This window comes from Pseudomonas sp. BR20, assembly GCF_050780135.1.
Lineage (GTDB): Bacteria > Pseudomonadota > Gammaproteobacteria > Pseudomonadales > Pseudomonadaceae > Aquipseudomonas.
Genome location: NZ_CP172012.1, coordinates 3,056,127 through 3,170,492, shown reverse-complemented (window position 1 = coordinate 3,170,492; position 114,366 = coordinate 3,056,127). Strand labels below are relative to the sequence as shown.

The 114,366-nt window shown below is 62.3% G+C and carries 101 protein-coding genes and 1 pseudogene (2 of these 102 running past the window's edge); 61 read left to right on the top strand and 41 right to left on the bottom strand.

What is annotated here, in order from left to right; all coding sequences use genetic code 11:
* From treZ to ACHPFG_RS14585, 11 genes are all read left to right on the top strand, one after another.
* A protein-coding gene (gene treZ, locus ACHPFG_RS14635; RefSeq protein WP_339450837.1) for a malto-oligosyltrehalose trehalohydrolase crosses the window boundary here: on the top strand, positions 1–234 show its 3' end. 1,512 nt of this gene lie to the left of the window's left edge; only the last 234 of its 1,746 coding nucleotides appear in the window; its start codon lies off the left edge, out of view; the stop codon is at positions 232–234.
* The gene (gene malQ / locus ACHPFG_RS14630; protein ID WP_145337752.1) at positions 231–2,315 is read left to right on the top strand and encodes a 4-alpha-glucanotransferase; all 2,085 of its coding nucleotides are present in this window, start codon (positions 231–233) and stop codon (positions 2,313–2,315) included. Before treZ ends, malQ begins: the two co-directional genes overlap by 4 nt.
* Positions 2,312–5,062 carry a malto-oligosyltrehalose synthase gene (locus ACHPFG_RS14625; RefSeq protein WP_431703319.1) on the top strand — a complete coding sequence of 917 codons (2,751 nt, stop codon included), beginning with the start codon at positions 2,312–2,314 and terminating at the stop codon, positions 5,060–5,062. The genes malQ and ACHPFG_RS14625 overlap by 4 nt, the downstream gene beginning before the upstream one ends.
* A 24-nt stretch (positions 5,063–5,086) precedes the next feature.
* Positions 5,087–5,356 (top strand): DUF2934 domain-containing protein, encoded by a 270-nt coding sequence (locus ACHPFG_RS14620; RefSeq protein ID WP_131696149.1) that lies wholly within the window; start codon positions 5,087–5,089, stop codon positions 5,354–5,356.
* Between the two features lie 130 nt (positions 5,357–5,486).
* Entirely contained in the window at positions 5,487–7,646 is a 2,160-nt protein-coding gene (glgX, locus tag ACHPFG_RS14615) for a glycogen debranching protein GlgX (RefSeq protein ID WP_431703317.1), read from the top strand.
* A gap of 1 nt (position 7,647) precedes the next feature.
* Positions 7,648–8,646, top strand: coding sequence for an acyl-CoA dehydrogenase (locus tag ACHPFG_RS14610; protein ID WP_431703315.1), 999 nt, complete (start codon positions 7,648–7,650; stop codon positions 8,644–8,646).
* Positions 8,643–9,401 (top strand): PIG-L deacetylase family protein, encoded by a 759-nt coding sequence (locus ACHPFG_RS14605; protein WP_431703313.1) that lies wholly within the window; start codon positions 8,643–8,645, stop codon positions 9,399–9,401. Before ACHPFG_RS14610 ends, ACHPFG_RS14605 begins: the two co-directional genes overlap by 4 nt.
* Positions 9,398–9,997, top strand: a complete 600-nt coding sequence (locus tag ACHPFG_RS14600) for an SAM-dependent methyltransferase (RefSeq protein ID WP_431703311.1) — start codon at positions 9,398–9,400, stop codon at positions 9,995–9,997. The genes ACHPFG_RS14605 and ACHPFG_RS14600 overlap by 4 nt, the downstream gene beginning before the upstream one ends.
* Positions 9,994–10,653, top strand: coding sequence for a glycosyltransferase (locus ACHPFG_RS14595; protein WP_431703309.1), 660 nt, complete (start codon positions 9,994–9,996; stop codon positions 10,651–10,653). Before ACHPFG_RS14600 ends, ACHPFG_RS14595 begins: the two co-directional genes overlap by 4 nt.
* A gap of 177 nt (positions 10,654–10,830) precedes the next feature.
* Positions 10,831–11,592 (top strand): PIG-L deacetylase family protein, encoded by a 762-nt coding sequence (locus ACHPFG_RS14590; protein WP_431703307.1) that lies wholly within the window; start codon positions 10,831–10,833, stop codon positions 11,590–11,592.
* Between the two features lie 247 nt (positions 11,593–11,839).
* Positions 11,840–14,383, top strand: coding sequence for an autotransporter outer membrane beta-barrel domain-containing protein (locus ACHPFG_RS14585; RefSeq protein WP_431703305.1), 2,544 nt, complete (start codon positions 11,840–11,842; stop codon positions 14,381–14,383).
* Here ACHPFG_RS14585 and ACHPFG_RS14580 read toward each other — a convergent pair whose 3' ends face one another.
* On the bottom strand, positions 14,384–15,790 hold the full coding sequence (locus ACHPFG_RS14580; RefSeq protein WP_431703303.1) for an amino acid permease: 1,407 nt from the start codon (positions 15,788–15,790) through the stop codon (positions 14,384–14,386). It lies immediately after the preceding gene.
* A gap of 68 nt (positions 15,791–15,858) precedes the next feature.
* The gene (locus ACHPFG_RS14575) at positions 15,859–16,893 is read right to left on the bottom strand and encodes a histone deacetylase family protein (RefSeq protein WP_431703300.1); all 1,035 of its coding nucleotides are present in this window, start codon (positions 16,891–16,893) and stop codon (positions 15,859–15,861) included.
* Positions 16,894–17,014: 121 nt separating this feature from the next.
* On the opposite strand from ACHPFG_RS14575, the gene ACHPFG_RS14570 reads away from it, so the two are divergent.
* From ACHPFG_RS14570 to ACHPFG_RS14560, 3 genes are all read left to right on the top strand, one after another.
* Positions 17,015–17,506 carry an Lrp/AsnC family transcriptional regulator gene (locus ACHPFG_RS14570; RefSeq protein ID WP_131696139.1) on the top strand — a complete coding sequence of 164 codons (492 nt, stop codon included), beginning with the start codon at positions 17,015–17,017 and terminating at the stop codon, positions 17,504–17,506.
* 185 nt (positions 17,507–17,691) lie between these two features.
* Positions 17,692–19,851 (top strand): TonB-dependent siderophore receptor, encoded by a 2,160-nt coding sequence (locus ACHPFG_RS14565; protein WP_431703298.1) that lies wholly within the window; start codon positions 17,692–17,694, stop codon positions 19,849–19,851.
* A gap of 168 nt (positions 19,852–20,019) precedes the next feature.
* Complete coding sequence (locus ACHPFG_RS14560) at positions 20,020–21,513, top strand: methyl-accepting chemotaxis protein (protein WP_431703296.1); 1,494 nt, start codon at positions 20,020–20,022, stop codon at positions 21,511–21,513.
* Positions 21,514–21,530: 17 nt separating this feature from the next.
* Here the strand turns inward: ACHPFG_RS14560 and ACHPFG_RS14555 are convergent, their stop codons facing one another.
* Positions 21,531–22,274: a class I SAM-dependent DNA methyltransferase gene (locus ACHPFG_RS14555; protein ID WP_431703294.1), complete on the bottom strand. Its 744-nt coding sequence runs from the start codon at positions 22,272–22,274 to the stop codon at positions 21,531–21,533.
* 103 nt (positions 22,275–22,377) lie between these two features.
* Here ACHPFG_RS14555 and ACHPFG_RS14550 point away from each other — a divergent pair, with 103 nt between their 5' ends.
* Complete coding sequence (locus ACHPFG_RS14550) at positions 22,378–22,734, top strand: VOC family protein (RefSeq protein ID WP_431703292.1); 357 nt, start codon at positions 22,378–22,380, stop codon at positions 22,732–22,734.
* A gap of 63 nt (positions 22,735–22,797) precedes the next feature.
* Here ACHPFG_RS14550 and ACHPFG_RS14545 read toward each other — a convergent pair whose 3' ends face one another.
* Both ACHPFG_RS14545 and ACHPFG_RS14540 read right to left on the bottom strand, forming a co-directional pair.
* Positions 22,798–23,667 carry an AraC family transcriptional regulator gene (locus ACHPFG_RS14545; RefSeq protein ID WP_431703290.1) on the bottom strand — a complete coding sequence of 290 codons (870 nt, stop codon included), beginning with the start codon at positions 23,665–23,667 and terminating at the stop codon, positions 22,798–22,800.
* A 110-nt stretch (positions 23,668–23,777) separates the two neighbouring features.
* Positions 23,778–24,188 (bottom strand): RidA family protein, encoded by a 411-nt coding sequence (locus tag ACHPFG_RS14540; RefSeq protein WP_431703288.1) that lies wholly within the window; start codon positions 24,186–24,188, stop codon positions 23,778–23,780.
* 137 nt (positions 24,189–24,325) lie between these two features.
* Here ACHPFG_RS14540 and ACHPFG_RS14535 point away from each other — a divergent pair, with 137 nt between their 5' ends.
* Positions 24,326–25,243, top strand: coding sequence for a LysR substrate-binding domain-containing protein (locus ACHPFG_RS14535; protein ID WP_431703286.1), 918 nt, complete (start codon positions 24,326–24,328; stop codon positions 25,241–25,243).
* A gap of 33 nt (positions 25,244–25,276) precedes the next feature.
* Here ACHPFG_RS14535 and ACHPFG_RS14530 read toward each other — a convergent pair whose 3' ends face one another.
* A complete protein-coding gene (locus ACHPFG_RS14530; RefSeq protein WP_431703284.1) occupies positions 25,277–25,759 on the bottom strand; it encodes a DUF2867 domain-containing protein in 483 nt (160 codons plus the stop codon).
* Positions 25,760–25,973: 214 nt separating this feature from the next.
* Between ACHPFG_RS14530 and ACHPFG_RS14525 the strand changes: the two genes are divergently transcribed.
* From ACHPFG_RS14525 to ACHPFG_RS14510, 4 genes are all read left to right on the top strand, one after another.
* Positions 25,974–26,612 carry a hypothetical protein gene (locus ACHPFG_RS14525; protein ID WP_431703282.1) on the top strand — a complete coding sequence of 213 codons (639 nt, stop codon included), beginning with the start codon at positions 25,974–25,976 and terminating at the stop codon, positions 26,610–26,612.
* 74 nt (positions 26,613–26,686) lie between these two features.
* A complete protein-coding gene (locus ACHPFG_RS14520; protein ID WP_431703280.1) occupies positions 26,687–27,271 on the top strand; it encodes a DUF6630 family protein in 585 nt (194 codons plus the stop codon).
* A gap of 311 nt (positions 27,272–27,582) precedes the next feature.
* Positions 27,583–28,020: a DUF3592 domain-containing protein gene (locus tag ACHPFG_RS14515; RefSeq protein ID WP_431703278.1), complete on the top strand. Its 438-nt coding sequence runs from the start codon at positions 27,583–27,585 to the stop codon at positions 28,018–28,020.
* A 10-nt stretch (positions 28,021–28,030) separates the two neighbouring features.
* Complete coding sequence (locus ACHPFG_RS14510; RefSeq protein ID WP_431703276.1) at positions 28,031–28,609, top strand: hypothetical protein; 579 nt, start codon at positions 28,031–28,033, stop codon at positions 28,607–28,609.
* 208 nt (positions 28,610–28,817) lie between these two features.
* Here ACHPFG_RS14510 and ACHPFG_RS14505 read toward each other — a convergent pair whose 3' ends face one another.
* Entirely contained in the window at positions 28,818–29,699 is an 882-nt protein-coding gene (locus ACHPFG_RS14505; protein WP_131696129.1) for a LysR substrate-binding domain-containing protein, read from the bottom strand.
* Between the two features lie 110 nt (positions 29,700–29,809).
* Here ACHPFG_RS14505 and ACHPFG_RS14500 point away from each other — a divergent pair, with 110 nt between their 5' ends.
* From ACHPFG_RS14500 to dapA, 7 genes are all read left to right on the top strand, one after another.
* A complete protein-coding gene (locus tag ACHPFG_RS14500; protein WP_340054106.1) occupies positions 29,810–30,301 on the top strand; it encodes a GlcG/HbpS family heme-binding protein in 492 nt (163 codons plus the stop codon).
* 100 nt (positions 30,302–30,401) lie between these two features.
* The gene (locus ACHPFG_RS14495; protein ID WP_431703274.1) at positions 30,402–31,085 is read left to right on the top strand and encodes an HAD hydrolase-like protein; all 684 of its coding nucleotides are present in this window, start codon (positions 30,402–30,404) and stop codon (positions 31,083–31,085) included.
* A 303-nt stretch (positions 31,086–31,388) separates the two neighbouring features.
* Entirely contained in the window at positions 31,389–32,009 is a 621-nt protein-coding gene (locus ACHPFG_RS14490; RefSeq protein WP_431703272.1) for a LysE family translocator, read from the top strand.
* A 9-nt stretch (positions 32,010–32,018) separates the two neighbouring features.
* Positions 32,019–32,411, top strand: coding sequence for an ester cyclase (locus ACHPFG_RS14485; RefSeq protein ID WP_431703270.1), 393 nt, complete (start codon positions 32,019–32,021; stop codon positions 32,409–32,411).
* Between the two features lie 34 nt (positions 32,412–32,445).
* Complete coding sequence (locus ACHPFG_RS14480) at positions 32,446–32,925, top strand: VOC family protein (RefSeq protein WP_431703268.1); 480 nt, start codon at positions 32,446–32,448, stop codon at positions 32,923–32,925.
* Between the two features lie 95 nt (positions 32,926–33,020).
* Entirely contained in the window at positions 33,021–33,998 is a 978-nt protein-coding gene (locus tag ACHPFG_RS14475) for an alpha/beta hydrolase (RefSeq protein WP_431703266.1), read from the top strand.
* A 280-nt stretch (positions 33,999–34,278) separates the two neighbouring features.
* Positions 34,279–35,142: a 4-hydroxy-tetrahydrodipicolinate synthase gene (gene dapA, locus ACHPFG_RS14470; protein WP_431703264.1), complete on the top strand. Its 864-nt coding sequence runs from the start codon at positions 34,279–34,281 to the stop codon at positions 35,140–35,142.
* 53 nt (positions 35,143–35,195) lie between these two features.
* Here the strand turns inward: dapA and ACHPFG_RS14465 are convergent, their stop codons facing one another.
* A complete protein-coding gene (locus ACHPFG_RS14465; RefSeq protein WP_431703262.1) occupies positions 35,196–35,897 on the bottom strand; it encodes a GntR family transcriptional regulator in 702 nt (233 codons plus the stop codon).
* A gap of 2 nt (positions 35,898–35,899) precedes the next feature.
* On the bottom strand, positions 35,900–37,696 hold the full coding sequence (gene atzF, locus ACHPFG_RS14460; RefSeq protein WP_431703260.1) for an allophanate hydrolase: 1,797 nt from the start codon (positions 37,694–37,696) through the stop codon (positions 35,900–35,902).
* Positions 37,697–37,943: 247 nt separating this feature from the next.
* Between atzF and ACHPFG_RS14455 the strand changes: the two genes are divergently transcribed.
* Together ACHPFG_RS14455 and ACHPFG_RS14450 are read left to right on the top strand one after the other, a co-directional pair.
* On the top strand, positions 37,944–39,320 hold the full coding sequence (locus ACHPFG_RS14455; protein WP_431703257.1) for a pyridoxal-phosphate dependent enzyme: 1,377 nt from the start codon (positions 37,944–37,946) through the stop codon (positions 39,318–39,320).
* Complete coding sequence (locus tag ACHPFG_RS14450; protein WP_431703255.1) at positions 39,317–40,483, top strand: cystathionine gamma-synthase; 1,167 nt, start codon at positions 39,317–39,319, stop codon at positions 40,481–40,483. Before ACHPFG_RS14455 ends, ACHPFG_RS14450 begins: the two co-directional genes overlap by 4 nt.
* A 124-nt stretch (positions 40,484–40,607) precedes the next feature.
* On the opposite strand, the gene ACHPFG_RS14445 is transcribed toward ACHPFG_RS14450, so the two are convergent.
* On the bottom strand, positions 40,608–42,806 hold the full coding sequence (locus ACHPFG_RS14445; RefSeq protein ID WP_431703253.1) for an OsmC domain/YcaO domain-containing protein: 2,199 nt from the start codon (positions 42,804–42,806) through the stop codon (positions 40,608–40,610).
* A 267-nt stretch (positions 42,807–43,073) separates the two neighbouring features.
* Between ACHPFG_RS14445 and ACHPFG_RS14440 the strand changes: the two genes are divergently transcribed.
* The 6 genes from ACHPFG_RS14440 (at position 43,074) to ACHPFG_RS14415 (ending at position 49,544) form a co-directional block, all read left to right on the top strand.
* A complete protein-coding gene (locus ACHPFG_RS14440; protein WP_431703251.1) occupies positions 43,074–44,228 on the top strand; it encodes a GGDEF domain-containing protein in 1,155 nt (384 codons plus the stop codon).
* Positions 44,229–44,335: 107 nt separating this feature from the next.
* On the top strand, positions 44,336–45,901 hold the full coding sequence (locus tag ACHPFG_RS14435; RefSeq protein WP_431703249.1) for a methyl-accepting chemotaxis protein: 1,566 nt from the start codon (positions 44,336–44,338) through the stop codon (positions 45,899–45,901).
* 179 nt (positions 45,902–46,080) lie between these two features.
* Positions 46,081–47,016 (top strand): EamA family transporter, encoded by a 936-nt coding sequence (locus tag ACHPFG_RS14430; protein WP_431703247.1) that lies wholly within the window; start codon positions 46,081–46,083, stop codon positions 47,014–47,016.
* Between the two features lie 150 nt (positions 47,017–47,166).
* Positions 47,167–48,504 (top strand): MFS transporter, encoded by a 1,338-nt coding sequence (locus ACHPFG_RS14425; RefSeq protein WP_431703245.1) that lies wholly within the window; start codon positions 47,167–47,169, stop codon positions 48,502–48,504.
* 174 nt (positions 48,505–48,678) lie between these two features.
* The gene (locus ACHPFG_RS14420; protein ID WP_431703243.1) at positions 48,679–49,131 is read left to right on the top strand and encodes a thiol-disulfide oxidoreductase DCC family protein; all 453 of its coding nucleotides are present in this window, start codon (positions 48,679–48,681) and stop codon (positions 49,129–49,131) included.
* Positions 49,128–49,544, top strand: a complete 417-nt coding sequence (locus ACHPFG_RS14415) for a DoxX-like family protein (protein WP_431703241.1) — start codon at positions 49,128–49,130, stop codon at positions 49,542–49,544. Before ACHPFG_RS14420 ends, ACHPFG_RS14415 begins: the two co-directional genes overlap by 4 nt.
* Before the next feature lie 26 nt (positions 49,545–49,570).
* Here ACHPFG_RS14415 and ACHPFG_RS14410 read toward each other — a convergent pair whose 3' ends face one another.
* From ACHPFG_RS14410 to ACHPFG_RS14400, 3 genes are all read right to left on the bottom strand, one after another.
* A complete protein-coding gene (locus ACHPFG_RS14410) occupies positions 49,571–50,071 on the bottom strand; it encodes a DUF2269 family protein (protein ID WP_145337722.1) in 501 nt (166 codons plus the stop codon).
* A gap of 3 nt (positions 50,072–50,074) precedes the next feature.
* The gene (locus tag ACHPFG_RS14405) at positions 50,075–51,202 is read right to left on the bottom strand and encodes a saccharopine dehydrogenase family protein (protein WP_431703239.1); all 1,128 of its coding nucleotides are present in this window, start codon (positions 51,200–51,202) and stop codon (positions 50,075–50,077) included.
* Between the two features lie 130 nt (positions 51,203–51,332).
* Complete coding sequence (locus ACHPFG_RS14400; protein WP_431703237.1) at positions 51,333–52,739, bottom strand: XAC2610-related protein; 1,407 nt, start codon at positions 52,737–52,739, stop codon at positions 51,333–51,335.
* A 128-nt stretch (positions 52,740–52,867) separates the two neighbouring features.
* On the opposite strand from ACHPFG_RS14400, the gene ACHPFG_RS14395 reads away from it, so the two are divergent.
* On the top strand, positions 52,868–53,431 hold the full coding sequence (locus ACHPFG_RS14395) for a cysteine hydrolase family protein (RefSeq protein ID WP_431703235.1): 564 nt from the start codon (positions 52,868–52,870) through the stop codon (positions 53,429–53,431).
* Here ACHPFG_RS14395 and ACHPFG_RS14390 read toward each other — a convergent pair.
* A complete protein-coding gene (locus ACHPFG_RS14390) occupies positions 53,415–53,876 on the bottom strand; it encodes an NUDIX hydrolase (RefSeq protein ID WP_431703233.1) in 462 nt (153 codons plus the stop codon). The two genes, ACHPFG_RS14395 and ACHPFG_RS14390, sit on opposite strands and share 17 nt — an antisense overlap.
* Before the next feature lie 120 nt (positions 53,877–53,996).
* Between ACHPFG_RS14390 and ACHPFG_RS14385 the strand changes: the two genes are divergently transcribed.
* The 6 genes from ACHPFG_RS14385 (at position 53,997) to ACHPFG_RS14360 (ending at position 59,971) form a co-directional block, all read left to right on the top strand.
* A complete protein-coding gene (locus ACHPFG_RS14385; protein WP_431703231.1) occupies positions 53,997–54,638 on the top strand; it encodes an aspartate/glutamate racemase family protein in 642 nt (213 codons plus the stop codon).
* A gap of 156 nt (positions 54,639–54,794) precedes the next feature.
* Positions 54,795–55,850, top strand: a complete 1,056-nt coding sequence (locus ACHPFG_RS14380; protein ID WP_431703229.1) for an AMP-binding protein — start codon at positions 54,795–54,797, stop codon at positions 55,848–55,850.
* Between the two features lie 10 nt (positions 55,851–55,860).
* Positions 55,861–56,637, top strand: a complete 777-nt coding sequence (locus ACHPFG_RS14375) for an ABC transporter ATP-binding protein (protein ID WP_431703227.1) — start codon at positions 55,861–55,863, stop codon at positions 56,635–56,637.
* A gap of 2 nt (positions 56,638–56,639) precedes the next feature.
* Positions 56,640–57,521, top strand: a complete 882-nt coding sequence (locus ACHPFG_RS14370; protein WP_431703225.1) for a branched-chain amino acid ABC transporter permease — start codon at positions 56,640–56,642, stop codon at positions 57,519–57,521.
* 22 nt (positions 57,522–57,543) lie between these two features.
* Positions 57,544–58,611 carry a branched-chain amino acid ABC transporter permease gene (locus ACHPFG_RS14365; protein ID WP_431703223.1) on the top strand — a complete coding sequence of 356 codons (1,068 nt, stop codon included), beginning with the start codon at positions 57,544–57,546 and terminating at the stop codon, positions 58,609–58,611.
* A 28-nt stretch (positions 58,612–58,639) separates the two neighbouring features.
* Positions 58,640–59,971: an ABC transporter substrate-binding protein gene (locus ACHPFG_RS14360; RefSeq protein ID WP_431703221.1), complete on the top strand. Its 1,332-nt coding sequence runs from the start codon at positions 58,640–58,642 to the stop codon at positions 59,969–59,971.
* 1,419 nt (positions 59,972–61,390) lie between these two features.
* Here ACHPFG_RS14360 and nirD read toward each other — a convergent pair.
* Both nirD and nirB read right to left on the bottom strand, forming a co-directional pair.
* Complete coding sequence (gene nirD, locus ACHPFG_RS14355) at positions 61,391–61,753, bottom strand: nitrite reductase small subunit NirD (RefSeq protein ID WP_131696106.1); 363 nt, start codon at positions 61,751–61,753, stop codon at positions 61,391–61,393.
* A complete protein-coding gene (gene nirB, locus ACHPFG_RS14350) occupies positions 61,753–64,296 on the bottom strand; it encodes a nitrite reductase large subunit NirB (protein WP_431703219.1) in 2,544 nt (847 codons plus the stop codon). The genes nirD and nirB overlap by 1 nt, the downstream gene beginning before the upstream one ends.
* A gap of 638 nt (positions 64,297–64,934) precedes the next feature.
* Here nirB and ACHPFG_RS14345 point away from each other — a divergent pair.
* The 3 genes and pseudogenes from ACHPFG_RS14345 to ACHPFG_RS14335 all read left to right on the top strand — a co-directional run bounded on the left by ACHPFG_RS14345 (position 64,935) and on the right by ACHPFG_RS14335 (position 71,032).
* Positions 64,935–68,942 carry a molybdopterin-dependent oxidoreductase gene (locus tag ACHPFG_RS14345; RefSeq protein ID WP_431703217.1) on the top strand — a complete coding sequence of 1,336 codons (4,008 nt, stop codon included), beginning with the start codon at positions 64,935–64,937 and terminating at the stop codon, positions 68,940–68,942.
* Between the two features lie 137 nt (positions 68,943–69,079).
* Positions 69,080–70,177: pseudogene (locus ACHPFG_RS14340) on the top strand (cache domain-containing protein); the annotation flags it as partial.
* Positions 70,178–70,264: 87 nt separating this feature from the next.
* Positions 70,265–71,032: a methyl-accepting chemotaxis protein gene (locus ACHPFG_RS14335; RefSeq protein ID WP_370737674.1), complete on the top strand. Its 768-nt coding sequence runs from the start codon at positions 70,265–70,267 to the stop codon at positions 71,030–71,032.
* A gap of 83 nt (positions 71,033–71,115) precedes the next feature.
* On the opposite strand, the gene ACHPFG_RS14330 is transcribed toward ACHPFG_RS14335, so the two are convergent.
* Both ACHPFG_RS14330 and ACHPFG_RS14325 read right to left on the bottom strand, forming a co-directional pair.
* Entirely contained in the window at positions 71,116–71,895 is a 780-nt protein-coding gene (locus ACHPFG_RS14330) for a nucleotidyltransferase domain-containing protein (protein WP_431703215.1), read from the bottom strand.
* On the bottom strand, positions 71,892–72,371 hold the full coding sequence (locus tag ACHPFG_RS14325) for an AAA family ATPase (RefSeq protein ID WP_431703213.1): 480 nt from the start codon (positions 72,369–72,371) through the stop codon (positions 71,892–71,894). Before ACHPFG_RS14325 ends, ACHPFG_RS14330 begins: the two co-directional genes overlap by 4 nt.
* Positions 72,372–72,529: 158 nt before the next feature.
* Between ACHPFG_RS14325 and ACHPFG_RS14320 the strand changes: the two genes are divergently transcribed.
* Entirely contained in the window at positions 72,530–72,943 is a 414-nt protein-coding gene (locus ACHPFG_RS14320) for a DUF2231 domain-containing protein (RefSeq protein ID WP_431703211.1), read from the top strand.
* Positions 72,940–74,232 carry a PQQ-dependent sugar dehydrogenase gene (locus tag ACHPFG_RS14315; RefSeq protein ID WP_145337594.1) on the top strand — a complete coding sequence of 431 codons (1,293 nt, stop codon included), beginning with the start codon at positions 72,940–72,942 and terminating at the stop codon, positions 74,230–74,232. Before ACHPFG_RS14320 ends, ACHPFG_RS14315 begins: the two co-directional genes overlap by 4 nt.
* Before the next feature lie 30 nt (positions 74,233–74,262).
* Here ACHPFG_RS14315 and ACHPFG_RS14310 read toward each other — a convergent pair whose 3' ends face one another.
* Entirely contained in the window at positions 74,263–75,171 is a 909-nt protein-coding gene (locus tag ACHPFG_RS14310; RefSeq protein WP_431703208.1) for a LysR substrate-binding domain-containing protein, read from the bottom strand.
* Positions 75,172–75,264: 93 nt separating this feature from the next.
* On the opposite strand from ACHPFG_RS14310, the gene ACHPFG_RS14305 reads away from it, so the two are divergent.
* Entirely contained in the window at positions 75,265–76,242 is a 978-nt protein-coding gene (locus ACHPFG_RS14305; protein ID WP_431703206.1) for a DMT family transporter, read from the top strand.
* 282 nt (positions 76,243–76,524) lie between these two features.
* Here ACHPFG_RS14305 and ACHPFG_RS14300 read toward each other — a convergent pair whose 3' ends face one another.
* Positions 76,525–77,928, bottom strand: coding sequence for an MFS transporter (locus ACHPFG_RS14300; protein WP_431703204.1), 1,404 nt, complete (start codon positions 77,926–77,928; stop codon positions 76,525–76,527).
* Between the two features lie 154 nt (positions 77,929–78,082).
* The gene (locus ACHPFG_RS14295; protein ID WP_431703202.1) at positions 78,083–78,604 is read right to left on the bottom strand and encodes a GNAT family N-acetyltransferase; all 522 of its coding nucleotides are present in this window, start codon (positions 78,602–78,604) and stop codon (positions 78,083–78,085) included.
* Positions 78,605–78,813: 209 nt separating this feature from the next.
* Between ACHPFG_RS14295 and proP the strand changes: the two genes are divergently transcribed.
* Together proP and ACHPFG_RS14285 are read left to right on the top strand one after the other, a co-directional pair.
* Positions 78,814–80,316, top strand: coding sequence for a glycine betaine/L-proline transporter ProP (gene proP / locus ACHPFG_RS14290; protein ID WP_431703200.1), 1,503 nt, complete (start codon positions 78,814–78,816; stop codon positions 80,314–80,316).
* Positions 80,317–80,368: 52 nt separating this feature from the next.
* Complete coding sequence (locus ACHPFG_RS14285; RefSeq protein ID WP_431703198.1) at positions 80,369–80,875, top strand: GAF domain-containing protein; 507 nt, start codon at positions 80,369–80,371, stop codon at positions 80,873–80,875.
* On the opposite strand, the gene ACHPFG_RS14280 is transcribed toward ACHPFG_RS14285, so the two are convergent.
* Complete coding sequence (locus ACHPFG_RS14280) at positions 80,850–81,773, bottom strand: AraC family transcriptional regulator (RefSeq protein ID WP_431703196.1); 924 nt, start codon at positions 81,771–81,773, stop codon at positions 80,850–80,852. The genes ACHPFG_RS14285 and ACHPFG_RS14280 overlap by 26 nt on opposite strands.
* A gap of 165 nt (positions 81,774–81,938) precedes the next feature.
* Between ACHPFG_RS14280 and ACHPFG_RS14275 the strand changes: the two genes are divergently transcribed.
* Together ACHPFG_RS14275 and ACHPFG_RS14270 are read left to right on the top strand one after the other, a co-directional pair.
* On the top strand, positions 81,939–82,961 hold the full coding sequence (locus tag ACHPFG_RS14275; RefSeq protein ID WP_145337586.1) for an alpha/beta hydrolase: 1,023 nt from the start codon (positions 81,939–81,941) through the stop codon (positions 82,959–82,961).
* A gap of 476 nt (positions 82,962–83,437) precedes the next feature.
* Entirely contained in the window at positions 83,438–86,047 is a 2,610-nt protein-coding gene (locus tag ACHPFG_RS14270) for a bifunctional diguanylate cyclase/phosphodiesterase (protein WP_431703194.1), read from the top strand.
* Here the strand turns inward: ACHPFG_RS14270 and ACHPFG_RS14265 are convergent.
* Positions 86,004–86,825 (bottom strand): AraC family transcriptional regulator, encoded by an 822-nt coding sequence (locus ACHPFG_RS14265; protein ID WP_167655851.1) that lies wholly within the window; start codon positions 86,823–86,825, stop codon positions 86,004–86,006. The genes ACHPFG_RS14270 and ACHPFG_RS14265 overlap by 44 nt on opposite strands.
* 97 nt (positions 86,826–86,922) lie before the next feature.
* On the opposite strand from ACHPFG_RS14265, the gene ACHPFG_RS14260 reads away from it, so the two are divergent.
* Entirely contained in the window at positions 86,923–88,134 is a 1,212-nt protein-coding gene (locus ACHPFG_RS14260; RefSeq protein ID WP_431703191.1) for an MFS transporter, read from the top strand.
* Between the two features lie 109 nt (positions 88,135–88,243).
* Positions 88,244–89,419 (top strand): GGDEF domain-containing protein, encoded by a 1,176-nt coding sequence (locus tag ACHPFG_RS14255; RefSeq protein WP_431703189.1) that lies wholly within the window; start codon positions 88,244–88,246, stop codon positions 89,417–89,419.
* Here the strand turns inward: ACHPFG_RS14255 and ACHPFG_RS14250 are convergent.
* Positions 89,401–89,844 carry an MAPEG family protein gene (locus tag ACHPFG_RS14250; protein WP_431703187.1) on the bottom strand — a complete coding sequence of 148 codons (444 nt, stop codon included), beginning with the start codon at positions 89,842–89,844 and terminating at the stop codon, positions 89,401–89,403. The genes ACHPFG_RS14255 and ACHPFG_RS14250 overlap by 19 nt on opposite strands.
* The gene (locus tag ACHPFG_RS14245; protein ID WP_145337582.1) at positions 89,837–90,142 is read right to left on the bottom strand and encodes a DUF2834 domain-containing protein; all 306 of its coding nucleotides are present in this window, start codon (positions 90,140–90,142) and stop codon (positions 89,837–89,839) included. Before ACHPFG_RS14245 ends, ACHPFG_RS14250 begins: the two co-directional genes overlap by 8 nt.
* 83 nt (positions 90,143–90,225) lie before the next feature.
* On the opposite strand from ACHPFG_RS14245, the gene ACHPFG_RS14240 reads away from it, so the two are divergent.
* Together ACHPFG_RS14240 and ACHPFG_RS14235 are read left to right on the top strand one after the other, a co-directional pair.
* On the top strand, positions 90,226–91,011 hold the full coding sequence (locus ACHPFG_RS14240) for a helix-turn-helix domain-containing protein (protein ID WP_431703185.1): 786 nt from the start codon (positions 90,226–90,228) through the stop codon (positions 91,009–91,011).
* 56 nt (positions 91,012–91,067) lie between these two features.
* Positions 91,068–92,774 (top strand): amidase, encoded by a 1,707-nt coding sequence (locus tag ACHPFG_RS14235; protein ID WP_431703183.1) that lies wholly within the window; start codon positions 91,068–91,070, stop codon positions 92,772–92,774.
* 315 nt (positions 92,775–93,089) lie between these two features.
* Here the strand turns inward: ACHPFG_RS14235 and ACHPFG_RS14230 are convergent, their stop codons facing one another.
* From ACHPFG_RS14230 to ACHPFG_RS14215, 4 genes are all read right to left on the bottom strand, one after another.
* Positions 93,090–93,827, bottom strand: a complete 738-nt coding sequence (locus tag ACHPFG_RS14230; RefSeq protein ID WP_431703181.1) for a CPBP family glutamic-type intramembrane protease — start codon at positions 93,825–93,827, stop codon at positions 93,090–93,092.
* Positions 93,827–94,297: a RidA family protein gene (locus tag ACHPFG_RS14225; protein WP_431703179.1), complete on the bottom strand. Its 471-nt coding sequence runs from the start codon at positions 94,295–94,297 to the stop codon at positions 93,827–93,829. Before ACHPFG_RS14225 ends, ACHPFG_RS14230 begins: the two co-directional genes overlap by 1 nt.
* On the bottom strand, positions 94,294–94,512 hold the full coding sequence (locus ACHPFG_RS14220) for a DUF6434 domain-containing protein (RefSeq protein WP_339542633.1): 219 nt from the start codon (positions 94,510–94,512) through the stop codon (positions 94,294–94,296). The genes ACHPFG_RS14225 and ACHPFG_RS14220 overlap by 4 nt, the downstream gene beginning before the upstream one ends.
* A gap of 102 nt (positions 94,513–94,614) precedes the next feature.
* On the bottom strand, positions 94,615–95,709 hold the full coding sequence (locus ACHPFG_RS14215) for an SMP-30/gluconolactonase/LRE family protein (RefSeq protein ID WP_431703473.1): 1,095 nt from the start codon (positions 95,707–95,709) through the stop codon (positions 94,615–94,617).
* A 222-nt stretch (positions 95,710–95,931) separates the two neighbouring features.
* Between ACHPFG_RS14215 and ACHPFG_RS14210 the strand changes: the two genes are divergently transcribed.
* Positions 95,932–96,360: a nuclear transport factor 2 family protein gene (locus ACHPFG_RS14210; RefSeq protein ID WP_141155137.1), complete on the top strand. Its 429-nt coding sequence runs from the start codon at positions 95,932–95,934 to the stop codon at positions 96,358–96,360.
* A gap of 23 nt (positions 96,361–96,383) precedes the next feature.
* On the opposite strand, the gene ACHPFG_RS14205 is transcribed toward ACHPFG_RS14210, so the two are convergent.
* A complete protein-coding gene (locus tag ACHPFG_RS14205) occupies positions 96,384–97,709 on the bottom strand; it encodes a PLP-dependent aminotransferase family protein (protein ID WP_431703176.1) in 1,326 nt (441 codons plus the stop codon).
* 89 nt (positions 97,710–97,798) lie between these two features.
* On the opposite strand from ACHPFG_RS14205, the gene ACHPFG_RS14200 reads away from it, so the two are divergent.
* Positions 97,799–98,689, top strand: coding sequence for a DMT family transporter (locus ACHPFG_RS14200; protein WP_431703174.1), 891 nt, complete (start codon positions 97,799–97,801; stop codon positions 98,687–98,689).
* Here the strand turns inward: ACHPFG_RS14200 and ACHPFG_RS14195 are convergent.
* The gene (locus ACHPFG_RS14195; RefSeq protein ID WP_431703172.1) at positions 98,686–99,252 is read right to left on the bottom strand and encodes a YceI family protein; all 567 of its coding nucleotides are present in this window, start codon (positions 99,250–99,252) and stop codon (positions 98,686–98,688) included. The two genes, ACHPFG_RS14200 and ACHPFG_RS14195, sit on opposite strands and share 4 nt — an antisense overlap.
* Before the next feature lie 91 nt (positions 99,253–99,343).
* Here ACHPFG_RS14195 and yghX point away from each other — a divergent pair, with 91 nt between their 5' ends.
* The gene (yghX, locus tag ACHPFG_RS14190; RefSeq protein ID WP_131696077.1) at positions 99,344–100,231 is read left to right on the top strand and encodes a YghX family hydrolase; all 888 of its coding nucleotides are present in this window, start codon (positions 99,344–99,346) and stop codon (positions 100,229–100,231) included.
* A 43-nt stretch (positions 100,232–100,274) separates the two neighbouring features.
* Here yghX and ACHPFG_RS14185 read toward each other — a convergent pair whose 3' ends face one another.
* The gene (locus ACHPFG_RS14185; RefSeq protein WP_431703170.1) at positions 100,275–101,195 is read right to left on the bottom strand and encodes a LysR family transcriptional regulator; all 921 of its coding nucleotides are present in this window, start codon (positions 101,193–101,195) and stop codon (positions 100,275–100,277) included.
* Positions 101,196–101,322: 127 nt separating this feature from the next.
* Here ACHPFG_RS14185 and ampC point away from each other — a divergent pair, with 127 nt between their 5' ends.
* Positions 101,323–102,477: a class C beta-lactamase gene (gene ampC / locus ACHPFG_RS14180; protein WP_431703168.1), complete on the top strand. Its 1,155-nt coding sequence runs from the start codon at positions 101,323–101,325 to the stop codon at positions 102,475–102,477.
* Between the two features lie 110 nt (positions 102,478–102,587).
* Here the strand turns inward: ampC and dctM are convergent, their stop codons facing one another.
* The 8 genes from dctM to ACHPFG_RS14140 form a co-directional block, all read right to left on the bottom strand.
* Positions 102,588–103,868, bottom strand: a complete 1,281-nt coding sequence (dctM, locus tag ACHPFG_RS14175) for a C4-dicarboxylate TRAP transporter large permease protein DctM (protein ID WP_431703165.1) — start codon at positions 103,866–103,868, stop codon at positions 102,588–102,590.
* Complete coding sequence (locus ACHPFG_RS14170) at positions 103,868–104,500, bottom strand: TRAP transporter small permease (RefSeq protein WP_027608529.1); 633 nt, start codon at positions 104,498–104,500, stop codon at positions 103,868–103,870. The genes dctM and ACHPFG_RS14170 overlap by 1 nt, the downstream gene beginning before the upstream one ends.
* 47 nt (positions 104,501–104,547) lie before the next feature.
* The gene (locus ACHPFG_RS14165; protein WP_431703162.1) at positions 104,548–105,531 is read right to left on the bottom strand and encodes a TRAP transporter substrate-binding protein; all 984 of its coding nucleotides are present in this window, start codon (positions 105,529–105,531) and stop codon (positions 104,548–104,550) included.
* 156 nt (positions 105,532–105,687) lie between these two features.
* The gene (locus tag ACHPFG_RS14160; protein ID WP_431703160.1) at positions 105,688–106,500 is read right to left on the bottom strand and encodes an HpcH/HpaI aldolase/citrate lyase family protein; all 813 of its coding nucleotides are present in this window, start codon (positions 106,498–106,500) and stop codon (positions 105,688–105,690) included.
* A 14-nt stretch (positions 106,501–106,514) separates the two neighbouring features.
* A complete protein-coding gene (locus ACHPFG_RS14155; protein ID WP_431703158.1) occupies positions 106,515–107,708 on the bottom strand; it encodes a CaiB/BaiF CoA transferase family protein in 1,194 nt (397 codons plus the stop codon).
* Between the two features lie 9 nt (positions 107,709–107,717).
* Positions 107,718–109,067, bottom strand: a complete 1,350-nt coding sequence (locus ACHPFG_RS14150; protein ID WP_431703155.1) for an MmgE/PrpD family protein — start codon at positions 109,065–109,067, stop codon at positions 107,718–107,720.
* Between the two features lie 10 nt (positions 109,068–109,077).
* Positions 109,078–110,241 (bottom strand): acyl-CoA dehydrogenase family protein, encoded by a 1,164-nt coding sequence (locus ACHPFG_RS14145; protein WP_431703153.1) that lies wholly within the window; start codon positions 110,239–110,241, stop codon positions 109,078–109,080.
* Between the two features lie 29 nt (positions 110,242–110,270).
* Complete coding sequence (locus tag ACHPFG_RS14140; protein WP_431703150.1) at positions 110,271–111,089, bottom strand: FAS1-like dehydratase domain-containing protein; 819 nt, start codon at positions 111,087–111,089, stop codon at positions 110,271–110,273.
* 244 nt (positions 111,090–111,333) lie between these two features.
* On the opposite strand from ACHPFG_RS14140, the gene ACHPFG_RS14135 reads away from it, so the two are divergent.
* On the top strand, positions 111,334–112,233 hold the full coding sequence (locus tag ACHPFG_RS14135; RefSeq protein ID WP_431703148.1) for a LysR family transcriptional regulator: 900 nt from the start codon (positions 111,334–111,336) through the stop codon (positions 112,231–112,233).
* Here ACHPFG_RS14135 and ACHPFG_RS14130 read toward each other — a convergent pair.
* Positions 112,220–114,366, bottom strand: partial view of a bpX6 domain-containing protein gene (locus ACHPFG_RS14130; protein ID WP_431703146.1) — the 3' portion only. The gene runs 745 nt beyond the window's last position; 2,147 of the gene's 2,892 nt are visible here — the last part of the coding sequence; the start codon falls outside the window, past its right edge; the stop codon is at positions 112,220–112,222. The two genes, ACHPFG_RS14135 and ACHPFG_RS14130, sit on opposite strands and share 14 nt — an antisense overlap.

Here is a 114,366-nt window from a genome sequence, read left to right as displayed (position 1 = left end):
CACCTGCCGGGCGCCGAGGCATTGGGCGCGCAGGTGCTTGCCTACGCGGCCGTCAGTGCGCGCTGGCGCCTGGGTAACGGCAGCCTGCTGCAGATCGACCTGAACCTGAGCGCCACGCCACTGGATCACCCGGCCACCGCGCCGGTCCTGTTTGAAACGCCGGCCCTGCAAGGTGCGCAACTGCCGCCCTTCAGCGCCCGCGTCACTTTATCCCCTGTTGGAGAGCACCCTTGAGCGAAGCGAACCTGGAAATCCTCGCCAGCCGCGCGGGCCTGGCCGTCGATTGGATCGACGCAAACGGCCGCCCGCAACGAGTGACACCCGACGCCCTGCGCGCGGTTCTCAAAGGCCTGGGCCACCCGGCCGACAGCGATGCCGACATCAACGCCAGCCTGCTTGAACTGGAGCGCGTGCAACAAGACAAGCACCTGCCGCCCCTGATGACCGTCGACAGCGGTGAAGGCCTCGACCTGGCGCGCTACTTCGAACCTGACACCCTGTGTCGGGTCAACCTCGAAGGCGGCGAGACCCTGGAGCTGCGCCTCGATGGCGACTCCGTATTGCCCGGCGTTATCGCCCTGGGCTACCACCAGGTGCATATCGACGATCAAAGCTTCACCTTGGCCGTCGCGCCCACCCATTGCTACAGCGTGGCCGAAGCGGTGGACACCCGGCCCGCCCGCGCCTGGGGCCTGAGCGCCCAGCTGTATTCACTGCGCCGCTTGGGCGATGGCGGTTTCGGCGACACCCTGGCCCTGGAACACCTGGCCCGCTCCGCCGCCGAACGCGGCGCCGATGCCCTGGCGATCAGCCCGATGCACGCGATGTTCAGTGCCGACACCGAACGCTACAGCCCGTACTCGCCGTCCAGCCGCCTGTTCCTCAACAGCCTGTATGCCTCGCCCGCCTGTATTCTGGGTGAACGTGAGGTGCGCAATGCGATTGAAGCCATTGGCCTGGAAGAAGAGTTGCACGCGCTGGAACAGCACACCCTGATCGACTGGCCCGTCGCCGCCCAGGCCAAACAGCGCCTGCTACGCGCGCTGTATGAAGACTTCCGCCACGGCCATCACCCGCAGCACGCCGACTTTCTGAGCTTTCGCCAGGCCGGTGGCGAGGCCCTGGAAAACCATTGCCGCTTCGAAGCCGTACAGGCTGTGCGCGCCGCTGCCGGCGAGGACCTTGACTGGCGCCACTGGCCTGAAGAGTGGCGTTCGCCGCAGAGCCCTGCGCTGGTTGCGTTCGCCGAAGAGCACCACGCCGAGATCGGCTTCTACGCCTTCGGCCAATGGCTGATCGCCCGTTGCCTGGAGCGCGCCCAACAAGCCGCCAAAGGCAGCGGCATGGGTGTCGGCTTGATCGCTGACCTGGCCGTCGGCGCCGACGGCGGTGGCAGCCAGGCCTGGAGCCGCCAGGATGAGTTACTGGCCGACCTGACCGTGGGCGCGCCACCCGACATCCTTAACCGCGCCGGCCAGGGCTGGGGCATTTCCGCGTTCTCGCCCGAGGGCCTCAAGCGCAACGGCTTCCGCGCGTTTATCGAGATGCTGCGGGCCAACTTCGCCCATGCCGGCGGCTTGCGCATCGACCATGTAATGGGCCTGCAACGCCTGTGGGTGATTCCCATGGACGCCTCCCCGCGTGAAGGCGCTTACCTGTATTACCCGGTAGACGACCTGTTGCGCCTGCTGGCGCTGGAATCCCACCGCCATCAGGCCATCGTGCTCGGAGAAGACCTCGGCACGGTGCCCGATGGGCTGCGCGAAAAACTCATCGCCCGCTCGATCCTCGGCATGCGCGTGCTGTTGTTCGAACAAGGCCACGATGGCCAGTTCAACCCGATCCTGGACTGGCCGGATAACGCCCTGGCCACCACCAGCACCCACGATTTGCCGACCCTCAACGGTTGGTGGCACAGCCGTGATATCGACTGGAACGTCCAGCTGGGTCTGATCGATGCCCCCACCGTGGAGCAATGGAGCGAACACCGCCTGCGTGAACGCCAGGCACTGCGCCAGGCCTTGAGCCAGGACCCGCAGAACTTCGTCGATGAGATCCGCAACGAAACCGACCACATGATCGACGCCAGCGTGCGCTACCTCGGCCACACCCGTGCGCCGCTGGTGCTGTTGCCGCTGGAAGACGCGCTGGGCCTTGAAGAACAAGCCAACCTGCCCGGCACCACCGACACCCACCCTAATTGGCGCCGTCGTTTACCGGGCGAGGCCTCCAGCCTCCTCGACAACGCCGGTGCCGCGCGCCGCCTCGAACTGCTGGCCGTCGCGCGCAACCAAGCCTATGAGCGAGACCGATGAAAGCCCTACCCCTGCGCGCTACCCAGCGCCTGCAATTCCACAAAGGTTTTACCCTGGATGACGCGGTTCCTCTGGTGCCGTATTTCGCCCAATTGGGCATCAGCCACCTGTATGCCTCGCCATTGTTGAGCGCCCGCGCCGGCTCTATGCATGGCTACGATGTGGTCGACCCCACCAGCGTTAACCCCGAGCTGGGCGGCGAACCGGCCTTGCGCCGTCTGGTCGCAGCCCTACGCGAACACGATATGGGCCTGATCCTCGATATCGTCTCCAACCATATGGCCGTGGGCGGCGCCGACAACCCTTGGTGGCTGGACCTGTTGGAATGGGGCCGGTTGAGCCCCTACAGCGAATTCTTCGACATCCAATGGCATTCGCCCGACCCGCTGCTCAAGGGCCAATTGCTCATGCCCTTCCTCGGCAGCGACTACGGCGAAGCCTTGCAGAGCGGTACGCTGACGCTGCATTTCGATGCGGCCCACGGCGTGTTTTACGTTGAACACTACGAACACCGCTTCCCTATCTGCCCACGGGATTACGCGGCGATCCTCGGTGCCGACGAGCGGCTCAAACCTCTGGCCGACCGCTTCAGCGCCCTGGCCTATCAGGATGATGCCTACGCCGAAGCCGCCTGGCTCAAGCAGGTATTGGCCGAACGCGCCACAGAAGTCCTGGAGACTATCGAACAGCGGCTGACCGAGTTCGACGGACGCACGCCGGAGGGCTTCAACCGTCTGCACCACCTGCTCGAGCAACAGGCCTATCGCCTGGCCAGCTGGCGCACGGCGGCAGACGACATCAACTGGCGGCGCTTCTTCGACGTCAACGAACTCGGCGGGTTGCGCGTGGAGCGCACCGCTGTGTTCGAAGCCACCCACGGCAAGATCTTCGAGCTGATCAGCGAAGGCCTGGTGGATGGCCTGCGCATCGACCACATCGACGGCCTGGCCGATCCGCGCGGTTACTGCCGCAAGCTGCGGCGTCGGGTGGATTCGCTGTCGCCCGAGCGGCACTTGCCGATCTTCGTGGAAAAAATCCTCGGCGAGGGCGAAACCCTGCGCGAAGACTGGCAAGTGGACGGCACCACCGGCTACGAATTCATGAACCAGTTGTCGCTGCTGCAACACCATCCCGAGGGCTTTGCGCCGCTGGCGGACTTATGGACGCGGCACAGCGAACGGCCCTCGGCGTTTATCGAAGAGGCGCGGCTGGCCCGCCAGCAAATCCTCAACGGCTCCCTGGGCGGCGACTTTGAAAGCGTGGCCCAGGCCCTGTTGCAAGTGGCCCGCGACGATGTGATGACCCGCGACCTGACCCTCGGCGCGATCCGTCGCGCGTTGCAGGAACTGATCGTGCATTTCCCGGTGTACCGCACCTATATCAGCGCCCGCGGCCGTAGCGCCGACGACGACAAAGTGTTCCAGCAGGCCCTGGACGGCGCCCGCACGACCCTTGGCGAGGGCGACTGGCCGGTGCTCGAACACCTGGAAAAATGGCTCGGCGGCCAACCCTGGCGCAATCGCCCGGTGGGCCGTGAGCGCAAGATCCTTAAGCATGCCTGTGTGCGCTTCCAGCAACTGACCTCGCCGGCTGCCGCCAAGGCCGTGGAAGACACCGCGTTCTACCGCTCGGCCGTGCTGCTGTCGCGCAACGATGTGGGCTTCAGTACCGAGCAGTTCAGCGCGCCGTTGGCCGAGTTTCACGCCATCAATCAACAGCGTTTGCAGGCCTTCCCCGACAACCTGCTGGCCACCGCCACCCATGACCACAAGCGTGGCGAAGACACCCGTGCGCGCCTGGCCGTGCTCAGCGAGTGCGCGCCGTGGTACGTCGAGCAAGTGGAGCATTGGCGCACCCTGGCAGCACCGTTGCGCGACGACGCGACCACACCGTCGGCCGGCGATGAGCTGATCCTGTATCAGGTGCTGCTGGGCAGTTGGCCGCTGGACCAGGCCGAAGACTTCGAGGGCTATCACCAGCGCCTGTGGCAGTGGCAACAAAAAGCCCTGCGCGAAGCCAAGCTGCAGAGCAGTTGGAGCGCGCCCAACGAGGCCTATGAACAGGGCGTCGAAGCCTTTCTCACACGTCTGCTGCTCAGTGATGAAGGTCAGCCGCTGCGCAGCGCAATCGGCGGCGCCGCCCAGGCCATCGCCCCCGCAGGCGCGGTCAACGGACTGGCGCAAACCTTGCTTCGCATTACCGTGCCGGGTGTGCCGGACCTGTACCAGGGCGATGAGTTCTGGGACTTCAGCCTGGTGGACCCGGACAACCGTCGCCCGGTGGATTTCACCGCGCGGCAACACGCACTCAATACCCTGCCGGACATCGGCGAACTGTTGTTCAACTGGCGTGACGGGCGTATCAAGCAAACCTTGATTGCCCACGTACTGGCCTTGCGCAAGGCCCATCCGGACGTGTTCCGCAACGGCCGCTATACAGCACTGGAAGTCGTCGGCCGACACGCCGAACGGGTGGTCGCGTTCTGCCGCGAACACCAGGGCAAACGCCTGCTGGTGGTGGTGCCACGTTGGTCCCATGACCTGCTTGAAAACGGTGTGCATCCCCAGATCAATGCGCAGGTTTGGGGCGATACCCGGGTGAAATTACCGTTCGCCGTGCCAACGCAAAACTGGAAGGGACTTTTTCATACAGGCGCAGTCACACCAGACAAGGAGCTGTTGATCAGCACTGCCCTGGGGGATTTCCCGGTCAATGTCTTTATCAATTCTGATGATCAAGAAAGCTGAAAATTTTCTGTGAGGAGCATTGTGATGAGTACTGAAGACAAACGCATACGCGAACTGGCGCATCAGATCTGGGAGTCTGAAGGCAAACCCCACGGGGAAGACGCGCGCCACTGGGAGATGGCGCGCAAGCTGGCCGAAGCCGAAGCACTGACGCCGAGCAAACCCAAGCCCGCCGCCAAGCCCAAGACCGCCCCCAAGCCTGCGGCAAAGGCCAAGCCACCTGCGCCAACCGCGAGCAAACCGGCGCCCCCGGCGGCCAAGAAGCCGCCAGCGCCGAAAAAGCCCAAGGCTTAACGCGCACGGCGCCACGAACCTTTTGCCGGCGCTGTCGGCAAAAGGTGACTTCACTCTTCTTCTCATCCGCTGAACACACGTCAGCAGGGCCGCATTCGGCCCGAAAAAATAGCCTTGCAGGAGCAACTCAATGAGCAAACCCCATAAGACCCCATCGACGCCGGGTAACGAGCCGTCGCGGATTCGTGAAGGTTTGCCCTTCCCCCTCGGCGCTACCTGGGATGGCCTGGGTGTGAACTTCGCGCTGTTCTCGGCCAACGCCGAGAAAGTCGAACTGTGCCTGTTCGATGACACCGGCGAAGTGGAACTCGAGCGCATCGAATTGCCCGAATACACCGACGAAATATTCCACGGTTACTTGCCCGACGCCCACCCTGGGCTGATCTACGGCTACCGTGTGTACGGCGCTTATGATCCGGCCAATGGTCATCGTTTCAACCACAACAAATTGCTGATCGACCCCTACGCCAAACAGCTGGTGGGCGAACTCAAATGGTCCGAAGCGCTGTTCGGCTACACCATCGGCCACCCGGATGACGACCTCAGTTTCGACGAGCGTGACAGCGCACCGTTCGTGCCCAAGTGCAAGGTCATCGACCCGGCGCACACCTGGGGCAACGACCAGCCGGTGCGGGTGCCATGGGACCGTACGATCATTTACGAAACCCACTTGCGTGGCATCAGCATGCGTCACCCTTCGGTGGGCGAAGACGTGCGCGGCACCTGTGCCGGGTTGATGGAAGATGACGTGCTCAAGCACATCCGCCAGTTGGGCATCTCGTCGGTGGAACTGCTGCCGGTGCACGCCTTCGTCAACGACCAGCACCTGCTGGAAAAAGGCATGACCAACTACTGGGGCTACAACAGCATTGCGTTCTTCGCCCCCGACCCGCGTTACCTGGCCAGCGGCAAGATCGCCGAGTTCAAGGAGATGGTTGCGCACCTGCACGAGCAGAAGCTGGAAGTGATCCTCGACGTGGTCTACAACCACACCGCCGAGGGCAACGAGCGGGGCCCGACCCTGTCCATGCGCGGCATCGACAACGCTTCGTACTACCGGCTGATGCCCGACGACAAGCGCTTCTACATCAACGATTCCGGCACCGGCAACACCCTGGACCTGAGCCACCCCTGCGTGCTGCAGATGGTCACCGATTCCCTGCGTTACTGGGCCACCGAAATGCACGTCGATGGCTTCCGCTTCGACCTGGCGACCATTCTTGGGCGCTACCGCGACGGTTTTGACGAGCGCCACAGTTTCCTCGTGGCCTGCCGCCAGGACCCGGTGCTGCGGCAGTTGAAAATGATCGCTGAGCCATGGGACTGCGGCCCCGGCGGCTACCAGGTGGGCAACTTCCCACCGGGCTGGGTTGAATGGAACGACCGTTTCCGCGACACCGTGCGTGCCTTCTGGAAAGGCGATGACGGCCAACTGGCAGACTTCGCCGGGCGCATGACCGCCTCGGGCGAGATGTTCAACCATCGTGGCCGCCGCCCCTACAGCTCGGTGAACTTCATCACCGCCCACGACGGTTTCACCCTGCATGACCTGGTGTCTTACAACGACAAGCACAACGAAGACAACGACGAGAACAACCAGGACGGCAGCAACAACAACCTGTCCTGGAACCACGGCGTGGAAGGCCCGACCGACGACCCGGAAATCAACGCACTGCGCCTGCGCCAGATGCGCAACTTCTTTGCCACGCTGCTGCTGGCCCAGGGCACGCCGATGATCGTGGCCGGAGATGAATTCGCCCGCACCCAGCACGGCAACAACAACGCCTACTGCCAGGACAGCGAGATCGGCTGGGTCAACTGGGAACTGGACGATGACGGCAAGGCGTTGCTCAAGTTCGTCAAGCGCCTGATCAAGCTGCGCCTGGCCTACCCGATCCTGCGTCGTGGCCGCTTCCTGGTGGGCGACTACAACGAAGACATCGGCGTGAAGGACGTCACCTGGTTGTCGCCGGACGGCAACGAGATGACCACCGAACAGTGGGAAGACAGCCACGGCCGTTGCCTGGGCATGCTGATGGATGGCCGCGCCCAGGAAACCGGGATTCGCCGTGCAGGTGCCGACGCCACTCTATTGCTGGTGGTGAACGCTCACCACGACATGGTCAATTTCCGCCTGCCGCCGGTTCCAGAGGGTGAGTTCTGGACCTGCATGCTCGACACCAACGAGCCAGCGGTGCGTGGCCAGGAACGCTTTGAGTTCGACCACGAGTACGGCGTGACCGGCCGCTCGCTGCTGCTGTTCGAACTGCAGCGTGACGACGAGGTGTGACATGGCACTGCATGGATTCCTTCAAGGCTTCCAGGACTATGCGGACACGCAGGATCTGGGCAAGGCCCTGAGGGCACTTCAGGACGAAGGCCTGGACCAGTTGCCGCTGCCTGGCAGCGGCGACACACTGGGGCGGTTCAGCCGCCTTGCACAAGTGGCAGGCCATGACCTGCGCTTGTGCAAGCTGTTCGAAGGCCACACCGACGCATTGGCGATCATTGCCGAACTCGACAGCCCACTGCCGCCCCTGGGCAGCCTCTGGGGCATGTGGGCCGCAGAACCGCCGAATGCCAAAGTGCAGGTGCGCCGCGATGGTCATCGCCTGCGCCTGGACGGGCGTAAAGCCTGGTGTTCCGGGGCGGCGGTGGTCAGCCATGGTTTGTTGACGGCTTGGGATGAACAAGGCTGCCAGCAATTGGTGGCGGTGCAGATGGATCAACCGGGTGTGAACGTGACAAACGATGGCTGGAATGCCGTGGGCATGGCCGCCACCGGCAGTGTCGAGATCGTCTTTGAAGGCGCCCACGGCATTGCCGTGGGCGGCCCCGGCGACTACCTCTCGCGCCCTGGGTTCTGGCAAGGCGGCATTGGCATTGCCGCCTGCTGGTACGGTGCGGCACAACGCCTGGCAGAGGTGCTGCGCGATCACTGCAGCAAGCGCCCGGAACCCCATGCCCTCGCGCACCTCGGCGCCGTTGACAGTGCACTGAACGGCGCGGCGTGTGTGCTGCGCGCCAGCGCTCTACAGATCGACCGCGAACCCAAGGCTGACGCCCGGCAACTGGCCCAGCAGGTACGCGCGTGCATCGAGGACAGCGTCGAGCAGGTCATGCGGCATGTCGGCCGAGCCGTGGGCGCAGGGCCGTACTGCAAGGATCCGCACTTTGCCCAGTTGATGGCCGACCTGCCGGTGTATGTCCGCCAGAGCCATGCCGAACGCGACCTGGCCGGCCTCGGCGAACTGGTCGCCGGTGAACCCACCGGGAGGTGGCAGTTATGAAACCCAACCCGATCGTGGGCCAGGGCACGCCACTGCGGCGCTGGCAGGACTCGCCGCTGATGGCCGAACTGCCGCAGATCAGCGTCGAACAATTGGTGCCTGAGGGCCACCGCGCGGTGATCATCGCTCCGCACCCGGATGACGAAGTGTTGGGCTGTGGCGGCCTGTTGCAAGGCTTGGCCGAGTTGGGCCGGCCCATTCAATTGATTTCGGTCACCGATGGCAGCGCCAGTCACCCCGGTTCCACACACTGGTCGGTGGAGCGCTTGAGCGTGGTACGCCCGCAGGAGTCGGCACAGGCCCTGCATCGCCTCGGCGTGCCGTTGCACAGCCTGAAATGGTTGCGGGCCGGCTTCAGCGACGGCCAGGTGGCGGCGCGGGAAGAGCAGCTCAGCGCCTTCATCCAGCGCCACCTCAAACCCGCGGATGTGGTGTTTACCACCTGGCGCGAAGACGGCCATTGCGACCACGAGGCCGTTGGCCGCGCGAGCGCCAAGGCGGCGCACGCGGTGGGTGCGGCCCTCTATGAGCTGCCGGTGTGGACCTGGCACTGGGCATCTCCCGAGAACAGCCTGGTGCCCTGGCACCGCGCCCGCAAGATCCCGCTGAGCTGTGAAGCCGTCGCGCGTAAACGCCACGCCATCCACGCGTTCGCCAGCCAGTTGGAGGGTGACCCGCAGATCGGCCTGCCGCCGGTGCTGGCGCCCTATGTGGTGGAGCGTCTGCTGCAACCTTTTGAAGTGGTATTTGTATGAGTGTGGCGACGCCGTATTTCGATCAACTGTTTGCCGGTAACGACGACCCCTGGGCCTTTCGACAACGCTGGTACGAGCGACGCAAACGTGCGCTGACCCTGGCGCTGTTGACTCGGCCGCGCTATGCCTCGGTGTTCGAACCCGGCTGCGCCAATGGCGAATTGAGCTTCGAGCTGGCCCCGCGCTGTGACCACCTGCTGTGTTGCGACACGGCCTCGGCCGCCGTCGCCCTGGCACGCAGCCGCTTGCTGGGGTTTGCCCATGCCCAGGTGGAGCAGAGCCGCCTGCCCGAGCAATGGCCGACAGGCGAATTCGATCTGATCGTCTTGAGCGAGCTGTGCTACTACCTCGACAGCGATGACCTGTGCCGCTTGATCGATCGCGCCCTCAGCAGCCTCACCGCCAATGGCCAGGTGTTGGCCTGCCACTGGCGCCCGGCTATCGACGGTTGCCCGCAAACCGCCGAACAGGTGCACGCCCTGCTCCATGAGCGGCTGGCGATGCCCTTGGTCGCCACCCACCACGAACACGATTTCCTGCTCGACCTGTGGAGCCGTGACGGCACTTCGGTCGCCACCCTCGAGGGCCTGCGATGATCGGCATTCTGATCCCGGTACATAACGAAGAGGCGTTGCTCGGCGGCTGCCTGGAGGCAGCATTGGTCGCCGCCAGCCACCCAGGCTTGCTGGGCGAAGCGGTGCAAATCCTGGTGGTGCTCGACAGTTGCAGCGACGCCAGTGCGGCGATTGCCGAGGGTTTCCCGGTGCAGCGCCTGGAAGTCCAGGCACGTAACGTCGGCCACGTGCGCGGGGTAGGCGCGCGGCACCTGCTCAACCAGGGCGCACGCTGGATTTCGTGCACCGACGCCGACAGCCGTGTTGCCCCCGATTGGCTGGTAGCCCAGCTGGCACTGGGCGCCGACGCGGTGTGCGGCACGGTGACCGTCGACGCCTGGAGCGAAGGGTTCGACCCGGCGGCGCAGATCCGCTACCAGCAGGCGTACCAGGCCCGCGACGGTCACCGTCATATCCACGGCGCCAACCTGGGCATCAGTGCCGGGGCGTATGTGCGCGCCGGAGGGTTCGAGCCGCTGCCCTGTCACGAAGATGTGCAATTAGTGCGCGACCTCGAGCGCTGCGGTGCGTCCATCGCCTGGAGCCACGCCCCGCAAGTCATCACCAGCGCGCGTCTGGAGGCCCGTGCCCAAGGCGGGTTCGGCGATTATTTGAAGAGCCTGATGTGCGCATCTTGAAAAAAACGACATTGCAAAATGTAAAAGCGACCAATCCTTGTCTATGCTGATGACGCCTTGCTGGTAATTCAGGGTTGGATTGCCATGCGCGCACCACGGCGGAGTCTGTGGTGAATAAATAGAGTCGTCCCATCAACGGGGCACGACCCAGCATCAACCGACAAGGATGTAATTCCCATGAAGCCTGCCTCCCTTAGTGAAGGCCATCGCGGCCCCGCGCAAATCTGGAACAGCGCACCGCAGCTGGCGCAAATCCCGCCTATCTCTACCGCTTCGCTGGTGCCCGCCGGCGCGCGCGTGGTGATCATCGCGCCCCATCCCGGCGACGAGGTGGTGGCCTGCGGTGGTCTACTGCAATTGCTCAACACCCTGGAACACCCTCTGCAACTGATCTCCATCACTGACGGCAGCGCCAGCCACCCGGGCTCCTGCGTATGGTCGGCCAGCCGCCTGAGTGTGGTGCGGCCCCAGGAAAGCGCCGAGGCGCTGCGCCGCCTGGGCATGCCCTTGCACAGCCTGAAGTGGATTCGCGGCGGTTTCTGCGACAACGCCCTCGCCGCTCGCGAGCCGCAGTTGAGCCAATTTATCGCGCGCTACCTGCAACCGGGCGACGTGGTATTTACCACGTGGCGCAACGACGGCAATGACGACCATGACGTCGTCGGCCGTGCCAGCGCCAAGGCCTGCAGCCTGGTGGGTGCGCAACTGTATGAACTGCCGATCTGGGCCTGGCACTGCCCCGCCCGCGAGGGTGCGATGATCCCCTGGCAACGGGCACGCAAGGTACGCCTGGACACCTGGACCGTGGCGCGCAAGCTCCACGCCGCCCATGCGTATGCCAGCCAGTTGGCGGGCGACCCGCAGATTGGCCTGGCGCCGATATTGGCCCAGGTGCTGCTGGAGCGTATGCGCGAGCCTTACGAAATTGTGTTTGTGTAATCGCCCACTCGTCTGTACCTGTTATTTCTGACAGTGGCGGCCCGCACGATGTGTGGCTATGGTGCAAAAAGCGCTGCACAGCTTGAGGTGCAGTCGAGAAAGCCATGCCAACCCTTTGCATTGGCCGGTGTTTTCGAACAGGTAACCCGTCGTCCCTGATCCGTATCGCGCGTCACGTTGTCATGGTCTGGCCTGCACCTGCCTTTGCCGGTATCGGTGCAACTTCCCCCTCGCGCGAGGACGGATCATGCGCTCACAGACTTTGCCCCTGCTGTACCTGATTGCCTTGGCGACGTTGCCGTCCGCGTCTTACGGGGCGTGTACCATCAGCAACACCGCCGGCGATGACCTCTCTTCCTGCGACAGCGGCACGGCGCCGGGGTTTACCGACAGCGCGGGCAACAACACCCTGAACATCAGCGCCACGGGGCGAGTTACCGGGAATGTGACCTATGGCGCCGGCAACGATCTGGTGGATGTGAACGGGCCGAGTGCCGGGATCGACGGCAACCTCAACCAGGGCGATGGCAGTAATATTTTCCGCCTGAATCTGGGCAGCATCACCGGCAGCGTAAGCCAGGGCTCGGGCGCGGATGTGGCACAGATCAGCGGCGGCCAGGCCGGCGCCGTCACCCAAGGCGCAGGTGTCGACAGCTACGCCCAGAGCGGCGGCACCATTGCCTCACTGGCCCAAGGCGATGGCCTGGATACCTTCAACATGAGTGGCGGCACCATCACTGGAGCTTTCGAGGATGGCGACCAGGCCAAGATGAGCGGTGGCAGCATCGGCCGGGTCGACATGAAGCTCGACAACAACCTGTTCGATATGTCGGGTGGCAGGATCATCGGCAACCTGGTGACCGGCTTCGGCAACGACACCATCCTGATCTCGGGCACGGCCTTTGTCGGCGGCAACATCAGTGTCAGCGGTGGCAACGACGTCGTGACCGTCTCGGGTGGCGACGTCAACGGGCAGATACTCCTCAGCTTTGGCAACGACGAGTTCGGCTGGACGGGCGGAAACCTGCACTCGTTCGTGCTGATGGGCGCGGGTGACGATACTGCGGTACTGCAAAACCTGGTCAATGCCCAACTGGCTGCGGCGCAATTGGTCGACGGCGGCCTGGGTGTCGACACGCTCACACTGGACAACACCAAGGCGGGCGATCCGGGCCTGTTTCCCAACTGGGAAAGCATTCGTCTGGACAACCAGTCGCAGCTGACCCTGGGCGGAACGCTGAAACTGGGTGACAGCGCCACCGGCACCGGCAGCCTGAGCATCGACGGGACCAGCGAACTGTTGATCGGCACGGGGGTGATCGACCCATTTACGGCTGGCCAACAGGTGAACGTCACTAACAGCGGCACCCTCAACATGACCACCGGCAACACCCGTACCAGCGACACCCTGACCATCAATGGCAATTACACCGGCGACAACGGGCGGCTTGCACTGCAAAGCGCCTTGGGTGCGGATGATTCCCCCAGCGACAAACTCATCATCAACCAGGGCACCCTCGCCGCTACCACCGCCATCAACGTCACGAACCTCGGCGGCGCGGGGGCGGCGACCCTGCAGGACGGTATCCAGGTGGTGCAGGCCCTCAACGGCGCCTCTGGCAGCGGTAACGCGTTTACGCTGGCCGCGCCGGTGTCCGCCGGGGCGTTCGACTACTACCTGTTCAAGGGCGGCGTAACGGCCGGTACGGCAGAAAGCTACTACCTGCGCTCGACGGTACCGGTGGTGCCGCCGGATCCGGTGATCATCGTGCCGTTACCCACCCCCGTTCCGGGTGAACCGCCATTGCCGCCCAATCCAGGGACAGACCCGATCCCCATTTACCGCCCGGAAGTGCCGATCTACGCCGCGCTGTTTCCCGCCGCCCAGCAAATCGTGCAAGGCATGCTCGGCACCTTTCACCAGCGCATGGGCGACCAGAGTCAACAACTGAGCCACGGTGCATTCCCGTCGGGTTGGGGGCGACTCTATGGCAACAGCACTCGCGAGAGCTTCGCAGGGGCCGTAAGCCCATCGCTCAACAGCTCGGTGAGAGGCTTCCAGGCGGGCAGTGACCTGTATGCCAGTGCCTTCGGCAATGGCTTGACCCAGCGCAGCGGGTTCTTTGTTGGCCACAGCACCCTCAAAGGCGATATCCAGGGCTTCAACGGTGGCTGGCACGACAAGGACGCCGGCAAGACCACCCTGCGCGGGGACAGCCTGGGGGTTTACTGGACACTGATCGGGGCCAACCAGGCCTACCTCGACCTGGTATTGATGGGCACCCGCTTCGACGGCAATAACGAGTCGGATCGTGGCGTGAAGATGGACACCCGAGGGCACAATGTCACGGCGTCCGCCGAAGTCGGCTGGCCGTTTGCCGGGATGGGTAACTGGGTGGTTGAACCCCAGGCGCAACTGATCGTCGGCAAGACCAAACTGGATAAGCAAAACGACGGAATCTCTGACGTCTCCTATGACGCCGACACCACCGTCACCAGCCGCCTGGGTGTACGCCTGCGCGGTGACTATCAGGTCCGCAGCATGCCGCTTCAACCCTACGTACGAGCGAATGTCTGGCACACCAGTGCCGGGCAGAACACCGTCACCTTCAACGATGTAACAGCGATCGACACTGAGCAAAAGTCCACCACCCTGGACCTGAGCGCCGGAGCCACGCTGAAGGTGGCCACGGGCATCAGCCTGTACGGCGAGGTGGGCTACAACCGCAACCTGGACAGCAACACCTTCAACGGCCGCCAGGGCACGGTCGGCCTGAGAATGGAGTTCTAATCACCTATGACCGGGATTGACCACCCCGGCCGCCTTGAAGCGTGAAAACTGAAAGGCAATGCCCAGCCAGATAAACCAGGCCGGCATCACGCATAGCGCCAAGCGTGTATCCGGCCGCAACGCCAGCAGGCACAACACGAAGGCCAGGAACGCCAGGGAAAACCAGGCCATCGGCACACCGCCGGGCATCTTGTAGAGGGATTTGGCGTGCAGCTCCGGGCGTTTTTTGCGATAGGCGATATAGGACGCGAGGATGGTCGACCAGGTGAAAATCACCAGGATCGCCGACACCGTCGACACAATCGTGAAGGCGGTCATCACCTCCGGCACCACAAACAGCAGCGCCAGGCCGAGCAGCATCAAAAACGTGGTAAATGCCAGACTGATAAACGGCACGCTGCTTTTCGACAGCCGACCGAAGATACCCGGTGCGTCCCCCAGGTCTGCCAGGCCGAATAACATGCGGCTGGCGGAAAACACCCCACTGTTGGCCGACGATGCCGCCGAGGTCAGCACCACGAAATTGACGATCCCCGCCGCAGCCGGAAAGCCTGCCACCAGGAACAATTCAACGAATGGACTTTTGCTCGGCGACACCTGTTGCCACGACGTCACCGCAATGATGCACGCCAGGGCCAGCACGTAAAACAGGATGATGCGCAGCGGTATCGAGTTGATCGCCTTGGGCAAGGTCTTCTCCGGCGCACGGGTTTCAGCCGCTGCGGTGCCGATCAGTTCGGTGCCGGCAAAGGAAAAGATCGCCATCTGGAACCCGGCGAAAAAGCCGAACAGGCCGTTGGGAAACGCCGCCTGTTTATCCAGCAGGTGGCTCAAGGACGCCGTGACGCCAGTGGGTGAGACAAACGAGCTGGCAATCAGCACCACACTCACACCGATCAGGGTCAGCACCGCGATGATCTTGATGATCGCGAACCAGAACTCCACTTCGCCGAACAGTTTTACCGTCAGCACGTTCAGTGCGAACAGCGTCAGCAGCATGCCCACCGCCGGGATCCACGCCGGCACATGCGGGAACCAGTACTGGAAAAACCCGCCGACCACCACCGCGTCCCCCACCACCGCCACGCTCCAGCTCAGCCAGTACGACCAGCCGAGAAAGAACGCCGCACGCGGCCCCAGGTACGCGCCGGCAAAGTCGGCGAAGCTCTTGAAGTTGAGGTTGGACAGCAGCAGCTCACCCATGGCGCGCATCACGAAATACACGAACAGCCCGATGATCATGTAGATCAGGATGATCGAGGTACCGGACAACGCGATGATCTTGCCGGAGCCCATGAACAGGCCGGTGCCGATCGCACCGCCCATGGCCATCAACTGGATATGGCGGTTGCTCAGGGTGCGTTGCAATGCAGGCTTTTCACAAAGCCCGGACGTGGTTGTTTTCATCACAAAACCTCTTGTTATGTTTTTGAGTTTTGGCAGAAAAAAAGAATCGAGCGTGTGTTGTTATTGGCTCAGGCGGTCTTGCTTTCGAAGCCGTGCAGGACGTTGACGGCATTGATGCCGATCTCATCGACCATGTAGCCGCCTTCCATCACGAACAGCGTCGGTACGCCGACGGTGGCGATGAGTTCGCCCATGCTGAGGAAGTCCTGGCTGTCGAGCAGGAAGTGGCTGATGGGGTCGTCCTTGAAGGTGTCGACGCCGAGGGAGATCACCAGCACGTCGGGGGCGAAGTGTTTCAGTTGCTCGCAAGCGTGGATCAGCGCGGTTTTGTACTGACCCCACGTGGTGTTTTTCGGCAAAGGGTAATTAAGGTTGAAGCCCTCCCCGGCACCTGCGCCGCGTTCGCTGTCGGCGCCGGAAAAATACGGATAGGACACCGAAGGCTCGCCGTGCAGGGAGATGAACAGCACATCCGGGCGGTCGTAGAAAATATTCTGCGTACCGTTACCGTGGTGGAAATCCACATCCAGTACCGCGACGCGCTTGGCGCCTTGGGTGATGGCCTGTTGCGCGGCAATCGCGGCGTTGTTGAGGTAGCAATAGCCGCCCATGTATTCGCGGGCCGCATGGTGCCCCGGTGGGCGGCACAAGGCGAAAGCGCTGTTGTGGCCTTCGTCGATCAGCGCCAGGCCGGTGAGCGCAATATCCGCGCTGGTCTTGACGGCGTGCCAGGTGGTGGCGGTGATCGGCGAGCCGGCGTCCATGGCGAAAAAGCCCAGCTTGCCGTCGATAAAGTCCGGCACCTGTTGATTGGCCAGGTCGCGTACCGGCCATACCAGCGGCAGCGCGTCATGGCTGCGGCCGATGGCGGTCCATTCGGCCCAGGCGGTTTCGAGGAAGCTGACGTAGCGTTCGCTGTGGGCGTTGACGTAACAGGCACGCTCAAAGCTGCGCGGCACGATGATATCGCCCAGCCCAACGTGTCGGACGCGGTCACGCACGGTGTCGGCGCGGCTGGGTTGTTCGAATGAGGGCTTGAGCACGCCGTCCTTGAGTTCGGTGCCGTGGTGCAAACGGTGGTCATCACTAAAAACAGTCAGCATTTGGATACATCCGCCAGTAAAAGACAGGGTCTATTTTGTTCTGGCAGCGCAGGGCTTTCTTTGCTTTTACTTCTGACGCTGATAGCTTTATCGGGTGTTTTTACCCACGCGATAGCTGAATATGAAAAATAAAACCAAACAGGTCGTTCTTGACGACACCGATCTCGCCATCCTCGCCCTGCTGCAGGAAGACGCGAGTATTTCCAACGCCCAACTGAGCGAGCGTCTGTCCCTGAGCCTCACCCCCTGCTGGCGCCGGCGCAAACGCCTGGAAGAAGAAGGTGTGATCAAGGACTACCAGGCCAACCTGGATCGCAAGCTGCTCGGCCTGGACATCATGGCGTTCGTGCACGTGCGTTTTGCGATCCACACCGACCATGCCCCGGATGCGTTTGAAGCAGTGATCAAAGAGCTGCCTCAGGTGCTGTCTTGCCACAAGATCACCGGCGATGCGGACTATCTGTTGCAGGTATTGGCGGAGGATCTGGACAGCTACAGCGAGTTTGTCGAGAGCGTGCTGCGGCGGCAGCTGGGGATTGCGTCGATCCAGTCGAGCCTGGCGTTGCGCGAGGTGAAGGCGACGAGTCGGGTGGCGATTCCAAAACGCGATTGAACGCGCTAAAGAAGACATTGAACACGGCAGGTGATGGCTAAAAGCCTGCCCTCAACATGTGAAAAATTCGTTAACTAATTCTCCCCAAAGGCTTTTTCCTGCAAGCTTAACCTGCCAAACTAATGCGAATAATTATCAACAGATTTATTATTTGCCAAGAACGGCAGTCGGGGAGAGTTCAGTTCATGTCTGTGCAACAACACGGCGGTAAAGGTTTTACACTCAGTTTGATCGCGTTGGCGGTGTGTCTGGCTGCTTCACAAGCGGCCTTCGCCGTCGATACCGAAGCGCCGCCCACCATCCTTGAACTGGGTGCCACGCAAATCTCCGGCGAAGAGCAGCTTGGCGAAACCACTGAAGGTACGCAGTCATACACCACCGGAAAGATGGCCACCGCCACCAAGCTCCCACTGACGATGCGCGAGACGCCCCAGGCTGTCACGGTCATCACCCGTCAGCGCATGGACGACCAGGCCATGACCAGCGTCAACGACGTGGTCAAGAACACCCCCGGCCTGTTCCTCAGCCAATCCAGCGGCCCTGGTCGGCAGACGTACAGCTCGCGTGGCTTCGACATCGACAACATGATGTTCGATGGTATCCCCAGTTCCTATTCCGGCTACGCCAATAGCGTGCAGCCCAACCTGGCGATGTTCGACCGTGTGGAGGTGATTCGTGGCGCCACAGGCCTGGTCACCGGCGCCGGTAACCCTTCCGCGGCGATCAACTTTGTGCGCAAGCGCCCCACCGCCACCCCGCAGGTATCGATCACCGGTGCCGCCGGCAGTTGGGACGATTATCGCGGCGAATTCGACGCCTCCAATGCATTGAATGACAGCGGCACCTTGCGCGGCCGCGTAGTGGGCTCCTACCGCGACGCCAACAGTTTCCGCGACGGGGAAGAAAGCGACCACGGCCTGTTCTACGCCATTGGTGAAGCCGACCTCAGCGAAAACACCACCGCTACCCTGGGCTTCTCGCGCCAGGAGGACCAGACCAACTTCTTCTGGGGGGGCTTGCCCATCGGCACCGACGGCCACCACCTGAACCTGCCCCGCTCCACCAACCCCGGCTCAGACTGGGAAAACAAGAAGCTGACCATTGACACCGTATTTGGTGACATCGAACATCGCTTCGACAACGGCTGGAAGCTCCACGTCGCGGGTTCGTCGTCACAGTTGGACGGCGTATTCACTGGTACCTATCAGTCGCGCTACAAGACCACACTTGCGCGCACCGCCTACCAATCCCACCAGGACGACAAACAGTACGGCCTGGACACCTTCTTCAGCGGCCCCGTCGAAGCCTTTGGCCGCACCCATGAGGTGGTCGTCGGCACCAGCAAGCGCATCTACGACGCGACGTCCAAGGAATACAGCCCCTACGACACCAACTACCCGCTCAATGGGGCAAAGCCGGACTTCGTACGCGATGGCAAAGGCCACAGCATCACCACTCAAGATGGCGTGTACCTGACCACCCGCCTGAACCTGGCAGATCCGCTCAAGGTGATCCTCGGTGCGCGCGTGGATTGGTACGACTACGATGACCGTCAGGACGACGGCGACTACAAAGTCACCCGCAACCTCACGCGCTACGCCGGTGTGATCTACGACCTGAATGATCAATATTCGGTCTACGCCAGCTACACCGACATCTTCACACCGCAGACAAGCCGAGACTTTTCGGACAAGCCGCTGGAACCTATCGTCGGCGAGAACTACGAAGTCGGTATTAAGGGCGAATACTTCAACGGCGCGCTCAACGCCAGCATGGCCGTATTCCAGATCGACCAGAAAAACCGCGCAACGCTGCCAGACAGCCAGGTCGGATGCCCGATCACTGCCTGCTATGAAGCCTCGGGCCTGGTACGCAGCCAAGGTATCGACCTTGAACTGCAAGGCGCGCTCACCGAGAACTGGCAAGTCGGCGGCGGTTTCACCTACACCCGTGCCCATTACATCAAGGACACCAAGCCGGCCAACGACAACCAGCGCTTCGACACCGACACCCCGGAGCGCCTGTTCAAGCTCACCACTTCCTACCGCTTCCAGGGCCCACTGGAAAAACTGCGCATCGGTGGCAACGTCTACTGGCAGAGCCGCATGTACAACGATGTGGTCCTCGCCAATAGCAATACCTATCGCCTGGAACAAGGCAGCTATGCAGTTGCGGACGTCATGGCCGGCTACCAGGTGAACAAACACCTGGACCTGCAGTTGAACGTAAACAACATCTTTGACCGCACCTACTACTCGGCAATCGGCACCAGCCCGATCTGGGGCTCTACCGACACCTACGGCAACCCGCGCAGCTTTGGCGTCACGGCAAAGTACAGCTTCTGACCGCCACCCGATAGACGGCTACCGACCCCGGGTAGCCGTTCCTCAAGTCCCGTCCCCTGATGCCGATATACGCTTGGCGTCACTGAATCCAATAAAAACCAAAAACACCTGATTCGCTCCACCCTGCCCCTCGCTTTGTCTCGGCCAGACCACATGGAGTAAGTGTGAATGCCCACCCGTACGCGTTTTTTCGAGCACTACCGCAAGGCCGACCGCATCATGCTGGCACTTATCTGGCTGATGTTCCTGTTCTCCCTCGGCCTGGCGTTCTGGCACGACACGTTACTCCAGGCCATAGTCGTGGGTGGTGGCACCAGCGTGGTGCTCTCCGCGCTCTATCGAGCCATCAGCGGCACCCGTGTGATGCGTTGCGCCTTGGGCGCTGGCCTGATGGTGATGGCCGCGCTGCAGATCAACCAGGCACAAGGCGTGATCGAAGCGCACTTCGGGATTTTCGCGCTGCTGGCAGTGCTGACGTTCTATCGAGACTGGCTGCCGATCCTGGTGGCGGCGCTCACCATTGCCGTGCACCACGTGGTGTTCCACGCCTTGCAACATCAAGGCTTCCCGGTATTCGTGATGGCGCATCACGGCGGTTGGACCATGGTGTTCGTCCACGCCTTCTACGTGGTGATGGAAACCGTCGCCCTGCTCTACCTCGCTGTACACAGCCAGACCGAAGCCGTCGAGAGCCAGGAAATGCTCGAGAAGATGCTCGCCGTCACGTCCCAGTTCACCGGAGAAAGCACTCAGGGTGAAGGCAAGGTACGCGTGTCCCTTGCAAGGCGTTTCGAGCACTTCCTGCAGCAACTCACCCACCTGATCGACGGTGTCGCCCGCGACTCCCATGGCTTGGGCCAACTGGGCCAGGAACTGGCCAGCGCCAGCGGCACCCTGGAAAAAGGTGCGCGGCACCAACTGGCGGAAATCACCCAGATGACCGGCTCGATGCAACGCATGGAAGACGCCATGGGCCACATCGCCGTGCATGTCGAACAAGCGGTGGAACACGCCGGCAAAGCCAGCAAACAAATCCTGCGCGGCCAGGAAAGCGTCGGCCGCGCCCAGCACGAAATAACCCAACTCGCCTCACGCCTGGAAGGCACCAACCAGACCGTCCAAGGCCTGGCCACGCAAACCGAGCAAATCGGCTCCGTGCTCGAAGTCATCAGCAGCATCGCCAACCAGACCAACCTCCTGGCCCTCAACGCCGCCATCGAAGCAGCCCGCGCTGGCGAACAAGGCCGCGGCTTCGCCGTCGTCGCCGACGAAGTGCGCAGCCTGGCGCAACGCACCGCCGTGTCCACCCAGGAAATCAAAACCATCATCGAGGGCCTGCAGCAAGGCAGCCGCCAGGCCGTGGAAGCCATGCACGACAGCCGCCAGGGCGTGGAACGGTGTGTGGAGGACAGTCAGCTGGCAGTGGAAATGCTGCAAGCGGTGGGTAACGACATTACCCAGATCGACGAGTTGAATGGGCGGATTGTGATGACTACCCGCGAGCAGACCTCGGCGAACCTGGAGATTGTGGGGCGGTTGCAGTCGGTGCAGAGCATTGCTCAAAACACCGCTGACGAGGTGGAGATGCTGGCCAGGAGCAGCGAGCAGTTGCCGCCGATTGCGGTGCGGTTGGATGCGTTGGGAAGGAGGTTTCATCACTAGCACTCTTCGGCAGTTTATTAACGCTTCACACACACAAACAACGCATTCCCGGTCACGCCCTCCCAGGGCGTGATCCGCTCATAGTCATGCTCGAACACCTGCACCTCGAAGTGCGGCTGTAACAGTGCCTGCAACTCAGTGAAACTCAGCGCCACCATGGCATGCTCATCCTGCCAAGCCTCCGTCACCCCCGCCGTGGTCTTCTCGATGCTCAGGCGCAGCGCCTGCTGCTCCCCTTCTCCGCTGTAATACCAGCCGGACCCGAAGGTGAAGTGGCTGCCTTCAAACTCGACGCTATGGCGTACGAGCAAGCGGTTGTCGATATGCAGCTTGTCCACCGCGTTGAAGCAGAACACGCCGTTGTCTGCGAGTGCGCCGTGCACGCTGGCGAAGCAGGCGCGCAGTTGGGCCAGCCCGGGGTTGTAATGGGTCGAGTACAGGAAGCAGGTGATCAGGTCTTGCGGTTCGTCCACCTGGAAATCGGCCATGTCCTGGCGGCTGAACTGTGCTTCGGGGCAGCGCAGTTGGGCGAGGTCCAGCATCGGTTGGCTGATGTCCAGGCCGGCGCTGCGGTAGCCGAAGTCGAGGAAGTGGCGCACATGCGGCCCGGTGCCACAGGCAAGGTCCAGATGGCGGCGCCCGTCATTGCCGAACAATTGGTGCAGGCGGCGCACGCTGTGGCTCTGCGCGCGGTAGTCAATGTCGGCGCACATCAGGTCGTAGTAGATGGACAGGTCGGTGTACAGCGCGTTGGAGGACATAAGTAGCCAGAGGGTTCGGCGGGAATTTCGCGGCGGCATGGTAACCCAGTCCTGGGCGTAAACCGCTACACTCGCACCTCAACCATCCGCCAAGGAGGCAACCATGAGCGTTCGCGGTCAAGACCGACAGATCGACAATATCGAGTTCAACGTGGGTGATATCGCCCGCAGCAAAGCCTTTTACGGCGCGGTTTTCGGCTGGGAGTTCGTCGATTACGGCCCCAGCTACACCGAGTTCAGCGATGGGCGACTGACCGGCGGCTTCACTACCGGGGAGCCCGTTCGACCGGGTGGACCGTTGGTGATCCTGTACGCGGATGACCTTGAAGGCACGCAGCAGCGGCTCAAATCCGTCGGCGCCGTGATCAGCCGGGAAACCTTTTCGTTCCCTGGCGGGAGCAGGTTTCACTTCATTGACCCGGACGGTTATGAACTGGCGGTGTGGACCGCTCAACCGTAGCGGCGCTGGCTGCAACGCCAGGCGTGGAAGCGCAATTGCGCTCCCACAGGCTGGCGAGCGCCGCTACTGCAACGGCACATAAATATCGGTCTGCCATTGATCCTGCGGTGTCTCGGGGGAGATGCTCAGGTACTCGAAAAATAAGGGCTGGTCTCGAAGTTCCTCGCCGCTGCCAGGGAGCCAGTCGCGATAGATCGGATAGATCGACTCTGCGATGTGATCCGGCGAACCCACATGACGCACCACTACACAGCGCCCGCCCGGGATGACGCGTTCAGTGATGCCGAACTCATTCGCTGCCAGCACCTCGTCAATCTCGCCACAAATGGCAAACCGGAACTCGTCGGCCGGGGTCGTATCAGGATTGCCGAAAGGAATACCAAAGCTGCGACTCGAAGCCACCGGCGACTGTCCGCTCTGCATGCGCCACGCGATGAATGTCTGCACGCTTTCATCCACGAGCCCCGGGGCGCCGCGGTGCTCGAAGGCTGCAACCCTGACTGAATGAAACTCCACAATTCGTACCTGCATGATGATGCTCCTGGAAAAATGAGGGACGCTGAACACTGCACGCCAGACCTGCCAATTCGGTCGCTTCCTGAATGCACTCGGCGTCATGCCGAACGCCCGCCTGAACGCCCTGGAAAAGGCCTCGGGACTTTCGAAGCCCGCACCCAACGCTGCCTCCAGCACCGAATAATCAGCGCCGGAAGACAAGCCATGCGCCGCACGTCGCAGGCGCATCAGTTGCACATAGCGCGCAACCGGCATGCCCATGAACGCGGTGAATTGCCGATGGAAGTGAAACACCGAAAAGTGCACCACCTGGCTCAGCGTCTTCACCGACAAGTCACCTTCAAGATTCGCGTCGATATAGGCGAGTACAGCGTCGAAGCGCTTTGTGTAGGCGGCGTTGCCTGGCAAGTCAGACACTGTTGGTAGCTCCGGGATATGCGCTGGACCATAGGATCAACTATACCGACATGCCTGCGCCTAGCCGTACTTGCTGAGGTGTGTGTGCCAGTGCGGACCTCGTCGGCCCCTTATGTGATCGCTGGGCCCGGGTCTGGCAGCTTGGCAATCACCTTGATCTCAAACTGGTACCCATACAGCCACGTAACCCCTACGCCAGTCAGCGTCGGGTGTGGCGCGCTGCCCCAGAACTCCGGCACCACCTTCCAGATCGTCTCAAACCTGGATTCGGGATCGACGATAAACACCGTCACGTCAATCACATCGTCAAAGGTGCAACCGGCAGCGCCCAGGATCGCATTCAGGTTGTTGAACGCCAGACGGACCTGATCCTCCAGGTCGGGTTCGGGCGAACCGTCTTCATGGCTGCCGACCTGCCCCGACACGAATAAAAAGCCATTGGACTTGATGGCGGGTGAATAGCGATTGCGCTCATACAGCGCCTGGCGTCCAGGCGGAAAAACCACATTACGCTGCGTCATGGATGCCTCCATCAAAGGGTCGAAATTGACCCGTAATTAGCGATGGGCAGACTCTAGGGGCTTGTGTCAGGACGATAAACCAGCAACCTTAGCCAGCACTGTTTGTGAAACCCAAACAATCGATCGCCGAGGCCGTCATGGACCGTTTTGATGCAATGCAGGCATTTGCTCGCGTGGTGGAAGCCGGCAGCTTCACCAAGGCCGCCGAGACCCTGCACATGAGCAAGACTACCGTGACGCAACTGGTGCAGCAGTTGGAGGCGCGCCTGCGGGTCAAATTGCTTAACCGCACCACGCGCAAAGTCAACGTCACGGCCGACGGCGCCGTGTACTACGAACGCGTGCTGCAGCTGCTGGCCGATATGGACGACGCCGAGACCAGCTTGTCCGGCGCGGCGACCCTACCCAGGGGCCGCCTGCGCGTGGATGTGCCAAGCCCGCTGGCGAGCATGATCCTCATCCCCGCGTTGCCTGGGTTTTACGCCCGGTACCCGGACATCCAGATCGACATGGGCGTCAGCGACCGTATCGTCGACATGATCGATGAGAACGTCGATTGTGTGGTGCGCGGCGGCGAACTCACCGATCAATCCCTAATGGCGCGCCGGGTAGGCGATCTTCCCCTCGGCGTTTTTGCGGCGCCGAGCTACCTGGCACGCGTAGGTACGCCCGCTCACCCACAGGAACTGGAAGACGCCAATCATCGTATCGTCGGCTTCCTGTGGGCTCGCACCGGCAAGCCCTTGCCCTATGCGATGCGCAAGCACCTTGAAACCCTCCAGATCAAGGGCCGCTACGCCCTGGCGGTCGATGACGGCAATGCCTACCTCGCTGCCGGCCTGGCCGGTCTGGGGGTGCTGTGGCTGCCCACGTACATGTCGAAAGCCTTCGCGGACCGGGGTGAATTAGTGCCCTTGTTCGTGGACTGGAACCTCGATCCGATGCCGCTTTACGTGGCCTTTCCGCCGAACCGGCATATCAGCCTGAAGCTGCGCGTGTTTATCGAATGGGTGGCTGAGTTGATGGCAGTGCATGCGCCTGTCAGTGGGCGATAGGACGGGTGCTGATGGAGTCGGAATAACCAACCTCTACCGCTTTTCAAGGCTTCTTTTCAGTCGCCGCAGATGACGACTGACGATCACCTTATGGGCAAGCCCTACCGGCAACATGTAGATGTGCCCATAGAGGTTATGCGTGATGACCGATGATGTGATGGTGAGCACACGATCTGTTATCGAAAGGCAGATCATGACATCCAGGTGCCTGTCCCGCTCTGTAAGAACCAGGATATCGGAGGCGCTGTGCTCCACCAGAAAGAAATCCAGGTGTTCGCCTGCGCGTACTGTTTTTCGCGCAACGCCGGAGAACCCGCCGATTCGCCTCACGCCGAATAACGCAGAAATGGCGTCCCTTATTCGGAAAGCCAGCCGCATGACCAGCCCCGGCTCAGCCGTTGTGATGTTCCACGCTTCAAGAGTGGTGATTCCAACGGGGAGCTGAACCGACTTAATGTGGTAGTAATCGAGCTCCGGCAGTGCGCGCAACGTGTGAGCTGGTGATGTGATAGGCAAATGTCATCCCGTCCAGTGGGCCAATTTTCATTCCCGATAATATCCGGGGCTGAATGATATGCGGCGATGCTACGTCAATGTACAGCCCCGCGCGCCGCAGCCGCCATGAACGTCCCCCTCCCCGTCCCTTCCCGCGTGTATCGCAAGTGGGCGAACGTATCCCCGCCATAGTATGGTTACGGCCACCGACCCTCACAGGATATGAAGGTTACCCATGCGTTTACTTTTTCCGCTGGCCGTCAGCTTGACACTGATCGGCTGCGCAACCACCAAGACGGACGTTCGCAACGAAGCACAAATCAGCCAATATGACCCGGCCAATACGGCTCGCGTCCGCCTGATCACAGGTGACACCACCCATGCGGGCTTCATCAGTGGCCAGACCTGCGAGAAGTTATACAACGAGACCCTGCTGACCAAAACGTCTGAAGAAGCCGGATGGCAAACAGCACATGTCGACTCGGCGGGACTCTACCCTTTCAGGGCGACAGACCGTCAGAACAGCGTGATTGGCATGCCTGCCAGCAAGGCGAGCAAAGCTATCAATCAATCGCCCAAGGTGTTTGACGAACATGTCATCCCGGCCGGTAAGCCGTTTATTGCAGGGTTCGCCATGGGGGGATCGCAACTATCCTGCTTTCCCGCACCTGTCACGCTCATCCCCGAGCCAGGTAAAGACTATGAAATGGAACTTCAAATGATGAAAATCAGCACGTTCAAGGCCGGCTGCGTGATTGCCGTTCGCCAACTCTCCACCCAGGCCGACACAACCGTAGAAACACCGCTGAGACCGCAGGTGTGTGCCAAAACACCGTCGGGCTGGTACACCGTGACCCCAGCGCCCGTGCCTTGATCTTCCCTGGACAGTTGTTGAACGGTAGTTGCGCGTAACTCAATGGTTTTCCTCACACTCACACAGGGACAGACATGGGCATTTTGGATCGGTTGTTTGGTGGACGCTTTACCATGCCGCCTCCCGAGGAAACCAACCTCAGCGCTTCAGCAATCATGAAAGAGCTGCGGCCCGAGCGAAGCGACCCTAACCAGAAAAAAGCCCTCGAAGCCTTCGCCCAGGCGCTGGTGGCGACCACTGCGGAAAAAGAAGGCGCCAGACTTGTCCGCCGCGTTATGCGCAGATACGCGATGGGAGATGACCCCTGCAGTGCCCTCACCGAAGGTTTCCTGAATGACGCCAAGGGACAAAAACTTGAACACCTTGTCCTCCTCAGCGTGGATTGGAAGGGCTATGACGTGTTTGAGTATCAAGCGCCCTTTCTGGTCAGCGCCAGTGGCTTGAAGGTGCCCTACGCCTATGTAAGGGAAGACGCTTCATCCATGCCACAGGTTCTCGATAACTTTGATCAGTGGCTGGCCCAGTTCGGTAAACGGTTTCTTCACCTGGACTCCGGAGGTGAAAATTACGACGGCTTCATTGTTGACGCGGATCGGCTCGAAGAGGTTGTCGAGCTGGCTGGACGAGCGGGAATCCACGTGCGTCTTGAGAGCTTCTGACTCTGCGGCAGGGTGAGGGGCTTCTGCAAAACCTGTTCAATCAAGCCCTCCCCCGATTAATGTCCCTGCCCCGGCCGCTATCCGATCAGGTTTTTCCTTTCCCGGTTTTGGAGGCATACCTTGAAAATTGCCCACAACAATCGGGTACTGCCAACGGCAAGATCGGCTATCTGTTGGTAGAGCCCGGTGCAGCGGCTTTACCACACATGAACGCTGGACGGGGTCAGGCGCAGTTCTTGCCCGGCCGATTGACAGCGCCCCACCGGTTGATTGTAATAGCCGCCGTTTATGCATGACGCAAGGGACCTGCCATGACCAAGAGAGCCTCTCCCGGGCGCGGCGATCTGCCCCGCGCACTGATATTCATCCCGCTGGGCCTGTGCCTGCTCTACCTCACTCTATGGCTGGTCGAAGATCGGCTGAGCTTTCTGGCCCAGGCGCAACGCGCCGAAGGGCATGTCAGCGCCCTGAACGCGGGCGGCAGCCACCCACAAATTGATTTTACCGACGCCGCAGGCAAGACGGTCAGCTACCCCGAGAGCGGGTTTATATTCGGCTACGCGGTGGGCGACTCAGTGACGGTGTTTTACCGCGCCGATGCACCCTCCAGTACCGCAATCATTGAAGACCGTGGTGCGCTATGGGGCGCGACCCTACTGACGGGCCTGTTCGCAATCGTGTTTATCGCAGGCGGCGGCTACCATGTGGCCGCGTGGATTCGTCGGCGCCAGATAGCGCGGCACCTATAAGGATATTCAAATGCAAATCCCATTACCCGTCACTGTCAGTGACTGGCGCTACAAGACAGCCAGCAGCGGCGGCTTGACCGTAGTATTCGCGGCCGCCGCTGGCGGTGCATTGACACTGACCGACCCCAAGGGAGTCGACCAGCAGTTTCGTTATGGCTCGGTCGGGGTCGGCATGGGCATCGGCGCGCGCCTGCCACGTTTCGGCAAAGTCAACTTGCACGTGCGCGGCAAGAGCGTCGGGGCCGCTGGCGCAAGCGAAGACTTTCCGGCGTTTGGCCAAGTGCTGGTTGCAGACTCGATCGCTGCCCGCGGTCTGACCCGGGAGGACTTCCAAGGCGCTTGTGTGTTCATTGAAGCGGGCGTGGGCCTGGTCGGCGGGGCCAGCGGCTCGGCCATGCTGTTCGGTCTGGACCCCAAGCTGCTGGCCATGGCCGCCGCCACACTGACGCCTATGGGCAACCTGCTCCTGCCCCACGACATCACGACGCGCCTGCTGCGCTCAGCCAAAGGCGTGATCGTCGCCGCTGGCCTTAACGTTGGACTGCAGGCTGGGGGCGGCGCGACGATTTCCTTGGGCGGGCTGTTCTGATCATCCGCCCTCGCGGGCGTGCGGCTCGCCAGGGTCGAGCAAGGCTGCGGATGGGCAGTAAACGGCCCGAAACTGCCGCAGCATTCGCTGATGCCAGTCACCATCTCGTGGTCGGAGCACTGAAAAGGTCTATTGCTCGCCATACAGGTCACGGTGAAACTTCCCTCACAGCATTTCTTTCCGTGCAGTCCGCAGATGGATCGCCTATTTACACGCGTTCATCGGTCTCAAGTATCTGGCTAATGAGGTTGCACACAATCGGCAGCCTCTCATGGCGGCGAAACAAAGCCCCCACCTCTGAAAAAATGGGAGGCCCAGCTATCGCCCTAAAGACAACATTCGGCAGTTGGATAGTTTGAATCAGAACGTTGGGAATGACCGCTATACCCACGCCCAGTCCCACCTGTGTCAGTACTGCGACCAGACTTCCGGGAACCGAACCAATGTATGGATCGAATCTCCCGCGCTTGGCCACCTCACGCAACCCTGACGCTTGTTCAGGAAGCACAAACAACTCGCTCGCAAGCGCGCTCGGGCGAATGTCATCATCTGTCTTTGCCAGGATATGGTCAGCTGGCAACGCCAGGCAGAAGCGGTCTCGCGCCAAAATACGGCTGGAGATTGCATCAGGTAGCTGTACGGGCATGCGGACAAAGGCTACATCAATCCGCCCATCCTCAAGAAGTGCCGTGAGCTGTTCGGTAGGGAGTTCCTTGGTGTTCACCATGACGTCTGGCCACTGACTGCGAAAGCGCTGGACTTGGTCTTGGAGTACCCCGAAAAAGGCGGCTGAACCCACGTAGCCGATTTCCACTCGGCCAACCTGGCCTCGGCCTGCACGTTGGCCCACATTAATAGCCCTCTCAAATTGTTCAAGGGTTGAGCGGGCTTCTGTCAGAAACGCTTCCCCAGCCGGTGTCAAAGCGACAGACCGCTTTGTTCGATTAAAAAGCCTGGCTTCTAACAAGCTCTCGACTTCCTGGATCTGCGCAGTGAGCGTTGGCGCAGAAACGCCCAGTTGCTCAGCTGAGCGTGAAAAATGTAGATTTTCCGCAACTGTGACGAAGGAGCGAAGATGGCGAATGTCCATGTCACTTGACTCCCATATTCAGTTTTTCTGAATTATATAACTAATAGGCTTTATTGTTCTGAATTGTCTCCCCTGTTTCAATCATGGACTCACTTTCCTAGGAGTTCACCATGTTCCGTCTCCCCCACATCGCAGTCGCTGTTGGCCTTGCTGGATCCCTCACACTTGTTTCCTTGCCAGCAGCCGCAGCATTAGATTTGCCCAACCAGCCAGTTCTAACGCTTGCCGCCGCTCAACAGATCCTCACAGCAGCGCAAACGAAGGCGCAAACGGCTGGGTGGCCATGCGTGATCTCAGTGGTCGATAGTGCTGGCCTGCCCATTCTCCTGGCTCGCATGGACAACGCCGCTGTGCCAGCAGGCGTTGAACTGGCCCCCGGGAAAGCACGCACAGCCGCTCTATTCCGCCGTCCCAGCGGTGCGCTAGAAGACGCTATCAACGGCGCCCGACCTGCCGCCATCACCGCCCAGGGCTTTGTGCTGATGCGTGGCGGTTTTCCGATCGTCGTCAATGGGCACACTGTTGGGGCCGTAGGCGTATCTGCGGACACACCCCAGCACGATGAAGAGATCGCTCAGGCCGGGCTAGCTGCATTCAAATAACCGCTTTCTGATCTCGCTACTCGAATCCGCTGCGGTGTATATGCTGATGCGTAGCAAAAAAAGCCAGAGCCAGAGCGCTGCAAAACATGAGTAAAAATATATGTCGATAAATGACCTGAAAATTACTCAGCCGATTGGGACTGACGCAATCATTTTTGACCTTGATGGCACTCTCGTCGACTCTGCGGGCGACATGACAGCGCAACTGAACACTATTCTTATCGAGCGGAATCTTGAGCCACTTTTGGTCGCAACAACTTCATTATTCCTCGGCGACGGAATGCGTTCATTTGCCAGGCGGGCGTTCTGCTTGCGGGGCGTGAATGATATGGAAGAAGCGATCGATACCTTCATCTCGCGCTACGAACATACTGACCACCTGATGACAAAACCCTATGAGGGGGTAATTGAAACCCTCAGCGCGTTGCGAGACGCGGGATGGAAAATATCGGTTTGTACGAATAAAAACGAATTGATTGCCATCGATATTCTCAAGCAAACCGACCTGTTGAGATTTATGGATGTCGTTTGTGGTGGGGATAGCGTGTCCTTTAAGAAGCCTGACCCTAGACACCTAAGTGCAGTGGTGGCGTTGGCCGATTATGAAAAGCTTTCCAAGATAATGATCGGAGACAACTGGAACGATTTTGAAGCCGCCCGTGCGTATGGAATTCCGTTTGCCTTTGCCAGTTGGGGCTATGGATCTCTGCCCGACGATTGCAAAGCCGTTAACCTCATAAAATTCAGTGACATTCTCGACGTCGTTGGCTTGCCTGTGCATTGAACGTCGCCTGCTAATTGCAGGCAGCGCAGTCAAAACTCTTTAAAGGTTCTTCGTGGGGTCCTCTACGTTGGGGACGGTGCAGTCGCGCCACAGAACGTATAAAAATCCAAGGCCTTTGGGTCGAGGTGTGTTTTTAACTGTCCCAGCGATGATCTGGCTGGGGATTCCACTTCAGTCATCGATCGCCACAGCGCGCCTGGCCTCGGTAGGCACCATGGTTGCCGGACTGCGCACGCGCATTGTCCAACCACCCCCACTCCCCTTATCCTCGACGCTCCCCGCCCGTCCAAAATCGGAGCCGCCATGGACCTCGCCACCCTAGCCCTCTTCATCCCCGCCTGCTTCGCCCTGAACATGGCGCCCGGCCCCAACAATCTGCTCTCCGTGAGCAACTCCACCCGCTATGGCTACCGCACTTCATGCCTGGCTGGCATCGGCCGCCTGCTGGCCTTCGCCGGCATGATCGCCCTTGCCTCTGCGGGCCTCGCGGTGGTGTTGCAAACCTCGGAACTGCTGTTCTACGCGATCAAGATCCTGGGCGCGGCGTATCTGTTGTATCTGGCGTTTCAGCTGTGGCGCGCGAATCCCCAGGCGGAAGCGGAATCGGTAACCGCCAAGGTAAGCCTGTGGGCACTGGCGCGGCAGGAGTTTCTGGTGGCGGCAGGCAACCCGAAGGCGATTCTAATCTTCACCGCGTTCCTTCCGCAGTTCGTGGTGCCAGGCCAACCCATCACCCCGCAATTCGCCCTGCTGGGCGCGATGTTCCTGGTGTTGGAATGGATCGCCATCAGCGCCTATGCCTATATGGGTCTGCACATGCGTCGCTGGTTTGCCGAGCCGCGTGGCAAACGCCTATTCAATCGCTGCTGCGCGGGATTGTTGTCGGCGGCGGCGACGGTGTTGTTGACCGCGCGCAGGGCTTGAGGAAAAAACATGACCCGCAACGAACTCTCCGACCTGTACCTCGGCTACATCGACTGCCTCAACCAACAGGATTGGAACCGACTAGGCGACTTCGTCCACCCGGACGTGAGCTACAACGCCAAGGTGGTCGGCCTGGAGGGCTACCGCGCCATGCTGGAGCGCGACTTCCGCGAGATCCCCGACCTGGTGTTCCACATCCAGTTGCTGATCGCCGACCCGCCCACCGTCGCCAGCCGGCTGAACTTCAATGTCACGCCCAGGGGCGAGTTTTTCGGGCTGCCTATCAATGGTCGCAAGGTGGCATTCTCGGAGAACGTTTTCTACACGTTCATCGACGGGAAAATCGCCCAGGTCTGGTCGGTGATCGACAAGGCGGCGATCGAACAGCAGTTGGCCGTCTAGACTCCATGGACCCCATTTTCCGTGGAGACCGATCATGAAACGCAAAAACACCCTCTGCCTCTGGTACAACGGCACCGCCGAGGAGGCTGCGCGCTTCTACGCCAGCACCTTCCCCGACAGCACGGTCGACGCCGTGCACCTGGCCCCCGGCGACTACCCGTCCGGCAAACAGGGCGATGTGCTCACGGTGGAATTCACCGTGATGGGCATCCCTTGTATCGGCCTCAATGGCGGCCCGATATTCCCCCACAGCGAAGCGTTTTCCTTCCAGGTGGCCACCGACGATCAGGCCGAAACCGATCGCTACTGGAACGCCATTATCGACAACGGTGGCCAGGCCAGCGCCTGCGGTTGGTGCAAGGATAAATGGGGGTTGTCGTGGCAGATCACGCCTCGGGTGTTGACGGACGCGGTGGCACACGCTGATCCGGCCATTGCCAAGCGTGCATTCGACGCGATGATGACCATGACCAAGATCGACATTGCGGCGATAGAAGCCGCGATAAAGGGCTGACCGACTACGCCTACGTCTACGTCTACGAAGCGAGCACAGACAAGAATGACGTTTTCCACTTCGATGCACACATCGACACCCTCGAGTACCCAACCATGAGCGACGGCGTGCGCATCAGCCCACGGACCATTCCCGTGCCCTCTTCGATCAGCCCCGCAGCCCAGGCGATGCTCAAACGCATGGTGGGTGAGGATGGCGTACCGTTGAACGCTCTGCACGTCATGCCGGCGCCCGACGACCACGACGGCTGGCGCCGCATGCAGGCCACCGTTGCCGAGCACTTCGCCGCAACCACCGCCGGCCAGGCGGCCTCACTGCGCGCGAGCCTGCATACCCTGCGCGTAGAAAACGCGACCGTGCACGTGGCGACGCCGTCGGATCACACGGGCGGCGCCTACATCGACCTGCATGGCGGTGCCCTGGTATTCGGCGGTGGCGAAAACTGCCGCGTCGCGGCCGGGAGGCAGGCCGACCTGCACAACATGGTCTGCTATGGCGTGGACTACCGCATGCCACCCGATCATCCCTACCCGGCGGCACTGGATGACTGCATGGCCACCTACCGCCATGTGCTCAAGCATCACGCCCCGGACCGTATCGTGATCGGTGGCCGCTCGGCGGGCGGCAACCTCGCGGCGGCCCTGGTATTGCGTGCCCGCGACGAAGGGTTGCCCCTGCCGGCGGCGCTGGTGTTGTTGTCGCCGGAGGTGGACCTGACCGAGTCGGGCGACAGTTTTCATGTCAACCGCACGGTAGACGTGGTGCTGCCCAACCCGCTGATGGGCACCAACCTGCTGTATGCCGCCGACGCGGACCTGGCCCACCCGTACCTGTCGCCGCTGTTCGGCGATTTCAGCCGGGGCTTCCCGCCCACCTTCCTGCAAAGCGGCACGCGGGATCTGTTCCTGTCCAACACCGTGCGCCTGCACCGGGCCTTGCGCCAGGCACGGGTGTCGGCGCAGTTGCACGTGTTCGAAGCGATGCCCCATGGCGGTTTCATGGGCGCGCCGGAAGATGCAGAGCTTGCACAGGAAATCCGCGCATTTGTGCGTGAACACCTGCGACGCCCTTGACACATTTACTGACACCCCCTGAAGATGGAGGCCTCATTCAGGGTGTGTCAGTAAATGTCCGCAACCTCAGTCGTTAACCTTTCCGTCATTGGCTTGATTGCCAAGGCGCAAGGTTGCGTTGCGCACGCCCTCAAATCGAAGAAACAGTCGCTCATGTGACCGGGGCGCGCTGTCCCGTCAGATGAGCTGACAGGACATTGAGCGCGGACTCCCTCCCCCTTGCACAATTGCCCATGCCCTTCTGACGGTGACTCAAGCGGTCAATCATCAGGAGAAGTGCATGTCATCGTTTCAAGGTATCTGGGTTCCCGTGGTCACGCCGTTCCAGGATGGCGCCATCGACTTTGTCGGTCTGCACCGCCTGGTCAGCCACCTGCTGGACAAGCACGTGGCCGGGATCATGGTGTGCACCACCACCGGCGAAGCCGCATCGCTCAGCCGCCAGGAACAGTTGGCTGTGCTGGATGCGGTATTGCAAAAAGTGCCGTCCCACCGTGTGGTAATGGGCCTGGCGGGCAACAACCAGATTGAGCTGCTGCAATTCCAGGCCGAGATCCTCAAGCGCCCGCTGGCGGGTTTACTGGTGCCGGCGCCGAGTTACATCCGCCCTTCCCAGGCCGGCTTAGAAGCGTTCTTTCGCACAGTGGCCGATGCGTCCAGCGTGCCAATCATTCTCTACGACATTCCCTACCGCACCGGCGTGACCTTCGAGCAGGCGACCTTGCTGAACATCGTCGCGCACCCGCGGATCGTGGCGATCAAGGACTGCGGCGGCAACCTGGGCAATACCCTGGCGGTGTTGGCCAGCGGTGAGGCGGATGTGTTGTGTGGCGAGGATCTGCAGATCTTCAATGCGCTGTGCCTGGGCGCCAGCGGCGCGATTGCCGCGTCGGCCCATGTGTGCACCGAACAGTTTGTGGCGCTGTGGCAACAGGTACGGGATAACCAGTTGGCTGAGGCGCGGGCGACGTTCCTTGGCCTGGTGCCGTTGATCAACACGCTGTTCATGCAGCCCAACCCCGCGCCAGTGAAAGCCGCGCTGGCGCTGGAGGGGTTGATCGACAGTGAGTTGCGGGCGCCGATGCAGCGGGCAACCGAGGCGGTCATCGCAAAACTGCAACGGCTTTCACGCCACGCCCAGTAACCTGTGGTGAGCGAGCTTGCCTCGCGCGGGGCAAGCCCGCTCACCACAGAAGCTCAGGGCATCAGGAAATCTGCCCCCCCCACTTGCCGAGCCATATGCAACCTGTGCAACGTGATCTCGCGCACCGCCTGCTTGCTCAGTTCGATATGCCGCTTCAGCAGTTGCTGCGCCTGATCACCCTGCCGTTGCACGATGGCCGCAAGTATTTGCCCATGCTCTTCGTACGTCGCCGCAATGCGTGGCGCCTGGGTAAAGTCCAGTCGCCGGATGATGCGGATCTGCTCCGTAATCGCGTAGTGCATGCGCGCCATTTCACGGTTACCGGTGGCTTCCACCAACGCGCAATGAAAACGCTCATCCAGCGCCGATACGGCCTGGGCGTCCCGCAGGCGCTCGTCCTCCTGCACCTGCCAGGTGGCCTGCAACGCGTGCAGCATCGGGTTCGGTGCGTCCATCGCACATAACCGGCTGACAGCGGCCAGTTCCAACACGATGCGCACGTCGTAGAGTTCTTCGAAGTAGGCGAAATCGAACGGTTTCACCTGCCAGCCACTGCGGAAATACACCTCCAGATACCCTTCCCGCTCCAAGCGATACAGTGCCTGACGCACCGGCGTGCGGCTGGCGTGCATGCGTTCGGCCACCTCGCCTTCGCTGAAGCGATCACCTGGCAGCAGGCGGAAGTCGAAAATATCCGCCTTGAGCTGTGCGTAGATCTGCTCGGCCAGGCTGTCGGGGCGTGTCTTGGCCCGCATCCTTAACCGCGACTCGCAATAAAGGCGCGCCAGCCACCGAACTCGGTGATGTCGAGGGCATCGGCCAGCGCCCATGGCTCGCAGATGAAGCCTTTGACGCTGCGCCCATCCGCCAGCAGCAGGTTGCCGATCCCCAGCGGCGCGGGGATCTCGGCGACGAACTCGCCGAAGCGTGCGAGGGGTATGTCCCACAGCTCGACGATGATCGCCCGACCGCTGTCCGCCTTGGCCAGCCCTGGCTTGGGCGGCACGGTGCCCGGCAGCGCGTACAGGCGGTACGTGTCGGCCGTCAGGGTCTGCTCCACCAACACAGCGTTGCGGCGGGTGAGCTGCACGTTGAGCGGCATGCCGGTGAGGTGCGCGCCCACCACCGCCACGCGCACGCAGCCGGGCGCTTGGGCGGGTGCGGACGGTGCCGGCAGAGAGCGCTGGGTGGCGCCCAAAGGCAGCTCCAGGCTGGCTTGCCAGCGCTTGCCCAAGTGCGCCAGCGCCGTGTCATGCCAGGCCGGTGCGAGCAGGGTAATGCCGCTGGGCAAGCCATCGGCGCGCAAACCGGCCGGCAGCGCCAGGGCCGAGAGGTCGGCCAGGTTGGTGAAGTTGGTGTAGTAGCCGAACTGCGAGTTGTAGCGCACCGGTTCTTCAGCCATCTCGGCCAGGGTGCGCAGGGTTGGCGAAGTCGGCACCAGCAAGGCATCGAAACCGGCCAGGCTGTCATTGATGCGCCGGCTCAGTTCGGCCCGCAGGTATTCGGCTTTGTAGGCATCGCAGGCGCTGTACTGGCGGCCATTTTCGACAATGCCGCGCACCACCGGGTTGATTGCCTCGGGCTGGTTTTCCAGCATGCTTTCCAGGGCCACGGTACGTTCAGCGACCCAAGGGCCAAAGTACAACTGGTCCGCCAGCTCCTTGAACGCAGTGAAATCCACCGGGGTGATCACCGCGCCCAGCGCCTTGAAGTGTTCGACCGCGTGTTCGAACACGGCCTGGTTCTGGGTATCGCCGAAAAACTCCAGGGCCTGCGGGATGGCCAGCTTGATCGAAGCGCCCACCGCCACCGGCGCCGTGTTGGGATTGGCGCGGGAATAGGCATCGCTGGGGTCATATCCCGCCGCGACGTGCGCCACGGTCTCGGCGTCTTCCACGGTCAGCGCAAACACCGAGACACAATCCACCGTACGGCAAGCCGGCACCAGGCCGGTATTGGACAACCGTCCCTTGGTCGGTTTCAAGCCGACGATATTGTTGAACCCCGCCGGTACACGCCCGGAGCCCGCCGTGTCGGTGCCCAGGGAAAACGCCACCAGCCCACGGGCGACCACCGACGCAGAGCCGGAGCTGGAGCCGCCGCTGACGTAATCCCCATCAAAACTGTTGCCCACCGCACCATACGGAGAGCGTGTGCCCACCAGGCCGGTGGCGAACTGATCGAGGTTGGTCTTGCCCATCAGGATCGCGCCGGCTGCGCGCAGCTTCTGCACGACCGAGGCATCCTGCGTTGCCCGGTAGGCGAATTCGGGGCAGGCGGCAGTGGTGTCCCAGCCGGCCGCATCGATGTTGTCCTTGATCGCAAACGGCACGCCATACAACGGCAACTTGGTCATATCGCCGCCCAGCGCTGCCAGCCGTTCGCTCAACTGTGCCAGTTGCCCGGCCAATGCCTGCGGTTGAGCGCGGGCGATCCAGGCGGTGTCGTCGGCGGGGTATTGGGTGGCCACCGTGAGCAGAATATCCGGGGTGATCGCGCCGCTGCGATAAGCGGCCTGCCATTCACCGAGGGTCCAGCCAAAAATGTTGTGCATGGGAAACTCCATCTTGTATCCAAGTTTGGATTTCTCTAAAGCAAAGCCCACGCCAGGTCCCTCTGCCAATGAATACGCGGGTATCGCCGCGAAACGTGCGCGTAGATGGCGCACCCAGGCTTCGCCCATGCGCCAAAAAAAGACATTCAGTGGACCCCTCGGTTGCGACCGACCGGATACCGACCTACTGTTCCAGACCATGCTGTGCCATTTGCTGTCCCCCCACCCTAAGCCCCCAGGTGACGACATGCCCACACTACCCCGCCCTGCCGTACTCGAACTGATCGGCAACACGCCGCTGGTGCGGGTCAGCCGTTTCGATACCGGCCCCTGCACACTGTTCCTCAAGCTTGAATCCCAGAACCCCGGCGGCTCCATCAAGGACCGCATCGGCCTGGCCATGATCGACGCCGCCGAACGCGACGGCCGCCTGCGCCCCGGCGGCACCATCATCGAAGCCACCGCCGGCAACACCGGCCTGGGCCTGGCGCTGGTGGGCCGGGCGAAAGGGTATCGGGTGGTGCTGGTGGTGCCCGACAAGATGTCCACGGAAAAAGTGCTGCACCTCAAGGCCATGGGCGCCGAGGTGCATATCACCCGTTCCGATGTCGGCAAGGGCCATCCCGAGTATTACCAGGACATGGCCGCGCGACTGGCCAAGGATATTGACGGTTCGTTCTTCGCCGACCAATTCAACAACCCGGCCAACCCCCTGGCCCATGAAAGCAGCACAGCCCCCGAGATCTGGGCGCAAACCCAGCACGATGTGGACGCAATCGTGGTGGGCGTCGGCTCGGCCGGCACCCTCACCGGCCTGACGCGCTTCTTCAAGCGGGTGCAGCCCGAGCTGGAAATGGTCCTCGCCGACCCGGTGGGTTCGGTGATGGCCGAATACAGCCGCAGCGGCAAACTGGAAACACCCGGTTCCTGGGCGGTGGAAGGCATCGGCGAAGACTTCATCCCGTCGATTGCCGACCTGTCCAGCGTGCGCCACGCCTACTCCATCAGCGATGAAGACAGCTTCGACCACGCCCGCCAACTGCTCAAGGCCGAGGGCATTCTCGGCGGTTCATCCACCGGCACCCTGTTCGCGGCGGCGCTGCGTTATTGCCGCGAACAGAGCGTGCCCAAGCGCGTGGTCACCTTTGTCTGCGACACCGGCACCCGCTACTTGTCGAAGGTCTACAACGACCAATGGATGACCGATGCCGGCTTGCTGCACTACAAGCACTACGGCGACCTGCGCGACCTGATCGCGCGGCGCTTCGAGGACGGCCGCGTGATCAGCGTGAGCCCCGACGACACCCTGCTCACCGCCTTCCAGCGCATGCGCCTGGCGGACGTGTCGCAACTGCCGGTGCTGGTGGGCGGCCGCGATCTGGTGGGAGTGATCGATGAGTCCGACATCCTGCTGGGCCTGCACCACGACGCGGCGGACTTTTCCATGATTGTCGCCAGCGCCATGAGCGACAAACTGCAAACCCTGGACCCCGGCGCCAGCCTGGCCGAACTGCAGGCCGAACTGGACCGTGGCCTGGTCGCCATCATTGCCGACGCGACGGGCTTTCACGGCCTGATCACCCGCGTCGACCTGCTCAACCACCTGCGGAGATCCCTTGCATGAGCCAGCCCGATAAAAGCGCGTTTGCCACCCGTGTGATCCACGCCGGGCAGTCACCCGACCCGACCACGGGCGCGCTGATGCCGCCGATCTACGCCAACTCCACCTACCTGCAAGACAGCCCCGGCGTACACAAGGGCTTCGACTACGGCCGCTCCCACAACCCCACGCGGTTCGCCCTGGAGCGCTGCGTGGCCGACCTCGAAGGCGGCAGCCAGGCGTTTGCCTTCGCTTCCGGGCTGGCGGCGATCTCGACGGTGCTGGAGTTGCTGGATGCCGGCGCCCATATCGTGTCCGGCAACGACCTGTACGGCGGCACCTTCCGCCTGTTCGACAAGGTGCGCCAGCGCAGTGCCGGGCACCGTTTCAGCTTCGTCGACCTGAGTGATGTGGCGGCGTTCGAAGCGTCCTTGCAGGACGACACACGCATGGTCTGGGTCGAAACCCCAAGCAACCCACTGCTGAGCCTCACCGACCTCAGCGCCATCGCCCGGATCTGCCGCAGCCGCGGCATTCTCTGCGTGGCCGACAATACCTTCGCCAGCCCGTGGATCCAGCGTCCGCTGGAATTGGGTGTCGACATCGTGGTGCATTCCACCACCAAGTACCTCAATGGCCACTCCGATGTGATCGGCGGCATCGCCATCGTCGGCGACAACCCCGAACTGGCCGAGCGCGTGGGCTTTTTGCAAAACTCGGTCGGCGCCATCGCCGGCCCGTTCGACGCCTTCCTCACCCTGCGCGGTGTAAAAACCCTGGCGCTGCGCATGGAGCGCCATTGCAGCAACGCCCTCGACCTGGCCACCTGGCTGGAACAGCAACCACAAGTATCACGGGTCTATTACCCAGGCTTGGCGTCCCACCCGCAGCACGAACTGGCACGCAGGCAGATGCGCGGGTTTGGCGGAATGATTTCAATCGACTTGAACAGCGACCTGGCCGGCGCCACGCGCTTCCTGGAAACCGTCAAGCTCTTCGCCCTGGCCGAAAGCCTGGGCGGCGTGGAAAGCCTGATCGAACACCCGGCAATCATGACCCACGCCAGCATCCCGGCAGCGACCCGCGCGCAGCTGGGGATTGGTGATGGGTTGGTGCGGTTGTCGGTGGGGGTTGAAGATGTAGAGGATCTACGAGCGGACCTGGCGCAGGCCCTGGACCGTATATAAATCCCCCAGCCGACAAAGATCAACTGTGGGAGGGGGCTTGCTCCCGATAGCGGCGTGTCAGGCACTGAATATTTGTCTGAACCACCACCATCGGGAGCAAGCCCCCTCCCACATTGGGTACGCGTCACGCCTGGATTATGTTGGCACGCGCCGAATGCAGCTTCTTGTAGCTCTCGATCAAGCGCAAATGCCGGTCCAGCCCTTCCAGCTTCATGCTGGTCGGTGTCAGCCCATGGAAGCGCACACTGCCGTTGACCGAGCCGATCACCGCGTCCATCCGCTCATTGCCGAACATGCGGCGGAAGTTGGCTTCGTAGTCCGCCAGTTCCAGGTCGTCGTCCAGTTCCATCTCCAGCACCGCATTCATCGCCTGGTAGAACAGGCCACGCTCGGCGGTGTTGTCGTTGTACTGCAGGAACATCTCCACGCACTCCTTGGCCTCTTCGTACTGCTGCAAGGCGAGGAAGATCAGCAGCTTCAATTCGAGGATGGTCAGTTGGCCCCAGGCCGTGTTGTCGTCGAACTCGATGCCGATCAGGGTGGTGATGTCGGTGTAGTCGTCCAGCTCGCTTTCGATCAAGCGTTCGACCAGCGCCTGCAGTTCGGCTTCGTCCAGGCGGTGCAGGTTGAGGATGTCCTCGCGGAAAAACAGCGCCTTATTGGTGTTGTCCCAGATCAGGTCGTCCACCGGGTAGATTTCCGAGTAGTCCGGCACCAGGATGCGGCAGGCGGTTGCGCCGAGGTGTTCGTACACCGCCATATAGGACTCTTTGCCCATGCCTTCCAGAATGCCGAACAAGGTCGCGGCCTCTTGAGCGTTGGAATCTTCCCCCTGGCCGGAGAAGTCCCACTCGACAAACTCGTAGTCCGATTGGGCGCTGAAAAAGCGCCACGACACCACACCGCTGGAGTCGATAAAGTGCTCGACAAAGTTGTTCGGCTCGGTCACCGCCTGGGCTTCGAAGGTCGGCTGCGGCAGGTCATTCAAGCCTTCGAAGCTGCGGCCCTGCAGCAGTTCGGTGAGGCTGCGTTCCAGCGCCACTTCCAGGCTTGGGTGCGCACCGAACGAGGCGAACACGCCGCCGGTGCGCGGGTTCATCAAGGTCACGCACATCACCGGGAACTCGCCGCCCAGGGACGCATCCTTGACCAGCACCGGGAACCCCTGGGCTTCCAGGCCTGCAATACCGGCCAGGATGCTCGGGTACTTCGCGAGCACGTCAGCCGGCACGTCCGGCAGGGCAAATTCACCCTCGATGATTTCGCGCTTCACCGCCCGTTCGAAAATCTCCGACAGGCACTGCACCTGGGCCTCGGCCAAGGTGTTGCCGGCGCTCATGCCGTTGCTGAGGTAGAGGTTCTCGATCAGGTTGGACGGGAAATACACCACCTCGCCATCCGACTGGCGCACGAACGGCAGCGAAACGATGCCGCGCGCTTCATTGCCGGAGTTGGTGTCGAACAGGTGCGAGGCGCGCAGCTCACCGTCGCGGTTGTAGACCTTCAGGCAGTAGGCGTCGAGGATTTCGCTGGGCAGTTCATCATTCGGGCCCGGCTGGAACCAGCGTTCGTCCGGGTAATGCACGAACGGCGCATTGGCCAGTTCCTCACCCCAGAACTGGTCGTTGTAGAAGAAGTTGCAGTTGAGCCGCTCAATGAACTCGCCCAACGCCGACGCCAGGGCGCCCTCCTTGGTCGCGCCCTTGCCGTTGGTAAAGCACATGGGTGAGTGCGCATCGCGGATATGCAGCGACCACACGTTCGGCACGATATTGCGCCACGAGGCGATCTCAATCTTCATACCCAGGCCGGCGAGGATCCCGGACATGTTGGCGATGGTCTGCTCCAGCGGCAGGTCCTTGCCCGCAATATAAGTGCCCGCCTCGCTGCCCGCGCTCGGCATCAACAAGGCCTGGGCATCGGCGTCGAGGTTGTCGACTTCTTCGATCACGAACTCCGGCCCGGCCTGCACCACTTTCTTCACGGTGCAACGGTCGATGGAACGCAGGATGCCCTGGCGATCTTTATCGGAAATATCAGCCGGCAACTCCACCTGGATCTTGAAGATCTGGTTATAGCGATTTTCCGGGTCGACAATATTGTTCTGCGACAGGCGAATATTGTCCGTGGGGATGTTGCGCGTGCTGCAGTACAACTTGACGAAGTACGCCGCACACAACGCCGACGAAGCCAGGAAGTAATCGAACGGCCCCGGTGCCGACCCATCGCCTTTATAGCGAATAGGCTGGTCGGCAATCACCGTGAAGTCATCGAACTTGGCTTCAAGCCGGAGGTTGTCGAGAAAGTTGACCTTGATTTCCATGGGGGCACACCAGAATAACGGGCTAAACAAAAATGGCCGCCATTATGAGGTTTTTCATCGGGAAGTTTCAGGCTTTTCAATCCTGCCAGGTGATGGGCGGCCGTTTTACCTGGGCAATTCCCCACGGAATGCGCTGAATATCAAATGAACACTTCATGAATCAAAGCCCCTCAAGTGTTATGTCAATAGTATTTGATAAGCCACTGAAAGGGTGCCAGCATGGCCATGTGCCACCAACCAACTTCAGCGCTTCAGGTGAGGCTCAATATGGAATACCAACTCCCTGTAACGAAGACGATGAGATGGCTGACAAACGCAGACGCGCCGTATGACATGCGCATACGCAGTGAGCTTATAGCCGGGCCTTTTTCTTCCAGAGGGGTGTTGTGGGTCGGCTGGTTTAACAGCCTGGTGATGTGCACGGTCGCGGTCACGCTGCAGCCCAGCCGACTCTTCATTGCCTGGCTCATCATTGATTCAATGATCTGGGTTTCACGTTTGGCACTGCTGTATTGGATCAATAAATACGGCGGCCAAAAATATCCCTATGTCATTGATCTATCGTTATTACTGGGCCTGGTCTGGGCGGCGGAGCTGGGCCTGGGTACCGCTGGTTGCCTGATCAGCGGCGATGCAATTCTTCAAATACTCGGGTGCACCTCAATGGTGAGCGTGAATGCCGCGATTGCCATGCGCAACCAAGGCGTACCGCGCTACGCATTGACTCAAATATTGCTGACTGATGTGCCCATGAAGCTCGCCACCTTGTTTCAGCCGGAACCGCTGCTGAGGATATTCCTGCTTCAGGCGCCGCTGTATTTAACCGGCATGTGGCTGCTGCTCAACAAGTTAAACGATAACGTGGTGCGCGCCTTACTGGCAGAGGCCAAAAATGAAATCCGCGCGACCCATGACCCCCTCACGGGCCTGTACAACCGTATGGGGATACTCGAACTGATTGAAAACACCCTGACCCGCAGCCGGCATGCCGATAAACATTTTGCGGTGCTCTATATAGATTTGGATGGTTTCAAGAGCATCAACGATAACCACGGACATGCCGAAGGTGACAAGGCGTTAGCCGAGTTTGGCGCAACGCTTAAATCGATTGTCAGGCTCAACCAGGATTCTGCCGGCCGAATGGGCGGAGACGAGTTTATTCTAGTCATGAATAATGCCGGCTTGACCTCTGCCACCCTGGCAGCGCAACGGATTATAGAAACACTGCAACAGGTCTCTGACCGCCGCGCGCTCCCCTACGCCTTGCAAGCCAGCATCGGCATTGCCCTCTTTGAAGGCGCCGACAATGCGTCACACACCAGCGCGCAAACATTGATTGCCCATGCAGATGGCGCGTTATACGAAGCCAAGCGCGCGGGCAAAAATTGTTTTCGTATCGCACAAAGACAATTCGCCACTTAGGCGTCCCTGAACGCCATTCATCACTCCCCGGCTTCTATTCAACATTCAACCATCAACTTATTCCCTGTGATGCCGATAACTTTATGGCAATTCAGGGAGTAATCGGAATGCGCAACAATCAGCCCGTGACGCAGCGCGAGGTTTCACTCGCGCCCTCGCAAAAACTCATCTCCGCCACCGATGTTCATGGGATGATCACTTATTGCAACGACGCCTTCGTCGATATCAGCGGCTTTGAACGCGTCGACCTGATCGGCGCCCCCCAGAACATCGTGCGTCACCCCGATGTTCCGCCGGCCGTTTTTGCGCACATGTGGAGTGCGCTCAAGCAAGGCTTGCCGTGGATGGGCATCGTCAAGAATCGCTCGAAGAATGGCGATCATTATTGGGTCAATGCCTACATCACGCCGATCTTCGACGGCAGCCGAGTGGTTGGTTTTGAGTCGGTGCGGGTCAAGCCCACGGCCGATGAAATTCGCCGCGCCCAGGCCCTCTACCGGCGTATCAGCCAAGGCAAGCCGGGCGTGCCGCGCCAGGATGCCTGGCTGCCGGCGGCATTGAGCTGCGTGCCTTATGCTGCAACCGCCATTGCTGGCAGCGTCGCCGGGCTGTTCCTCAGTGCACCGGTGGCCGTCGCAGTGGCCGTGGCGGTCGCGCTGCCGGTGGGCCTGTTGTGCTCACACTGGCGCCAGAGCAGTACCCTGCGTCTGTTGGAGGGGGTTGAACCCTCGACGTCGGATGCCTTGATCGCGCAGATGTACAGTGACGCACGCGGCCCACAGTCGCGTTTGGAAACCGCGTTTCGCAGCCAGACCGCGCGCCTGAAAACCTGCCTCACCCGCCTGCAGGACAGCGCCGAGCAACTGAGTACCCTGGCTGGGCAATCCGATCAGTTAGCTGCGGCCAGCGCCAAAGGCCTGAACCGCCAGCGCGTGGAAACCGAACAGGTCTCGGCGGCCGTCAACCAGATGGCCGCGACCACCCAGGAAGTCGCCAGCCATGTGCAGCGCACCGCTGATGCCACTCAGCAGGCCAATGTACTGACCGGCCGCGGCCGCGAAGTCGCGCGCGATACCCGCGAAGCCATCGAGCGCCTGTCCGTCGTCGTCGGGGAGACCGGCGTGACCGTGGCGCAACTGGCCAGGGACAGTGACGAAATCGGCAGTATGGTGGATGTGATCAAAGGCATCGCCGACCAAACCAACCTGCTCGCCCTCAACGCTGCGATTGAAGCAGCGCGGGCCGGCGAGCAAGGCCGAGGGTTTGCCGTGGTAGCCGACGAAGTGCGCCAACTGGCCCAGCGCACGTCGCAATCGACCACCCAGATCCATGGCCTGATCACCAAGCTCCAGGCGTCCTCCAACAACGCCGTGCAAAGCATGCAAAACGGCCATCGCCAGGCCCAGGAAGGCGTGGCCTGGGTGCTGGAAGCGGACCAGGCCCTGGTGGGCATCAGCGAAGCGGTGTCGCATATCACCGAGATGACCACCCAGATCGCCGCCGCCACTGAAGAACAAAGCGCCGTCGCCGAGGAGATCAGCCGCAACATCACCACCATCGCCGAACTGGCCGACCAGACCTCGATGCAAGCCCGTCAATCCTCGGACCTGAGCAAGGAACTGACGAATACCGCGTCCACCCAATACGCGTTGGTGGAGCGCTTCAATCGCTGAAGGCAGACAAGCCTCTCTGATAGTTGTGGCGAGCGGGCTCGCCACAACTATCAGCACTCAAACGAAATACCTCCTTGCCCCTTCGACACAAACACGCTACAAATCCCACCTCGAAGTTGTACGACAACCTAAAAACAAATCCCCATCCCCGACGATGGTGCCCACTGCCCGAGCCCTTCATGACTGCCCCCGTCTCCCTGCAAAGCACGCCTGCCCTGTTCTCCCGCCACATCGCCGTGTTGATTCTGCTCTGCATGGGCTGTGCCTTCGCCGGCAATCACATCGCCGCTCGCGTCGCCTTCGATGATGGCGCCGGTGTGCTGTTGGCCATTCTGCTGCGCTCGGGTGGCACCTTGCTGGTGCTGGCCGTTTTGGTGCTGTGGCAACGCCAAAGCCTGCGCCTGCCGGCAGGTGCATGGCGCTGGCAAGTGCTGCTGGGCCTGCTTATCGCCACCCAGAGCCTGTGCCTCTACTCCGCCGTCGCCCGCGTGCCGGTAGCGCTCGCGCTACTGGTGGGTAACGTATTCCCGATTTTGCTCGCCCTGCTCACCTGGGTATTAGGCGGCCCACGCCCAACGACGCGCACCGCCTTGCTGATGGGCTTGATCCTAGTGGGCCTGGTGTTTGTGCTGGACGTACCCGGCCGCCTCTCAACCAGCGCCGATATCGGCCCGCAATGGCTGCTCGGTGTCAGCCTGGCCTTCTGCGCCGCCTTCGTGTTCGCCTGCGCGCTATGGATCACCGACCATAAGTTGTCCCAGGTTCGCGGTTCAGTGCGCAGCCTGCTGACGATCTTCGTCGTGTTCAGCAGCGTCAACCTCGCCGGCCTCAGCGGCGCCCTTCCGGGCGGCCTGAACCCGCCGGCAACCAGTACTGGCTGGCTGGCGCTCGCGACGTTGGTGGTGCTGTATGGCACCGGTTTTATCGTGCTGTTCATTTCGGTCCCGCGCCTGGATATGCCACGCAATGCGCCGGTCATGAACATTGAGCCGCTGGCGACGTTGCTGATGGGCTGGATCGTGCTCGATCAAATGCTCAGCGCCGGGCAGATGCTCGGCGGCGTCATCGTGGTGACCGGGATTGTGCTGCTGACGTATCGCAAGTCTGCGCGGTAACGATAGATCCCCGCCTGACCTGGCCCAATTCCTGCCTCCTCCACTCCCAACCAGTCGCTACTGACTATGCGGACGACTCTTTTGAGCCCGGCCGCCTATCCCCCTTCCCCGGATAATCCTGCATCCCCGACCCCTTCCGAGGCCTTCCCCATGACGAGCCCCTCCACCGAACAGGTAAGCCCCCAGACCCTGCGCAAGGTCATCATCGCCGCCGGCATCGGTAACTTTGTCGAGTGGTTCGACTTCGCCGTCTACGGTTTCCTCGCCACCACCATCGCCCAACAATTCTTCCCCAGTGGCGACGCCAGCGCGGCCTTGCTCAAAACCTTCGCGGTATTCGCCGTGGCATTTGCCTTCCGGCCCCTGGGCGGGATTTTCTTCGGCATGCTCGGCGACCGTATCGGGCGCAAACGCACCCTGGCCATGACCATCCTGCTGATGGCCGGCGCCACCACCTTGATCGGCCTGCTGCCCACCTACGCCGCCATCGGCGTCGCGGCGCCGATTCTGTTGTCGCTGATCCGCTGCGCCCAGGGCTTCTCCGCCGGCGGCGAATACGCCGGTGCCTGCGCCTATCTGATGGAGCATGCACCCAGCGACAAGCGCGCCTGGTACGGCAGCTTCGTGCCGGTGTCGACATTCTCCGCCTTCGCCGCCGCCGCCGTGGTGGCATACGCCCTTGAAGCGTCGTTGTCCGCCGAGGCGATGGGCAGCTGGGGCTGGCGCCTGCCGTTCCTGATCGCCGCGCCGCTGGGCCTGGTAGGCCTTTACCTGCGCTGGAAGCTGGATGAGACGCCCGCCTTCCAGGCCGTGAAGCAGGAGCACGCGGTCGCCCACTCTCCGCTCAAGGAAACCTTGCGCAACCATGGTGCGGCGATCTGCTGCCTGGGCGCTTTTGTGTCACTGACGGCGCTGTCGTTTTATATGTTCACCACCTACTTTGCGACGTACCTGCAAGTGGCCGGTGGGCTGAGTCGGGCGATGGCGTTGCTGGTGTCGCTGATCGCGCTGATCTTCGCCGCGGCGATTTGCCCGCTGGCGGGGCTGTATTCGGATCGCGTGGGGCGTCGGGTCACGGTGATGACGGCGTGCGTGTTGTTGATGGTCGTGGTGTATCCGTCGTTCCTGATGGCCAGTTCCGGTTCCTTCGCGGCATCTATCGTCGGGGTGATGTTACTGGCGGTGGGCGCGGTGTTGTGCGGGGTGGTCACGGCGGCGTTGCTGTCGGAGACCTTTCCGACCCGCACGCGCTATACCGCCTCGGCGATCACCTACAACATGGCGTATACGATCTTCGGCGGTACCGCGCCGCTGATGGCCACGTGGTTGATCAGCACCACAGGCAGCAACCTGTCACCGGCGTTCTACCTGATTGCTGTGGCGTTGCTGGCGTTGGCGGGTGGCCTGGCGTTGCCGGAGACGTCGAGGATTTCGCTGCATGACGTGGGCGATGAGGACAAAGGCGCGGCGCCGCTGCTCTCGCGTTAAGCACTCACACAGTCCAAACCGTAGCAGCGGCCGACGCAGCCTCGCTGAAGCTCGTCAGCTGCTACACGGGATGCCCTTTGCTTATCGGGTCCTCACGCTTCAATTGAACAACAGCGCCACACGCCACTGAGCGGGTATGATCCAGGCTGCCCCCGGCCGATTGGACCCACGCATATGCCCACCTCCCAAACCCGCCATGCTCCCGCGCCCTTGCTCAAGCCCGGCGAAACCGTGGTGTTGTTCGACGGCGTGTGCAAACTGTGCAACGGCTGGGCAAGGTTCCTGATTCGCCATGACCGTCAACGACGCGTGCGGCTGGCAGCGGTGCAATCCCCCGAAGGGCAGGCACTGCTGGCCTGGGCCGGGTTGCCGCTGGATCAGTTCGACACCCTGGCGGTGATTCGCGACAGGCACTATTGGGTGCGTTCGGATGCAGTGTTGGAAATCATCGCGCAACTGCCTCGCGCCTGGCGTCCCTTGCTGCTGTTGCGCGGTATCCCGCGCGTACTGCGGGATTGGGCCTACGATCGCATCGCGCGTAATCGCTATCGGCTCTTCGGCAAATACGACACTTGCCTGTTGCCGGATCCGGATCATGAGCAGCGCTTTTTGAAGGGGCCGTTATGAACACCTTGGCGCGCGTTAACTGGATCGCCCGGGGCGGCTTGGCGTTCATGTTTGGCTACCATGGGCTGGTGCCAAAGCTGCTGTGGTTGAGCGAGGGCGAGCGGACGATGATCCACGCGCATGGGATCGAGCAGGTGCAGGTGGTTGCCATGCTGGCTGGGGTTGGGGAGATAGCTCTGGCGTTATGGATAGTACTTTCGCCGCGCAGTGCCTGGCCGATTGCGGTGGCTGCAATGTCACTGGCGGGGCTGCTGGTAGATGTGGCGGTGTTCAGTCCGGCGCTGCTCAGGGAGGCGTTTAATCCTGTGTCGCTGAATGTCGCTGGGTTAGCGCTGTGCGCGGTGGCTTGGTGTGCCAAGCCCTCAGAGGGCGCTCACCTGAGCGCAACATCCAGTGCTGATAGAAAAACCTGATTGCCGCCGTACCACTCGCCGCGCGTTTATTCAGCCCCCGCCAACAGCCCAACCAGCTGCCACGGCGTCATCTTCGTCACCATGATCATCACGATCACAAACATCCCCAAGAACCCGAAGACGCCCAGCCAGAACCATTGCCGGTACACACCACGGTATCCATCATCCAGCACCGTGTCGGTCTCGACCGCCCGAGAGGCCATCTGCTGCAAGCGCTTCTGCAGTACCAGCACCGGCAGCCACAGCGAGCCCACGCAGAGGAAGATGATCAACGCGGTCAGTACCCATTCAGTGGTCACAGACAGCCCGGCAAGCTGGATCAGCAGCAAGCCCGTGATGATCTGAATAACGCCCGCCGGCGTGGTAATCCAGGTATCAAACCGTACGACCATGCGCGCCACATGGGCGATCACTTGCGGGTTGGCCGTGCGACTGGCGGCGATCAGGTAGAGGTACGAGCCCATGCCGAAGCCGAACAGGAAAATCGCCGCGATGATGTGCAGGTACTTCAGGCACAGGTAGAGCATCCGTCAGGCCTGCCCGTCAGAGAAGCGCACCGTCAGGCTCAGCTTCGTCGGTTCGTTGATGGCGGCCATGTATTCGTCGACGCTGATTTCGCCTACGCACGGGCGGGCACCGGGTTCGGGCACGTAACCGTGGGCCATTTTGGTGGCAAGGGCGACGGCTGCGCAGCTGGGGATTTCCGGGCCCTTGTCTTCCAGGGCCGTGAGTTGCACCGCCAGGGACAGCGGCTGACCGTGCATGCCCAGGCCTTGCACGTCGATGTACATAGCGCTTTTGCCATCACCCAATCGTTCGAACCAGGTGCCCAGGCGATGCAGTCTGGCGGCCCATGCAAGGTGGTCGCGCACGATACCCATGCGTAGCGCTTGCGCCAGCAGATAATTGGCGACACCGCCCAGCTTGAGCCCCGCACCGGCCTTGAAGCGCAGGGTATGGGCGCCATAACGGCCAGCGAATATATCCATGTCGGGCACGTCCACATTGGCCAGCACCCGCGTGCCGAGCTGGGGCATCCTGCGCAGGGTCAGGTCCTGCCAGCCCAGCACTTCGTGCACTTGGCCCTGCTTGAGTTGCTTGATCGGTTTGCCCGCGTAGGCAAGCACACCTTCGATGGTCGACAGCCCCGGCATCTTCGCCGAAGAGGAAATGCCATGCTCGATGGTGTCGATGCGCATAAAGCGATAGCGGTACTGATCAATGATGGCGGACGACAACGTCGGCACAGAGCTGCAACCGCTGAGGACGGCCACGCCCGCCTGCCGGGCTTTCGCATCCAGCACGCCGACGCCATTGACGAAGGTCCGGCAATCCGACAGGTCGCAGTAGTTCACGCCCGCGTCGATGCAGTGCTGGGCGACGGCATAGGATTGCCCCTGGAACGGGCCGCCGGTGTGGATCACCAACTGGATGTCCATCGACTGCAAGACGCCAGCGAACCCGGCCGCCATGGCATCGCCGCACCAGCTTTCGCACACGCGGCCGGAGGACGTTTTCAACGCATCGACTTTGCCCTGCAACTTGCGTGGGTGGCGGCCCGAGACCACCAGTTCAATGCCCGGCGCGCCCGCCAGGTGCCGGCAAATGATGCTGCCAAAGTTGCCGTAGCCGCCGATCACCATCACCCTGAGTGCCATTGCATGTTTCCCTGATCAATCAATTGTGCGCGGGGCCTGAGGCAGGCCGGCGGCTGAAACGACTAAAGATACCCGATTTGCTTAACCGCCTGAGCCAGGACCGACACTCAGGCAGCACTGCTCCCAAGCCTCAGGGCTGCTTACGATAAAACCCGGTCAGATAGTCCTGGCTGTCCGGCGCCGAGTTGTGCTCGATCACGGCAAAGCCCTTCACCAGTTGGATGTGATACGGCCCGGCCCGAGGCGGCGCCTGGGGTGCGCGCACGATGATCAAGTTTTCGGTTTCCATCGGCACGCGTTGGTGCGTAGTGATGATGACCTTGTCGGTGCCGGTGTCTTTGAGCGTCACGGTGAGTTCCGCCACTTCCCGGCCCTGGGCGTCGCGGTCGGGAAGGATTTTCAGGTCGAGGTCACCGTCGCGGTCTAGGAAGTCGTCGCGCATCTGGTAATGGCCATTGCGCTGGTCGCGGGCCACGTCGCCGAGTTTGTCGTACTCAGGCTCCCGGTCCTGCCTGTGCAGTTGAATCTGCAGTTCAGGCTGGTCGCCCTTGGCGCCGCTGACCCAGGTGCCCGCGTAGGCATAGGGTTCGACGGTTTCCCGCGTGATGCGCCAGATGCCGGTTTGACGGCCGTCATCGGCATATTCGTGCAGGTAGATAAACGACTGGTCGCCGTATTCACCCTGATTACCCACCAGCTTGATCGGCTTGCCGCTGCCGCTTTTGGTGTAGCGCAACTCACCGATCAGCACCGCGCCCTGTTGCTGGTACCAGAGTTGCACCGGGATCTTGCCGTTGAGGGTGCCGGCCAGGAACTCGGGGTCTTCGTTTACCGGCCCTTCCAGCCTTGGCGTTTCCAGCCATTGACCGTCCTTCCACTCGCCGGTGGTGCGCAGCATGTAGCCGCTGGGCATGCTGTTGTTGGCGTCATCGTCGGTCGCGGGCACTTCTGCCTGGGTGTACGAGCTGAGTTTTACCAGTTTGCCGTCGCGCATCTGATAGCGGCTGGCGCGGGTCCAGCAGCAACCTCGGTCGGTCTGCGAATGGATAGTGCCGTCCTTGGGATTGACCGAAAACATCCCGCCGGAGGTCTCGTTGGCCAGGTCGGTCAAGGGGCCATTGAGCACCCAGTGGGGCTTCTGCGGGTCTTGCAGGTAGACGTCGTAACTCGACTGAAAGTCTTTATCCGCGCCGTTGCCATTGCGGATCGCCAGGTCCTGGCGGCCATCCTGGTTGATATCGGCGAAGTACACCACGCCGTTCTCCCCCATCAGGCGCCAGTCCACGGTTTTACCTTGCTGGTCCAGCGGCACGTGGGCATCCGGGGTCTGCAATTGCTGAAGGATTTCGAGTGAGCTTTTATCGCGCAGGGTGATGAGCGCCGGGGCCAGGGACTGCACGTCCTGCGGCACCTCCGGGAACAACACTTCGACCAGGTATTGACCGCTGGGGTCATTGACCGAGAACGAGCGAGGCTCGGCCATGACGGGAGCGGCCAGGGTCAGGGAGAGGAGTACACCGCTGAGTCGCGTACGCATCCAACGCATCCTTGCTGAAATTCGGGGGCGGCAGTGTAAAGGCAAATGGCGAAGGCTTCGAACAAATCGCTGTTTAGGCGCACTCAATGGCTGCTATGTTTTGTGCCTCACGAGCCAAAGGATGTGCCATGGAACCGTTAGCCACCAACGCTGCACTGGTGATCATCGACATGCAGCAGGGCATGAATGATCCGAAGCTCGGGCGCCGCAATAATCCGCAGGCCGAGCAGCAGTTGCAGCAGTTGCTCGACGCCTGGCGGCAGTCGGGGCGGCCTGTGGTACACGTCAGGCACATCTCCCGTACCCCCGGCTCGGTATTCTGGCCGGGCCAGCCGGGCTGCGAATTTCAGCCTGCGCTGCAACCGCTGGCCCACGAACACGTAGTGGAAAAGAACGTACCTTGTGCCTTCACCGCCACCGGGCTGGAACGCTGGCTGCACGCGCGTTCGATCAAGCAACTGGTGATCGCCGGGGTAATCACCAACAACTCCGTCGAAGCAACGACGCGCACAGGCGGCAACCTGGGCTTTGACGTACTCGTCGCCGCGGACGCCTGCTACACCTTCGATCAAACCGATTTGTCCGGGCGCCTGTGGCCGGCCGAGGACGTGCACGCGCTGTCGCTGAGCAACCTGGCAATGGACTACGCCAGGGTGGTCGAGACGGCCGGGATTCTCAGCGCTCTGCGCTGAACACGCCTGCCTGCGCCAGCATTTCAACCAGCGCTTCGGGCCACACCGTTTCCTCGGTGGCGCGCAACGCCTGAGCCGACCACCAATGATGGTCCGCCATTACCTGGGTCTCTTCCAGCGTCCATTCAGCCTTGGACAGTTCGTTGCTGGCGGCGCGGACCACAAAGTAGTGCTCGACGGCCGACACCGTTTCACCGCTGGGCAGCATCAGCGCAAATCGGCGCTCAGCGATGGACGCAGTAACGGCCTGCACCTGGATACCGGTTTCCTCGCGCAGCTCACGGATGGCAGCAGCCTCGAAAGTCTCCCCGGCTTCAACGCCGCCGCCAGGAGTGGCCCAGTAATTTTTACCGGCCAACGCGCCGTCTTTATGGACGAACCTGAACAACAGCACCTCGTGCGCGGGGTTGATCACCAGCAGTCGTGCTGCTTTTCGTTCACGCATGGGTGTATTCCTTGGGTAGTTTTCCAGTAATTGCGCAATGGTCTTGGCAGCTCCCTTGCTTTAGCCGAGTGCGGGCTGCATCTTAACCATCGTCGACATTTTAAGCACTGGAAACAGCCCATGCGCATTACCTGCCTTCATACCGCAGCCAGCAACATCGGTGTATTTGATACGGCGGCGACAGCACTGGGTATCGGTCCTGGTGTGCTGCGCCATGAAGTGCGCGCCGACCTGTTGGCCGCTGCCGAAAACGCCGGGCATCTGAGCGCAGACATCTACGCCTCCACCGCATCAGCCCTGCTTGCACTGGCTGAACAGGCCGACGCCGTGGTGCTCACCTGCTCGACCCTGGGCCCGGTCGTTGAAGGTATCTCCAGCAGTGTCCCGATCCTGAGAACAGACGAAGCGCTGGCCGACTCGGCGGTGCAGGCGGGCGGAAAAGTCGCGGTGCTGTGCGCGGTGGAAACCACCCTTGAACCTACCTCGCGGCTGTTTCACAAGGCGGCGCTGCAGTCGAACGCGGTCGTCGAAGTGCGGCTGGTTCCGGGGGCATGGCGCTTGTTCAAGGCGGGTGACATCGACGGCTACCTGGCGATCGTTGCCATGGCCGCCGATCAGGCCTACCGGGAGGGCGCATCCATAGTCGCACTGGCTCAGGCCTCCATGAGCGATGCTGCCGCCCATGTCACATCCGGCCCACGGCCCCTCACCAGTGCCCTCGCCGGCCTGGAAACAGCGTTGCGCTCACTTCAGACCCGCTGACGGGGCTGTTGGCCCAACAACAGTGCTTGGACAGCTTGTGCTGAATCAACACACGCCTCATCTCCCAAAAATCTACGTATCCCATTGAAATAAAAACATTTAATCCTCTGGCATGGCGCGTGCAATCGCCTTCGCATACTGACGAAGGATGCCCCCATGCCCCAGACACTGCCCCAGGCGCTGTTGCGCCAAGCCCACACCCGAGGGTCGTCGATTGCCTTGCGCTTCAAGCGCCTGGGCATCTGGCATGAGCGCAGCTGGAGCGAGGTGGCGCACGAGGTCAGCCAGCTCGCCGCGGCCTTGCATCAGCGCCGCTTCGGGCCTGACGACAACCTGTTGATCCTCAGCCAGGCGCGCCCCGAAGCGTTGCTGCTGGCGCTGGCCGCGCAATGGCTGGGCGCCAGTGTCACGCTGCTCGACCCGGACCGCGACAACCGGGCGCTGCTGGCCGGGCTGCGACCGCGCTTCGTGCTCGTGCAAGACCTGGAAGCGCTGCAACAACTCGGTGAACGCGGGGTGGTGGTGTTCCTCGACGGGCGTGGCCTGAGCCAGTCCCAAAACGCCTATTTGATCGACTATGCCGAGTTACGTGCCGACGCACCGCCACCCGCCCACGCCCCGCAGCCGAGCGACAGCGCCTTCGTCTTTCATGCCGACAGGTCCCTGCACTTGACCCACGCGCAACTGCTCGCGGGCGCGCGGACGCTGGTCGACCGCGAACACCTCGGCGCCGACGACGAAGCCCTGGCTGCACGGGTGTTTGCCGCCAGCGGCCAGGCGCGCTACCTGCTGGCGCCCTGGCTCCACGCGGGCTTTCGGCTGAACTTCCCCGAGGCCCTCGCCACCCGCGACAACGACCGCCGCGAGCTGGGCCCGACCCTGGTGCTGGGCACCCGCGAATCCTATGCGCGCCTGGAGCAATGGGTGCGTGAACGCCAGCCACTGCCGGGCAGCTTCAGCCATCGTTTATACGACTGGGCCATGCAGCCGACCCCGTCCCCCGTGCGCCGTTGGCTGGGCCATTGGCTGGTGCGTCGCCCTTTGCTGGATGTGTTGGGCATGAGCCGCCTGCGCGTGCCCTTGCTGGTCGGGCCGCCACTGCATCCGGAAAGTGCCGCCTTCTTTGCGGCCCTGGGCATTCGTCCCGGCCATTGGCAAGAGCCATCCATCCACCACGAACCCAGCGACCACTTGCTGCCTCAATCTGCCTGACGAGCCCTCCATGCACACACCCACTGAAGCGGTATTACTGCGGCTCGATGACATTTCCCTGTCGTTCAAGGGCATCAAGGCCATCACCTCCATCAGTTTCGAGGTCAAGGCCGGTGACATCTGCGGCCTGATCGGCCCCAACGGCGCGGGCAAAAGTTCGCTGCTCAATGTGATCAATGGGGTCTATCACCCCCAGAGCGGCAGCATCCGCTACGCCGGCCAGACCCGGCGGCGCATGCGTGCGCACCAGGCGGCCGAAGGCGGGATTGCGCGGACCTTCCAGAATATCGCGCTGTTCAAGGGCATGAGCGTGCTCGACAACGTGCTCACCGGGCGCAACCTCAAGCGCCGCAGCAGTTGGCTGGAACAGATCCTGCGCCTGGGCCGCGCCCCACGCGAGGACGACGCCCACCGCCTGCACGCGGAAAAGGTGATTGCCTTCCTTCAGATCCATCCCTGGCGGCATGTGCTGGTCGGCACCCTGCCCTATGGCCTGCAAAAACGTGTCGAGCTGGCCCGCGCCCTGGCCGCTGAACCCACCCTGCTGTTGCTGGATGAACCCATGGCCGGCATGAACGCCCAGGAGAAAGCCCAGATGAGCCAGTTCATCCGCGACATCAACCGCGAGTTCGGCACCACCGTGGTGTTGATCGAACACGACATCAGCGTGGTCATGGGCTTGTGCGACCACGTGGTGGTCCTCGACTACGGGCGCAAGATCGGCGACGGCACCCCGCAACAGGTGCGCGCCAACCCTGATGTCATCGCCGCCTACCTGGGTACCTGAACATGGAATTTTTCTTCGAAGTGCTGATCGGCGGTCTGCTCGCGGGCGTGATGTATGCGCTGGTGGCGATTGGTTTTGTACTGATCTACAAGGCCTCCGGCGTGTTCAATTTTGCCCAGGGCGCCATGGTGCTGTTCGCCGCGCTGACGTTTGTCAGCCTGTTGGAGCGCGGCTTCCCGTTTGCCTGGGCATTCCTGATCACCCTGGCGAGCATGGTGGTGCTGGCGCTGCTGATCGAAAAAGTGGTGCTGCGGCCCTTGGTCAATCGCCCACCGATCATCCTCTTCATGGCCACCCTCGGGCTGTCCTACCTGATCGAAGGCTTTGCGCAATTCCTGTGGGGCGCGCAGGTGCACGGGCTGGACCTGGGCATCGCCGACGAACCGCTGGAAATCCGCGGCATGCTGCTTTCGCAATTCGACCTGTTTGCCGCCGGCACCGCCGCCACGCTGGTGATCGTGCTGTCGCTGCTGTTCAACAAGACGCGGATGGGCCTGTCGTTGCGTGCGGTGGCCGATGACCCGCTGGCGTCCATGGCCATCGGTATCCGCCTGCCGCGCATCTGGGCCTTGGTCTGGGCGGTGGCCGGGTTTGTCGGCCTGGTGGCCGGGCTGCTCTGGGGCGCGCGGCTGGGGGTGCAGTTCTCGCTCTCGCTGGTAGTGCTCAAGGCGTTGCCGGTGCTGATCATCGGCGGATTCTCGTCCATCGGCGGGGCGATTGTCGGTGGCTTGATCATCGGTGCGGCGGAGAAAGTCGCCGAGATCTACCTCGGCCCGATCATCGGCAGCGGCATCGAAAACTGGGTGCCGTACGTCCTGGCCTTGCTGTTCCTGCTGGTACGGCCTGCCGGGTTGTTCGGCGAGCGCGCCATCGAACGGGTTTGATTGTCCTTGGGGAAATGCCTGCATGTTGTATCAAGAAGTCGGTCAAATCAGCACCTCCTACGCGGCCGAGCGCCGCACCTTTCGCCTGCGCCAGGACCGCGTCGCGCTGTGGCTGCTGCTGGGCGTGGCGTTTTTTGCAGTGCCTTGGCTGGGCAACGACTACTGGTTCAGCGCAATCCTGGTGCCGCTGCTGGTGCTGTCGCTGGCCGGGCTGGGGCTCAACCTGCTGACGGGCTATGCCGGGCAACTTTCACTTGGCTCGGCGGCGTTCATGGCGGTGGGCGCGTTTGCCGCCTACAACCTGCAACTGCGCGTGCCCGGTTTGCCGCTGCTGGTGAGCTTTGCCCTGGGCGGCGTGATTGCTGCGCTGGTGGCGGTGTTCTTCGGTTTGCCGAGCCTGCGCATCAAAGGGTTTTACCTGCTGGTGGCGACCCTGGCCGCGCAGTTCGTGGTGGAGTGGGTGCTCACCCGCTTCAGTTGGTTTACCAACGACAACGCCTCGGGCGTGATCACCTCGCCGCCGCTGCTGATTGCCGGGCTGGACTTCAGCTCACCGCGCGGCCGCTACGTGCTGACGTTGGCCGTGGTAGTGGCGCTGTTCTGGCTGGGCAAAAACCTGGTGCGCAGCGAGCTGGGCCGCAACTGGATGGCGGTGCGCGACATGGACACCGCCGCTGCCGTCATCGGCATTCGTCTGTTGAAGGCCAAGCTGCTGGCGTTTGCGATCAGCGGCTTCTACCTGGGCGTCGCCGGTTCACTGTGGGCGTTCGCCTACCTGGGCACGGTCGAGCCCCACGGCTTTGACCTGAGCCGCTCGTTCCAGGTGCTGTTCATCATCATTATCGGCGGCCTGGGCAGCGTGCTCGGCAACGTCCTCGGCGCGGCATTCATCGTGTTGTTCCCGATCCTGCTGGCCAATCTCTTCGCCCTGTTGCCCGCTGGGCTGATGGATGCCGGACAGCTGGAGAACATCCAGAAGATGCTGTTTGGCGCGCTGATCATCGCGTTTCTGATCAAGGAACCGGAGGGGCTGGCCCGTCTGTGGCAGCGCTTTCGTCAACGGGCCAGGGTTTGGCCGCTGCGTTACTGAACTCAATAACCCCCCAGGAATAACCTTCATGACACATCGCTTATCGCTGCGCCGCCTGGCCTTGGGCCTGGCCCTGATCACCGCCGGGCTCACGGCCGGCGCCCAGGCTGCCAATGAACAATACTTCCCCTTGCAGAGCTACCGGGTCGGTCCGTACGCCGCCGGCGGCACCGGTTTCTTCGGTGGCTTTATCGACTACCTGCAATACATCAATGCCAAAGGCGGGGTGAACGGCGTCAAGCTGACCTGGAGCGAGTGCGAAACCGAGTACGTGGTGGAAAAAGGCGTCGAATGCTACGAGCGCCTCAAGGGTGGGCTCAACGGCGCACCGGCCGCCGCCACCAACCCGCTGTCAGTCGGCATCGCCTATGCCACGCTGGAACGCTCCACGGCCGACAAGTTGCCGCTGATCACCATCAACCATGGCCGCACCGACTCCACCGACGGCAGCGTGTTCCCCTACGTGTTCCCGCTGCAGCTCAACCCGTATTCGGAAGTCTCGGCGATCATCAACTACATCGGCCAACGCGAAGGTGGCGCCGACAAGCTCAAAGGCAAGAAAATCGCCGTGCTCTACCACGGCTCGCCCTACGGCAAGGAAACCAATGGCGTACTCGAAACCCTGGCGAAAAACGCCGGCTTCGAACTGAACCTGCTGGAAGTGCCGCATCCCGGCAACGAGCAGCAATCGCAGTGGCTGAACATCCGGCGCCTCAAGCCCGACTGGGTGATTCTGCGCGGCTGGGGCGTGATGAACCCGGTGGCGCTCAAATCCGCACAGAAAGTCGGCTACCCGGCCGATCACATCATCGGCAATATCTGGAGCAACTCCGAAGAAGACGTCGTACCGGCCGGCGCCGCCGCCAAAGGGTTTATCTCGATCACCACCCACCCGTCGGGCACCGACTTCCCGGTGCTGCAAGGCATCCAGCAAAGCGTGGTAGACGCCGGCAAGGGCAACCTGGCCGACCCCAAGCGTTTCGGCACCGTGTATTACAACCTGGGCGTGGTCAACGGCATTCTCAACGTCGAAGCGCTGCGCCTGGCCCAGGAAAAATACGGGCAAAAACCACTGACCGGCGAGCAGGTACGCTGGGGCTTCGAACACCTGAACCTCGACGACGCACGCCTGCAGGCGCTGGGCGCCAAGGGCCTGGTGCAACCGCTGAAACTGTCCTGCGCCGACCACGAAGGCGGCGGCGCCGTACGCTTCCAGCAATGGGACGGCCAGCGCTGGAACCTGATCAGCGACTGGGTACAAGCCGACCGCGCCTTGCTGCGGCCGATCATCGAAGCCTCGGCGGCGCAGTACGCCAAGGAAAAAGGCATCACGCCGCGGGATTGCAGCCAAGAGCAGTAAAACGACCCAACTGTGGGAGGGGGCTTGCCCCCGATGGCGGAGTGTCAGTCAACAGATTCATTAGCTGATCCACCGTCATCGGGAGCAAGCCCCCTCCCACATTCAGACCGAGGCGTGTCAGCCCACGCCTACTTCAACCACGCGACTTTTGGCAGTCGCCCATGCGAGCGAAATCTGCCGGATGTAAACAGCTCAACTGTGGGAGGGGGCTTGCCCCCGATGGCGGAGTGTCAGTCAACAGATTCATTAGCTGATCCACCGTCATCGGGAGCAAGCCCCCTCCCACATTCAGACCGAGGCGTGTCAGCCCACGCCTACTTCAACCACGCGACTTTTGGCAGTCGCCCATGCGAGCGAAATCTGCCGGATGTAAACAGCTCAACTGTGGGAGGGGGCTTGCCCCCGATGGCGGAGTGTCAGTCAACAGATTCATTAGCTGATCCACCGTCATCGGGAGCAAGCCCCCTCCCACATTCAGACCGAGGCGTGTCAGCCCACGCCTACTTCAACCACGCGACTTTTGGCAGTCGCCCATGCGAGCGAAATCTGCCGGATGTAAACAGCTCAACTGTGGGAGGGGGCTTGCCCCCGATGGCGGAGTGTCAGTCAACAGATTCATTAGCTGATCCACCGTCATCGGGAGCAAGCCCCCTCCCACATTCAGACCGAGGCGTGTCAGCCCACGCCTACTTCAACCACGCGACTTTTGGCAGTCGCCCATGCGAGCGAAATCTGCCGGATGTAAACAGCTCAACTGTGGGAGGGGGCTTGCCCCCGATGGCGGAGTGTCAGTCAACAGATTCATTAGCTGATCCACCGTCATCGGGAGCAAGCCCCCTCCCACATTCAGACCGAGGCGTGTCAGCCCACGCCTACTTCAACCACGCGACTTTTGGCAGTCGCCCATGCGACCGAAATCTGCCGGATGCAAACGACCTAACTGTGGGAGGGGGCTTGCTCCCGATAGCGGAGTGTCAGTCAACAGATTTATTAGCTGATCCACCGTCATCGGGAGCAAGCCCCCTCCCACATTCAGACCGAGGCGTGTCAGCCCACGCCTACTTCAACCACGCGATTTTTGGCAGTCGCCCATGCGACCGAAATCTGCCGGATGTAAACAGCTCAACTGTGGGAGGGGGCTTGCTCCCGATAGCGGAGTGTCAGTCAACAGATTTATTAGCTGATCCACCATCATCGGGAGCAAGCCCCCTCCCACATTCAGACCGAGGTGTGTCAGCCCACGCCTACTTCAACCACGCGACTTTTGGCAGTCGCCCATGCGACCGAAATCTGCCGGATGCAAACGACCTAACTGTGGGAGGGGGCTTGCTCCCGATAGCGGAGTGTCAGTCAACTGATTTATTAGCTGATCCACCGTCATCGGGAGCAAGCCCCCTCCCACATTTAGACCGAGGCGTGTCAGCCCAGACCTATTTCCACCACTCCAGCATTCAACCGCACCGGCCATACCCGCAGGCGCTGGTGCGGTGCTTCCAGGCATTGGCCGTCGTGCAAACGGTAATGCTGCTTGTAGATCGGCGCGGCCACCACCAGGTCACCCTTGATGCTGCCGACCAGCCCACGACCAATCACATTCGCACCGGATTCCGGGTCGTGGTTGTCGATGGCGTACAGCGTCTGGTCCTGGGCGCCGGGAAGGTAGAACAGCGCGACTTGGGCGCCGTCCAGCCACACCACCACGCCGGAATTACTCACCAGGTCGGTCTCGTTGCACACGCTTTTCCAGGTGGCAAGGTTGCGCTGCGTGTTGGACTGGCTCATCAGGCAAGCTCCTCGGTGACGGGAATCAGGTTGAGTTCGGCGGCCATGATCGGCCGACGCTGGCCGCGTTCCTGGACAAAGTGGATGTCCGGGTCGGGGCGTTTGTCGTTGACGAAAGTGCGGAAGCGCTTGAGTTTTTCCGGATCTTTCAGCGCGTTGGCCCACTCGCATTCGTAGCGGTCGACCACCAGTTGCATCTGCGCTTCAAGCTCGGCGCCCAGGCCCAGGCTGTCGTGCAGGATCACATCCTTGAGGAAATCCAGGCCGCCTTCCAGGCTTTCGCGCCAGACCGAGGTGCGTTGCAACTTGTCGGCGGTGCGGATGTAGAACATCAGGAAGCGGTCGATGTACTGGATCAGCGTGGCGTCATCCAGGTCGGTGGCGAACAGTTCGGCGTGGCGCGGGCGCATGCCGCCGTTGCCGGCGATGTAGAGGTTCCAGCCCTTCTCGGTGGCGATCACGCCCACGTCCTTGCTCTGCGCCTCGGCGCATTCGCGGGTGCAGCCGGACACCGCGAACTTGAGCTTGTGCGGCGAACGCAGGCCCTTGTAGCGATCTTCGATCAGCAGCGCCATTTTCACGCTGTCCTGCACACCGTAGCGGCACCAGGTGCTGCCCACGCAGGACTTCACCGTGCGCGTGGACTTGCCGTAGGCGTGGCCGGTTTCAAACCCGGCGGCGATCAGCTCGGCCCAGATGTCCGGCAGCTCGTGCAGTTGCGCACCGAACAGGTCAATACGCTGGCCGCCGGTGATCTTGGTGTAGAGGTCGTACTTCTTCGCCACTTCGCCAATCACGATCAGTTTGTCGGCAGTGATCTCGCCGCCCGGAATACGCGGCACCACCGAGTAGGTGCCGTTCTTCTGCATGTTGGCCATGAAGGTATCGTTGGTGTCCTGCAACGGCACCAGGGATGCGTCCATGATCGGCTGGTTCCAGCACGAGGCCAGGATCGACCCCACCGCCGGTTTGCACACATCGCAACCGGTGTGGCCACGGCCGTGTTTGGCCAGCAGTTCTTCGAAGGTGGTCACCCCTTCCACGCGCACCAGGGCATACAACTCCTGGCGGGTATAGGCGAAGTGTTCGCACAGGCTCTTGTCGACGCTGACCCCACGGGTAATCAGCTCGTGCTCGAACACCTGCTTGAGCAACCCGGCACACCCACCGCAACCGGTGCAGGCCTTGGTCTGCGACTTGAGCAGGCCGAGGTCGCTGCAACCGGCGTCGATGGCCGAGCAGATAGCACCCTTGTTGACGTTGTGGCACGAGCACACCGTGGCCGAGTCCGGCAAGGCGCCTGGGCCGAGGGTCGGTGCGCCGCTGGACGATGGCAGGATCAGGCTGGCCGGTTCGGCCGGCAGCGCGATGTTGTTCTGCATGTATTGCAGCAAGGTGTCGTAGTAGCTGTTGTCACCGACCAGCACCGCGCCGATCACGTGTTTGCCGCTCGCATCCACCACCAGGCGCCGATAGCTGGCGCTCGCCTCGTCGATGAACTGGTAGCTGCGCGCACCCGGTGTATGGGCGTGGGCGTCGCCGATGGAGCCCACGTCCACGCCCAGCAACTTGAGCTTGGTGGACATGTCGGCGCCGACAAACGGCTCAGCGGTGTGCTCGCACAACAGCGCGGCGACGCCACGGGCCATCTGGTAACCCGGCGCAACCAAGCCGAACAGACTGCCGTTCCAGGAGGCACATTCGCCAATCGCGTAGATATGCGGGTCGCAGCTCAAGCACTCGTCGTTGATCACCACGCCGCCGCGCGGGCCAATGTCCAGGCCGGCCTGGCGGGCCAGGGCATCCTGGGCGCGGATACCGGCGGAGAACACGATCAGGTCGGTTTCAAGGAATTCGTCATTGGCAAAGTTCATGCGGTAGCGGTACTGCTCGCCGGCACTGATCGATTGAGTGGCGCGGGACAGATGCACACCGACGCCCAGCCGCTCGATCTGGGCCTTGAGCGCCAGACCGCCAAAATCGTCCAGCTGCACCGGCATCAGGCGCGGTGCGAACTCCACCACATGGGCTTCCAGGCCCAGGCTTTTCAAGGCGTTGGCGGCTTCCAGGCCGAGCAGGCCACCGCCCACCACCACACCACGGCGCGCATTGGCGGCAGCGGTGCGAATGGCGTCGAGGTCTTCGAGGGTGCGATACACCAGCCGTGAGTCGCCTTCAGCGCCCTCGATCGGCGGCACGAACGGATAGGAACCGGTGGCCAGCACCAGCTTGTCGTAGCCCACGCAGCCCTGGGCGGTGATCACTTCACAGCGTTCGCGGTCGATCTCCAGCACCGGTACACCCAGGTGCAAGGTGACGCCCGGGACCTGGTACAGCGAGGCGTCGGACAGTGCCAGCGACTCGGCATCGCGGCCGGTGAAATACTCGGAAAGATGCACGCGGTCATAGGCACGCATCGGCTCTTCGCTGAACACGTGCAGCCGGTAGTGATCCAACGCGCCGCGTTCGATCAGTTGCTCCACGCAATGGTGGCCGACCATGCCATTGCCGACGACGATCAGGGTTTTCATCTGTTTGTTCATATCAAGCACCCGACAACGTTCATCACGATTTAAAAAGCAAAAAAAAACGCCTGAAACCTTGCGGTTCCAGGCGTCTTTGCCTGTTCTTATGCGGGATCGGATCGGCGACTGCGCCGGATCTACCGCTTTATGCCCCTGTTGTCGATCGTCGTTGACCGAGGTGGGTTGAGGGGGAGCTTGCAGGGTCTGTGCCAATTGGCCGCAAGCGAGCACTCACGGCGGCGACAGGCAATCAACTGCACAAAGCACACCCAATTTCGCCTCCAACTGGTGCGCCTTGCTTCAAAAAAGCGCACGTTCAAAGGATCACAAATGCTTCTATGGTGAGGGGGACTGTTGTGGCGAGCGGGCTTGCCCCGCGTTGGGTGGCGAAGCCGCCCCATTACTGCCACTGCTTGCTTCCTGTAAGGACTGAGGTGCCTGGGTTTGGGGCTGCTGCGCAGCCCAACGCGGGGCAAGCCCGCTCGCCACAATTAACCTGTGCTTAAGAAATTGGCGCGTGACTTGCTAGGAACACACACAGAGCAGTCAACGCTGATTGCCCATTCACGACAAAGGCGCCGTGCAATCCCCGTTTCCAACGGAGGGTTGCAGGGCGCTTTTTTGTTGGCGGGCAGAAAAAGTTTCGAGGGTTACGGATGGCAAACCAAAGCGTACGCAGTGTGTGTCCCTATTGTGGTGTGGGCTGCGGCATCGTCATGCAAGTGGAAAATAATAAGGTGGTCAAGGTCATCGGCGACAAGGCCCACCCCACCAACTTCGGCCGCCTGTGCACCAAAGGCACCACCTGCGGGCAGGCTATCGCCGAGTCCGGGCGGATGGAGAACGCCTACCTGCGCGAGAAGCGTGATCACGACCCGGTGCGCATCGCCATGGACACCGCCATCAGCGAAACCGCCGGGCGCCTGCGCGGCATCCTCGACAGCCACGGGCCGGACGCGCTGTCCTTTTATGTGTCGGGGCAAATGTCCCTGGAAGCCCAGTACCTGATCAATAAGTTGGCCAAGGGCTTTGTGCGGACCAACAACGTCGAGTCCAACTCGCGGCTGTGCATGGCCAGCGCCGGCAGCGGCTACAAGCTGTCCCTCGGTTCCGACGGGCCGCCGGGCTCCTATGAAGACTTCGACCGCGCCGACCTGTTCTTCGTGATCGGCGCCAATATGGCCGACTGTCACCCGATCCTGTTCCTGCGCATGATGGACCGGGTCAAGGCCGGGGCGAAGCTGATCGTGGTCGACCCACGGCGCAGCGCCACGGCGGACAAGGCCGGCCTGTACCTGCCGATCAAACCCGGCACCGACCTCGCCCTGCTCAATGGCCTGTTGCACCTGCTGGTCAAGAACGGCCACACCGACCCGGCCTTTATTGCCGCGTTCACCGAGGGCTGGGAGGCCATGCCCGGCTTCCTCGAGGACTACCCGCCGCACACCGTCGCCGACATCACCGGCCTGGCCGAAGCGGATATCCGCCAGGCCGCCGACTGGATCGGCCAAGCCGCCGAGTGGATGAGCTGCTGGACCATGGGCCTCAACCAAAGCACCCACGGCACCTGGAACACCAACGCCCTGTGCAACCTGCACCTGGCCACCGGCGCCATCTGCCGCCCCGGCAGCGGGCCGTTTTCCCTCACCGGCCAACCCAATGCCATGGGCGGCCGTGAGATGGGCTACATGGGCCCTGGCCTGCCGGGGCAACGCTCGGTGCTGGTGGAGGCCGACCGCGCATTTATCGAAGACCTCTGGCAGATCCCCGCAGGCAGCCTGCCGCGCCAGGTTGGCAGCGGCACCGTGGCGCTGTTCGAGCAGATGAGTGCCGGGCAGATCAAGGCCTGCTGGATCATCTGCACCAACCCGGTGGCCAGCGCGCCCAATCGCCGCAAGGTCATCGAAGGCCTGCAAGCCGCCGAACTGGTGATCACCCAGGATGCCTTCCTCGACACCGAGACCAACCGCTACGCCGACATTCTGCTGCCCGGCGCGCTGTGGGCCGAGGCCGAAGGGGTGATGATCAACTCCGAACGCAACCTGACCCTGATGCAAAAAGCCGTCGAACCACCGGGCGAGACCTTGCCCGACTGGCAAATCATCGCCAGGGTGGCCTGCGAGATGGGCTTTGCCGAAGCCTTCACCTATGCCAGCGCCGCCGAGGTCTTCGACGAGATCAAGCGCGCCTGGAACCCCAAGACCGGCTATGACATTCGCGGCGCCAGCCATGAACGGCTGCGCGAGCAACCGCTGCAATGGCCCTGCTCTTCAGACGCGGGCGCGGACCGCAACCCGATCCGCTACCTGGATACAGGCACGCTCAGATTCGCCACCGAAAACGGCAAGGGCCAGTTCCTGGCACGCCCGCATAGGCCGCCGGCAGAGATGCCCGACGCAGCCTTCCCTTTCGTGCTCAACACCGGCCGTTTGCAGCACCAGTGGCACACCCTGACCAAGACCGGCAAGGTCGCCACGCTGAACAAACTCAACCCCGGCCCCTTCGTCGAACTGCACCCCGAAGACGCCGCCAGCCTGGGCATCAAGGACAAGGACCGCGTGGAGGTGCGCTCCCAACGCGGGCGTGCCGTACTGCCTGCGGTGGTCACCGACCGCGTGCGCCCGGGCAACTGTTTTGCGCCTTTCCACTGGAATGATGTATTTGGCGAAAACCTGGCGATCAACGCGGTGACCAACGACGCGGTCGATCCGATTTCCCTGCAACCCGAGTTCAAGTTCTGTGCCGTGGCCCTGGCCCGGGTCGAGTTGATCGATCACCAGTTTCTCGATAGACCGGCCACGAATGACCTTTCCCCCTTAGCAGAGGACCTCGCCATGTCGCGCCTCGACGCCTTCGCCGATATCGCCGGCCTCCGTAACGTGCCAGCGCCGCCACTGAGCGACAGCGAGCGTACTTACCTCGCAGGTTTCCTCAGCGGTCTGCGCTCCGACGCCGGGCGCCAGGCCGCCGGTGTACCGGTGATGCCAAGCAATGCGCCGCTGGCCAAGGACACCCGACTGTGGCTGGACGGTTTGCTCGGCGGGCTGTTCAGCCGTGCAGAAGCCAGCGCCGTCGCAGCACCGCCCTCCCCGGCCGTCACCCTGTTATGGGCCTCACAGACCGGTAACGCTGAAGCCCTGGCCGAGCGATTCGCCAAGCGCCTGCGCGACGCAGGTATCAGCGTGGAACTCAGCGCCATGGCGGACTTCCCGCCCAGCAAACTGGCGGGCACGCAAAACCTGGCGCTGATCAGCAGCACCTTCGGCGACGGCGACCCGCCCGACAATGGCGAAGGTTTCTGGCACAGCCTCAGTACCGCCGAGATCCGCCTGGAGTCGCTGCGCTTTGCGGTACTGGCCCTGGGCGATCCGAATTACGACCAGTTCTGCAAGCACGGCAAACGCCTTGACCAGCGCCTGCTGGAGCTGGGCGCGACCCGCCTGCTGGAGCGCGTGGATTGCGACACCGAATTCGAAGAACGCGCCTATGCCTGGCTGGCACAGCTGCAACAGACCCTCAACCCGGCCAAGCCCGCGACGCTCGCCCCACCCGCCACCCCGGCGGGCAAAACCAAGCTGCATGGCTCACGGCTGCTGCTCAACCGGCACCTGAACCCGCAGAGCACCCACAAGGAAACACGCCAGTTCGCCCTGGACCTGACCGACTCCGGGCTGAGCTATGAAGCCGGTGATGCCCTGGGAGTGATGCCGCGCAACTGCCCGGAACTGGTCAGCGAACTGCTCGACCTGACGCGCCTGGATGCCAGTGCCAGCGTGAACATCGACACCTTCGGCGATGTACCGCTGCACCAGGCACTGACCCAGCGTTTCGAAATCGCCCGGCCCAGCAGCGACACCTTGGCCTTTATCGCCGAGCGCAGTGCCAACCCAGGCCTTAAACGCCTGCTGAGCCCTGAGCACAAGGCCCAACTGCAGGATTGGCTGTGGGGCCGGCAACTGGTGGATGTGCTGCACGAGTACCCCATCGATTGCTCGGCGGACGAACTGCTCGGCACCCTCAAGCGCCTGCAACCACGTTTGTATTCAATCGCCTCCAGCGCCAAAGCCTACCCGCAGGAAGTGCACCTCACCGTGGCTGCCGTGCGCTATGGCAAGCGCAAGGGCGTGTCCTCGACCTTCCTCGCCGACCGCGCCGCAGACAGTGAGGTGCCGTTGTTCGTGCAGCCGTCCAAACACTTCCGCACACCCGCCGACGGCGCTGTGCCGATGATCATGATCGGCCCTGGCACCGGCGTGGCGCCATTTCGCGCGTTTTTGCAGGAGCGTCGGGCTCTGGGGCATCAGGGCCGCAACTGGCTGTTCTTTGGCGAGCAACACGCGGCCAGCGACTTCTACTACCAGGATGAACTGCAATCCATGCAGCGCGACGGCCTGCTCACCCACCTGAGCCTGGCGTTCTCCCGCGACCAGGCGCAAAAGATCTACGTACAGGACCGCATCCGCGAACAAGGTGCCGAGCTGTGGCGCTGGCTGCAGGACGGCGCGCAGCTGTATATCTGCGGGGATGCCAGCCACATGGCCAAGGACGTCGACCAGGCGTTGCGCCAGGTCGCGCAAACCCATGGCGGGCTTGGCGTTGAGGGCGCTGTGGAGTACTGGCGCCAGTTGAGCGAACAGAAGCGTTACCTGCGTGATGTCTACTGATTGGATACAGAACAATAAGTACTTTGTATTGTGTACAAAAAACCCTAAAGATTTACCGGCACCGGGCCGAAACAGCGGTGATAGCAAATCGCCGCGCTGTTTTTCCTGAGCCGACGATTTGACCACCCTCCGCGCTGATGGTCGTCTCGATGAAAATAAAAAATAAGCTGGTGCTGGCATTTGTCTCTGTGGCGTTTATTCCGGTAAGCCTGGTGGCCGTGATCTCCGTGATGAACACACGGACCCAGGCGGTGGATCAGTTTATCGACGGCAGCACCCGGGAAATCCGCCAGATCGATGGCAATATTCGCCAGTTCTTCGACGGCACGCTGCAGAACGTCGATCAAATGGCCACCGATCCTGTATACACCTCCGTGGACACTCTGAAGAACTACCAGCCCGCCGACGCGCCCAGCCAGCCGATGCCGGCGGCGGCGCAAGACGTGATCAACCGCTTTGCGCGCTTTGGCGCCACGCACCCGGCAGCCGCCATCCTCTCCATCGGCCTGGAAGACGGTACCTACGTCAAATGGCCGGATGATCCGCAACTGGCCAAGTACGACCCACGCACACGCCCCTGGTACAAGGCCGCGATGGCCAGCCCCGGCAAGACCGTGCGCACGCCGGCTTACTACTACGACAAAGACGATGTGGCGCTGGTGGGCACTGCCCGGGCGTTGCTGGATAGCGCCGGCAAAGCCAAGGGCGTGTTCGTGGTCAGCGTGTCGCTGAAGAACCTCACCGAACTGGTCAAGAGCATCAAGCTCGGCGAAAGCGGCTACGTGATGCTGATCGAAGACGGCGTGGTGCTGGTCGACCCGCGCGACGCCGCCCACAGCTTCAAGCCGCTCAAGGACCTGGGTGCCGCCTATGCGCACCTGGCCGAGACCTCCCAAGGTTCTACCGAAGTGGAAATCAACGGCGTGCGCTACATGGCCAACGTGTGGACCTCCCCCGGCCTGGGCTGGCGTTATATCGGTCTGATTGAACACCGCGAAGTCATGGCCGAAGCCACGCGCATGACCTACCTCACAGCGGTCATCGTCGGCGTGCTGGTGCTGATCTTCGGCGTGCTCGCCGCGGCGTTTTCCAAAGTGATCGTCAAGCCTATCGGCCAGGTCAGCAGCGGTTTGCAGTCGATTGCCGAGGGTGAAGGCGACCTGCGCCACGCACTGCAGGTGCAGGGCAAGGATGAAACCGCTGAACTCGCCGGCTGGTTCAACAAGTTCCTCGCCGCGATTCGCCAATTGATCCAGCACATCGGCGCGGCCTCGGCCAATTTGCACAACGCTTCCAAGGTCAACAGCGAAGTGGCGCACAACATGAACGAAGCCGCTGGGCGCCAGCGCGAGGCGGTGGAACTGGTGTCCACCGCATTCAACGAAATGGTCGCCACCGCCAACGAAGTCGCGCGCTCCTGCAGCAGTGCGGCAGAGTCGGCGGAGAACGGCCATCGCCGCGTGGCCGAGGGCAAGCAACAGATCGAAGTCACCACCGATAACGTCAACCGCCTGGGCCGCCGCTTGACCGAGTCATCCGACGCCATGGTTGAGCTGGAGGCCGGCAGCCGCAGCATCAACCAGATTATCGGCACCATCCGCGCGATTGCCGAACAGACCAACCTGCTGGCACTCAACGCCGCCATCGAGGCCGCCCGTGCCGGCGACCAGGGCCGTGGTTTTGCCGTGGTCGCCGACGAGGTGCGCGCGTTGGCCAAACGCACCTCCGACTCCACCGGCGAGATCGAGCACCTGCTCGGCACCCTGGAAAACAAGACCCAGGAAGTCACGCAAAAAATGGGCAGTTGCCTGGACCTGTCACGGGCCAGTGTGTCGTCCATCGAAAGCGCGCGGGACAGCTTCGAAGGCATCCAGCTGTCGGTCAACGAGATCCGCGACCAGAACCTGCAAATCTCCGCTGCTGCCGAGGAACAACACAGCGTGGCCGAAGAGATCAATCGGCATATCCAGCAGATCTACGACGAGGCGCGGCTGGTGGAAAGCCTGGCCAACTCGGCGCAGGACGATTCGGGGCGCTTGTCGAATCTGTCGGACGAGTTGAATGGCCTGGTGGGGCGCTTCAAGTCCTGATGATTGTCGCCATCTGATACCCATGCACTGATAGGCGCAGACGGTCTCCCAAGCAACCGTCGAGCCTCGCCAGGGCGCGACAGCTACGCAGTGGCTGCGGGTGAAGCCATCCAGTCCAGAAAAGCTCGAAGCCGCGTGGTGAAGTTTTCCATCGTGGCGCCAGGGTTCCTGGCCTCAAAGAGAAAGAATGCGATGTGAGTGACCCGCTGCGGATACCCCCGGACGAACATCGCCACATGCTCTTCGAGGGTCTGCGGCCATGTCGACGCCTCTTTCGAGCGCAGTACATGAGTGGACCTGATCAGTTTGCGTGAAGCCTCGCGCTGCAAGCGAAGCCGCTGCATCTCGGTATCGGCGCACGCGATGCGCGTGAGGTAGGTGCTCAATACGGCATGGAAATCGCCATTTACCGCCAGCGCGATGTCACGGGACGGCCGAAACCGCTCGAAATGCACTGACAGATCTTCGCCCCACACACAGCGGCACTGGTGCTTGAGCCAGAAGCCCCAACTGTTGCGGTTTTCAGCCGCCAGCACCTGCGCACGGTGGCCGATATCGAAATCTATCTTGGTGATATGGGGATGCCGCTGCTCCAGTGCACAGCGGACTGCCTCCAAGCGCGCCAATAGATCCGCGGTTGCCGGCTCGCGCAGCACCAGGGTGAGATCGAGGTCAGAAGCACCCGCAGTGGCGTCGCCCCTTGCGACACTGCCATAGAGATAGATGCCGTCCAGGCCCAGGTCTTCCGTCGAGAGCGACGCACAGACATCCGCAAGCAATGGCTGGTATTCACGCTGCACGGGAGTGTCGGCGACGGTGAGGATAAATCCGTCCGCGTCGATGCCTGTAGAAAGGGTATTCATGGGCGATGCACCTCAATCACCAGTCCCTCCTCCTCACTCGGCACGCAGAAATGCCTTGTGATCAGATCAAACTCGGCATCGGTCGCCGCAAAATCGTGGTCGCCCCGGGCATTGCGCGCATGCAGCCTTGCGCGGCAGGTGGCGTCGTCCCGTTCGAGGTAATGCAGGCGGTGCGGCACCTCGGCGGCCTGCGCCAACCCCAGCAGCCATTCGCGATTGGCCAGGGTGTTGGCCGGAAAATCCAGCACCACGTTGACGCCGGATTCAAGCAGGCTGACCACCAGCGGCCCCAGCACCCCGCGAATCCGCTGGGCGCAGCGCAGGTAGTCGGCGATCGAGAGGATTTCACCGGGGTACAGCCGGGCGAGCCAGGTGTCTTCGCTGAGCAGGATGGCTGCGTGTTCGGCCACCAGGGTCTTGGCCAGCGTTGACTTGCCCGAGGCGATCTTGCCGCACAGCAGGTGCAGGGTTGGCATGGGGGACAGCTCCTTATGTCAGGCGTTGAGCATGCCAGCTTTCAGGCTGACTCCTAATATTTCGACACGAATTATGCTGAACTATCTGACACGTAAGGCGTTCATTTCCTATGCGCAGCCCCGACCAGGGGCGTTGTACAACAAGGAGCCGCCTTACCATGACAACCCTTCCCGCCTACCGATACACGCCGGGGCCGCTGCATGCGACCTTGCTGGCCGGCACCGTGCCGCTGTTTCTTGGTGCCTTGCTCAGCGACATTGCCTACACCCAGACCTACCAGATTCAATGGGCCAACTTTGCGTCCTGGTTGATTGCCGGTGCTCTGGTGTTCTGTGGGCTCGCGTTCCTGTTTGCGCTGGTCAACCTGCTTCGCGCCGAGCGCAAGGCGGGGCAATCCACGCGGTATGTCCTGCTGCTGTTAGCCACCTGGGTATTAGGGCTGGTCAATGCCTTTCAACATGCCAAGGATGCCTACGCCTCAATGCCTGCAGGGCTGATCATGTCGGCCATCGTCTTGCTGCTGACACTGGCGGCCACCTGGACCGGCCTGCGCTCAGGAGGTGCCAAATGAAAACGTCCCACACACTGAGCGTATTGAGCGCCGCGCTGTTGCTGAGTGCCTGCGGCGGCGAAGGTGACAAGACCCAGGCCCGCGGCCCCGACCCCAAGTTGCCGGAGCAGCAAAGCAGCCTGTTGCCGAGCATGAAGATCGCCGAGCCCACCCCGTGGGGCGATCAGAAACCCAAGGTGCCCGAAGGCTACAGCGTCACGGCCATCGCCACCGACCTCGCCATCCCGCGCCAGACCCTGGTGCTGCCCAACGGCGACATCCTCATCGCCGAAGGCCGTGGCGGCAGCGCAGCCAAGCTCAAGCCCAAGGATGTGATCGCCAGCCTGATCAAGGCCGAAGGCAACACCAAGGTCAAGGGCGGCAACCGCCTGACGCTGCTGCGCGATGCCGACGGTGACGGCACCTACGAGCTCAAGACCGTGTTCGCCGACAACCTCAACGCGCCCTACGGCCTGGCGTTTGCCGATGGCAAGCTCTACGTGGCCAACCAGGATGCGCTGGTGCGCTTCGATTACACCGACGGCCAGACCAAGGCCAGCGGTGCGCCGGTGAAAGTCACCGACCTGCCGGCGCAGATCAACCATCACTGGACCAAATCCCTGGCGGTGAGTGCCGATGGGCGCCAGCTCTACGTGGGGATCGGTTCCAACAGCAACGTCACCGAACGTGGCATGGAAGTGGAAATCGACCGCGCCATGGTCTGGCAGATCGACGCCGCGACCGGCGCGCACAAACCCTATGCCACCGGCCTGCGCAACCCCACGGCGCTGACCATTCAACCCGACTCCGGGCAACTGTGGACGGTGGTCAACGAACGCGACGAACTGGGTCCCGACCTGGTGCCCGACTACCTGACGTCGGTGAAAGAAGGCGCGTTCTACGGCTGGCCCTACAGCTATTGGGGCCAGAACGTCGACCCACGCGCGCAACCGCAGAACCCGGCCAAAGTCGCCGCTGCGATCAAGCCGGATTACAGCCTCGGTTCCCACGTGGCGGCACTCGGCGTGGATTTCTCCATCCCGGCCATGGGCGAGCAATTTGCCGACGGCGTATTCGTCGGCGAGCACGGCAGCTGGAACCGCGACAATCCTGTGGGCTACAAGGTGATCTTCGTGCCGTTCAGCAATGGCAAGCCATCCGGTGAGCCGATAGATTTCGCCAGCGGTTTTCGCGGTGACGACGGCAAGACCCGTGGGCGCCCGGTGGGGGTGACGGTCGACCCGAAAGGCGCGCTGATCATCGCCGATGACCTGGCCAATACCGTGTGGCGGGTGACGCGTAACCCATAGCGGCACATGACAGGGGCGGTGTCGCCCCTGTCAGCCCTCATCCTGCAATTGCACCTCCAGCCAGTCGAGCAATGCCGTGATCTCGGCTCGACCGCCTCCTCCCTGCTGCCTATACACCGAAATGGCTTCCGGCAAATGCACGCTCTCGGTACAGGGCCTGACCAGCGCCCCCGTTTCAATCAACTTGGTCGCGGTACGACGCCAGCCCATGGCGACACCGTGCCCCTCCACCGCAGCCTGCAACATCAGCGGGTAACTGTCGAAGGTGACTCCACGCGTATCCCCGGCCACGGCCTGGCCGAATACCTGCAACCAGCGGTCCCACTCCATCAAGTGCGGAGGATGGGAGCTGTGGTGCAACAAGGTGCACCCCTGCAACCCCGCGAGCGACAGCGGTGGTTTCGTGCCCAGATAGCCGGGGCTGCACACCGGGAACACTTCGTCAGCCGCGGTGAACATCAGCGGATGGGCGCCACTTGCGCGCCCGGTACTTTGCAAGGCCACGTCGAAATGGTCGGTGAACTCGGTCAGGGGGCGGGTGGAGGTCACCACCTGGATTTCGATATGCGGGTATTGCTGGTGGAACGTCGACAGGCGCGGCATCAGCCAATAAAACGCTTCGCACAACTGGCACAGCAGCACCACGCGATGACTGTGCGGTGACACCCGCAGGCTGGCGGCACTTTCACTGATGCTGCGCAGCGCCTCGCCGACCACCCTGCCCAGTTCCCGCCCCTCTTGGGTCAGGAACACCGCTCGGTTGCGCCGACTGAAAAGCTTCACGCCCAGGTTGTCTTCCAGCCCGCGAATCTGGCGGCTGATGGCGGCCTGGGTGATGTGCAGCTCATCGGCAGCCTTGGAAAAACTGCCCAGGCGTGCCGCCGCTTCAAACGGCAACAAACTGGCCAGGGGCGGTAGGGTCTTGCCGAGTGTATTCATAATCTGAGGTTATACATCCAGGGCCGAGAACTCGTTTGTAGCACACCCACCCGACTGGGCACCATGGATCCATTACCTGAATGGATACCCCAGATGAACGCTGCACAGACCTCTATCGCCGTCGGCGTGCTCCTCGCGGTTGTTGCGACATTGGGCTGGGCGTTGAACTTCATCACGCCCTACGTCACCGGCGACTACAGCCTCTATGACTTGATGGCCGTGCGATTTCTGATCGCCGGCATATTGGGTGTCATGGGGGTGATCCTATGCCGGGCACAGTTGCACATGCTCGGGCCCGGCCAGCGATGCCTCGCCGCAGCGCTCGGGGCGTTGGGGTGCCTGGGCTACGGCGTGTCCATCGCCGCAGGCGTGATGTTCGGCGGGCCGGTCATGACCCCGGCGTTTGTCGGCACGGTGCCGGTGTTGTTGGCCCTGGTGGGTAACGCCAGCACCAGGACCGTGCCGTGGCGCCGGCTGGCAGCCCCCTTGTCATGCCTGACGGTGGGCCTCTTGCTGTCGAACATCAGCAGCGTTCATCAACCTTCATTGGATACAAACGCCTGGTGGGCGGGGCTGTTTTTTTCCCTGAGTGCAGTTGCCCTCTGGTTGTGGTTCAGCGTGATCAACCAACGGCAACTGACACACCTTGCGGCGCAGGCAACCGGCCTTTGGACCGCACTGATGATGGTGGGCAGCGGTGTCGCCACCCTGTGCCTGCTGCCGTTCATCCATGAGCTTGGCGTGTTCAAGCTGCCGACGCTCGGCTTCGGCCTTTCCCAGGCAGGCCCGCTCTATGCCTGGAGCCTGGTGATCGCGGTGATGTCCACCATGGTCGGCGCCTGGGCCTGGAACGCCGCGACCCGACGCCTGCCGATGGTACTGAGCGGCCAATTGATCGCCCTCGAATCACTCTTCGCCACCCTGCTCGGCCTGTGGTTTCACGGGCGGTGGCCCACGCTCATGGAAGCCGCGGGCCTGGGCGCGGTGCTGATCAGCGTGGTCATGGCGATTCGGATCATATTGACGAACCCTCGGGCGACGGCCTGCCCGAACCCCAACAGCAGCCACTGACCGACGGAAGAGGAGCCCACCTTGAGTTTAGGCAAGCAACTGGTCAGCCAGACCTGGGCACGCGCGTTGTAGAAAAGGTGCTTGAAGGAATGGGTCTCGACACAACGTTATGGGTGATTCGACGGACCTGTGGCGAGCGGGCTTGTCCCGCGTTGGGCTGCGCAGCAGCCCCAAAACCAGGCGCAGAGGCGTGTCTGATGCACCGCATTCGTCTTTATTAGGGGCGCTTCGCACCCCAACGCGGGACAAGCCCGCTCGCCACAGAGGTAGTGAGGTCTGGGTTTACAGGTCAGTGATTTCCTTGTGGCGCGGCACCAGCGTCTTCATCACGCTCCAGGCCACCAGGTACGCCAGCGCGCAGATCGCGAACATGATCATGTAGCCGGTGTGAATGTCATTGATGGACTTGTAGTAGTCGAACACCCAGCCGCCGATCTTGGTCATCACCACGCCGCCGATACCGCCGGCCATGCCGCCAATGCCGACCACCGAGGCCACGGTTTTCTGCGGGAACATGTCGGACACGGTGGTGAAGATGTTGCACGACCACGCCTGGTGCGCCGAGGCACCCACGCCGATCAGCAATACCGGCACCCAGAAGCTGATGTAGCCCAACGGTTGCGCCAGCAACACCACCAACGGGAAGAGCGCGATCACCAGCATGGCTTTCATGCGGCCGTCATAGGGTGCATCGCCACGGGCCATGAAGTAGCTGGGGAACCAGCCGCCGCCGATGCTGCCGACCATGGTCATGCTGTACAGCACGGCCAGGGGCATGACGATATCGGCGCCTTTCATGCCGTATTGCGCCGACAGGTAGGTGGGCAGCCAGAACAGGAAGAACCACCACACGCCGTCAGTCATGAACTTGCCAAAGGCAAACGCCCAGGTCTGGCGGTAGGTGAGCAACTTGAACCACGAGACTTTCTTCGCCGCCGCACCTGCGGGGGCCGCCGTCAACGGCTGCACGCTCTGGTCGCTGCGGATATAGGCCAGCTCTTCGGCCGACAAGCGTTTTTGCTGCTCCGGCTTTTCATACACCGCCGACCACACGGCGACCCACACGAAGCCCAGCATGCCGATGACCATAAAGGCCGCTTCCCAGCCCCACATTCCGGCGATCAGTGGCACACAGATCGGCGCCAGGATCGCGCCGACGTTGGCGCCGGAGTTGAAGATCCCGGTGGCCAGCGAGCGTTCTTTCTTGGGGAAATACTCGGCGGTGGCCTTGATCGCAATCGGGAAGTTACCCGCCTCGCCAATCGCCAGCACCGCCCGGGACAGCATGAAGCCGGCGATGGACACCGGTATCACCGCCAGGCCGATCGCACCGCTGAGCGCGGCTATGCCCTCGCCCATCGGCACCGAGAACGCATGCATGATGGCGCCGGTAGACCAGATCGCAATCGCGATCACGTACGCCGCCTTGGTGCCGATCTTGTCGACGAACCGCCCGGCAAACAGCATGGAGATCGCATACACAAACTGGAACACCGCCGCGATATTGGCGTAATCGGTGTTGCTCCAGCCAAATTGCGTCGACAACTGCGGCGCGAGCAGGCTGAGCACCTGACGGTCGAGGTAGTTGACGGTGGTCGCGAAAAACAACATCGCGCAGATGGTCCAGCGATAATTGCCTACCGCTTGGCCAACGCGGTGGGCGTTGATGGGCTCGATCAAGTTCATGGCATCACTTTTTATTTTTGTTAGGTAGGACATATGTAACGTCATATGTCGTCGTACAACTGTGGCTTTTATATCGGGCTACCTACCCGCTGTCAATGTGAAAGATTGCGGCTTTTGTGGGCTATCACGCGGGTGCGAAAAGTGTCAGGTGCGGCTAGGTTGTAGGACGACAAACGCGCATGACCCGGCTCGGCGCTTTGCCGGGCACATCATCGAGCACACCGAACGGCTGCATGCCGACCTTCTCAAGCACGCGGATCGACGCCGCGTGGTCAGGGCGTACCAGGCCGAACACTTCCGGCAATCCGAGGGTGTCAAACGCCAGTGCCAGGGCATCGCGTGCCAACTCAGTGGCGTAGCCCTGCCCCCAGGCCTCCACCGCGAAGCGGTAGCCCAGGTTGATGCGCGGTTGCGTGAGGTAGTTGAGCGGCGCAATACCGCCGAAGCCGATGATGCAGTCCGGGGCTTGCTGATGGGCAATTGCCCACCAGCCATAGCCGTGGGTGGCCCACTGTGCGATCCACTGGTCGAGCAGGCGCTGGGCAGCGGACAGACTGGGCATGGGTCCCGAAGGATTAAAGAGGTTGGTCTGCGGGTCGCCGAAGATCGCGAACAATCGCTGTACGTCACCGGGTTGTGGTTGACGGTAGACAAGACGAGAGGCGGTGACGGGCATCGGGATAAGTCCTCTTTACAACGGTGGCAAGCCCGCTCGCCACAGGGTAGGTGCTCACCCCGAAAACCCAGGCGATTGCGGGCAAATTGCGCCCCAAGCAAAAAAACGAAAATAGTGGTGAATTATTTCATGTCCGCTTGTATCTGAACTGACAGAGCGGTGCCATTGCAACGATGGCACCTCCCCTGTTCTGTTTTAGAGTGGTCCGCATGAAATTACGTAAGAAAAGCGTCAAGCCCATCGGTTTGAAAGACATCACCATTGTCGACGATGCCAAGATGCGCAAGGCGATCACCGCCGCCGCACTGGGTAACGCCATGGAATGGTTCGACTTTGGTGTCTACGGGTTTGTCGCCTATGTATTGGGCAAGGTGTTCTTCCCCGACGCCTCCCCCAGCGTACAAATGATCGCGGCACTGGGTACCTTCTCCGTGCCGTTCCTGATTCGTCCCCTGGGCGGCCTGTTCTTCGGCGCGCTGGGCGATAAATACGGACGCCAGAAAGTCCTCGCCGCGACCATTGTGATCATGTCGCTGAGCACCTTCGCCATCGGCCTGATTCCCGGATACGCCTCCATCGGCATCTGGGCGCCGATCCTGTTACTGCTGTGCAAAATGGCCCAAGGCTTCTCGGTGGGCGGTGAATACACCGGCGCCTCGATCTTCGTCGCCGAATATGCGCCGGACCGTAAGCGCGGCTTCCTCGGCAGTTGGCTGGACTTCGGCTCCATCGCCGGTTTCGTGCTCGGTGCCGGCGTCGTGGTGCTGATCTCGAGCGTGCTGGGCGAAGCCGACTTCGAGGCCTGGGGCTGGCGCCTGCCGTTCTTCCTGGCCCTGCCCCTGGGCATGATCGGCCTCTACCTGCGCCATGCGCTGGAAGAAACCCCGGCGTTCCAACAGCATGTCGAAAAGCTCGAACAGGGAGACCGCGAAGGCCTGACCCATGGCCCGAGAGTGTCGTTCAAGGAGATCGCCACCAAGCACTGGCGCAGCCTGCTGACCTGCATCGGGATCGTCGCGGCCACCAACGTGACCTACTACATGCTGCTCACCTACATGCCGAGCTACCTGTCGCATAACCTGCACTACAAAGAAAACAGCGGCGTACTGATCATCATCGCGATCATGGTCGGCATGTTGTTCGTGCAGCCGTTCATCGGTTTTGTCAGCGACAAGATCGGCCGCAAGCCCTTCATCATCGCCGGCAGCATCGGCCTGCTGTTCCTATCCATTCCGGCATTCATGCTGATCACCAGCGGCAAGATCGGCCTGATCTTCGCCGGCTTGCTGATCCTGGCCATCGTGCTTAACTTCTTCATCGGCGTCATGGCCTCCACACTGCCGGCGATGTTCCCCACGCACCTGCGCTACAGCGCGTTGGCCAGTGCGTTCAACGTGTCGGTACTGATCGCCGGTGTCACCCCCACCGTCGTGGCCTGGCTGGTGGAGAGCACCAACGACCTGTACATGCCCGCCTACTACCTGATGGTGTTTGCGGTGGTCGGCCTGATCACCGGCCTGACCATGAAGGAAACCGCCAACAAACCCCTGCGCGGCGCAGCACCGGCGGCGTCGGATATGGCAGAAGCGAAGGAATTGCTGCAGGAGCATCACGACAATATCGAGCAGAAAATCGAAGACATCGATGCCGAGATTGCCGAACTGGAAGCCAAGCGCCAGAACCTGGTGCAGCAGCATCCGCGTATCAATTAAGACCTGACCAAGTGTGGCGGCAAGGGCCGCCACGCCAGTGGAGTGTTCAACCATGCTTCCAAGCTTCACCGCCGCACACGCGTTACTCAGCGCCGACGAACGTGCTGCCATCGCCGAAATCGAAGCCACCACCAGCATCCTGCAATTGGTCACCCGCCTGACGGGCATGCGCTTTGCCGGCATCGCCAAGTTCACTGACCTGGAATGGATTGTCTGTTCAGCGCACGACCCCTTCGACATGGGCATTCATGCCGATGACGTGCTCGACCTGGAAACCACCCTGTGCAGCGAGTTCTGCATCAACCCGCAGACCCTGTTTATCCCGCAGGTCAGCGCCAATGGCCGCTTTGCCACGCGCCCGGTGGTCAAGCAATACGCCATTGAGAGCTATGCCGGCGCGCCGATCTTCCTGCCTGACGGCCGCCTGTTCGGCGCACTGTGCGCGCTGGATTCCCGGGCGATGCTGTTTGACGACCCCAACCTGCCGGAAACCCTCAGCCTGTTTGCGCGGCTGATCGGCTGCATCTTCTACGCTAACTTGACGCCCGCGGATCAGTGACAGGCGCCTTGCCGCGCAGCGCGGCCATATCGCGCTTGGGCGGCACGCCAAACAACCGGCTGTACTCGCGGCTGAACTGCGACGGGCTTTCATAGCCGACCTTGAACGCCGCGCTGGACACGTCCCGGTGCTCGTTCAACATCAAGCGCCGCGCCTCGTTGAGGCGCAGCCACTTCTGATACTGCAACGGGCTCATCGCCGTGAGTTGACGAAAGTGATGGTGAAAGGTCGCCGCGCTCATCTGCACGCGCGCGGCCAGTTCTTCCACGCGCAGAGGCACGTCGTAATTGAGCTTGAGCCAATCGATCGCCCGCGCAATCCGATAACCCTGCCCGTCCACGGAACAGATCTGGCGCAATCGGCCGGCCTGGTCGCTCTGCAACAGCCGGAAGTGAATCTCGCGCTGGATCAAGGGCGCGAGCACCGGTATCGCTTCGGGCTCATCAAGCAATTCAACCAGGCGCGCAAATGACGCGAGCATGGCGCCGGTCACGACACCAATCCCCACGCCTTTCATCACCGCCCGCTCCCGCGTTGGCGGCAACGCCCCCTGGGCGATCAGTTCGGCGAGGATGCGCAGGTCCAGCTTGAAGGTCAGGCCCAGGCACGGGCGAGTCGGGCTGGCCACCAGCACTTCAGAATTGGCCGGTATATCCAGCGACGTGACCAGGAATCGTGCCGTGTCATACGGGTACCCCTCGCCGCCGACCCACAACCGCTTCTCACCCTGGGCAACCAGCACGATGCTCGGCTCGACCATGCACACCACGGGTGTCGCGGGCTGCTCACGCCGATAAAAGCCCAGGCCGGGGATGGGCATGGGGTAGTCGCCGGGTACGCAGCCCCTTGAGCCGATGGCGTGGACCAGCACGTCCAGGGGCGTTTGATTGATCTTCATAAAGGGCCCTTTTCTCTGATCGCTGGACTTTACCCCGACCGGCCCGCTTGCGTCCCCGGCAACCCGACAGACTCAGAGGATCAGGCAAGTAATCCAGTGGAACGCACTACAGAACCCTGGGCCACGCCGGGAAAATGTGCCGACCCCCTTCTCAAGGATCCATCCATGAAAAGCCTCTTGCTCACCCTGAGTCTGCTGGTGATTTCGTTCTCTTCTCTGGGAGCCGACATGTCCAACGGTGCAAACAACTTCTACACAAGCGACAAGGTGACCGTCGAAAAAGTCACCTTCAACAATCAATACGGCATGCCGGTGGCGGGCAACCTGTTCGTGCCCAAACAGCTCGCCCCGGCCTCGAAAAATGCCGCGCTGATCGTCGGCCACCCGATGGGGGCCGTCAAAGAACAGAGCGCCAACCTCTACGCCACCAAAATGGCCGAACAGGGCTTTGTCACCTTGTCGCTGGACCTGTCGTTCTGGGGCGAAAGCGCAGGCCAGCCGCGCAATGCGGTGCTACCCGACCTCTACGCCGAAGACTTCAGCGCCGCCGTGGACTTCCTCGGCACCCGGCCGCTGGTCGATCGTGAGCGCATCGGCGTGATCGGCATCTGCGGCAGCGGCAGCTTTGCCATCGCGGCGGCCAAGATCGACCCACGCCTCAAGGCCATCGCCACGGTCAGCATGTACGACATGGGCGCCGCCAACCGCAACGGCCTCAAGCACGGCATGACAGCGGAGCAACGCCGGCAGGTGCTGGTGCAGGCGGCCAACCAGCGTTACGTGGAATTCCAGGGCGGCGAGACCCTCTACACCAGCGGCACGCCGCTCAAGCTGACCGGCAACCCGATTGGCGATGAGTTTTTCGATTTCTACCGCACACCGCGAGGCGAAGTCACACCGGCCGGCGCCTCGCCGCAGACCACCACCATGCCCACGCTGACCAGCAACGTGAAGTTCATGAACTTCTACCCGTTCAACGACATCGAGACGATTTCGCCTCGCCCGCTGTTGCTGATTGCCGGTGCCGATGCGCACTCCCGCGAGTTCAGCGAAGACGCCTACAACCGGGCCGCCGAGCCCAAGGAGCTGGTGATCATCCCGAATGCCGGCCATGTGGACCTCTACGACCGGGTCAACCTGATCCCCTTCGCCAAGCTCACCAGTTTCTTTAAAAGCAACTTGAAGTGATCTCGATAAATCCTCACGCGCCCCGCTGGGCATAGGTTCAACGCTGAACGCCCAGCAGATAGGACTGTTGTGGCGAGCGGGCTTCTCCCGCGTTGGGGTGCGAAGCGCCCCTGATGAAGACGAATGCGGTGTATCAGACACTTCTCTGAGCCTGGTTTTGGGGCTGCTACGCAGCCCAACGCGGGGCAAGCCCGCTCGCCACCGGAATGCGGTCGCCTGAAATTGCTTATGCAAGACTCAAGACGTTAGGGTGAAATTTTAAACCTTCAAATTAGTAAGTCATTTTAAGTTTGATAAGAGCTTGCTCCCCCCACTGGCCGCCGACCTGGGCAGATGCCGGAGTGGAGCGAGTACGGCGACAGCGTTCCGGTGAAGCCAAACCCTCGGGGGCGCACGGCGCTGAAGCGCTAATTATTTTGCCCAGACAGCCGATACCCAGGCATATCCCCTACTTGCAGCGACGTCCTGCGGGAAATATGCCGAACTCTCTCGCCCCCATTGTGCGCAAGCTCTCCAATCGCACCAGCCTGTCGCTGGCACGTACATCGCTGTTCAATTTCGTGGCGTTGCTGGCCCTGGTCTTTGCAGCCGCCGCCTACTCCCTGGTGTACCTTGCGCACGAACTGGACCATTCCGAACAGGAGGAAAGCGCGTTCTATACCCGCAAAGCCATGCAGTCCCTGGAAAAATCCCTGCGGGTGACCGTCAAGGACTACGCCTTCTGGAGCGATGCCTACAAGCATCTGCACATGAAGATGGACACCGATTGGGCCTACGCGCGCGGCAACGTCGGCGCCACGCTGTATCAGGACTTCGGTTTCCAAGGCCTGTTTGTGGTCAACAACGATAATCGAACGGTTTACTCGGTGATCAAGGGCGAGCTGCAAAACATCGAGCTCTCGCAGTGGCTCGACCAACCCTTGACCGAGATTATCGAGCAGGCGCGTGCCGGGGCTGAAAACGAAACACCGGTCACGGCGTTCATCAATGTACGCGGCAGCCCGGCACTGGTGGCCGCCGCCGCGATCACGCCCGGCACCGATCCCTCGGTAGAGCCCGATGGCCGGCCTGCCTCGGTGTTGATCTTCGTCGACGTCCTCAACAGCGCCAAGCTGAGTGCAATCGGCGCTGACTTCGGCGTGGGCAAGCTGCATGTGGCCACGCCCGACGACATCGGCAAGACCCTGGTTTTCCCTCTGGGCGATAACGGCGCGGCCGGCAGCCTGCATTGGGAACCTGCGCGACCCGGCCTGCGCTTGATGAGCGTAGGCTTGCCGCTGCTGGGGCTGGCCGCGCTGCTGGTGTGCCTGATGACCTGGGTGATTCTGCGCCGCGCCACTGCCGCCGCCCTCGCCCTGGATGCCAGCCACACCTCACTGCTGGACAGCCAGAACGCCCTGGCCACCAGCGAAGCACGCTTTCGCGATGTGGTGGAGGCGAGTTCCGACTGGGTCTGGGAAATCGATGCCGGTTGGCGTTTTACCTACCTGTCGGAACGTTTCGAAAACGTCACCGGCCTGGCCCGGCAAGCCTGGCTCGGGGCCGCGATGAGCGACCTGCTGGACACCGAAGCCGACCTGCTGTCGCAATGGCTGAGCACCCCGGGTCGGCGCGTGGACGTCAGTGTGCAGTGCCGCTATATAGATGCCCAGGGACAGGAGCGCACCACCCGGCTGTCGGCGCGGGAAATGCCCTGCGGCGGGTTTCGCGGCACGGCCACCGACGTGACTGAAGAAGTCGAAGCACGTCGGCGCATCGAGTACCTGTCTCAACACGACGCCCTGACCGGGCTGCCCAACCGCACACGCCTGCAGGCGTTTCTGGACGGCAAACTCAAGGCCCTGCCCAGCGCCGAGCAGCCGCTGGTGATGCTCAGCCTCGACCTGGACCGCTTCAAGCCGGTCAATGACCTGCTCGGCCACGCCGCCGGTGACCGGGTGCTCAATCAAGTGTCCGGCCGCCTGGCCGCCTGCGTGCGCCACGGTGACCTGGTGGCACGTATCGGCGGCGATGAGTTTGTGCTGATCATCAGCGACGCCGGCAGCCAGGAGGAAGTCGAAAGCCTGTGCCTGCGCTTGATCGAGTCCATCGAGCAGGCAATCAGAATCGACGAACAAGAGGTGTTTATCAGCGCCAGTATCGGCATTGCCATCGCGCCCACCGATGCCCGCGATGCCACCGAACTGCTGCGCTACGCCGATATCGCGCTGTATGAGGCCAAGGCGGCCGGGCGCAATACCTGGCGCTTTTACTCCGGGGAAATGAATACGCGGATCATCGAACGGCGGCGCCTGGAGAGCGATCTGCGCTTTGCGATCAAGCACGCTGAACTGCGCCTGCACTTTCAGCCGCGCTATCGCATCGCCGACGGGCAGATGGTCGGGGCCGAAGCGCTGGTGCGCTGGCAGCATCCGGTACGCGGGCTGATCGCCCCGGACACGTTTATTCCGATTGCCGAAGAATCAGGGTTGATTCTGTCGCTGAGTGACTGGGTACTGGAAACCGCTTGCGCGTGCGCGGCGCAGTGGCCGGACACGCTGTTCGTCTCGGTGAACCTGTCACCCACCGAGTTCAAGCGCGGCAATCTGGTGGAGCGCGTGCGCCACGCCCTGGACACCTCGGGTATCGACGCTGCGCGCCTTGAGGTGGAAATGACCGAAAGTGTCATGCTCGAGGACGCCGTCGGTGCACTTGAGGTGATGCGCACGCTCAAGCAACTGGGCATCCGCATTGCCATGGATGACTTCGGTACCGGCTATTCGTCCCTCAGCTACCTGCGTGCGTTCCCGTTCGACGGCTTGAAAATCGACCGCAGCTTCCTGACCCGGCTGGAGGAAAGCGAGGATGACAAGGCGATTATCCAAGCCATTGTCGGCTTGGGCCGTGCCCTTGCCCTGACGGTAACGGCCGAAGGCATTGAAACCGCTGAACACCTGGCCATGCTCAAAAGCGTGGCGTGTGAGGAAGGCCAAGGCTACTTCCTCAGCCGACCGCTGGATATCGACGCATTCAACAGCTTGCTGGACGACTACTGCGCCGACGTCAGCGGAAAAAATGACTCGGGGTCTTGCCAAACTGTTTCTTGAACATGCTAGTAAACGCACTGGGGCTTTCGTAGCCCAGCTCCAGGGCCACATCGATAATCTTCTGCCCCACCGCGATACGCTCCAATGCCAGCAGCAGCCGCGCCTGCTGGCGCCATTGGCCGAAGGTCATGCCGGTATCCTTGCGGAACAGGCGCTGGATGGTTTTCTGGTCGAGCGCCAGGCGCTCGCTCCAATCCGCCACGGTGGAGGCATCGCCCGGGTCATCCTGCCACGCCAGGCAGATCTGGTTGATTCGCGGGTCGGCCGGCTGCGGCAGCGACAGCGGCAAAGCCGGCAACAGCGCGAGTTCGTCGAGGATCAGGTGCATGATCCGCGCATCGCGGGAGTCTTCGGCATAGGGCGGTTTCAAGCTCACGGAGGCCTTGATCAGTTCGCTCAGCAACGGCGAAATACTCACCGCCTTGGTCTCGGTCGGCAGGTTGGGGAAGCTGTCGGGGCGTACAAACACGCTGCGCATTTTCAGGGCGCCCACGCAGCGCAGGGAGTGCACGTGCCCGCAGGGCATCCAGAAGCCGCGATTGGGCGGCACCGTCCATTGGTTGTGTGCCGAATGCACTACCATCACGCCTTCGGTGGCGTAGAGTAATTGATGCTTTTCGTGGCTGTGCTCGGGTATCACCCAGTTTTCCGGATAATCGGTGGCCGAACTGATGACAGCCCAGTCGCCCTCATCGATCTCCTGCAAAAATTTATCCAGTGATTTGATCATTTCGCCCTTTTTACGATGGTTGCCTCCCGAATTACGCGAGACAGGCATTTTTGCCGAATCTAGCATAAGCTCTGAAACAAATTGAAATGGGCAGCCGGCTTAAGTACTTGCTGCCCCTGTTCACTGCCTTGTATGGAATGCCTGCATGTCGACCTTGACCGCATCACCTGCCGCCACCTCGAGTCCGCCTCAAGTAAGCCCGTTAGTCATGCGCATCCTCGGCGCCTGTGCCCTGGCGCACCTGATCAATGACCTGATCCAGGCCGTATTGCCGTCGATCTACCCGATGCTCAAGGCCAATTACGGGCTGAGCTTTACCCAGGTCGGCCTGATCACCCTGACCTTCCAACTGACCGCGTCCCTGCTGCAACCCTGGATCGGCTACCACACCGACCGGCATCCCAAGCCGTGGCTGCTGCCGGCAGGCATGGTCTGCACCCTGGCCGGCATCCTGATGCTGGCGTTTGTCGGCAGCTTCCCGGCAATCCTGCTGGCGGCAGCCCTGGTGGGCGTCGGCTCGTCGACCTTCCACCCGGAAACCTCGCGCGTCGCGCGCCTGGCCTCCGGCGGGCGCTACGGCCTGGCGCAATCGACCTTCCAGGTCGGTGGCAACGCCGGCAGCGCGTTGGGGCCGTTGCTCGCGGCGGCGATCATCATTCCCTATGGCCAGGGCAACATCGCCTGGTTCGGGCTGTTTGCCGTGTTCGCGATTATGGTGCTGTATGGCTTGAGCCGCTGGTACCGCAACCACCTCAACCTGTTCAAGCTCAAGCAAGGCGGCAAAGCCACCCACGGCTTGTCCAAAGGCCGCGTGACGTTTGCCCTGGTGGTGCTGGCGGTGCTGGTGTTCTCCAAATACTTCTACATGACCAGCCTGACCAGCTACTTCACGTTTTACCTGATTGAAAAATTCCACCTGTCGGTATCGAGTTCCCAGATGTACCTGTTCCTGTTCCTCGGGGCGGTGGCCGTGGGCACCTTCGCGGGCGGGCCGATCGGCGACAGGATCGGGCGCAAGAAAGTCATCTGGTTCTCGATCCTCGGCGCCGCGCCGTTCACCCTGGCCCTGCCCTACGTCGACCTGTTCTGGACCGCCGTGCTCAGCGTGGTGATCGGTTTTGTCCTCGCCTCGGCGTTCTCGGCCATCGTGGTATTTGCCCAGGAACTGGTGCCGGGCAATGTCGGCATGATCGCCGGGATCTTTTTCGGCCTGATGTTCGGCTTCAGCGGTATCGGCGCGGCGCTGCTCGGCCTGCTCGCCGACAGCCACGGCATTGAGTACGTCTACACACTGTGCTCATTCCTGCCGCTGGTGGGCATCCTGACGATACTGCTGCCGTCGACCAAAGGCGTCTAGACCGCCGATTATCGGATGGCTGTATGCCATTATCCTTTGTGCTCTGAAAAACCTGCGTGTGCGCTTACAATCCCGGTCTAAACGCACACCCAGGCAGACCCGGCACGAAATGACGCTCGACCCTCCCACGATTTTGACACTCACCGTTGCCCTGGCCGCCGCTGCCGCCCTGTACCTGGCTATCGAATGGCGCAGCGTGCGCGAACCGTCGCTGCTGTTCTGGAGCGCCGGTTTTGCCACCATCACCGTCGGCTCCACCCTGGCCCTGCTGCGCATCAATGGCTATTTGCTCATCGGCATCTGGTTTGCCAACGGCTTGCTGGTGAGCGCGCACATCCTGTTTTTGCTCGGTGTCGCGCGCTTTACCCACGTGCGCCTGTCACCACTGTGGCTGCTGATGCTGGCCGTGTGGCTGGGCATGCTGATGTTGCCGACCGACCTGCCGTGGTCCAAGGCCATGCTCGGCGTGCAGTCGCTGCTTGTGGCACTGCCGACCTTGCGTGCGAGTTTCCTGCTGCGGCCCCACGGCCGGTCATTGAGCATCGGCGCGGTGCAACTGCGTTATGTGCTGCTGGTCCACGGGAGTTTCTACGTGGCCAAGGCGCTGTCGGTGATGATCCCCGGCACCTTGATCGACCTTGCGGCGTTCAAGGGCGAGATCATCCAGGTGTCCCTGGTGGAAGGCGCGATGGCGATCATGCTGATTGCGCTGTCGATGACCGGTTCCGAACGCTACCGTCGCGAACAGCAGATCGCCCGCCTCGCCGCCCGCGACCCGCTCACCGCCCTCTACAACCGTCGCGCCCTCGACCTGCGCGCCCCGCGCCTGCTGGCCCAGGTGTCGGCGCAACAACCGGGCGCCCTGCTGCTGATCGACATCGACAACTTCAAGTCGGTCAACGACCTCCACGGCCATACCGCCGGCGACCGCGTGCTGATCGCCTTGAGCGAGATGATTCGCGCAGTCGTGCCCCGAGGCGCGCTGGCTGCACGTTTGGGCGGTGATGAGTTTGTGATCCTGCTCAACCCGGCCTCGACCGAGCAGATCGTCGAACTGGGCAGCAGCCTGCGCGAGCAGTTTCAGCAACTGGCCGCGCAGACGTTCGCCACGCCCGCGCCGGTGACCCTGAGCATCGGCGCTACCCTGTTCGACCAGCCGCCGGCCAGCCTCGCGGCGCTGATCGAACAGGGGGACACCACGCTGTATGAGTCCAAGCGTGGCGGGCGGGATAGCATTCGGTTGGTGGATCGGACGGGGTCTGGTTCCTACAGCGAAAGGTCGTAATTGACCGCCACACTGCACCCCGTCATCGCGCCCAGCCCGAACAGGCACGCCACCCCCAGCCCATACGCCAGGGTGCGCCACGGCTGCCATCCCGCCAGATACATCAGCGTATGGGCCATCCGCGCCAGGGTGAAACCGCCGAACAACCAGGCTGTGGGCGCACCGGCAGTGCCCAGCGCCACACACAACCCGCCGAGCACGAAGAACAACGGGATATTCTCCAGGTCATTGGCCCAGGCCCTGGACGCCCGACTCACCTGGGGTAACTCCACGGGATGTGCAGCACGCTTGAAGACCGCCGCATCTTCGCGGTTGGTGAAGGCCAGCCCGCGAAGCCGGAAAAAACCCTGATAGCAGGGAATGCCAAACATCTTCAGGCACAGCACCAGCACGCACAGGGCGTAGATGTTCAACAGCTCATTCATCCCGAAATCCCTTCAGCACGATGTAGAGCAACGGCCCCACCGAGACGAACACCGCCGTCAGCAAGAAGTACGGCAGCACCGACGCCAGCGACCGTCCCCGCGACCGTGCATCCCGGTACATCCACACACAGGCCAGCACGGCCATCAGGTACAGGTCGGTTACTACCTGCGCGGTGTCCGGGCGCGATATCAACTCTCGTCCGAAGGCCAGCAACGATTGCTCGGCCGTGAGCAGCGTGAACAGGGTGTACAGCGAAAAGCCCAGCAGAGCGGCGAGTGCCAGATAAGGTTTGTGCATGGTCTGTTCCTTGACGTGATCGAGGCCCACCCTAGTGATAAGGTTGCCCCCCTCGCAATGACCTCGGAGGTCATCGTCACGCCATGGATACCCCCGCTACTGCCGGCGAACACTTGCGCCAGCTACGCCGACAGGCTGGCCTGAGCCAACTTGACCTGGCCCTGATCACCGGCGTTTCCCAGCGCCACCTCAGTTGCCTCGAAACCGGCCGCGCCAAGCCGAGCCCAGGTACGTTGCAGCACCTGCTAACCGCACTGGAAACACCGCTGGAGCAGTGCAACCGCGTGTTCCTCGCCGCCGGCTTCGCGCCCCGCTACACCGCTACTCCGCTCGCCGCACCGGCCATGGCTGCGATTCGCGAGGCGGTCAGCCATGTACTGCACGCCAACAACCCGGCCCCGGCGATCCTGCTCGGCAGCCACTGGGAAGTACTGGCGGCGAATGCCAGTACTGGTGTGCTGTTGGGGCTGGTGGGGATCAAGCCGCCAATGGAAAGCCTGAACCTGCTGACCACCCTGCTGCAACCCGGTGGCCTGGGCGACCACCTGATCAACGCCGAAGAAATCCGCACCCTGGCCTGGCAGCGGGCAAGCCGCGAGGCGTTGGGCAATCCGGTATTGGCCGCGTTACTGGCGAGCTTGCCCGCCCCCGCCCACGCTGCGCCGCCCGCTGAAATGCCGCCGCTGGTGGTGACCCGCCTGCACTCCAGTCGGGGCGAACTGAGCTTCCTGTCCACCTTCACCACCTTTGGCATGCCCCAGGACATCACTCTCACCTCCCTGCGCATCGAACATCTGATTCCCGCGGACGACGCCACCTGGCAGGTGATGCGTGCCGCCTATGGGGAAAATGCCGCACTGGTTTTGTGAAATATCTGTACGTAGACTGCCGCCATACCTCAACTTAAGGCGGCGAAGAAAACGTCATGCAAGTTACCGAAGTCTCCATTGCCCAATTGCGCGCGGCGCTCGAATCCGGCCAGACCACGGCCGTTGAACTGGTGCACGCTTACCTTGCGCGGATCGATGCCTACGACGGCCCGCAGACCGCTACCGCACTCAACGCCGTCGTCGTGCGTAACCCCGACGCCCTGAAGGAAGCCGAGGCCTCCGATGCACGCCGGGCCAAGGGCGCAACCTTGGGGCCACTGGATGGCATTCCCTACACCGCCAAGGACAGCTACCTGGTCAAGGGGCTGACAGCCGCCTCCGGCAGTCCGGCGTTCGCCAACCTTGTCGCCCAGCGCGATGCGTTCACCATCGAGCGCCTGCGCGCCGGTGGCGCCATCTGCCTGGGCAAGACCAACATGCCGCCGATGGCCAATGGCGGCATGCAGCGCGGCGTGTATGGCCGCGCGGAAAGCCCGTATAACGCCGACTACCTCACCGCGCCGTTCGCCTCCGGTTCATCCAACGGTGCCGGCACCGCCACCGCCGCCAGCTTTGCCGCCTTCGGCCTGGCGGAAGAAACCTGGTCCAGCGGCCGTGGCCCGGCGTCCAACAACGGCCTGTGCGCCTACACCCCGTCCCGTGGGGTGATTTCGGTGCGCGGCAACTGGCCGTTGACCCCGACCATGGACGTGGTGGTGCCCTACGCCCGCACCATGGCCGACTTGCTGGAAGTACTCGACGTGGTGGTGGCCGACGACCCGGACACCCGTGGCGACCTGTGGCGCCTGCAGCCGTGGGTGCCGATCCCCGACGTCGCCTCGGTGCGCCCGGCGTCCTACGCTGAACTGGCGGTCAACACTGAAGCCTTGGCCGGCAAACGCTTCGGCGTGCCGCGCATGTACATCAATGCCGACCCCGAGGCCGGCACCAGCGAAAAGCCCGGCATCGGCGGCCCGACCGGGCAGAAGATCAACACCCGTGCCAGCGTGATCAACTTATGGAAAGACGCCCGCCGGGCGTTGGAAGCCGCCGGCGCCGAAGTCGTCGAGGTGGATTTCCCGCTGGTGTCCAACTGCGAAGGCGACCGCCCCGGCGCGCCGACCGTGTTTACCCGTGGCCTGGTGTCCAGGGAATTCCTGCACGATGAACTGTGGGAACTGTCGGCCTGGGCCTTCGATGATTTCCTGCGCGCCAACAACGACCCGGCCCTGAACCGCCTGGCCGATGTGGACGGGCCGAAGATCTTCCCCCACGACCCCGGCACCTTGCCCAACCGTGAAGACGACCTCGCGGCCGGCATGGACGAATACGTGCGCATGGCCGAGCGCGGCATCACCCCATGGAACGAGATCAGCACCGTCCCCGATGGCCTGCGTGGCCTTGAGCAAACCCGGCGGATCGACCTGGAAGACTGGATGGATGGCCTCGGCCTTGACGCGGTGCTGTTCCCGACCGTGGCCGATGTGGGCCCGGCGGATGCCGATGTGAACGAAGCCAGTGCCGATATCGCGTGGAGCAATGGTATATGGGTGGCCAACGGCAACCTCGCCATCCGCCATCTGGGCGTGCCTACCGTTACCGTGCCCATGGGCGTGATGGCGGATATCGGCATGCCGGTCGGGCTGACCTTTGCCGGGCGGGCCTATGAGGATTCGGCATTGCTGCGGTTTGCGGCGGCGTATGAAGCCACCGGCAGCAAACGCCTGATCCCGCCGCGCACGCCGCCGCTGGCGACAAACTAACTGGCTCAATGCCGTTCAACTGTGGGAGGGGGCTTGCTCCCGATGAGGGAGTGTCAGTTGATGCATCTGTGGCTGAACTACTGCCATCGGGAGCAAGCCCCCTCCCACATTTGGATCTGCATATATCAGGTAGATCTCGGTCTGCTTTTGCTCTGGCTTTTGCAGTCTTCGAGCCGACCGGAGTTGTGACTGGTGTACTCGGTTAAGTGTGGGAGGGGGCTTGCTCCCGATGAGGGAGTGTCAGTTGATGCATCTGTGGCTGACCCACTGCAATCGGGAGCAAGCCCCCTCCCACAGTTCTAACCGCATTTCAAGTCAGGCCATATAGGGCACGGCAATCAGCAGGATTACCGTGCCATGGCAGGCCGTCGCAGCCAACACGCCATGACGCATGCGCACCAGCGCGCAGGCCAGCCCTTCGATCAGGGTAAACAGCAACACCGGCCAGCCCAGTTGGGTCACGCTCAAGGCCAGGAAGGCATGGCAGGCGGCAAACGCCACGCCACTGATCAGCGCCGCTCGCAGCGGTGTCACCTGCTGTTCCAGGTAGCCCTGCAAAAACCCGCGAAACAACACTTCCTCCAGCGCATTGGCGCCATAGGCCAACACCACCATGCCCGGCAGCCACACCCAGTAGCCGGGGATCGCGTGCGGCTCTATCCCTTGATAGAGCCGCAACGGCACACCGATCAGGCAACCGACCGCAAGCCCGACCGCCAGGCCCAGGGCGCGGTGGCCCCTGGTCCATACCACCAGGCGCCACAACTCCGGCGCCACCTGGGCTAACCCTACGACCAGCAGCACCGATAGGCCGCCCAGCGCCGCCAAGACAAAGGTATTCGCGGTGAAGGCGATTTGCACCTCGTCACTGAGCGCCCACATGCCCAAGGGCGTCATCGCATCGCGCATCAGCACGAACGCCGCGAGCAGTATCAGGATGCGTATGGCCGGCAGCGACTTGGGCATCAACCCGAACCACAGGCCAAACAGCAACACGCCCGGCGCCAGGTGCAGGCCGTAGTTGAGCAGTACCACCATGCCTTGGCTGACCATCAGTCGTGCGTGACCGCGATCATGTCGATCTCCACCGCCGCCGACTTCGGCAACTGCATCACCCCCACCGACGTGCGCGTATGCACCCCGGCACTGCCGAGGATCTCGTGCAACAGGTCGGACGCGCCGTTGGCCACTTCACTCTGCTGATCGAAGTCCTCGGCGCTGCGCACATACACGGTGATGCGCGGGATGGCCTTGATCCGGTCCAGCGAACCGAGCGCTTGCTTGAGCAGGCCCAGGCAGCGCAATGCACTGATGCCGGCAGCGATTTGTGCCTGGGCCAGGGTCAAGGTGTCACCGACTTTACCCGGCAGCATGATCGTGTCGCCGACGCGAGGGATCTGCCCGCTGATGTACAGGTGGTTGCCGTCGCGCACCAGCGGCGTGTAGTTGCCGCCGACTTTGAACTCATCCAATTGATAGCCAAGGCGTTGTTGCACGGCCTGGTATTTTTCATCCGGTGTCATGCTCGGGAGTCCTCGTTGCGACGCTGCCACTCATCCACCACGTCGCCCATCGTCTTGGGTGTTGGGTTGCGAATCCAGGCCATGAAAGGCCGGTCGAACTTGAACCCCGCGCCGCAGTGCTCACGCATGAAACGGCGTACGTTCTGGGTGTTTTTGTAGTGTGAAGTGACAGGCGTGCTGCGGGTGATGGGGGCGCTGTGCCAATCGAAGTCCATTTGCGTAACGCTCTGATGTTTCGGGAGCACGCAGCATAGCGCTAAATGGCCACTGTGAACGCCGGTAAACCGACGCTGACAGTGGATCTTTTTCAGCGCCTATCAGGCGAAATCCGCCCCTCGGGTATTGACGAACAACGCGTAGATCGAATGGCTGCCGGCCATGAACAGGCGGTTGCCTTCGCGGCCGCCAAAGCACAGGTTGGGGCAGCGTTCCGGCAGCGAGACATGCCCGATGGCCTTGCCCTGGGGATTGAATACGCGCACGCCGTCGAGCTTCTCCAGGTCGGCCTTGGGGTCGCCATTGCCGCCCCAGCCGCACCAGAGATTGCCGCTCTCGTCGCACTTGATGCCGTCCAGCGCTGCGTATTCAAAGCCTTCGATATGCTTGCGCCGCTCGCCCAGGGTGCCGTCTTCCTTGACGTCAATAGCCCAGATCAGCCGATTGGGCTTGGCCCGCCCTTCCACCACGTAGAGGGTCCTTTCATCCGGCGCAAAGCACAGGCCGTTGGGACCGTTGAGATCGTCGATCACCCGCGTGACCTTGCCGCTTTCAGCGTCGATGCGGTACACGCCATGGGGTTGGGTGGGGGTGATCTTGTGGCCTTCGTAGTTGTTGCCGGTCTGGAATGGCGGGTCGCTGAACCACACCGAACCATCGCGCTTGCACACGATGTCGTTGGGCGAGTTGAAGGGCTTGCCGTCAAAGCTGTCCGCCAGCACGGTGATGCGGCCGTTATGCTCGGTGCGGGTAATACGCCGCCCCTCGCCAGAGGTGGTCGAACCTTCGCACACCAGCAGGCGACCCTGACGATCGCGGCACATGCCGTTGGAGAAGTTGGCGTTTTCGCGGTACACCGACAGGCTGTCGGTCACCTCATCCCAACGCACGATGCGGTTGTTGGGGATATCACTGAGCAGCAGGTAGCGGCCATCGCCGATCCACACCGGCCCCTCGGCCCAGCGCAGGCCGGTCGCCAGGCGCTCAACGCTGGCATTGAACAGGCGCAGCTCGAGGAAACTGTCGTCGAGCACCTTGATCAGCGGGTCTGGATAACGCTGACTCAACGGCTCGGCAGCGTCTGCCAGGCGAGGCAGGTTGCCCAGCACCGCCACCGACGCGGAAACCGCCAGGGATCGCTTGAGAAAGCCCCGGCGGCTGTGTTCGGGCCGGGCAGGCGAAGGGGGAAAATTTATAGGTATCTCCGTTATTTTATTGTTAGACGGGAGACTAGTTTTAACCTGTGATGAGACATCGTACAAGATTGAAAATCTCATCCTACCCTTACAATCCAAGGCACTGCTCAAATATTCTAAATTTTACTTTCCAAACCCCCTGCGACTATTGCAATGTTGTACGACGACACAATCGGTAACGTGTTACCCGTACACCTCCCCAACAACAATAAGGAAACACCCATGCAAAACGTCAAAGTGCTGATCGGTTTTCTGTGCCTGTTCAGCGGGTATGTGAGCGCCGCCCCCGCCGCCGACAAAGACGTCGCCCAAGCGGTCGACCACCTCACCCAGGCCATGCTGCATAAAGACCTCAAGCAGCTCCAGAGCTTGACCGCCGAGAACCTCACCTACGGCCACTCAAGCGGCAAGATCCAGAACAAGCAGGAATTCATCGCCGACATCGAGACCGGACGCAGCGGCTTCAAGACCCTCGAAATGCAGAAACAGACCATCACCTTGAGCGGCGATACCGCCCTGGTACGCAACCACTTCTCCGCCCTGGCGGTGAACAGTGGCAAAGAAGTGCCGACCGAAATCGAGAACTTCCAGATCTGGCAGAAGCAGAAAGGCCACTGGCTGCTGATCGGTCGCCAGGCGTTTAAATTCTGATGGCTAGCGGTGAGCCATCGGGCTCACCACTGCACCACCTTGCGCACCTTCACCAACGCCTCGCGCAGCGCCGGCATATCCACCGAGCCCAAGGCCAGGCGCAACGCGTGGGGCACGTGGGCCGAAACGGCGAAGGGCTCGGCGGTGGAGACGGAAATGCCGTCGCGCTGCAAGGTCATGGCGACTTGATCGGCGCGGGCCTCTTCCGCCAGGGGCAGCCACAAGAAATACGATGACGGGTGGCTGGTGTAGGCCACCCCCTTGAGCACCTGCGCCGCCAAGGCTTGCCGCGCCCGCGCATCCTGGCGCTTGTGTGCTTCGAGTTGCGCCACCGTGCCATCCTCTATCCAGGCGACTGCAATCGCACTCATCACCCCCGGTACGTTCCAGGTGGTGGCCATGATGGTGCGCTCCAGGGCCTTCACCCAATCCGAAGGCGCGGCGATAAACCCGACGCGCAGGCCGGTCGCGACACTTTTGGACAGCCCGCCCACGTAGACCGTGCGCTCCGGCGCCAATCTCGCCACGGGCAGCGGCGCGTCCTCGGCCAGGAACGCGTAGGCCGCATCCTCGATGATCATCAGGTTGTGCTGACGGGCAATCGCCACCAACTGCTCACGCTGCGTCAGGCTCAGCACCCAGCCCAACGGGTTATGCAGGGTCGGCATGCTGTACACGGCACGCACCGGGCGCTTGCGACACAGGCTTTGCAGGTGATCCAGGTCCGGACCGTCGGCGGTGACCGGGATGGCGACGATCTCCAGGTGCAGCGTCTCGGCCAGCACCTTGAACCCCGAATACGTCAAGGCGTCGACGGCGATCACATCACCGGGCTTGAGCAAGGCCATCATGGTCACGGCCAACCCGTGCTGGGCGCCGCTGACCACCAGCACCTGTTCGGCCTCGACCGTCAGCCCTCGGCTCAACAGATGCCGCGCGACGGCGGCGCGCTCATGCAGGCGTCCGGCGTGGGGCTGGTAACGCAACAGCGCTTCAAGGTCGCCGGACAGCGCCAACTGGCGCAATGCGGTGCGCAGCAAGTCGGCCTGGCCCGGCAAGGACGGGTAGTTGAAATTGAGATCGAGCATGCCCGCCGCCACACTCATCTGCCCGCTGCCCTGCCCCGGCGGCAGCGAGATTTCGCGCACAAAGGTGCCCCGGCCTGTCTCGCCACTGACCAGACCCATGGCCTCCAGCTCGGCGTACACCCGGCTGGCGGTGACCAGCGCCAGGCCATGCTCGGCGGCCAACTGGCGGTGGGTCGGCAGCCGTGTGCCGGGGGGCATGCTGCCTGAGCGAATGGCCTCGGCGAAGCTGTCGACCAACGACTTGTAGCGGGCGCGGGGCATAAGCGATGTATCCATGACAATTTTTTGATTGTCTTTATCTTCGACCCTAGGATGCCTCCCACGCAACTCATCCTTTTCGGGCGCCCCTCATGGAACGTACTTCTCCCCTCAGCACCCTGGATACCCGCACTCAAGGCTGGATCAACGGCTTCATCGGCGTGGTGATCTTCAGCGGCTCGTTGCCGGCCACGCGCCTGGCGGTGATGGAATTCGACCCGGTGTTCCTCACCCTGATCCGCGCTGCCATTGCCGGCCTGCTGGGGCTGGCCTTGCTGTGGCTGTTCAAGGAAAAACGCCCCGCGCGCCATCAATGGATGCCCCTGGCCATCGTCGCCCTTGGCGTGGTGATCGGTTTCCCCCTGCTCACTGCGCTGGCGCTGCAATACGTGACCTCCGCACACTCCATCGTCTTTATCGGCCTGCTGCCGCTGGCGACCGCCGTGTTTGCTGTACTGCGCGGCGGCGAGCGTCCGCGCCCGGTGTTCTGGCTGTTTTCGATCCTCGGCAGTGCGCTGGTGATGGGGTACGCCTTTGCCCAAGGCGTGAGCGCCGCACCGGCAGGTGACGTGCTGATGCTGCTGGCAGTGCTGGTGTGCGGCCTGGGGTATGCCGAAGGCGCCAAATTGTCACGCAGCCTGGGCGGCTGGCAGGTGATCTGCTGGGCGCTGGTAGTGTCGTTGCCGGTGGTGGTGCCGTTGAGCCTGGTGCTGGCGCCGTCAAGCGTCAGCGGCATCAGCCTGCCGGCCTGGCTGAGCCTGGGCTATGTGTCGCTGTTCAGCATGCTGATCGGCTTTGTGTTCTGGTACCGCGGCCTGGCCCAGGGTGGCATTGCCGCTGTCGGCCAGTTGCAACTGCTGCAACCTTTCTTCGGCCTGGCGCTGGCAGCGGGCTTGCTGCATGAACAGGTCAGCCTGGGCATGCTGCTGGTGACGATTGCGGTGATCGGCTGCGTGGCCGGGGCCAAACGGTTCGCGCGCTAACGCTGGGGCGCGACCATCTTGAACTTGATGTTGATGTCGTCGGACACCACGCTGTTGCCGGCCCATTCGCCTTCACCGATCCTGAAGTCGCCGCGCTTGAGGATGAACTCACCGTCGAACACGCCAATGCCATCCAGCTCCTTGAGCACTACGTTGACCGCCACCGGGCGCGTGGTGCCCTTGATCGTCAGGTTGCCGCTGATGTTGAAGCGGTTATCCCCCAGGGCCGTGACGCCGGTGGACTCATACACGCCCACCGGATAGGTCGCGGTATCGAACCAGGAGGCCCGTTGCAGCTCGTCGTTCGCATCGGGGCTGCCGGCATCGATACTCGCCAGCTGGATCTTGAGCAAGGCATGGCCGGTTTCGGGCTTTTGCGTGTCAAAGCCCAGCGTGCCTTCAAAGTCGCCGAAGGTGCCATACACCCGCTGCCCCAACTGCGTATAGGTAAAGCTGATCTGGCTGGCGGTGCGGTTGACGTCCGTGTACTCCGCCGCCTGGGCGCTGGGCAAATAACCGAGGACAAGCGCCAATACAGCCGCCGGGACAATTCGATTGTTCATGCAACGCTCCGCAACAGAAAAAACGGCCCAATGTCCGATAACAATGATCCTGGTCTACATTAAATGCCATCGCCCAAAAAGGACCGAACCGATGACTCGTCTCACCGCGAAAGACTTTGCCCCCGAACTGCTGGAACTCTACGACGGCTATGCCCACGGCAAGATCAACCGCCGCGAATTTCTCGACCGCGCCGCGCTGTTCACCTTTGGCGGCCTCACCGCGTCGGCCCTGCTGGCGGCCCTAAGCCCCAACTATGCCCTGGCCGAACAGGTGAAATTCACCGACCCGGACATCGTCGCCGACTACATCACCTACCCCTCGCCCAAGGGCAACGGCACCGTGCGTGGCTACCTGGTGCGCCCGGCCAAGGCCGCCGGCAAGCTGCCGGCCGTGGTGGTGGTTCACGAAAACCGGGGCCTCAACCCCTACATCGAAGACGTCGCCCGGCGTCTGGCCAAAGCCGGGTTTATCGCCCTCGCGCCGGACGGCCTGAGCTCGGTGGGCGGCTATCCCGGCAACGATGAAAAAGGTGTGGCGCTGCAACAGACAGTCGACCCGACCAAGCTGATGAACGACTTCTTCGCCGCCATCGAATGGCTGATGCACCACGACAGCAGCACCGGCAAGGTCGGCATCACCGGCTTCTGCTATGGCGGCGGCGTGACCAATGCGGCGGCGGTGGCTTACCCGGAACTGGGCGCGGCGGTGTCGTTCTACGGGCGCCAGCCGCAAGACAAGGACGTGCCGCGCATCAAGGCGCCGATCATGCTGCATTTCGGCGAGCTGGATACGCGGATCAACGAAGGGTGGCCGGCGTATGAAAAGGCCCTGAAGGCTGCCGGCACGACTTATGAAGCGTATATCTACAAGGGGGCCAACCATGGTTTCCATAACGATTCGACACCGCGTTATGACGAGGCGGCGGCGAATCTGGCGTGGGAAAGGACGCTGGGCTGGTTCCGTAAATACCTGGCCTGAATGCAGTCAACATGTGGGAGGGGCTTGCCCTGATGCCTGTCAGTTAAGGAGTAGAAAGTTTGATAAGGGCTTGCCCCCTCCCACAGTGATCGTTCCCACACTCCTCCAGCAACCAGTCCTTGAATGCCAGCATCGCCGAGGTCTCGGCCCGCGACTGCAAACGCGTCAGCCAGTAGCTGCCGGTGCTGATGCCGACGTCGAAGGGCTTGCGAATCACATCACTCTCCAGTTGCCGCGAGAACATCATCGCCGGCGCCAGCGCCACGCCGCTGCCTTGCAGTGCCGCCTCCATCATCGCCAGCGACGAGTCGAACACGATGCTGCGCGGTACCAGGGTGTCGGCGGGCAACCCGGCAGCCTGAAGCCATAGGCTCCACTCATCCGCGCGGTAGGAGCGCAGCAGCGTGTGTTTCAACAGGTCGGCCGGCGTGTGCAACTGCTCGGCGAGTGACGGCACACACAGTACCGTCAGCGGCGCGTCCAGCAATTCCACCGCATCCGTGCCGTGCCAGGCACCTGAACCGAAACGAATCGCGTAATCCAGGCCTTCGGCCGCCACGTCGACACGGTTGTTGTGGGTGGACAGGCGCAGGTCGATGAACGGGAAGCGGCTCTGGAAGTCCGGCAGACGTGGCAGCAGCCAGCCGACGGCGAAGGTGCCAACCGCTCCTACCGTGAGCACCTCACGGTAATGCCCGCCCTCGAATTGGCCTAAGGTATGGGCAATGCGGTCGAACGATTCGCGCACGACCGGCAGCAGGGTTTCACCTTCGCGGGTGAGCATCAGCCCGCGCGGCAGGCGCTTGAACAAGGTGACAGTGAGCTGCGCCTCCAGGCTCTTGACCTGATGGCTGACCGCCGCCTGGGTCACGCACAACTCGATGGCAGCGCGGGTAAAGCTCAAATGCCGGGCGGCCGCTTCGAATGCGCGCAAGGCGTTCAACGGTAAATGGGAGCGGAGCATATCGACCCTAATATTTCTAATGGCTGCTGCGAGTTATCATCGTTTGCCCAGGGCTGGCGAACTGCCTACATTTGCCTCGCCCGCGCAGGCTCTTCATTCAATCGATCATTCTCATGGAAGCGTTATCATGCCCCAACATTTATTGTCTGGCGTGCGTAATTTCACCGCCCTCGCGGTCTTTATCGCCGCCGGCAACTGCCTGGCCGCCACCGATCTGCAGGCGGTGGTGGATGCCAATGTAAAACCGCTGATGCAGCAGCAGTCGATTAACGGCGTGGTGGTCGGCGTGGTGCGGGACGGCAAGGCGCAATACTTTAACTACGGCGTCGCGGCCACCGACACCCGCCAGCCGGTCAGCGAAAACACCCTGTTCGAAGTCGGCTCGGTGAGCAAAACCTTCACCGCCACTCTGGCCGGTTATGCCGTGGCCACCGGCGCACTCAAGCTTTCCGACCCGGCCAGCCACTACCTGCCGGCACTGGGCGGCGGCAAGTTCGACCACATCAGCGTGCTTAACCTCGGCACGTACACCGCAGGCGGCTTGCCCCTGCAGTTCCCCGCTCAGGCGGATAACAGCCAGCGCATGATCAGCTACTTCCAGCACTGGAAACCCGACTTCGCTCCTGGCACCCGGCGCCTGTATTCCAACCCGAGCCTGGGGTTGTTCGGCTACCTGGCGGCGCAGAGCCTGAAGCAGCCGTTCGATCAGGTGATGGAGAAAACCCTGTTGCCCGCCCTCGGGCTCAAGCACACCTTCATCAAAGTGCCGCAGAGCCAGATGAGCCTGTACGCCCAGGGCTATGGCAAAGATGGCAAACCTGTGCGCGTCGGCCCCGGCGCCATGGACAGCGAGGCCTACGGCATCAAGACCAGCGCTGCGGACTTGCTGAAGTACGTTGACGTGAACATGCACCCGGCGAATCTGGATAAAACCTTGCAGCAGGCGATTACCGTGACTCACACGGGTTACTACAGCGTGGACGGCATGACCCAGGGCCTGGGTTGGGAAATGTACCCCTACCCCATCCAGCTCGATGCGTTGATTGCCGGCAACTCCACACCCATGGCAATGGAGCCGCACACCGTCGACTGGCTGATGCCACCGCAAGCGCCCCACACCGACATCCTGGTGAATAAAACCGGTTCCACCAATGGGTTTGGCGCCTACGTGGCGTATGTGCCGAGCAAAGGTTTGGGCGTGGTGATATTGGCGAACAAGAACTACCCGAATGCCGAACGGGTAAAAGTCGCCCACGCGATCTTGAGTGCGATGGACCAATAGAGCCGGACGCAAAACCAATGTGGGAGGGGCAAGCCCCAATGCCAGTCAGTTAAGGCACTTTGTAGGAGCGAGCAAGCTCGCTCCTACAGTGAATCACTTGTTGAGCCGCGTTACATCCCCAGCCAGTGCGGCAAGGCCAGCGAGATAAACGGCAAGTACGTGACCATGATCAGGAACACCAACAGGATCATCAACCACGGCAACGCCGCACGAATGGTCTGCCCCAGCGTCAACCCGGTCACTGCCGAGGTCACGAACAGGTTCAGCCCCACCGGTGGGTGCACCAAGCCGATTTCCATGTTGACCACCATCACGATGCCCAGGTGAATCGGGTCGATGCCCAGCTTCATGGCGATCGGGAAGAAGATCGGCGCCAGGATCAGCACGATGGCCGAAGGCTCCATGAAGCTGCCTGCGATCAGCAGCACCACGTTGACCATGATCAAGAAACCGATCGGCGTGAGGCCTTCCGACAACACCCACTCGGTGATTTCCTGGGGGATCTGCTCGGTGGTCAGCACATGGGCGAAGAGCATGGCATTGGCGATGATAAACATCAGCATGATCGCCAGGCGCCCGGACTCCAGCAGCACCTTGGGGCAGTCGCGCAGCTTCATGTCCTTGTAGACGAACAACGCCACAAAGGCCGAGTACACCGCCGCCACCGCCGCCGCTTCGGTGGGGGTGAACATGCCGCTGTAAATGCCGCCGAGGATGATCACCAGCAGCAACAGGCCCCAGAATGCGCGGCGCGCACAGCTCAACCATTCACGAAACGTCGCCCGTGGCTGGGCCGGCAGCTTCTTGATGCGCGCGACGATGTAGATCGCCACCATCAGCATCAGGCCCAGCAGCAAGCCAGGAATCACCCCGGCCATGAACAGCTTGCCCACCGAGGTTTCCGTCGCCGCCGAGTACACCACCATCACGATCGACGGCGGAATCAGGATGCCCAGGGTGCCGGCGTTGCAGATGATCCCCGCGCCGAATTCCTTCGGGTACCCGGAACGCACCATGCCCGCCACGGCAATCGAACCCACCGCCGCCACAGTCGCCGGGGATGAGCCGGACAGCGCCGCGAACAGCATGCACGCCAGCACCGCCGCAATCGCCAGGCCGCCACGGATATGCCCGACACAGGCGTTGGCAAAGTCGATCAGCCGCTGCGCCACGCCGCCGGTGGTCATGAACGCGCCGGAGAGCAGGAAGAACGGGATCGCCAGGAAGGTGTAGGCGTCGGAGGTTTCGAACAGCTTGATGGCCAGGGAACTGACCGAGTCCGGGCTGAACATCAGGATCGATACCGCTCCCGACAAACCCAGCGCAATGGCAATCGGCACGCCGAGGAACATGAACACGAACAACAGCAGGAACAGACAGAGCACGGCCATCAGTGACGCTCCCCATGGCTGCCGGCCAACTTGCTGGCCTCACCGGCCTCGTCGGCCAGCCCCAACCCGACCTGACGGCGGGTAAAGATGCGGTAGAAGATCTCCAGGTAGCGGATAAACACCAGGGCAAAACCGATGGGCACGATGATCACGATGTCACCCACGTCGATGCCGAACTTGTCGAGGTCTTCGGCGCCGATATGGGCGGTCATCACCGCGCTGACCCACTTGTAGCTGGCGACCATGAACAGCCCGGCATACGCCAGGCAGCACAGGCAGGCGAGCATGCCCAGCACGCGCTGCACCGGACGCCTGGTCAGCTTGACCAGCGCGTCCACCCCCAGGTGTCCGGCGGTGCGCACGCCATAGGAAATGCCGAAGAAAATCAGCCAGCCGAACATGGCCTTGGTCAGCGCCACGCTCCAGGTCATGTCCTGGGCCCAGGTCATGGTGCCGTCACCCAGGGCGCTGAAGAAGTTGCTGCTGAAGGCCCACTTGTCGGCCAGGGCAAAGAACAGCGTGTAGATGTTGTTGAGCATGACGTAGACGAATGTCACCAGGGTCATGGCGGCCAGCAGGAAGGCAATAAAACCTTCCTCCAGGTGCTCCCAGACGCGCCTTAGCGTTTGCATGGCAAAACCTCGCGAAAGCAAATGAGATGTCAGGGCGGAAACCGGCCTTACTGGTTGGCGGCATCCGCCGCCTTGATCAGATCAGCCCCGATCTCGCCTTCGAACTTCTGCCACACCGGGCGCATCGCGTCGCGCCACAGCTGGCGTTGCTCGGGGGTCAGCTCGATGATTTCGCTGGTCTTGGCGTCGATGATCTTCTGCTTGGCCGACTGGTTCAGCGCTTCGGCCTGTTTGTTCACCTCGACGGTGACCTCGACCATGATCTGCTCCAGGGTGCTGCGGATGTCCGGCGGCAGGCCGGTCCAGAACTTGGCATTGGTGATGACCATGTAATCGATCAGGCCATGGTTGGATTCGGTGAAGTACTTCTGCACCTCGTTGACCTTCTGGCTTTCATAGTTCGACCAGGTGTTCTCGGTGCCATTCACGGTACCGGTCTGCAAGCCCTGGTACACCTCGGCAAAGCTCATCTTGCGTGGGTTGGCACGGATCGCCTTGAACTGCTCTTCCAGCACGCTGGAGGCCTGCACGCGGAACTTCAGGCCACGGGCGTCCTTGGGCTCATGCAGCGCCTTGTTGGCGGAGAGTTGCTTGAGGCCGTTGTGCCAATAAGCCAGGCCGAGGATGTTCTTGTTCTGCATCGAGCTCAGCAGTTGCTTGCCCTCGGCAGCCTGGAACCGGTCGACGGCGGCCAGGTCGTTGAACAGGAACGGCAGGTCATAGATCTGCACTTGCTTGGTGTATTGCTCGAACTTCGCCAGGGACGGCGCCAGCATCTGCACGTCGCCCAGCAGCAGCGCTTCCATTTCCTTGCCGTCGCCGAACAGCGACGAGTTGGGGTACACCTCGACCTTGACCTTGCCGGGCAAGCGTTCTTCGGCGAGCTTCTTGAACAGCAACGCGCCTTGGCCCTTGGGGGTGTTTTCAGCGACCACGTGGGCGAACTTGATCACGATCGGGTCCGCCGCCTGGGCCAGGCCTGCGGCAAACAAGGTGGCGGCGCAGAACAGCGCCCGAGAAAGCTTGAGCATGGAAAATCACCTTCTTATTGTTGTGTTGTAGGGCAAGGTGCCTGATATGGCGCGTGTAGTGAATTTCGAATTTTTGATACCTGCGTTCGGCCAGGCCGAACACTAACCTCAAGAAAAGTGGAGATCCCCCTCCCACATTTGATTCGGTTTCGTCAGCTATAACTGTGCGAGCAGCCGTTGCGCGCGCAACAGCACCGGCGCATCCACCATCTGCCCATCAATCTGGTAAGCCCCTGCCCCGTGCGCCCCGGCGTCCACCACTCGCCGGGCCCAGGCCAGGTCTGCGGCGCTGGGCGCCAACGCTTCATGGATCACCGCCACCTGCCTGGGATGGATACACAACGCGCCGGCAAAACCCATTTCATAGGCATGCCGGATCGAGCGGCGCAGGCCTTCGGGGTCGTCGATGGCCGGGTGCACGCCATCCAGTGGCGCCACCAGGCCAGCCGCTCGGGAATGCACGATCAGCGCCAGGCGCGCCTGGTCGAGGGCGAACTGCGCGGCCGGGGAGTTGCTGCTCAGGTTGAGGTCCAGTGCCAGGTCCAGGCCGCCGAATGACAGACGTTCGACCTGCGGCGAATGGGCGATTTCAGCCACCGCCAGCAAGCCGCGCGCGCTTTCGATAATCGGCCAGATCACTTTGCCCGCAGCGGCGACCACGGCCACCTGGGCCGCGCTTTCCACTTTCGGCAACAGCACCCCCGCCACATTGGCGTGGGCTTTGCAGAACGCCACATCTTCAAAATGCTCGGCATGTTCCGGCGCGTTGATGCGCACCCACACCCGGGCCTGCGGATGACCTTGCAGGAACGCCCCGAGGTTAGCCCGCGCCTGGCGCTTGAGCGGCTCTTCCACCGCGTCTTCAAAGTCCACGATCACCGCGTCGGCGCCACTGGCCAGCGCCTTGGAAAATCGCTCCGGCCGGCTGCCGGGAACAAACAGCGCAGAGCGCACAAGAGGGTTGGGCATAACGGACTTCCTTATTAAATAACGCCGCGCGCGCGCAGGCTGTCGATGGCATCGCCGGAGTAACCGAGCTGATTGAGGATGCCCTGGCTGTGCTGCCCCAGCGCCGGCACAGCGTCCATGCGCGGGGTAAACGCCGCATTGCGCGCCGGCGGCAACAGCGACGGCAGCGGCCCGGCAGGGCTCGCCACTTCACGCCAACTGTCGCGGGCCTTGAGCTGCGGGTGGTCCCACACGCCTTGCATATCGTTGACGCGGGCGCTGGCGATCTGCGCGTCTTCCAGGCGCTGGATCACTGCCTCGGCATCCAGTTGCGCAAAGCTGTCGACGATGATCTGGCGCAGCGCCTCACGGTTGGCCGAGCGCTTGAAATTGGCGCTGAAGCGCTCATCCGCCGCCAGCTCAGGCGTGAGCAGCACCTTGTCGCAGAACGCCGCCCATTCGCGCTCATTCTGTAAACCGAGCATCACCGTACCGCCGTCACCGGTGGGAAACGGCCCGTAGGGGTAGATCGTCGAATGCGCCGCGCCGGCACGCGGGGGCGGCGGCGCACCGTCGAAGGCGTAGTACATCGGGTAGCCCATCCACTCCACCAGGCTTTCGAGCATGCTCACGTCGATGCGGCTGCCCTGCCCCGTCTTGCCGCGCAACAGCAGCGCCGAAAGGATGCCGCTGTAGGCGTACATACCGGCGGAGATGTCGGCGATGGAGCAACCCGCCTTAGCCATCTGGTCGTCCCCCGGGCCGCCGGTCACCGACAGAAAGCCGCCCTCGCTCTGGATCAGCAGGTCGTAGGCTTTCTTTTTCTCGTAGGGCCCGCCTTCGCCGTAGCCGGAAATATCGCAGACGATCAGCCGTGGAAAGCTTGCATGCAGCGCCTCGAATGACAGGCCCATGCGGGCCGCCGCGCCTGGTGCAAGGTTCTGCACCAGCACATCGGCATCCGCCAGCAGGCTGTCGAGGATAGCGCCGGCTTCATCCTGCTTGAGGTCCAGGGTGAGGCTTTCCTTGGAGCGGTTGGTCCACACGAAATGCGAGGCCAGGCCACGCACGCGCTCGTCGTAACCACGGGCGAAGTCACCGGCACCAGGGCGCTCGATCTTAATCACACGGGCGCCGAGGTCGGCCAGTTGACGGGTGCAAAATGGCGCGGCAATTGCGTGTTCCAGGCTGACAACAGTGATGCCGTCCAGCGGTCGTGGGTGAGTCATGATGGTTCCTCAAAGCCAGTGGGCCATGGACGCGGCGTTGCGCAAATCCCAGACCTTGGCGATCAATGCGGCGGCCTGGGCCGGTGTGCGGGCGCTGCTGAACTGGGTGAGGCGCTGGAATTTATCCGCCAGCTCTTCACGGCTCAGGCTGTTGCCCGGGTCGCCCTTGGGTTCGTCGATGGCGCCGTGCAGCGTGCGGCCGTCAACCGTGGTGACAGTGACGCGGCCGAGCCAGCGCTGCGGGTAGGCGCCATCGACCTCGGGGTCGAGGGTCATGCTGACCTTGTCGCGAAAGACGGCGACGGCGGGATCGGTCAACGCCTGTTCGTGGAACTCGGTGAGCCCGGCCTTGCCATGCACGGCGATCAACCCCAGCACGGTGCCCATGGAGAACTTGGCCTGATGCACGCTGGTCGGCACGCTTACCCGGCCCAGCACATCGATGGCGCCTTGGTGCACACGGGTTTCCACGCGGGCGATATCGACGGCATCCAGGCCTTCGCGTTGCATCAACGCCAGCAACGCATCGGCGGCCGGATGGGTATGGCGGCAGGCGGCGTGGAACTTGAACGAGGTTTCCAGCAGCGCCCACCGGCTGCCAAGGTCGGCCGACAACTTGCTCGGCTCGGCATCCGTGGACATACCCGCCGCCAAGCCCTGGTCGCCTTCGAGGATATTGCGCGCACCGGTCAGGCCATCCGCCGTCAGGTACGCGGCGAGCAAACCGTCTGCGGCTGCCTTGGCCGTGTGCAGTTGCTTGGAGTCGGCGGCATCACGCAGGAATTCCCACAGCCCGGCGGCCTGGGTGCCGGCGCTGCCGAGCAGATTGATGAACTGTTCTTGATTGAAATCCAGCAACTTGCCCACTGCCACCGCCGCCGCCAGGGTGCCCACCGTGGCTGTGGTGTGGAAGATGCGGTAATGGGAACGGCCCATGAATTCGCCGATGCGGATCCCGGCTTCATAACCGGCCACCGAGGCCAGCAACACATCGCGGCCGGATTTACCGAGGTCTTGCGCGGCGGCCAAGACGGCGGGAAACACCACGGTGGCCGGGTGCAGCACCGAGCTGTTGTGCAGGTCGTCCTGCTCCACCAGATGGGACGAGGCGCCGTTGACCAGCGCAGCGAAATACGCGCTGCTGCCGGCGCCATTGACGATCACCTGCGCCGGGCCGCTGCTCGGCCCCATCTTCTGCGCATAGCGTTCAAACAATGGGATCGGGTGCGCGCCCTGGCTGGCCAACGCGGACGCCAGCCAATCCAGGAACAGGTCTTCGGTGCGCGCCAGCACGGGCTCGGGCAATTGCTCGTAGGTCAGCTCGGCCAGGAACCGACACAGGGCTTGGGTATGGCTCATGCGCAAGCCCTCAGAAGCTGCGTGGCAGTTCGAGCAGGTGCTCGGCCACGTAGGACAGGATCAGGTTGGTCGAGATCGGCGCCACCTGGTACAAGCGCGTCTCGCGGAATTTGCGCTCCACGTCGTACTCGCAGGCAAAGCCAAAGCCGCCATGGGTCTGCAGGCAGGCATTGGCCGCTTCCCAGGACGCCTTGGCCGCCAGGTACTTGGCCATGTTCGCGCTGGCGCCGGCATTGACGCCGTTGTCGTATTCCGCACAGGCGCGCCAGCGCATCAGGTCTGCCGCCTCGACTTCGATATGCGCTTCGGCAATCGGAAACTGCACGCCCTGGTTCTGCCCGATGGGTCGGCCAAACACCACACGGTCGCGGGCATAGGCGCTGGCTTTTTCGATAAACCAGCGGCCGTCGCCGATGCATTCGGCGGCGATCAGGGTGCGTTCGGCATTGAGGCCGTCGAGGATGTATTTGAAACCCTTGCCCTCCTCGCCGATCAAGCTATCGAGGGGGAGCTCAAGGTTGTCGAAGAACAACTCATTGGTCTCGTGGTTGACCATGTTCGCGATGGGCTGCACGGTCAGGCCGTTGCCGATGGCCTCGCGCAGGTCGACCAAAAAGATCGACATGCCTTCGGACTTTTTCTTCACCTCGGCCAACGGCGTGGTGCGCGCCAACAGGATCATCAGGTCGGAATGCTGCACCCGCGAGATCCAGACTTTTTGGCCGTTGATCACGTATTTGTCGCCACGCTTGATCGCAGTGGTCTTGATCTTGGTGGTGTCGGTGCCGGTGGTCGGCTCGGTGACGGCCATGGATTGCAGGCGCAATTCGCCGCTGGCGAGCTTGGGCAGGTAGAAGCGTTTTTGCGCTTCGCTGCCGTGACGCAACAGGGTGAACATGTTGTACATCTGGCCGTGCACGGTGCCGGAGTTACCCCCGCAGCGGTTGACCTCCTCAAGGATCACCGAGGCTTCGGCGAGGCCCAGGCCGGAGCCGCCGTACTCCTCGGGAATCATCGCCGACAGCCAGCCGGCGTCGGTCAGTGCCTTGACGAAGGCTTCGGGGAAGCCTTTTTCCTCGTCGATCCGGCGCCAGTAGGCCGCATCGAATTCGGCGCACAAGGCGCGCACGCCGTCGCGGATGGCATTGAGTGCTTCGTTGTCATTCGGGTTCATCTAACGGCTCTCCGCCTGTTGTTCTTGGATTATTCGAAATGCACTTCAGCGGTTTGCGCCAGGCCATCGGCATTCCCGGCCCACAACGCCGCCGCCCCGGTTTCACTGATGCGCCCGCCCACTGCAAAAGGCTGCGGCGCAATCAACGGGCGCACACCGCGATAGGCAAAACGGCGCACGGTGGCTTCGGGGTGGGCGCGGCAAAACGCGCGCAGGCTCAAGGTCGCGATCAGCGGGCCATGCACCACCAGCCCGGCGTAGCCTTCGGTGCCGGTGACATAGGGGTAGTCGTAGTGAATGCGGTGACCATTGAAGGTCACGGCGCTGTAGCGAAACAGCAGGGTCGGCGTGGGGTCTATCGCCTCAGACCACTCGCCCTGGGCCAGGGCCTCGCCGCTGCCCGGCTTGGGCGGCGTCGGCTCGCGGTAGACGATGTCCTGTTCTTCACGGATCGCCAGGCGACCGTCCTGGGCATAGTCGTGGCGCACGGTGACAAACAGCAGTGAGCCGCTGCGGCCGGTCTTTTCTTCGACCTGGGTGATGGTCGACACACGGGTCGCCGCCTCGCCGGCACGCAACGGGTACAGGAACTCGATACGCCCACCGGCCCACATGCGATTACGGTTATCCGCCGGCGGCAGGAAGCCGCCACGGGCCGGGTGGCCGTCGTCACCCAGGGCGCTTTCCGGCAGCGGGTCCTGGAAGAAGCACCATTGCCACAGCGGCGGCAGGTCCGCGCCCTGCTCGGGGACGGCTTCACCAAAGGTGGCGGCAATGCGTTTGAGCAGGTTATGGCTCAGGTGGTCGTGGGCGGTTTCGCTTCGACCGATCCAATCAGTGGCGCTCATCAGGTGCAGGTCCTCGGGCAGTGAGTGTCTGCCCCGGATCATGCAAGCGCCGGCCCGTTCTGAGAATTTGCATTTCAATAAACCAGCGTTCGGTTATGCTGAACGCCGCATTCCAACCCGTACCTTTTGTGGCGAGGGTGTTGCTCCCGCTGGACTGCGCAGCAGGCCTGGTTTTTGGGGCCGCTTCGCACCCCAACGGGAGCAAGCGCCCTCGCCACAGGTCTTCGCAAGCCTGGAGTTTTGCATGCACTTCGACCTGGCCGACCTGCGCCTGTTTATCCATATCGCCGAATCCCCCAGCCTGACCCAGGGCGCCAAACGCGCGTTCCTCTCGCCAGCCGCCGCGAGTGCGCGGATCAAGGCACTGGAAGGCCAGCTCGACACACGCCTGTTGTACCGCGACAGCCGTGGCGTGGAGGTCACCCCGGCGGGCGAACGGCTGCTGCACCATGCGCGGTTGATCATGCGCCAGGTGGATTACCTCAAGAGTGAGTTCACCCAATACGGTGTGGATTCCGCCGGGCATATCCGCATCTTCGCCAACACCACGGCAGTCACCGAGTTCCTCCCGGAGGTGCTGGCGGGCTTCCTGTCCCGGCGCCCTGGCGTGACTGTCGACCTGCAGGAGCGCTTATCCCGCGATATTGTGCGCGGCGTGCTGGATGGCACCAGCGACATGGGCATCATTGCCGGCCCCGTGGAAGCGGCGGGCTTGCAGGTATTGCACTTCAGCACCGACAAACTGGTGCTGATGGTGCCCGTCGGCCACGCCTTGGCCGATCAAGCCTCGGTCACGCTGGAACAGACCCTGGCCTATCAACATATCGGCCTGCATGAAGGCAGCACCTTGCTCAGCTTCCTGCGCGAACACGTCGAGCGGCTGGGCAAGCAGTTGTCGTTGCGTATCCAGGTGTCGAGCTTCGAGGCGATTTGCCGGATGGTCGAAGCGGGCGTGGGCATCGGCATCATCCCCGAGTCCGCTGCCGTACGGCACAGCCGCACCATGCAACTGGTGGCGGTGACGCTGGATGAGCCGTGGGCGATTCGTGAGCGCAGTATTCTGGTCAGGGAGCTTGAGGCACTGCCCGGCACCATACGGGCATTGATTGCCACGTTGATGCCGGAAACGGTCAATGCAGGGTGAGGTTGTGCTGGCTGGCGTGGTCGAGGTTGATGTGGCTCAAGCGGCCTTGATCATCGAATAACAGCCAGTCCGCCCCCAGGCGCCGCGCCTGGACTTGCGCTTGTGGCCAGTGCAGGCTGACGCAGAGCCGGTCGCTGGCGCGATGAATGAAATGCCAACGGGTCGCTTCTTCCTCCACGCCATAGCGAATCAGCAGCCAGTCCTCGAACAGGAATGGCCAGACCGTTTGATCCCACTCTTCCTCCCGCAGGTTGCCAGGCAAACGATAGCCCTTGCGCGTCCCACCCTGCTTCAGAACGAGGATCGGCGGCCCTTCGCTGTCGTACTTGATCAAGTATTGCACCGCCTGACCGGTTGCACTGGGTAGCCCGAAATCCGCGTCTATGACATCGATTCCAGGGTCGCGACTGATCAAGCGACGCTCCGGCAAACGATAATGCCAGAGCGCCAGGATCCCGCCCATTTCCAACAGCCACAGGTATTCGTTGTGCTGATCCGTCTCGAGGGCATGCACCCGTGCCGGTAGATCGCCCACGTGCCATAACGTTTCAAACCCACGATCGACGTCCACCACCCGCAGTTCCCGGTCACGGCCGACGGTCCAGGCAGTGCCGTCAAACACCTTGGCGAATACGTCCAGCGCCAAGACACCAAGGTCCGTGGCCGTGCGGCTTACCAGGTCCAGCTTGCTGATACGCCACAGCCGGTCTCGACGCGTCAGCGCCAAGGCCACTTGGCGGCTGTGGCCGATGACAATCTGCTGCGCCGGCACCGCAAAATGAAACAGCGTCTTGCCCTGCGCATCCACCACCATCGCGCCGGCCTCGCCCAGCCCCAACAGGTAACGCTCATCGTGCAGGGGCACGGCATCCAGGATCGGCCGATTGCCCGCCGCCGGTGCGGACCACTCCAGCGTGCTGCCCACGCGGTCCAGCGACACAACGGCTGGACGTTTCAGCGCCTGGCCCGGCAGGTCCGCCTGAAGTAATTTATCCCTACTCATTTTGACCAGCGCCTGCAACTGATTAAAGTTCAGACGCCCGTGCCCACTGAACTGGTCGGCAAGAATCGCGTGCACGGTAGCGCCCGCCAGCCAGGCCAGGGCCGAGGATTGGGCTTTATGTTCCAGCAATGCCTCGGCCAGGGCGGCGCGCTCGCTGCCGCGCGCGGGGTCGTCACGCACGTCTTCGCCCCATTCGCCGTACGCCTCCAGGGTGTCCGGCAGCAGGATGGCGCGCTTGACCAACGCGCCAATGGCCAGGCGCCCACCGGCCGCTTCGGCATTGAGCAGCCATTGCGCGGCGCGTGGGCGTTCAGCCGGCAGGCTCCAGATCACATCGACCGCTTGCAGCCACAACCCCTTGGCGATCAACGCTTCGGCCCACTCCAGGCGCAGGCGGTCGGCGGTTTCCGGTGATTTGGCCTGGAGCATCAACACCGCATCGCCGAAGGCATCGTCACGGCGCGCCACCAGCAAGGCGCGCTGCCAGTTCTCGGCCAGGCACAACAGGCGTACGATCACCCCAGGTGGCATATCCCAGGCCAGGGCGAGGTCGGCGGCTTGTTGATAGCGCGCGTGTTTTTCCAGGTAATCGAGGGCCTGCTGACGCTCCTTGAGCAACTCGGCGAGGATAAACACCGCTTCTTCAATGCGCCCGGCGCGGTCCAGGCGCTCATAGGTCTGGCGGTAAACCTGGCGCAGGTGCTCGGTCATCCCCTCTTCGAAGAACATCGAACGGCTTGCCCCGTTCTCCCGGTCCAGGGCCAGGTCCTGGCGGCGTTGGGGCGTTCCAAAGCTCTGCTCGTCACCGGACTGCTCACCATTCAAGGGAATGGCATGGCGCAAGGCTTCTTCGAAATTGCCGTCCTCGAACATCTCAAGCATCCGCCGCACATAAGCAGCCTGACGCTTGCCATACAACGTGGACAAGCGCGAATGCAGGGTCAGGCGGGTCAGCCAGCGGCGCCATGCGGCGGGTTTGTGCTGGCGCGGTTCGCTGCGCGCAGCGATGCCTGGGGCGACCGGTGCTGTTGGCGTGCCGGCGACTGGCGTGCGCCCACGCCGCAGGGCTCGGTTCAGGCCCCATAAAAAGCCGGTCAAGAACAGCCCACCGACCAACGTCACGCCGACCA

Excerpts from the sequence above, each read along its gene's own strand:
- ACHPFG_RS14445 (WP_431703253.1), bottom strand. The coding sequence starts at position 42,806 with ATGGAAATCAAGGTCAACTTTCTCGACAACCTCCGGCTTGAAGCCAAG.
- ACHPFG_RS14565 (WP_431703298.1), top strand. The coding sequence starts at position 17,692 with ATGTCTGTGCAACAACACGGCGGTAAAGGTTTTACACTCAGTTTGATC.
- ACHPFG_RS14345 (WP_431703217.1), top strand. The coding sequence starts at position 64,935 with ATGGCAAACCAAAGCGTACGCAGTGTGTGTCCCTATTGTGGTGTGGGC.
- ACHPFG_RS14415 (WP_431703241.1), top strand. The coding sequence starts at position 49,128 with ATGAACACCTTGGCGCGCGTTAACTGGATCGCCCGGGGCGGCTTGGCG.
- ACHPFG_RS14535 (WP_431703286.1), top strand. The coding sequence starts at position 24,326 with ATGGACCGTTTTGATGCAATGCAGGCATTTGCTCGCGTGGTGGAAGCC.
- ACHPFG_RS14295 (WP_431703202.1), bottom strand. The coding sequence starts at position 78,604 with ATGCCCGTCACCGCCTCTCGTCTTGTCTACCGTCAACCACAACCCGGT.
- ACHPFG_RS14540 (WP_431703288.1), bottom strand. The coding sequence starts at position 24,188 with ATGACGCAGCGTAATGTGGTTTTTCCGCCTGGACGCCAGGCGCTGTAT.
- ACHPFG_RS14235 (WP_431703183.1), top strand. The coding sequence starts at position 91,068 with ATGCAAGTTACCGAAGTCTCCATTGCCCAATTGCGCGCGGCGCTCGAA.
- ACHPFG_RS14515 (WP_431703278.1), top strand. The coding sequence starts at position 27,583 with ATGACCAAGAGAGCCTCTCCCGGGCGCGGCGATCTGCCCCGCGCACTG.
- ACHPFG_RS14385 (WP_431703231.1), top strand. The coding sequence starts at position 53,997 with ATGCGCATTACCTGCCTTCATACCGCAGCCAGCAACATCGGTGTATTT.
- ACHPFG_RS14435 (WP_431703249.1), top strand. The coding sequence starts at position 44,336 with ATGCGCAACAATCAGCCCGTGACGCAGCGCGAGGTTTCACTCGCGCCC.
- ACHPFG_RS14365 (WP_431703223.1), top strand. The coding sequence starts at position 57,544 with ATGTTGTATCAAGAAGTCGGTCAAATCAGCACCTCCTACGCGGCCGAG.
- ACHPFG_RS14590 (WP_431703307.1), top strand. The coding sequence starts at position 10,831 with ATGAAGCCTGCCTCCCTTAGTGAAGGCCATCGCGGCCCCGCGCAAATC.
- ACHPFG_RS14150 (WP_431703155.1), bottom strand. The coding sequence starts at position 109,067 with ATGAGCCATACCCAAGCCCTGTGTCGGTTCCTGGCCGAGCTGACCTAC.
- ACHPFG_RS14595 (WP_431703309.1), top strand. The coding sequence starts at position 9,994 with ATGATCGGCATTCTGATCCCGGTACATAACGAAGAGGCGTTGCTCGGC.
- ACHPFG_RS14370 (WP_431703225.1), top strand. The coding sequence starts at position 56,640 with ATGGAATTTTTCTTCGAAGTGCTGATCGGCGGTCTGCTCGCGGGCGTG.
- ACHPFG_RS14525 (WP_431703282.1), top strand. The coding sequence starts at position 25,974 with ATGCGTTTACTTTTTCCGCTGGCCGTCAGCTTGACACTGATCGGCTGC.
- ACHPFG_RS14245 (WP_145337582.1), bottom strand. The coding sequence starts at position 90,142 with ATGCACAAACCTTATCTGGCACTCGCCGCTCTGCTGGGCTTTTCGCTG.
- ACHPFG_RS14325 (WP_431703213.1), bottom strand. The coding sequence starts at position 72,371 with ATGCCAACCCTGCACCTGCTGTGCGGCAAGATCGCCTCGGGCAAGTCA.
- ACHPFG_RS14135 (WP_431703148.1), top strand. The coding sequence starts at position 111,334 with ATGCACTTCGACCTGGCCGACCTGCGCCTGTTTATCCATATCGCCGAA.
- ACHPFG_RS14495 (WP_431703274.1), top strand. The coding sequence starts at position 30,402 with ATGTCGATAAATGACCTGAAAATTACTCAGCCGATTGGGACTGACGCA.
- ACHPFG_RS14520 (WP_431703280.1), top strand. The coding sequence starts at position 26,687 with ATGGGCATTTTGGATCGGTTGTTTGGTGGACGCTTTACCATGCCGCCT.
- ACHPFG_RS14440 (WP_431703251.1), top strand. The coding sequence starts at position 43,074 with ATGGAATACCAACTCCCTGTAACGAAGACGATGAGATGGCTGACAAAC.
- ACHPFG_RS14275 (WP_145337586.1), top strand. The coding sequence starts at position 81,939 with ATGAAAAGCCTCTTGCTCACCCTGAGTCTGCTGGTGATTTCGTTCTCT.
- ACHPFG_RS14255 (WP_431703189.1), top strand. The coding sequence starts at position 88,244 with ATGACGCTCGACCCTCCCACGATTTTGACACTCACCGTTGCCCTGGCC.
- ACHPFG_RS14475 (WP_431703266.1), top strand. The coding sequence starts at position 33,021 with ATGAGCGACGGCGTGCGCATCAGCCCACGGACCATTCCCGTGCCCTCT.
- ACHPFG_RS14390 (WP_431703233.1), bottom strand. The coding sequence starts at position 53,876 with ATGCGTGAACGAAAAGCAGCACGACTGCTGGTGATCAACCCCGCGCAC.
- ACHPFG_RS14280 (WP_431703196.1), bottom strand. The coding sequence starts at position 81,773 with ATGAAGATCAATCAAACGCCCCTGGACGTGCTGGTCCACGCCATCGGC.
- ACHPFG_RS14420 (WP_431703243.1), top strand. The coding sequence starts at position 48,679 with ATGCCCACCTCCCAAACCCGCCATGCTCCCGCGCCCTTGCTCAAGCCC.
- ACHPFG_RS14410 (WP_145337722.1), bottom strand. The coding sequence starts at position 50,071 with ATGCTCTACCTGTGCCTGAAGTACCTGCACATCATCGCGGCGATTTTC.
- ACHPFG_RS14375 (WP_431703227.1), top strand. The coding sequence starts at position 55,861 with ATGCACACACCCACTGAAGCGGTATTACTGCGGCTCGATGACATTTCC.
- ACHPFG_RS14330 (WP_431703215.1), bottom strand. The coding sequence starts at position 71,895 with ATGAATACCCTTTCTACAGGCATCGACGCGGACGGATTTATCCTCACC.
- ACHPFG_RS14220 (WP_339542633.1), bottom strand. The coding sequence starts at position 94,512 with ATGGACTTCGATTGGCACAGCGCCCCCATCACCCGCAGCACGCCTGTC.
- ACHPFG_RS14575 (WP_431703300.1), bottom strand. The coding sequence starts at position 16,893 with ATGCTGACTGTTTTTAGTGATGACCACCGTTTGCACCACGGCACCGAA.
- ACHPFG_RS14230 (WP_431703181.1), bottom strand. The coding sequence starts at position 93,827 with ATGGTCAGCCAAGGCATGGTGGTACTGCTCAACTACGGCCTGCACCTG.
- ACHPFG_RS14490 (WP_431703272.1), top strand. The coding sequence starts at position 31,389 with ATGGACCTCGCCACCCTAGCCCTCTTCATCCCCGCCTGCTTCGCCCTG.
- ACHPFG_RS14315 (WP_145337594.1), top strand. The coding sequence starts at position 72,940 with ATGAAAACGTCCCACACACTGAGCGTATTGAGCGCCGCGCTGTTGCTG.
- ACHPFG_RS14450 (WP_431703255.1), top strand. The coding sequence starts at position 39,317 with ATGAGCCAGCCCGATAAAAGCGCGTTTGCCACCCGTGTGATCCACGCC.
- ACHPFG_RS14160 (WP_431703160.1), bottom strand. The coding sequence starts at position 106,500 with ATGCCCAACCCTCTTGTGCGCTCTGCGCTGTTTGTTCCCGGCAGCCGG.
- ACHPFG_RS14265 (WP_167655851.1), bottom strand. The coding sequence starts at position 86,825 with ATGCCTGTCTCGCGTAATTCGGGAGGCAACCATCGTAAAAAGGGCGAA.
- ACHPFG_RS14360 (WP_431703221.1), top strand. The coding sequence starts at position 58,640 with ATGACACATCGCTTATCGCTGCGCCGCCTGGCCTTGGGCCTGGCCCTG.
- dapA (WP_431703264.1), top strand. The coding sequence starts at position 34,279 with ATGTCATCGTTTCAAGGTATCTGGGTTCCCGTGGTCACGCCGTTCCAG.
- ACHPFG_RS14300 (WP_431703204.1), bottom strand. The coding sequence starts at position 77,928 with ATGAACTTGATCGAGCCCATCAACGCCCACCGCGTTGGCCAAGCGGTA.
- ACHPFG_RS14500 (WP_340054106.1), top strand. The coding sequence starts at position 29,810 with ATGTTCCGTCTCCCCCACATCGCAGTCGCTGTTGGCCTTGCTGGATCC.
- ACHPFG_RS14585 (WP_431703305.1), top strand. The coding sequence starts at position 11,840 with ATGCGCTCACAGACTTTGCCCCTGCTGTACCTGATTGCCTTGGCGACG.
- ACHPFG_RS14620 (WP_131696149.1), top strand. The coding sequence starts at position 5,087 with ATGAGTACTGAAGACAAACGCATACGCGAACTGGCGCATCAGATCTGG.
- ACHPFG_RS14310 (WP_431703208.1), bottom strand. The coding sequence starts at position 75,171 with ATGAATACACTCGGCAAGACCCTACCGCCCCTGGCCAGTTTGTTGCCG.
- ACHPFG_RS14580 (WP_431703303.1), bottom strand. The coding sequence starts at position 15,790 with ATGAAAACAACCACGTCCGGGCTTTGTGAAAAGCCTGCATTGCAACGC.
- ACHPFG_RS14250 (WP_431703187.1), bottom strand. The coding sequence starts at position 89,844 with ATGAATGAGCTGTTGAACATCTACGCCCTGTGCGTGCTGGTGCTGTGC.
- ACHPFG_RS14485 (WP_431703270.1), top strand. The coding sequence starts at position 32,019 with ATGACCCGCAACGAACTCTCCGACCTGTACCTCGGCTACATCGACTGC.
- atzF (WP_431703260.1), bottom strand. The coding sequence starts at position 37,696 with ATGCACAACATTTTTGGCTGGACCCTCGGTGAATGGCAGGCCGCTTAT.
- ACHPFG_RS14260 (WP_431703191.1), top strand. The coding sequence starts at position 86,923 with ATGTCGACCTTGACCGCATCACCTGCCGCCACCTCGAGTCCGCCTCAA.
- ACHPFG_RS14140 (WP_431703150.1), bottom strand. The coding sequence starts at position 111,089 with ATGAGCGCCACTGATTGGATCGGTCGAAGCGAAACCGCCCACGACCAC.
- ACHPFG_RS14200 (WP_431703174.1), top strand. The coding sequence starts at position 97,799 with ATGGAACGTACTTCTCCCCTCAGCACCCTGGATACCCGCACTCAAGGC.
- ACHPFG_RS14305 (WP_431703206.1), top strand. The coding sequence starts at position 75,265 with ATGAACGCTGCACAGACCTCTATCGCCGTCGGCGTGCTCCTCGCGGTT.
- ACHPFG_RS14270 (WP_431703194.1), top strand. The coding sequence starts at position 83,438 with ATGCCGAACTCTCTCGCCCCCATTGTGCGCAAGCTCTCCAATCGCACC.
- ACHPFG_RS14455 (WP_431703257.1), top strand. The coding sequence starts at position 37,944 with ATGCCCACACTACCCCGCCCTGCCGTACTCGAACTGATCGGCAACACG.
- ACHPFG_RS14225 (WP_431703179.1), bottom strand. The coding sequence starts at position 94,297 with ATGACACCGGATGAAAAATACCAGGCCGTGCAACAACGCCTTGGCTAT.
- ACHPFG_RS14145 (WP_431703153.1), bottom strand. The coding sequence starts at position 110,241 with ATGAACCCGAATGACAACGAAGCACTCAATGCCATCCGCGACGGCGTG.
- ACHPFG_RS14240 (WP_431703185.1), top strand. The coding sequence starts at position 90,226 with ATGGATACCCCCGCTACTGCCGGCGAACACTTGCGCCAGCTACGCCGA.
- ACHPFG_RS14510 (WP_431703276.1), top strand. The coding sequence starts at position 28,031 with ATGCAAATCCCATTACCCGTCACTGTCAGTGACTGGCGCTACAAGACA.
- ACHPFG_RS14195 (WP_431703172.1), bottom strand. The coding sequence starts at position 99,252 with ATGAACAATCGAATTGTCCCGGCGGCTGTATTGGCGCTTGTCCTCGGT.
- ACHPFG_RS14155 (WP_431703158.1), bottom strand. The coding sequence starts at position 107,708 with ATGACTCACCCACGACCGCTGGACGGCATCACTGTTGTCAGCCTGGAA.
- ACHPFG_RS14320 (WP_431703211.1), top strand. The coding sequence starts at position 72,530 with ATGACAACCCTTCCCGCCTACCGATACACGCCGGGGCCGCTGCATGCG.
- ACHPFG_RS14465 (WP_431703262.1), bottom strand. The coding sequence starts at position 35,897 with ATGCGGGCCAAGACACGCCCCGACAGCCTGGCCGAGCAGATCTACGCA.
- ACHPFG_RS14600 (WP_431703311.1), top strand. The coding sequence starts at position 9,398 with ATGAGTGTGGCGACGCCGTATTTCGATCAACTGTTTGCCGGTAACGAC.
- nirD (WP_131696106.1), bottom strand. The coding sequence starts at position 61,753 with ATGAGCCAGTCCAACACGCAGCGCAACCTTGCCACCTGGAAAAGCGTG.
- ACHPFG_RS14185 (WP_431703170.1), bottom strand. The coding sequence starts at position 101,195 with ATGCTCCGCTCCCATTTACCGTTGAACGCCTTGCGCGCATTCGAAGCG.
- proP (WP_431703200.1), top strand. The coding sequence starts at position 78,814 with ATGAAATTACGTAAGAAAAGCGTCAAGCCCATCGGTTTGAAAGACATC.
- ACHPFG_RS14550 (WP_431703292.1), top strand. The coding sequence starts at position 22,378 with ATGAGCGTTCGCGGTCAAGACCGACAGATCGACAATATCGAGTTCAAC.
- ACHPFG_RS14425 (WP_431703245.1), top strand. The coding sequence starts at position 47,167 with ATGACGAGCCCCTCCACCGAACAGGTAAGCCCCCAGACCCTGCGCAAG.
- ACHPFG_RS14400 (WP_431703237.1), bottom strand. The coding sequence starts at position 52,739 with ATGCGTACGCGACTCAGCGGTGTACTCCTCTCCCTGACCCTGGCCGCT.
- ampC (WP_431703168.1), top strand. The coding sequence starts at position 101,323 with ATGCCCCAACATTTATTGTCTGGCGTGCGTAATTTCACCGCCCTCGCG.
- glgX (WP_431703317.1), top strand. The coding sequence starts at position 5,487 with ATGAGCAAACCCCATAAGACCCCATCGACGCCGGGTAACGAGCCGTCG.
- ACHPFG_RS14555 (WP_431703294.1), bottom strand. The coding sequence starts at position 22,274 with ATGTCCTCCAACGCGCTGTACACCGACCTGTCCATCTACTACGACCTG.
- ACHPFG_RS14560 (WP_431703296.1), top strand. The coding sequence starts at position 20,020 with ATGCCCACCCGTACGCGTTTTTTCGAGCACTACCGCAAGGCCGACCGC.
- ACHPFG_RS14570 (WP_131696139.1), top strand. The coding sequence starts at position 17,015 with ATGAAAAATAAAACCAAACAGGTCGTTCTTGACGACACCGATCTCGCC.
- ACHPFG_RS14610 (WP_431703315.1), top strand. The coding sequence starts at position 7,648 with ATGGCACTGCATGGATTCCTTCAAGGCTTCCAGGACTATGCGGACACG.
- ACHPFG_RS14210 (WP_141155137.1), top strand. The coding sequence starts at position 95,932 with ATGCAAAACGTCAAAGTGCTGATCGGTTTTCTGTGCCTGTTCAGCGGG.
- ACHPFG_RS14405 (WP_431703239.1), bottom strand. The coding sequence starts at position 51,202 with ATGGCACTCAGGGTGATGGTGATCGGCGGCTACGGCAACTTTGGCAGC.
- ACHPFG_RS14380 (WP_431703229.1), top strand. The coding sequence starts at position 54,795 with ATGCCCCAGACACTGCCCCAGGCGCTGTTGCGCCAAGCCCACACCCGA.
- ACHPFG_RS14605 (WP_431703313.1), top strand. The coding sequence starts at position 8,643 with ATGAAACCCAACCCGATCGTGGGCCAGGGCACGCCACTGCGGCGCTGG.
- ACHPFG_RS14335 (WP_370737674.1), top strand. The coding sequence starts at position 70,265 with ATGAACGAAGCCGCTGGGCGCCAGCGCGAGGCGGTGGAACTGGTGTCC.
- dctM (WP_431703165.1), bottom strand. The coding sequence starts at position 103,868 with ATGGCCGTGCTCTGTCTGTTCCTGCTGTTGTTCGTGTTCATGTTCCTC.
- ACHPFG_RS14170 (WP_027608529.1), bottom strand. The coding sequence starts at position 104,500 with ATGCAAACGCTAAGGCGCGTCTGGGAGCACCTGGAGGAAGGTTTTATT.
- ACHPFG_RS14625 (WP_431703319.1), top strand. The coding sequence starts at position 2,312 with ATGAAAGCCCTACCCCTGCGCGCTACCCAGCGCCTGCAATTCCACAAA.
- ACHPFG_RS14205 (WP_431703176.1), bottom strand. The coding sequence starts at position 97,709 with ATGCCCCGCGCCCGCTACAAGTCGTTGGTCGACAGCTTCGCCGAGGCC.
- ACHPFG_RS14165 (WP_431703162.1), bottom strand. The coding sequence starts at position 105,531 with ATGCTCAAGCTTTCTCGGGCGCTGTTCTGCGCCGCCACCTTGTTTGCC.
- ACHPFG_RS14285 (WP_431703198.1), top strand. The coding sequence starts at position 80,369 with ATGCTTCCAAGCTTCACCGCCGCACACGCGTTACTCAGCGCCGACGAA.
- yghX (WP_131696077.1), top strand. The coding sequence starts at position 99,344 with ATGACTCGTCTCACCGCGAAAGACTTTGCCCCCGAACTGCTGGAACTC.
- nirB (WP_431703219.1), bottom strand. The coding sequence starts at position 64,296 with ATGAACAAACAGATGAAAACCCTGATCGTCGTCGGCAATGGCATGGTC.
- ACHPFG_RS14505 (WP_131696129.1), bottom strand. The coding sequence starts at position 29,699 with ATGGACATTCGCCATCTTCGCTCCTTCGTCACAGTTGCGGAAAATCTA.
- ACHPFG_RS14480 (WP_431703268.1), top strand. The coding sequence starts at position 32,446 with ATGAAACGCAAAAACACCCTCTGCCTCTGGTACAACGGCACCGCCGAG.
- ACHPFG_RS14395 (WP_431703235.1), top strand. The coding sequence starts at position 52,868 with ATGGAACCGTTAGCCACCAACGCTGCACTGGTGATCATCGACATGCAG.
- ACHPFG_RS14430 (WP_431703247.1), top strand. The coding sequence starts at position 46,081 with ATGACTGCCCCCGTCTCCCTGCAAAGCACGCCTGCCCTGTTCTCCCGC.